This is a genomic window from Hymenobacter sp. HSC-4F20 (assembly GCF_019599275.1).
Taxonomy (GTDB): Bacteria; Bacteroidota; Bacteroidia; order Cytophagales; family Hymenobacteraceae; genus Hymenobacter.
In genome coordinates this window covers 286,246-400,286 of sequence record NZ_JAHZTD010000001.1, presented here as the reverse complement: position 1 = coordinate 400,286, position 114,041 = coordinate 286,246, and the positions used below count along the sequence as shown (strand labels likewise).

The following is a 114,041-nucleotide window of genomic DNA, read 5'->3' as shown; positions in this document are numbered from 1 at the left end:
CACATAGCCACGGAATTCTACTTTGCCGGTTTGCAGCAGTTCCAGCTCCTGCGCGCGCCGCCGCAACCCGGCCGACAGGTCGCCTTCGCCGCACACCACCAGCCGGCCGCGCACCTGTGGCATAGCTTCCAGCAGTTGCTCCAGGCCCCGGCCCACATTCAGCGCACCCTGGTAGAGAATAAAGCCAGTTTCGGGGGCCGAAGGGGGTAGCGGCGGTAGTGGGGCAGCGGTTAGGCGGCTGATGTTGCGAATCACGTCGAAGGGTCGGCCGTAGCGTTGCTCCAGCAGGTGGGCCAGGGCTGGCCCCACAGTATAGGCCCGGGTAGCACGGGGCACGATAAAGCGCTCCACGGCCCGCCACAGGCGCTGTACGGCGGGCCGGGCCACTACCTCGGGCACTTCCGTAAATAGTTCGTGGGCATCGTAAACGAAGGGCTGGCCGCTTAGCCGGGCCCGCAGCCACACGGGCAAAGCCGTATCCAGGTCGATGGCGCACCAGATGGCCGCCCGCTGCCTCAGCAGATACAGCAGCAGCCGCACCGTGTATTCCAGGTAGAACAGCTTCCCGTGCCCGAAACGGCAGCGCAGCCGGTGCTGCTGGTAGGGTTGCGCGGTAAGCGGCAGCGAGGCCGGCCAGGTGCGGCCCACTAGCAGCACCCGGTAGCCGGCACTGGCCAGGGAACCACAGATGCGCTGCATCCGTTGGTCGTAGTTCAGATCCGTCGTAACGGTAAAAATCAGGCGAGGCGGCACGAATAAGGGCACATTACCGCCCGGGCCTGGGCGGTAGTTTCAGGAATTGTCGCAAATTTAAGAACTTCATCCGGCGCCCGTCAGTGCGTCCGTCTCGCCCCCGCGCATCCTTTCCTCCTCATGAACACACTCCAGAGTACTTCGGCGGCCGCCTACCCCCAGGGCTCCGGCTTGTCGGCCGACGTGTATCGGGCCTTGTTTGAAGAGTCCTACGACAGCCTCCTGCTGTATGATTCCACGGGTGCCCTGCTCGACTGCAACCAGCGCGCGGTGCACTACCTGGGCACCACCCGGCCCATGCTGCTGGGCGCCGGCCCCATGGCCTTTTCCCTGGCCGCCGAGTCGGCCCCGGCCAACCAGCTGACCTCCGAGCAGCAGCTGCACGAACAGGTGCTGGTGTGCATCCAAACGGGCCAGAAGGTTTCCATGCGCTGGAGCGGGCACCGACCCGACGGGCAGCGCCTAGAGGCCTGGGCTACCCTCAGCCGCCTGGGCACCGGCACCGTGCCCATGGTGCTGCTGACCCTGCGCGACATTGCCGCGTATGTTGACACTGCTGCCCTACCCGGCGGCCTGAAAGAAACGGCCGTGTCTCAGCTGGCCGACTTCTCGCGCGGGCAATTCCGCGACGTGCTCAGCCGGGCCGGTATGTGCTACCTGCTCCTCGACCGGGAAGCCCGTATTCAGGACGTGAATGAGTACTTCTGCGAGCTAACCGGCCGCCCTGCCCCTACCCTCTACGGCAAAGACTACTTTGCTTTATTTGCCCCGCCCGCCGAGCAGGCCCCGCGGCGCTATGCCTTCCACCGGGCCATTGAGGAAGAGCAGCTCCAGGATTTCTTTGAACGCTCTCTGCTCACTATTTCCGGGCAGGGACGCACCTTTTTCTGGCACTCCGAGTTCGAGCGGGATGCCCACGGCACCATCACGGGCATCCTGTTCGTGGGCCGCGACATCACCGACAAGCAGGTGGCCGTGCGCGCCCTCACCGACAACCGCAACCGCCTCCAGGATTTCCTCGACAACGCCCACGACCTGATTCAGAACCTGAGCATCGACAACCGGTTTCTGTTCGTGAACAAGGCCTGGAAGGAAAAGCTGGGCTACGAGGATGAGGACCTACCCCACCTGACCCTCTCCGACGTGGTGCACCCCTACTACAAGGCCAAGCTGCTCTACCAGCTGCGCAACCTGTATAAGGGCGAGAAGGTGAACAAGCTGGAAACCGTGTTCCTGACCAAGTCGGGCAAGCCGGTGCACCTGATTGGCTCCATTTCCTGCTCCTGGCAGGACAACGAGCCGGTGAGCACCCGCGCCATCCTGCACGACATCACCGACCGCATCAAGGCCGAGCGCCTGCAAAAGGTCTACTACAGCATTGCCAACCTGGCCATCAGCTCCAAGGATTTGCACTCCCTCTACGGAGCCATTCACCGGGAGCTGAGCAAGATCATCGAAACCAACAACTTCTATATTGCCCTCTGCGACGAGGCCCGCACCCAGCTGCAGTTTGCCTACTTCGTGGACCAGAACGCCCAGGGCGACCAGAGCATGATGGCCCGCCCGTTCTCCTCGGGCGTATCGGAGTACATTATTCGCACGGGGCGGCCCCAGTACCTGCTGCGCCAGGATTTGCAGGAGCTTATCCAGAACGGCACGATTACGGCCTACGGGCTGATGCCGGAAGTCATGCTCTGCTCCCCGCTCAGCATTGGCGAGCGGATTATTGGGGTGATTGCCGTGCAGGATTACCAGAAGGCCGACGCCTACGCCGCCGCCGATATTGAAATTCTGCATTTTATTTCCAACCAGGTGGCCCTGGCCATTGAGCGCAAGCGCAACGAGGTCCAGATTCAGAAGCAGAACGCTCGTCTGAACGCCATCTTCGAGAGCGGCTCCCACCTGATGTGGTCCGTGGACACGCACTCCCGTCTCTCGTCCTTTAACCGCAACTACGCGGCCTACTTCCTGCGCCGCAACGGCGTGTACCCGGCCCTGAACGTGAACCTGTTCCAGGCCGATGTGGCCCTGATGGAGGAGGAAGCCCGCCACGCCTTTATTGAGAACTACCGCAAAGCCTTCCAGGGCCACCCGCAGCGCTTCGAGGTGCGCCTGCGCGACGCCCGGGGCCACGACACCTGGCGCGAAATCTACCTCAACCCGATTTACCTCGACGACGGCTCCTTCGAGGAAATTTCCGGCATTGCCCACGACATCACCGACAAGAAACGCTCCCAGTTGGAGCTGGCGGCCCAGGAAGAGAAGTTCCGGGCCATCTTCGAGTCGTTCCAGGATGTGTACTACCGCACCGACGACGATGGCAAGCTCACGCTGCTGAGCCCGTCCGTGCTGGATATGCTGGGCTATACGCCTGAAGAAGCGCTGGGCCACTACATCGGCGAGTTCTACATCAACCCGGAGCAGCGCTCCTCCCTGCTGGAGAGCGTGCGCCAGAACGGCGAGGCGCGCAACTTCGAAATAGCCATGCGCCACAAGGATGGCCGCGCCGTGAGTGTGCTGGTAAATGCCCGGCAGGTAGCCGACGCCGCGGCCGGCGGCACCGAGGGCATTGCCCGCGACATCACGGAGCTAAAGCAGATGCAGGATGATTTGCGCCGGGCCAAGGAAGCCGCCGAGCAGGCCCTGGAAGCCAAAACCCTGTTCCTGGCTAATATGAGCCACGAACTGCGTACGCCCATGAACGGCATCATTGGCATGATTGACCTACTCCACCAGACGGTAGCCTCCGAGGAGCAGGAAGAATACGTGGATACGCTGCGCAAGTCTTCCGACGCGCTGCTGGCCATCCTCAACGATATTCTGGACTTGTCCAAAATCCAGGCCGGCAAGCTCCAGCTCAGCGAATCAGGCATTGACTTGCACTACACCCTGGATAAAATACACTCCCTGTTTGCCAACCGGGCCAACCAGAAGCACCTCACCTTCACCTACCATATTACCCCGCACACGCCGCGCTTCATCATTACCGATGAAACCCGCTTGCTGCAAATCCTGAGCAACCTTACCTCCAATGCCATCAAGTTCACGGCGGCGGGTACGGTAAGCATCATCGTGTCCTCTACCGTCACCGACGGCGATGAGCACACCCTGCGGTTTGCCGTGCAAGACTCGGGCATTGGTATTTCGGAAGAAAACGAGAAGCTGCTGTTCACCAATTTCACCCAGCTCGATACAACCCCCACGAAAGCCTTTGGGGGCACGGGCCTGGGCCTGGCCATCAGCAAGCAGCTGGCCGAGCTATTGGGGGGCGAAATTGGGGTGTATTCCAACGTCGGCGACGGCTCCACGTTCTGGTTTACCATCCGCTGCCAGGTAGCCCGCAACGAGGAGGAAATTGTGCAGGAGCGCCTCACGGCCCGGGAACGGCCCCAGGAGGTAGTCCGCTTTGAGTCGGCCCCGCAGGTGCTGCTCGTCGATGACAACCCCATCAACCAGAAAGTGGCAACCCGCCTGCTCGACAAGCTGGGCTGCGACATTGTAGTGGCCTCCGACGGGTTTGAAGCCATCAGCCAGGCCACGGCACCCAAGGCCAAGTACGACCTGATTTTCATGGACATTCAGATGCCGGAAATGGACGGCGTAACGGCCATGCAAGAAATCCGGCAGCGCCTGGGCGCCGAGTGCCCGCCCATCGTGGCCATGACGGCTTACTCCATGAAAGAGGACGCCGAGCGGTTTGTGCAGCAGGGCATGGACGACTACGTGTCGAAGCCTGTAAAAAGCCAGGACCTGTACGCCGTGCTCCGCCGCTGGACCAGCGGCCGGGCCACGGCCGCTGGTCCCGTAGCGGCCCCGGAAACCGCCGCGGCCGCCGCCACTACCCCGCCCATTGACCTGGAGATTGTGGAACAGCTACGCCAGCTGGGCGGGGGCGAGTTTGCCGCCCAGCTCTACCAGGATTTCGAGCAGGAAGCCGAGCAAGTACTGCAGGAAGCCGGCGAGCTGGTGGCCGCCGGGCAATACGAGCAGATTTTGCCACATTTGCACCAGCTCAAAGGCACGGGCTTTACGCTGGGGATTCAGGAAATGGCAGAATGTACCAAAGCCTTAGAACATGAGTTGAAAAACGGCCGTACGGAGAACACACCGGCGGAATTTCAACGTCTGCTTGATTACTTTGCACAATTCAAGGCCGCTTACCCGGCCCTGACCCAGGCGCTCTAGCTGGCCGGCCATTCGGCATTCCGCGCTAAGCTCTTGAAAACGAACTTACAACCTCTCACCGCACTATCCAATCTTTCCCTCATGGCCGACTCTAAAACGATCCTGATTGCCGAGGACAGCTCTGTTATCCTAAACCTGACGAAGAAAATTCTGGAACTCCAGAAGTATCGTATTGTCTCGGCCAAAAACGGTGGCGAGGTTATTAAGCAGGTAGAGAGCCAGCCTATTGACTGCGTCCTGATGGACATTAACATTCCCGTAAAGGATGGCATGGAGTGCACCCGTGAAATCCGTCGGCACAGTGACCCGCGCATCGCCAAAATTCCGGTCATCGCCATTACCGGCAACGCCAACAACTACTCCATGGAGCAGTTCCGCGAGGCCGGCGTGACCGACTACCTGCCCAAACCGCTGGACTTCGACGCCCTGGTACGCGTGGTGAAGCAGTACATTGGTTAGTTTTAATGAGGAGTGAAGAATGAGGAATGAAGAATTGCCCCTTGCTGGCCTATCCATTCTTTATTCCTCATTCTTCATTACTCATTGAATATGGAAATTACCTTCCTTGGTACGGGTACGTCGCAAGGCGTACCCGTTATTGGTTGCTCTTGTGCCGTGTGCCGCTCCGTCGACTACCGCGACAAGCGGCTGCGCGTGTCGGTGCACCTGCAGGTGCAGGGCAAAAGCATCATCATCGACTCGGGTCCTGATTTCCGGCAGCAGGCCCTGCGCGAGCATATCGACCACCTGGATGCCCTGGTGTTCACTCACGAGCACAAGGACCACACCGGCGGCCTCGACGACATCCGGGCCTACAACTTCCGCCAGCAGCAGGATATGCCCGTGCACGCCGAACCCCGCGTGCTCGACCAACTCCGGCGCGAGTACGCCTACATCTTCGCCGAGCACAAATATCCCGGCATCCCGCAGGTGCAGGTGCACCCCATCCTGAGCGACACCGACAGCTTCTGGGTGGAAGGCGTGGAGTTCCAGCCCATCCGGGCCCTGCACTACAAGTTGCCGGTGCTGGGCTTCCGGGTGGAGAACTTCACCTACGTGACGGATGCCAACTACCTCAGCCCCGAGGCCCTGGAGCGCATGCGCGGCTCTGAAGTGATTGTGCTGAATGCCTTGCGCCACGAGCAGCACATTTCGCATTTTACCCTGCAGGAGGCCGTCGACATTCTGGAAGACCTGGCCCCAACCCGCGCCTACCTCACCCACATCAGCCACCAGCTGGGCCGCCACCGCGAGATTGAGGCCGAGCTGCCCAGCTTCATCAAGCTGGCCTATGATGGGTTGCGCGTTACGGTTTCGTAATGCGCAGCACTACGGTAATATCTTTCTTCTGAGGGTGGGGTACATTTTCTACCACACTCCAGCGGTGGTAGTAGATGACATAGCGCTGGCCGTTGGCCCGCACGCTGGTAGTATCTATCCAGGCAGGGTTTCGAGCACCGGTTGTATGTAGAGGCATTGCTACTTGTTGCGTTTGCCCCTGCTTGTCTCTCACGCTTAAGGTAAGGGCCACAAAGTCGGCTATAAAGCAGCGAGCATTTGGAGGGCAGAAGCTGTAGTCTAAGTCGGCAACTGTAACGAAGAGTTCGACTTGGTCGGTTGCTGGCAGCGCAGCCTGCTGGCGATACTGCAAAGAAAATTCTTGGTTAAACCCTGCGGCAACGGCCGCCGGCTGGGCATCGGTTGCGTCCCGGTTCTGGCATGCGGCCAGAGTTAAAGATAAAACGAGGGGTAGAGAATACTTTTTCATAAGTGGCAAGAAGGGAGTGACAGGGAGTAGCGGAGCACCTTTGCTTACTTATTTTCTCAGAGCCGGAGCGGACGGCAAACGTTGCACGTACTGCTGAACTAGCTCTGCCCTCTACCTGCCTATTTTCTGCCATCTTGCGCCCTTTGTAAGCATACTCAGTGTCTTTCCCTCATGCACACCAACTATTACTTCCTGCGCCAGCTTGCGCCAGCTCTTACCCAGCAGCTGCAAGACTACACGGTGGCAACGTGCTTTTCGCAGGAGAAGGATGAGTTGGTGATTGGGCTGACTAACGGCACGCAGGAGTTCTGGCTGAAGGCTCACCTGGCCGCGGCCGGCCCCATGCTTTCCTTGCCCGAGTCGTTTCATCGGGCGCGGCAAAACTCCGTGGATTTGCTACCGCATTTGCTGGGCCAGCAGGTAAGGGAGGTATCCGCGTGGCCCAACGACCGGGTGCTGCAGTTTAGCTTTCAGGGGGGCGCTACTCTGCTGCTGAAGCTCTACAGCACGCGTCCCAATGCCATCTTCCGGCCTACCCCCGCGGCACCCGCCGAACTGTTTCACCAGCGCTACACCGCCGATGCCGAGCTGCAGCCCCCGCCCCCCGCTACCCCTACCCCTTCCGAATCCACCAACCTGCCAGCCAATCCGCTGAAAGCCTACCCCAGCCTCAACGATGCAGCTGTGGCGTACCTGCGCACCCGTGGCTACGACCCTGCTCCGCTGGAAACCAAGTGGCAGCTGGTGCGGGAAGCCGTGCAGGTACTAGAACATCCGGCTGCTTTCTACATCGTTCGTTTGGATGGGCGTACGCGCCTGAGCTTGCTGCCTGTGGGTGAGGTCGAGCACACGCTACCGGCCGCGGACCCTATTGGGGCTTTGCGGCGCTTCGTGCCGCTGCTGCTTAACCGCCGCGCCTACGAGGCCGAGTTGCGCCAGGTGCGTCAGCAGCTGGAAAAGCGCGCCGACGAGGCTGCCACCAGTGCCCAGCACGCCCAACGGCGCCTGCATGCCCTGGAAAATACCGTGGGTTACCGCCAAACCGCCGACCTGATTATGGCCCACCTCAGCCAGATTCCGAGCGGCGCCAAGCAGGTGGAAGTCGTGGACTTCTACCAGGACAATCAGCCGCGCATCATTAAGCTGAAGCCTACCGAAACGCCCCAGCGCACGGCCCAAAACCTGTACCGCAAAGCCAAGAATCAGCAGCTGGAAACCCGGGAGTTAAGTGCCCGCGCCGAGCGCCGCGAAACCGAAGCTATGTGGTGCCTGGAACGCCTAGAGGAACTGGCTGCCCTACCCCCCGGCGACCTCCGAAGCCTGCGGCAGTGGCGCAAGCAGCACGGCCTCGACCCGGCCACGGCTGGGAAAGCCGCTCAGGAACTACCCTTCAAAGTTTTTGAAGACGGCGGCTTCACTATTCTGGTGGGTCGCAATGCTCAAAACAACGACCTCCTGACCCAGCGCTACGCCCATAAAGATGACTTGTGGCTGCACGCCAAGGACGTAACAGGCTCCCACGTAGTTATCCGGCAGCGGCCGGGGCACCCGGTGCCGGCACCCGTGCTGGAACGTGCCGCCCAGCTGGCCGCCTGGTATTCGCGCCGCAAAAACGACTCGCTCTGCCCCGTCACTTACACGCCCAAGAAGTTTGTGCGCAAGCCCAAAGGCGCCATAGCTGGCCAGGTAGTAGTGGAGCGCGAAAACGTATTGTTGGTAGTGCCGGCCAATCCTTTTGAGCGCGGCGAGTAGGTAGCCCTTAACAGGAACGCGTCACCCCACTGCCGACGGAGTTGCGGGCTTACTTTCCTGTAGCTCTAAAAGAAAAGCCCCGCTTCAGTATTCTGAAGCGGGGCTTTTAAGAGTGCGCGCGGGGAGATTCGAACTCCCACACCCGAAGGCACCACCCCCTCAAGATGGCGTGTCTACCAGTTTCACCACGTGCGCAGATAATGGCAAGCACTCTTTTCTTGGGCAAAAGCCGGGGCTTTTGGATTCACTGAGGCGGCGAATCGAGGACAAAAGTAGAGGGTCAGGCGGAAGGGACCAAATCCAACAAGCTATTTTTTCGCTGGGGCAGCCGGTTTTCCCGTGCATGGCAACCTTTCTTCCTCAGCATCAGCCTAAAAAAATCATCAGCGCTACCAGTGCTTACTCCACTTATTCGGGGCAGGGTTTCACTATTCTCCCTTGGCTACTATATCCCGTCCGGTAGCACAGCCACTTCCTCCTCTACCTTCTTCACTTGCTTTGTACAGAGTGAAACGCTCAACACGCTATCAACGGTAGGCAGGCAAAGCCAGTAGAAAACCGCTGGCAGACTATGCAGCCCAATAAAAAAGGCTCCCAGTCGGGAGCCTTTTTTTGATACTTCAAACGGTAGCAGAGCTTATTCAGCGCGGGCCAAAGGCGTATCTACTACGTGCTCCGACACGAACCATACTTGCATTTCGTTGGTGCGCATCACGTTGCTTACAATCAGGTCATTGGTGCCATCGTCGCCGGAGTCGTCGGCGCGCTTAGCGAAATCATGACAGTTTTTAAGGATAATCTGGTGGGCCTCCAGCAGGCGCGACACCTGCACGGGGGCTTCTTCCCGGTCGCGCGGGGGGCGCGGGATGCTGGTAACTTCGGCAATATCGGCGGCCATGGCTACGGCTACCCCGCCCAGAATCTGAATGCGCTCAGCAATCATGTCAATCAGTGCATCCTGCTCCTCATAGTGCTTGTCGTAGAGCAAGTGCAGTTGGTAGAAGGTCGGACCTACTACCTGCCAGTGGTGCTTCTTGTACATGTCGCGGATGGTGCAGGTGTCAGCCAGCATCTGGTTGAGCATCTCCACGCTTTCCTGGCGAGTGTTAGCGTCCAACCCAATGGGCAGGCGCTGCGACACGGTACCATACTTCTGCAGGGGTGCCGGCGCATTGAATTGCTGATTCAGGATGGGTTGCACGCTGGGGCCAGAGCGGCCATTGGCTGAGCCATTATCAGCTACGGTATCGGACGCAGGAGCAGTTTTCTTAGCAGCCGGGGCTTTCGGAGCAGCCGGGGCGCTTTTGGCGGTGGTTTTGGCCATGATAGTTGCAGGAAGATGATGTAGGTAGAAGGGCGGCTAGCTGGGAGCTTACCGCCGTGTTCCCATACGCATAAGCCGGCCGCAGGTTAGTGACAAGCCTATTTTTACACCTTTTGCTCCGTAAAATTCAGGCCCGCCGTCAGGCTGATTACCTTCATCTTCCGGAAAGATTCCCTCCTGCCCTATCTCACGTATTACTTTACTACCATGCCTTTCCCATTTCTCGGCGACTCCAAGTCCACCATTGCGCAGATGTTGAATACGCTCCCCCAAATTGGCCGCCTGGAATGGATTGGCCTGCGCCCGGTGCGGCGAGCAGGTGTGCTGGCTGTAGCGGAAGCAACAGCCGAAACCGACCGCCACTTACACGGTGACCACGCCCGCCCCCGGCCAGGGGGCAAGCGGCAGGTTACCCTGATTCAGCACGAGCATCTGGCGGCAGTAGCAGGCTTTCTGCGCTTGCCCGCCCCCATCGATCCGGGACGCTTGCGGCGTAATCTGGCCGTGAGCGGGTTAAACCTATTGGCACTGAAAAACCGCCGCGTACACATCGGCGACGAAGTAATCCTGGAAATTACCGGGGAGTGCCACCCTTGTTCTCGGATGGAAGAAGAGTTGGGTCCTGGGGGCTACAACGCCATGCGCGGGCACGGGGGGCTTACCGCCCGTATCATACAGGGTGGCATTATGCGGGTAGGCGACGCCGTACGGGTGGCCGACCTTCCCACGGACTAGGTACCGGCCACCGCCTACACAACGCAGGAAGAGCGTGCAGCAGCCCTGGCTACTGCAGTGGAGCCTCGCAGCTACTCTCCACCTGCACCACTTTTGCTACCGGGCAGTTCTGCTGTGCGTCGGTCACCAGCTCCGGGAAGCGTTCCGGCTAAGCCCCGACACCGCGGCCGTCACGGTCAGGTTCGACTCACGAATGCAACCAGCCTGCACCTCTACCTGGCAACGCGCAGTGGGGTACTGGGCGGCGCAAGCCGGCTGTGTGCAGGTTGAAGGGTGCTATCGGTGCTAAGGAAGGCCGGCGCCATCGGCACCCCGGCTCTGCCAGCCAGCAGTCCGGAGCGGTATAGTTACTAGCAACAGCAGGCAGGTGGGGAGTGCAGTAAAAGCTGGAGCCAGACTGAAAAGAGGTGGGAGTAGTGCCCGCCCGGCTGCTACCTAGGCCGCCGCCAATCAGCCAGCGGTAGCTGTTCCCGCGTGTGCATCCTTTATGGAAAAAGCAAACGGCTGCCGGAGCTGACGAATCGGATATCATATCATCTAGTAGATTACCAACTGCTTGCCCCGAATTAAAAGTATTTCCTAAAAATGATGAGTATCCGATGCAGCTATCTTCTTACCCGCCACTAACAAGGAGGCAAAGCAATTGCTTCACGGTATTATATTTATTTTAATAAGTAAAGCAAGTTTAGTAAACAACTGCTTTACTATTTTACCGTTTACTTATACTATAGAGCAACTCTTTTTCTAGTTATATGGTAAACGAGTCAATCAGCATGTTACCGCGGTTGCGCGCGTGGTTTGGGTTAAGCCAGGCAGGACTGGGGCGCTGCCTGGGGTTAAGCAAGGCAATGGTTTCCCAGGTCGAGCGTGGTGTACGGGGGCTACCCCTGGCTGCTTCTCTGCCCCAGGCAGCTCTTACTCTGGCCCAGCAAGCTACCCCGGCCGCTCCAGCGCCGGAACTGCCCAACGCAGCCACTCTTCGTGAACAGCAGCATACCTGCCAGCGCCGTGCCGAGCAACTAGCCGTTGAGCTAAGCCGCATGCCCGAACGCGCTACTTGGGCCCGCCGACGGCTGGCCGCGCTGGCTACTCTTACGGCGGTGCTGGCGCCGGCTGGGGCCACACCCCCAGCCTGGCTGAGCTCCTTCGAAGCGGAGGCACGGGCGGAGTTGGAGCGCAGCGGCAGTACGGCCCAGGCCCTGCTCCAGGCACGACAAGCTGCTCTGGCAGCCGAAGCCGCCGTGCTAGAGCAGCTACTACTCGCGCAGACCGCCGCACCGGAATCGGGTAAAGCTACCGCCAAAGGTACGCGCACCAAGGAAGCACCGGGCAGTAACACGCCACTAGGGACGTAGCGCCACGCTACTTATGCTCCACCTGGCACTGAAAACCTGCCGCGACCTTCTCTCTCTTCTTCAGCACCGCCCTCCCTGTACTCTGCGTGGTACCCTACTGGACTGCTCTGCCTTAGGTGTTCTGCTAGCTTGGCTAGGTGCTTTCCTAACCTTCCAGCCTTCGAGCGTAATGCTCTAAACACCGCTGTAGAAGGCAGATTCTTCTGTCAGAGAGGCAGACGGCGGAGCCCACTTCAGCACTTTCTATACACCCAGCTAAAATAGTATTTTTTCCTCTCAGCCATTCGCCCCCGGTCAACATCTTACTTTTCGTTTATAGGCTATAAAGCCCGGTTTGTCGAGCACAACCAGTAGTTAGCCTTAACTTTTTACTATATTTAGCATCCAGTTCTATTTTTGGTTACGTATATGCAGGGGCTCGACATTTCCAAGGCTCTGCAACCAGGTACTGTCAGCTATCATGCTCTACTCTAAGGTGCCTAGCGTCTCCACACCGGCGGCAGGCCACAACCAGTGTTGTGTATGTCTTACTTCACCTTATATGAATACGTGTGCCTCCACTCCCAATTTGGCGGCTACTGCAGTAGCGCTGTTATTGCTGGCTGATTTACTGCCCGCTCTCCCGGCTCGCTCACATGGGCCGGGCATATTTTCCAATCCTACCTATCAGGTTACAGCGGTGTATCGCCATCGGCGCCACCGTCCGTAGCTACTTCGTATAAATAAAAAGGCCCCGATACAGTATCGGGGCCTTTTTATTTATACGAAGTAGCTACACGCCGCCCTCCATGCGCACGATACGCGGGGTGAAGGAGCCGAGCACATCCACCAGCTGGGTCTGGCTTTGCATTACCTGGTGGATGTCTTTGTAGGCTTGAGGCGCTTCGTCCACGCCTCCGCCCAGCAGCTCTACGCCGTGCTGCTGCAGGTAGCGGCGTACGTCGGCTTCGCCCAGCTCCTGCTTGGCCCGGGTGCGCGACATCTGCCGGCCTGCGCCGTGAGATGCCGACGACAGGGAAGCTGCCTCGGCCCTACCCCGCACAATAAAGCCGGGGGCTGTCATGGAGCCGGGAATGATGCCGAGCACGCCTTTGCCGGCCGGCGTAGCTCCTTTCCGGTGGACGACTACTTCCTGGCCGTCGATGAGGTGCTCTTTCCAGGCAAAGTTGTGGTGGTTTTCCACTTTGGCCAGGGGCCGCTCGCCAAGGGCTTTGGCCAGGCGCTGGTGAATCTGGTGGTGGCAGGCGGAGGCGTAGTCGCCGGCCAGGCTCATAGCCGCCCAATACTCCTGCCCAGCTTCCGTGTCGAGGCCGAGCCAGGCGAGGTGGCGGGCTTCGGCGGGCAGCTGACAGGTATCCTGGGCCAGCTTGGTGTAGTGGCTGGCGATACTGGCACCCAGCCCGCGGGACCCGGAGTGCGACAATAGCCCCAGATACTGGCCCACGGGCACCCCCAATTCATTGCTGGGGTCGGTGATGTCGACCACGCCCCACTCCACGAAGTGGTTACCACCCCCGGACGAGCCGATTTGCGCGGCGGCCGCATCCAGCTTGTTGCGCAGGAAGGGAATTTCCTGGAACTCCGGGCGGTCGAGGACGGCGTGGCCCAGCTTCTGGCCTTGGCGGAATACGTCGCGGTTGCCGAATTTGGTGTTGTCGAGCAGGAGCTTGCGCAACTCTTGCACCCGCTGCTCCATAAACTTAGGCGGCAGCGCAAACACCGACAGGGCCATGCGGCAGCCAATGTCTACGCCCACGGCGTAAGGAATTACGGCGTTGTCGGTGGCCAGCACGCCGCCAATGGGCAGGCCATAACCGTAGTGGGCGTCGGGCATGAGGGCCCCAGCGACGGTTACGGGCAGCTTCATGGCCGTTTCCATCTGATGAATGGCGCCCTGCTCAATGTACTCAGCCCCGAACACAGTGTACTCTTTGCGCTCGGTGAGGGCAATGTGCCGGCTGGGCGGGGGTAGCAAGGCGGCCGCTGTATGGCTCCAGTCGAGGTGGGTGAGGTAGGTAGTGGGGTCGGCCAGCAGGCTTTTCAGAAGCGTGAGCTGGTCGGTTTGGGAGAGTTTTTTGAGATGCTTGCGCTGCAGTTGAGCCAGCGCGAGTCCAATGGCCCGACCTTCCGGAAAGCCAAGCTGCCGAAGGTCGTTGCCGCGTAATTGTGAGGCCATACGAGTATGAATGTATTTGAAAGAGAGTTTCCGGCGCGATGGAGCAACAGACGGGCAGCGTATCCTGAGGGGTGGGGGTGCACCCGCAGTCAGACCGAAGGACCGCGGCCCCACGGCATCCGAAAGCGGAATAATAGAGCAACCGGCAGGGTAAAAAGGCGGACAGGCCCTTAGGTTTTTCAGACGAAGTATGCCTGCCCTACGACACCTGCCGGGCGCTCAGGAGTAATCCATAACATCTGTTCGGGGCAACGGGCGGGCGGCCCCTATATCCTGCTCTACCTAGCTGAGCTACAGCCCCTACCCAAGGGTAGCAGCTGGTGGGACTCGAACCCACGACCCGGGCAACCCAAATGCGAAGTATGGCCGCCCTACGGCACCCGAACAGATGTAAAAATTGGAGCGAGGCAACAGGCGAAAAGCGTTCTATAAGCTGGGCGCTTTCGACCACTCAGCCACTTACCCACCAGCGGGCAAGGCGGGATTCGAACCCGCGGGCCACAGCAGGCCAACCGACGAAGTATCGCTTTTCTACGACACTCACTCCACTTTTCCGCGCGTGGGGCAACAAGCACCGGGCCTTTGTCCTGCTCTACCAGTCTGAGCTACCAGTGCTGCCCATGGCTGCACTGGGCAGGATTCGAACCTGCGACCTGGGCGTTAAAAGTGCGAAGTATGGCCCGGCTACGGCACCCACTTCTGCGGAAAAGAATATGAAACTGCCGGGGCAACTAACGGGTAGCGAAATGACCAGCCCGAAGGCCGTTCTGCTCTACCAACTGAGCTACAGTCCGGAGCCGGAAACCCAGCTGGACTGGCCCGATTCGAACGGGCGACCCGAAGTAACGCTACCCTACGACACCCGGCAGGGTGATTTTTCGGCTGAACTTCTGGGTTTGGGGCAACTAGCGGCCGGCGAGTTTCCTGCGACTATAGCCGCAGGACGGGAATCGAACCCTACATAGGGATACCCTATGTATTCAACCATGACGAAGTAACGCCCACCTACGGCACCCAAACATGCAGAAGTCAGCCGGTTTGGAGCGGGACGCCGAGGCCTTCACCCCGGCGGCACGCCGCTCCGGCCGACGGCAGCCAAGAAGTGGTCAGCCGTCTTCCCAAGTAGTAGAAGCACTGCTTCTGTGTGTACTTATTTTACTATAACCCGTGTGCTAGGAGAACTTCATGACTATCAACGTTACAACGGGTGATTATGGTGTAATAAAAAGCATAAAAAAACTACGCTTCAGCTAGATGTAAGCCGTTTTAGGGGGTAGTACCGCGCCGATAGCGAGGCACTGTTCTGGTTGTATTTCTACCAGTTTTCAACGGTCAAACCAGCTAAGGCCTGCTGGAAAGCGGCCAGAACCGCCTGGGGTGGTTTGGGGTCGAAGATGGCGAAGTCGAGGCGGCGGAAGCGGCCCCGGATGGCCGGCTCGGCCAGGGCTTCGGCGAAGAGTTGGGCCACCTGGGCCGGGTCGTTGCCGAACACTCCGCAGCCCCAGGCCCCGAGTACCAAAGCTTCTATGCCGTGGCGGGCGGCCGCCGCCAGCACCAGTCGCAGCCGGTGGCGCATCACGGGCTCCAGCTGGGGTAGCAACCCAGGCGAGTTGCGCCGGAGGGCCCCGGCATTTACGGCCGGGGCCGTCAGCACATCCAGCCGGAAAGGTTGGGGTAGCCACTCCCCCGCTTCGCCGCGGAACACCGGCACTTGGGGCGAGTACACGAGGTAGTCGCTGTAGAGGCCCGTGCTGCCGGGGAGACTGTTGTAGCGGTACATTTCCTCAAACTGCGTCAGGCACGGATACAAGCCCGAGGAGCGCGCCAGGCTTTCTTCCTGGGCCTGACTGCCACCCAGAAAGCCGCCGCCCGGGTTGCGCGCCGAGGCAAAGTTCAGGCAGCCCACCCGCTTAAACTGGCGTGTTAGGTCGGCGGCTGCTTCGAGGGTAGTAGCCTGATACACCCGCACCTCGGCCAACTCACCCGCGGGCTTTTCAAATTCCCGCAGTAAGTCAGCGCCATCTTCGGGCCGGTAGAGGTGGCTGCCGGCTTTGGCAGCCTGCTGGCATTCTTGTAGCGCTACCGGCTGGCCCGCCGGGTTTTCGTAGCTACCTCGTTGCAGGGCTTCCAGGGTGCTGTGGGCTATTCGTTGTCGTATTTCTCGGTTCATGAAAGTACAGGTTGTCGGGCCGTAACCCGGGAGTGGCACCGCTTGTCCGGTTGCCGCAAGCCACTCCCGGGGCCGCATGGTTTGAGTAGGTATAGAGGGTAGTAATGTACCAGCTAATGATGCAGCGAAAAGGATGATATAGGTAAAGTGAGCCTGATAGCTTACTACAACTCAATCTGTTCTATTTCGGTGAGGGCGGAGCCGCCGTTGTCGAGGGCCGCCAGCACGTCGAAAATCTTATCCGACCACCCGGCAATCAGCGCCGCGCCTTGTTCGGGGTGTACCTGCAGGGGTGTGGTGCCGTGGCCGGCCAGGTCGAAGAGGTAGAGCTGGGCCTGCGGGGCGACGGTGCGCCGGTACTCGACCCATTCTTTGGCCACGTTGGTGCCGTTGAAGTGCGAGTCCCAGAGCTGGCAGTCGGTGAAGAGCATCACCTTATCTACTACCTCTCGGCGGCGGCGCAAGTCCTCGATAACGAGGTAGCCATTGGTGCTGTAGCCTACTTCGCCTTCGCGCTTGTAGAACTCCTGCACGTTGCCGAGCACCGGGCCGCGGGACAGGGCCAGCCGCTTCCAGGTGTTGCCAAACATGCCGGTTACCACGTTCTGGCAGCGGCTCTGCAAGAGCATGCCCAGCACCAGGCCCACATCGTAGTACAGCACTTTGCTGCGCTGGGAAATAGGCTGCTGCATGGAGCCCGACACGTCGCAGGCCACTACTACCCGCGTTTCCGAGCCAAAGCCGCGCAGGTTGGCGGCGCTGTGGCTGATGGCCGCTTCCAGCGCTTCGAGCACCTGCGGCACCGGACTCTGACGCAACCCCACCGCCGTCAGTACCGACTTCAGCGTGCCTTCTTCCAGAGCCTTTACCTCGCGGTACGCGGCCAGGAAGCGGAAGGGCAGCTGCTTGCTGCGGGCTACGGCCCGCGCATCGGCGAGGGTAGCACATACTTGCGCTATTGCCTCGGCCGGGACGCCCGCCTGCAGGATGTTGCGCAGGTTTCGGAGCAACGCCATGTAGCCCAGCTTGCCGCTGCCAATCAGCTCCGTCCATTTCTGGCGGAAAGCGGCCGCCCGTTCTTCGTCGGAAGCAACGTCTACCTGCCCCAGGGCCGACAACTCGGTTTCCCAGGTGTAGGGCGTGGGCAAGGTACCGGCTACCAACTGATTAAACAGGGCTTGCCGGGCCTCATCGGCGGGGCGCGGGTGCACCAGAAACAGGGCGTCGCGGAGGCGCACGGCACCGGCCCGGTCGTATTTTGCCAGCTGGTAGCCATCGAAGCGGTTGAAGGCCTGAGCCAGCCCTTTCTGCACCTGCTTGGAGAGGCGGTTGAGGGTTTTGAGGCCGCTACGACCGTTGGCCTGGGCGTAATAGGCCAGCAGCTCCGTAATTTCATCGGGGCGCTGCACTACGCGGGCCACCAGGCGGCTGACCAGGTTAGTGCCGTGGTGCAGGCGGGCCAGCTCTACGGCCAATACCAGCGGCACAGACCGCAAATACAGCTTTTCGCGGGCATACACGGCCAAGCGGGCCACAAACTCCGCATCGGTGCGGGCTACCAGCTCGCGCAGACGCACCAAACGGGTGTCGGCAGTTTCGTAGAACTGGTCGCTGAGGGCAGCAGTAGCCACAGCGGCGTACAGCTCCAGCGCGGGAGTAAGAACTTGAGCCGGTGCGCCCTCGTGGTTGAGCACCGGAGCCGGAGAAGGCTGGCGGAAGGGAAAGTTGAAACGCATCGGATAGAAAAATCAGGTAGTGAATACTAGTAGGCAGAAGTGTGTAATCAGAATAAATAGCTCGTAATTTTTACTCAGGAAAGCACATAATTTTCCCGTCATAATTCACACGTGAATTATTAATTAAATATCCTAAACCTAAAGGCAATATTTTTCCTTTACACCCCGGAATAGGGATGCTTATATTTTAAAAGCCAGGAAAATTAATTTGACTAGACCTAGTTTGTACCGCGTTTGATTACGCAGAAGTGTTAGGTGTTAGCCGCTGCTGCTACTTCCGTTTACTGCCGTTTTGCCAATGCGCTGCAAATGACATTGGCTGGTAATTAGAGGTAGTACAGATGGAGTGCGAGGGTAGGAAGAATAACACGGCAGGAAGTAGGATAGAGTAGAGAAGAAAACAAAAACGCCCGAATCTGGTGGGATTCGGGCGTTTTGCGGAGGATGGTTCTAGGATAGAAACCTTACCTGTCTGCTGGCGCGCCGAACCCCGGCTGAATCTCCCGATCCAGCTTGCTGAGTGATGGCATATATTGGTTAAAGTGGCGGCGCATGACAGAGGAAGGCGTAAAGTCGTTAGCGTTTGGGCTGTTGAACGTGACAAAGGTAGAAAAGTTATTTTCAACTATACAATACAAGTTCAAAAAAAGTGAAAAATATTTTTTATCATAATTCGAAAACCTATTTTAAACAACATATTCCCCATTTTTCATAGCTATTTAGAATACATTAAATTCAGATACCACGCAAAATATTATCCCCTATAACTCATTTCTAAACTAGTAGCACAGGTACGTAATACCTTTATTGCGTATTCACAAATAGTATAGTCCGGGGCAGAGGCGCATACTTGCGTCTCCTCGTCGGGCGGCAACACCCGAACGGCGCGGAGACGCAAGTATGCGCTTCCTCCCCGTTCACGAATCTGCTACAACTGCCTGACGAACCCGGTTTAGTGGATTGTTCAGTGTGGTGCACAGAGGTAAGGCACTGCTACCCTCTGGGTGGCTAACGAGGGGTAGCGTCGAGGAAACGGCGGAGTTGGTAGATGTTATTCGTGCTTCGGATAGCCCCCGGAGTAGGTTTGTGCACTGATCTACCAGACCAGGTCAGCATTTAGTTTCTTCTTTCTCCCTGTTACTACCCCCATGAAAAAGTTTCTGGCAGCCTCCCTCCTGCTTGGCCTGCTGGCCGGCGCTACTGCTCCCGCCGCTCTGGCCCAGACCACACCCGCCAAAACCAAAGTCAAAGCCAAAAAAGAGAAGGTGAAAGCCAAAGGCACGGCCGAGGCGGCGACTCCCGCCGAAGGGCGTGGCGGTCCGGGCGGCGGCCGGGGTGGCCGCGGCAACATGCTGGCCGAAATGACCAAGGAGCTGAACCTCACTGCCGATCAGCAAACCAAAGTAGCTGCCATTCAGCAGGAGCAAATGCAGCAGATGCAAACCCTGCGCGCCAGCGGCGAAACCACCGACCGCGAAGCCCGCATGCAGCAAATGCGCAGCCTGGAGGAAAGCACCGATACCAAGTTGCAAGGCGTGCTCACGCCCGAGCAGTTCCAGAAATACCAGGCCAAAAAACAGGAGCGGATGCGCCGCCCCGGCCCTCCGGCCGGCGGAACCCGCTAAGCCCGCGGCAAAACGCCGTTTGGCCTCCTGAGCCTACGAAGGACCTTCTCACCTGTGCACGAGCGTCGTACCCACGACCCGGACCGCTGTGAGAGGGTCCTTCCGTGTTATTCAGAATCCCTTGTTTACCCGGAGGTTCGTATTCTTACCGACTTTAAGCCCACCCATTTGATGTTAAGCAAGAACAAAACTACCCGCCAGCGGGTGTTGCGCGTGATTGTGCACGTAGCCGCCTGGGTGGGGGTAGCCTTTATTCCGCGCCTGCTGTCGGATAACCCGCCGCCGTTTCAGATGAGGCACCTCACGCTGCCGCTGCAGCTGGCTGGTTTCTTCTACCTGAACTACTACGTGCTGATTCCGCGCCTTTTTGCCCGGAAGAAGTTTGCCCTCTATTTCCTGGTAGCCCTGGGGTTGCTGGGGCTGATGTACATGCCCATGCTGCTGCGGATGGCGGGCGTTATCCAGCCTATGCACCACCGGCCGCCCGGCGCCATGCACTACTCGCGGCCGCCCCAGGGCCTGTGGGTTATGGGCATTCTGGTCTGGATTATCAGTAGCGGACTGCGCATTACCAGTGAGTGGTTTGATGCCGACAGCGCCCGCCGCGACCTGGAAAACAAGCAGCTCACGGCGGAGCTGGCCTTTCTGAAGTCGCAGGTAAGCCCGCACTTTCTCTTCAACACGCTCAACAACATTTACTCCCTGGCCCAGCTCAAGTCCGATGACACGCCGGAGGCCATCATGCAGCTTTCCCAGCTGATGCGCTACATGCTGTATGAGTCGGCGGCGGCGCGGGTGCCGCTGGCCCGCGAAACGGAGTACCTGCGCACTTACATCGACTTGCAGCGCCTGCGCCTCGACCCCGAGGAAGTAGACATCCGGTTTACGGTGGACGGCCCGCTGGATGGACACCTGATTGAACCCATGCTGCTGATTCCGTTCGTGGAAAACGCCTTCAAGCACGGCATCAGCGCACGGAATTTCTCCCGCATTGCCGTAGACGTGATTGTGCGCAACAACCAGCTGCTGTTTACGGTGCAGAACTCACGCTTCCCCCGCACCGGCGCCCACGACCCCAACTCGGGCATCGGGCTGCCCAACGTGCGCCAGCGCCTGAACCTGCTCTACCCCGACGGCCGCCACCAGCTGCACGTAGAGGAAACCGACGACGAATTTCTGGTAGAACTAACCCTTACTCTTGCCTATGCTCCGGTGCCTGCTCGTTGATGATGAACCCCTGGCCCTGCGCCTGCTGACCAGCTACGTAGAGCGCGTGCCGTTTCTGGAGCTGGTGGGCACCTGTCGCAGCGCCCTCGAAGCCATGGCCGTGCTCCAGCAGCAGCCCGTGGATGTGCTGTTTCTGGATATTCAGATGCCCGACCTCACGGGCATCGAGTTTGTGCGCAGCATGCAGCCCCAGGCCCTCGTGATTTTCACCACGGCCTACGAAGGCTTCGCCCTGGAAGGCTTTAACCTGAATGCCGTAGACTATTTGGTGAAGCCCATTGCCTTCGAGCGGTTCGTGAAAGCGGCCCAGAAAGCCCAGGACCGCCTTGCCCCGCATCACCCGGAGCCGGCTGCTGCTCCGGCCCCTACCCCTCCGGCCGCGCCCAACCCCGCTCCGCACGACGACTACATCTTCGTGAAGGCCGATTACCACACCCAGCGCCTGAACCTGCGCGACATCCGCTACCTGGAGGGCCTGAAGGACTACATCAAGATTTACGCCGGGGCCAAGCCCATTCTCACCCTTAACTCCCTGAAAGCCTTCGAGGACCGGCTGCCACCCCAGGATTTTGTGCGCGTGCACCGCTCCTACATCGTGGCCGTGGCCCACATCGACTCCATCCGCAAAAACCGCATTTACATGGGCGAGGCCATCATCCCCATCGGCGAGTCGTACGCGGAAGCCTTCTTCAAGCTGATTGAGGAGCGCAACATGCACTAACAGTGAATCGGTAAGTTTGAGGGGCAGTAGTTGCTCGGAAAGTCGGATGCTTTACTGTGCGTCTTGTCTCTGCTACCCCTCCGTTTTTATCAAACTATGTAGATGGGTAGCATTACCTGACCAATAGAATAAGAACGTCATGTCGAGTTGGTCGACATGACGTTCTTTCTTTGCTGTCCATTCTCCACCAAGCCACCTATGCGACCTGCCGACACGCGCCACCGGGGCCCTCACCCCGCTGATACCCGACTATTTGCCCCTGAGTGGATTCCGGTGCTGAGTAAGGCCGTCGGGGAGCTGTCCTGGCTTCTGACGCGCGGGTACCCGCCGGGCGCTACCCTCAAGCTAGTGGGCGACCGGTACGCCCTGACCGAGCGCCAGCGCTGGGCCGTGGGCCGGGCCGCCTGCACCGACGAGCAGTATCAATGGCGCCGGGCTACCCAGCTCCCGGCCGCCAACCTCGGCGGCAGGCCCGTGTCCATCGACGGTTTTAACCTGCTCATTACGCTTGAAACTGCCCTGAGCGGAGGCGTAGTGCTGCGGGGCCGCGACGGGGCCCTGCGCGACTTGTCGAGCGTTCATGGCACCTACCGGGCGGTGCAGGAAACCGACCGGGCCATCCAGTTGGCTGCCGCCGCGCTACTCCCGCTCACGCCCGGCCCCGTGCGGTGGCTGCTCGACCAGCCCGTTTCCAACAGCGGCCGACTCGCGGCGCGCCTGCGCGAGCTAGGGCCCGCGCTCGGCCTACCCTGGACCGCGGAGGTGGTATTGAACCCCGACCGCGTGCTGGCTGAAACCACGGACATTGTCGTGACCTCCGACTCGGCCGTGCTCGACCGCGCCGGGAGCTGGCTTAACCTGGCTGCCTTGGCACTGAAGGCTGAGCCGCCGCACTGGCTGCTTGATTTAGACGGGGGCCGTAGAGAAGCAGAAGCTAGGTAGCAAGGCCTGGGCAGGAGTAGCTTATTTATTCGACTTTTAACCCAATAAAGCCCGTCATCCGGCGCTTGCCAAGGGACCTTCTCACGTTTGAACGCCCGTCGTAACAACGGTTTAGTATAGCGTGAACTGGTCTTTGGCAAGCGCCGGATGACGGGCTTTTTAGCGCTTCGGCCCAACGCCGCAGGCGTCCGACGGGTTGCCACGTGCTGATGTTGCTACGTAGGGTCCACGCAGATATCGTTCTAGTGGCGCGGGCAGTGACCGGTCGGACGCCTGCGACGTTAGGCCGAAGCAACACTACCCTCCTTATCGGGCGGTGGCTGGCGCCAGGAACTCCCCTAGCCGGGGCTACTGCATTTTGGTCAGGTAGATGCCGAGCTTTAGCGGGTTGGTGGCGTGGCCCTGGCCGCCCAGCACTACCCGCTCGGGGGTGTCGAGGGAGGTGGGGGCCAGCAGCAGGCCATCGTTCGGGGTTTGGCGTTTGAGCACAGCCTCATAATAAGGCTGTAGGGCGAAGGTGTAGCTGCCCTGTTCCAGGTTAGTGCGCGACGAGATGGTACGGGTGTAGCTGGCGGTTAGGGCAGCCGTAGCATCAGCCGTGGTCAGGAAGGCGCCCGACTGGTTGCCGCGGTTGGTGAGCTGGGCAGTGAGAACCGCGGGCGGGGGCAAGTAGCGGTTTTCAGTGCCCGTAACCGTTTCCAGCGTCAAAGTGGCCGAATTCACCACCCAGACGCCGCCAAGCTCGTTGAGGTTAAGCAGGTAGGGAACTTCCACCTTCGTTTGCAAACCCAGGGCTCCTTCCACGTAGGCTTCGGCGGCCGTGCGGGCGCTGGGCACGGCCTGGCGAGTAGCGGTAAGAGAACTGAGCAGGGAGCTGCGGCGGTCGGCCTGCACTTGGTAGAAGTGCCGGTTGCCGGCCGTAGCCGTGAAGTCATACCGCTGGCCTTCGTCGGAGGTGCTGGGGTAGTGGTAGTAGAGCTGGGCCACCATACCGCTGGACGTAGCGAGCAGGCGCAACAGGGCGGCATCGTCGGGGGCTCCTGGCACCAGGGCCAGCCCAGGCAGGCGGGCATCCAGCTCATCGTCGGTAGAAAGCTGGCGGTGGGCGGCGGCCTGCAGCAGTTCCCGGCCCAGGGCATCATCGAGCCGGATAGAGAGCGACGACGTTTTGGCCCGGGCCCGGAACGCGCGGCTACCCAGCGGGGCGGCATCGTAAGCACGGGAGCTGAAGGCGTAGTACGTGGTGGCAGGCCGCAGCGCCTCCCGCAGGCGGTGCACCTGCAGGTGCTGCACCTGGGTAGTATCGCCGTAGCGGTAGGTATCGGTGGGCAGCACCAGGGTCAGGGAATCGAACTGGGCGTTGGCTTCGGGCGTGAAGGCCCCACTCAGGCCCAGGCGCAGGTAGCTGCGGGCCGTGATGGTGCCCAGGCGCGCATCGGTGTACTGCCCCACCATGAGGTAGCTGCTGGTGGAAGTCGGCACCGAATCGACCAGAACGGTGGAGGTACGCACGGTGAGGGTGTCCACGTAAATCGTGCCGGAGCTGGTTAGTACCGGCAAATCGGTGCCTACAGTATCCTCGGCCAGTTCGCAGCTGCTCAGGCTTCCTACCCCGAGCAGCATGCCCAGCAGCAGCCCGGCTTGCCCGAGCCACTGCCGCACCATGCGGGCACTACTCATTGCTGGCCGTGGGGTCAAGCTCCCAGAAATCGTCGAGGCGGGTGGTGCCGGTAGTGCCCAGCCCGATGTAGGCTTTGTCGCCGAGGCCAAAGCCCACGGCCTGAATGCGGGCGGAGCCGCTGAAGGCCGTCTTCACCGTCCAGGTGTCGCCGTCGGGGTCGTACTCCCAGCAGTCGGTGCGGTAGCCCGCGTTGGTACCCAGGGCCACGTAGGCCAGGTTGTTCACCACGAAGCTCACGCCGCTCACGCGGGGCAGGCTGCTGTAGTCGTAGTCCGCGTCGGTGTCATTGATGAGGGCACGCTTGGCGGTCCACTGCTCGGTAGCGGGGTTGTAGGCCCACATATCGGTCAGGGTCAGGTCGTTGTCGGAGCCGGTGAGGATGTAGCCGGTTTCGTGCAGGGCAAAGGCCACGGCGCCTACCCGCTTGTTGCCGCCGAAGCTGGGCTTCTGGGTCCACTGGTCGGTAGCAGGGTCGTACTGCCAGAAATCCTTTTTGAAGTTGCCGTCGTAGCCCGTGCCCACGTAGCCTTTATCCAGCAGGCTCAGGGCCACGGCCCCGTAGCGGGCCGAGCCCCCGAAGTCGGCTTTTTGGGTCCACTGATTGGTGCCGGGGTCGTATTCCCAAAAGTCCTTGAGCCGGTTGGTGCCGTCGTAGCCCGTCCCGACGTAGCCCTTGCCGCCGGCCGCGAAGGCCACGGCCTGGTAGCGCCCTACCCCCGGGAAGTCGGCAATCTGGCGCCAGGTGTTGGTAGCGGGCGTGTACTCCCAGAAGTCCTGAAACTTATCGATGCCATCGGTGCCCAGGCCCACGTAGGCTTTGCCGTTGATGGTGAAGCTCACGGCCGCGTTGCGGGCCAGCCCTTCGAACTGGGAGCGGCTGGTCCAGGTGCCGAGCACTTCAGTTTCGGGATCCGAGTCGTCGTCGGAGCAGGAGGTCAGGTTCCAGGTTAGCAGTAGCAGCAGCCACAGCAGCACGCGGGAAGATTTCATAGGAAAGTTGGTTGAGGTTTGCGGGGAAGAGCCCCGCCGCTTGCCCACAGGTTGCAACCGAAAACGGCCCTGTTGGCCCTGCAAACCTATTTCACACCCGCGCCTACCCCACCCGAGCCTCTACCAACCCGCCGATAACCCCGACAGTCTGCCCCAATTCATCGGCAGTTTACCCATTGAAAAAAGTTAATTCAAGGCCGAAAAAAGTTGAAAAACTTCGCGTTTGTGCTGGCCATGAACGACGACTGTAAGGAGGCGACACGTGGCGCCATCGACCTTTTGTTAAGGTCTTGGTTGTTGCTGAAGCTATTTCTTTTGTCATTCCGAGCGGCACGAGAAATCTGGATTACCTGTAAGGGGCCAACCCAGATTCCTCGCGCCGCTCGGAATGACCGGCAGCTGCTTACCGTGGGGAAAAGCCGGAATAGTTCTGCCAAGGCTGAGACGCGAACCGAAGGCCGGCGGCGCTCCGGGTGGCGGCGCTACTGCCGTGCTGGTGGCGGCCGTTACGCCCGGCACAGCTTTTCTCCCCCCCAGCCGTACAGAAAGGCACGTTGCCACCTCCATTTCAGCATGCCCTGCCTCGCCACCTCCGACCGTTATAGCATCCAACTTCCTGCCGGCCACCGCTTTCCCATTGCCAAATACGCCCTGATCCGGGAGCAGCTGCTGTGGCAGGGCATTGCGCCGCCCGAGGATTTTTACGACCCCGGATTGTGCGCCGAAGAGGACATTTTACGAGTGCATTCCGAAGATTACTGGCGCCGCGTCCGGGACCTGCAGCTGACGCCCGCCGAAGTGCGGCGGCTGGGGCTGCCCCAGAGCCCGGAGCTGGTGCGCCGCTCCCTGAGCAGCTCGGCCGGCACGGTGCAGTCGGCGCGCAAGGCGCTGGAGCACGGCATTGGGATGAGCCTGGCCGGGGGCACCCACCACGCGTTCCGCGACCGGGGCGAAGGCTTCTGCGTGCTCAACGACATTGCCATTGCCGCCGCCCATCTGCTGCACCACCAGTTGGCGCGGCAGGTGCTGGTAGTAGACCTGGATGTGCACCAGGGCGACGGCACGGCCAGCATTTTCCAGCACGAGCCGCGCGTGTTCACCTTCAGCATGCACGCCGGCGCCAACTACCCCCTGCGCAAAGAGCAATCGGACCTGGACGTGGCCCTGGACCTGGGCACCGACGATGCTACCTACCTCCGGATTCTACGGGAAACCCTACCCCGTCTGCTAACCCAAGTCCGGCCCGACTTCATCTTCTTTCAGGCCGGCGTTGATGTATTGGCCACCGACAAGCTGGGCAAGCTGGCCCTCACCCAGGCCGGTTGCCGCCGCCGCGACGAGTACGTTTTGCGCCTCTGCCAGCAACACCAAGTGCCCGTGGCCGTGAGCATGGGCGGCGGCTACTCCGAGCAGCTCCGCGACATTGTAGATGCCCACTGCAACACGTTTCGGGTGGCGTATGAAGTGTTCGGCTAGCCTGTAGTAAGGCCATCTGTACGCTGGAATGAGGTAGAACTGCCTCTCAAAACAAGGCAGGGACACGACCTGGATTACGCCGGAAAAGAAACCCGGAAGGCGGAGCCCACGCCTACCTCGCTATGCACCGAGATAGTGCCGCCCGCGTTTTCCACCAGGCGCTTTACTAGGTAGAGGCCCACCCCGGTTCCTTCCACGTGGGTGTGCAGGCGCTGAAATAAGCCGAATATCTGGCGTTGGTGCATCTCACTCAAGCCCAAGCCATTGTCTTGCACAGTAAGCACAACGCCTTGCAGAGTCTGCTCCGCCGATACCTGCACCACGGAAGCGCGGTCGGGGCTGCGGTACTTCACGGCATTACTGAGCAGGTTGTACACAATGCTGCGCAGGTTTTGGGGAGCAAAGGAAACCTGTAAATCGGGGGCTACCTCCACGATAAGCTGGGCAGCAGCGGCGTGGAGGTCGGAGGCCAGATCCAGGCGCACATCTTCTATTACCAGCGCCAGCAGCACCGGCTCGGCGGGCGCCGCGTGGGCCAGTTGCAGCTTGGAAAGGTCGGTCAGATGGGAGATGGTGACCTGGAAGCGCGCCACGGTGTCGTGGAGCAACCCCAGCAGCTGGCCTACCAACTCATCCTGCTGTACCTCGGGCGGAAGATGCTCCTGCAAGGCTTGCAGAATACCTTCGATGTTGATAATGGGCGCTTTCAGGTCGTGCGAGGCCGTGTACACGAACGTATCCAGATCGACGTTGGTGCGCGTGAGCTGGGTATTCATGTTGTGGAGCTCGGCGTTGGCAGCTACCAGCTCCGCGTTGATACCGGCCAGCTCCTCGTTGAGAAGTTGTACTTGCTGGCGGGCTTCTACCTGCTCCGTAATGTCATTAACCAACGTATAGAAGCCAACCACTTCTCCATCGCGCACGTCAGGCACGTAGCTGGTGCGGATGTACTTCGTGAAGCCTTCCCGGTCGGGCATCTGGGCCTCAAAATCCAGCCGCTCGCCAGCCAGCGCCCGGTCCATGTACCCACTGGTGGCGGCATAGGCTTTTTCGCCTACCACCTCACGCACCGGCCGGCCCAGCAGCGCCGCCGGATCTTGGTTAAACCAGGCCCGGTAAGCTTCGTTCGTGAACTGGTAGCGCCGCTCCCGGTCGAGGTAGCCAATAAGCACGGGCAGGGTATCGGTGAGCAGGCGGAGTTGCTGGGCACTGGCCTCCACGCTCTGGCGGGCCCGCACTTGCTCCGTCACTTCAAAGCCAAATACCAATACCCCATCAATGCGGCCCTGCTCATCGTAGCGCGCCTGCTGCACGTAGTTGAAGTAGCGGTCCTCCAGCCCCCCATTGTCGGTGCGGGCCAGGGGCACGTGCAGGGCCTGCTGCCATTTGGTTACGCCCGTATCGAACACCTCCCGCATGGTGTAGTAGGCGGCGTGGTCGGCTAGCTCCGGCAGGGCCTCCCGCAGGGGTTTGCCCACCAGCTGGCGCTCGGGGAAGAACTGTTGATAAATAGGGTTTACCAGCTCGTACACCAGCTCGGGGCCGCTGAGAATACAGATGGCGGCCGGAGCGTGCATAAACAACCGCTCCAACCGGGCACGCTCCAGCTCGGCTTGGGCGCGGGCGGCCTGCTCCCTGGCCCGGCTTTCGCGCAGCGTCTGCTCTACCTGGCTCCGGTCCTGCTCCTGGCTAAAGGAAAAGCTCACCAGTAGCTGGTGGCCCAGGCGCCGGCCGGCTACCCGGCAGTAGGTATCGTAGCCGCCGCCCTGGTAGTTTAAATCAAAATAAGCAGGCTGCTCGGACTGGTAGGCGTTGAGGTGGAACGCGAAGGCCCCGTTGGTGAGCGTATCGGGAAACTGCTGCAGGTAGGTAGTGGCCGGGTGGGTGGGCACGCCTAGCAGGCGCCGGGCCACCGGGTTCACGTAGGCAAAGGCGAAATCTACTATCTCCCCCGCCGCGTTGGTAAGAGGGTCATAGCACACCACCCCGCTCACGGACAGGTCGAGCAGCGCAGGCAGGAATTCCTCTGCCGGAACGGAAATCAAGGACGAAGACAAGGGAAGCAGAACTGTACCGGCAGAGGGAAAACTAAAACTCAGCGAAAGTAACTTATCTATTGCTTTGACGCCTACGCACTAACCAATAAGCAGGGGGTTGGTATACGGTATGGGGCGCCAATTTTACGTTACGTCCGTATCTGCCCAGGTCCTACCCTACCTTTGCCCCATGAACCTGCACAACCCCGCCACCGACCTGCCCGCCGCTAATTCGCTACCCGTTCCAGCTGCCGGAGAAGCGCCGGGCACGCCGGCCCAGCAGGCGTTTCGGGCGGCCGTAGAGCAGGTAGAAGGCCTCCGTCAGCGGCTGCGGGAACTGCGCCAGGAGCAGGCCGAAGCGCGCCGCCGCTACTGGCAGCAGGTGGGCCCGGCCGCGGCTACGGTGGTAGAGGCGCGCCGGGCTTTGTTTGGGCCGCTGGAGGAAGCCTTGCTGCTGGAGTATTTCACGCGCCTGGAGCAGCGCCAGATTCAGGAGGTGATAGTGGGCAATGCGCGGGCCCTGCAGGATCGGTTCGGGGAAGAGGCCGAGGACATGCTGCGCAAATATGCCCCGCGCCGCCGGGTAGACGATGAGGACGAAGCTACTCCTGCTGCCGCCCCTACCCCCGCCATCGACCCCAACCTGCCGCCCCACGAGCAGGCCGCCGCGCACGCCCGCGCCCACCGCAAAACCAAGGCCCAGAAGGCTCAGGAAGCCGCCGCGCTAGAGGCGCGCGAGCAGCAACAGCGCCTGCTTTCCAACACCAAAATCCTCTACCGCCAGCTGGCCCGCATCCATCACCCCGACCTGGCCCGCGACCCGGCCGCGCAACAGCAGAAAACGGCCCTGATGCAGCGCATTACGGAGGCCTACGAAACCAACGACCTGTACACCCTGCTTCAGCTGCTCTCGGAAGCCGGCCCCACCACCGCCACCGACGATGACGTGCTCACGCGCTACACCCAGGCCCTGCACCAGCAGCAACTAGAGCTGAAGCAGCAGCTAAACGCCCTGAAATTCGGTGAAAACGGCTTTTTCGGGAGCACCGGCAAGAAGCGGGAGCAGGAAATCCGCCAGCTCAAGCGCCACCTGCGCGCCGAAGCCGAGTACCTGGCCCATATCCATCAAGTAATTCAGGAGCCGGAAGGCCTGCGCCAAGTGTTGCGCGAGCTAGCCGCCCAAGGCCATGAAACAGTGTAAAGCAGACGAGCCGCGGATCCGGCGCGATAATGCCGTATGCGAAGCCCACGCCTACCCCTCCTGATAAAGCGAACTGGCCTTGAGCTGAAACACGTCGTGCAGGGCCTGGCGGGCGGCGTGGTAGCCGCACATGCCGTGCACACCGCCGCCGGGAGGCGTAGCCGAGGAGCAGAGGTAAAGTCCGGGCTGAGAGGTGCGGTAGGGAGAGGCGCGCAAGGCCGGCCGGGTAAACAGCTGGGTTACATCCAGCAGGCCGCCGTTGATGTCGCCGCCCACGTAGTTGGGGTTGTAAGCTTCGAGCTGGCGGGTAGTGAGCGTGTGCCGCCCGATAATCCGGTCCCGGAAGCCGGGGGCAAAGCGCTCCACCTGCTGCTCAATGGCGTCCGTCATATCGACCGTGGAGCCGTTCGGAACGTGGCAGTAGGCCCAGGCGGTGTGCTGGCCGGCCGGGGCGCGGGTAGCATCGAACAGGCTTTGCTGGGCCAACAGAACGAAGGGCCGCTCGGGGTGGGCGCCGCGTGAGGCAGCGGCTTCACTGGCGTCAATTTCCTCCAGGGTGGCGCCCAGGTGCACGGTACCTGCTTGTCGGCACTCCTCCGCCGTGAAAGGAATCGGGCCATCCAGCGCCCAATCAACTTTGAACACGCCCATGCCGTAGCGGTAGCGCCGCAGCTGCCACTGGTACACCGCCGAAAGGCCGTGGCCGGCAATCTGAAGCAATTGGGCCGGCGTTACGTCAAAAAGCACCGCTTTGGCTGCGGGCAGCTGCTTTAGCGAGCTGACGTAGGTACCCGTTTCGATGGTGCCGCCCAGGGCCCGGAAGTGCGCCACCAGCGCATCGGCAATGGCCTGGGAGCCCCCTTTCGGGAGGGGCCAGCCCCGGCGGTGAGCTGCTGTCAGGAGTACCAATCCGATGGCTGAGGTAGTGAGGTTGGAAAGCGGCTGGATGGCGTGGGCGGCCATACCGGCAAAAAGGCCCCGCGCTTCCTTGGTCTGAAACCGCTTGGTTAGCCAGGTAGCCGGCTGCAGGGCCGAAAGGCCGAACCGGGCCATATCCAGCGGGTGGCGCGGCACCTGCAAAGGCGCCAGCACATCCTGCACCAAGCCGGGCCAGGCAGTTACCAGGGGCTCCAGAAGCTGGCGGTAGGCCTGCTCGTCGGTGCCAAGGCGGCGGGCCGTGTCGGGCAGGCTGGTCAGCACCGCGGCGGCCGAGCCGTCGTCGAAGGGGTGCGCGGCCGCTACTGCCGGCGTAATGTATTCCAGGCCGTACTGAGCCAGGGGCAGGGTTTGCAAAAAGGGCGAGCCGGCAGCCAGTGGGTGAATAGCCGAGCATACATCGTGGTGAAAACCGGGCAGGGTCAGCTCGGCCGTACGCAAGCCGCCCCCTAGCTGCTGACTTCCTTCCAGCAAGAGCACCGAGAGGCCGGCCTGCTGCAACTCAATGGCTGCGGCCAAACCATTAGGGCCAGAACCTACCACTACGGCATCGTATTCGGGGTTACTCATTCTTCAGGGGGTAGTAGCCAACTTGCATCGGCCATGAGTGGCGCCATTCCATCACCGGGCCGCCAGGTATGCCTACGCAAAAAACCGCGCCCCGACGTTATTTCAGAAACTCCACTACCTGCCGGATTACGGCCGGGTCGCGCATAATTTTGTTGTGTCCCAGGCCGGTGGTAGGACGAAAGTCGAGGCCGGGCCAGCTGGCCGCTATTTCCTTGGCTTCCGCGAACGGGATGCTGGCATCGTCGTGGTCATGGAAAAGCAGGGCGCGGCCCACCGGCAGAGTACGGCCAGTATGAATGAGGCTAAAGCTTTCGGCTTCGCGGCCGTGCTGCTCGCGCACGTACCGCGACATGCGCTCTACCACCGCCCGGGGCAGTTGCAAAAGCTGCGCAAAGCGTTGGGCCACCGCCGTGGTGCTTCCGGGCACGGCCAGCAGAACCAATCGGGGTAGTACACCGCCCTGCGGCTGGTTAAACCGCACTGGCACCCCGGCCGTAGCGGCCCCGCCCAGCGAGTGCGCTACTACCCCATATACCTCGCCCAACGTATCGGCAACGGCCTGCACCCCGCGGGCGTAGGCGGGCAACGTTACGCGCGTACCGGCCGAGGCCCCGTGCGCGGGCGCATCGAGGGCCACTACCCGAAACCCGGCGGCGGCCAGCTCCCGGGCCAGGTAGCCCCAGAAGCTGGCCCGATGCTCCCAGCCGTGCACCAGCAGCACGGTGCGGCTCCCGGTCGGGTTCCACTCGTAGGCCACCACCTGTCCCCGGGGAGTAGCCACCTCAAACCGATGGGCATCGGCCAAGGCGGCCGGCTCCCACTTTTTCTCGGGCAACCGGCGCGGGGAGGTGAACAGCTTCCAGGCTTCGGCAAAGGCCCACTCCGTAGAAACTGTCGCTAACACCCGGAATTTCAGGCGCAACAAGCGGACGGCAGCGGGCGGAGAAGGGTAGCGGGAAGCTGGGGCACTGGGGGCGGAAGCAGGTATCGTCATCAGGGGCAAAGATGCGCCGCCGCGCTGAATCATCGCCTCAACTGCTGGGCAAGCTCACCCGTATCAATGCATCGTTGCGTAATCCACCTACCTGATTTTAGCGTAAATGGCTCCCCTGGCCCTGAGTAGGCTAGTTGCTGTTTATGATATTATCCCTTTTTGATTTTATTGCCCAGTATTCGCCGGAAGTTGCTTTTCTCAGAATTCAGTGGCGAGCGGGCACGCACAGCACAACGCGCTTCCGGGCCAGCCTGAACTCGGTGGCCTGTTTAGTGGAACAGGGAGACGTCCGGGACGTTATTATTGACCTGCACGAGCTACCCCCTGTCAGCATCGAGGACCAGTTGTGGTTGGCCACCCAGTGGATTCCGCGCGTGTCGGTACCAGCTCTGGGGCAGGTGGGCCTGGTGCTACCTGCCACTGACGTGTACAACCAATTGGTGGTGGAAAGCCTGATTCGCACCGGCCGCCACTTCATGCACTACGACATTCAGTTTTTTTCTTCCTTGCCTGCTGCTCTCGATTGGCTGGTGGGCCAGTACTACCCTGCGGTTGAGGCTGAGCTGCAAGAGGAATGGGCGGCTGGCGCGGTGCTTGGCGCTGCTGTTGGTCTAAGCTGGGGCAGTAACAGCAGGGAAAGTAGTGCGCCGTGGTAGGCCGCCTCGTGGCGGCGCACCATGCATTCGAGCAGTGGGGCGGCGGGTACGAAGGGCGCGGCGGGCGCTGGTCCTGGGTGGCTGGCGGCTTGCTCCCGCGCGGCGGGTGCCGCTAGTAGCGTCGGCTGGTATTGCTCAACCTCATAGAGGTCATCTGCGGTACAGCCATTGGTTAATAGCAGGTTAACGGATAAGTCAAAATGCTGCGCAATCTGAATTACCGTTTCTATTTTCGGCTCCGGCCTTCCCGTTTCGTAGGCACCTCCGCTGGGCTGGGCCACGCTAACTAACTCCGCAAAAGCTGCCTGACCCCGTTTTTTAACCGTTTTTATCTTGCCGATCTTTCTACCTGCGTACGACAGGCAGCCAGAAAACCTACTCGGCCCTACGATGTACACAAAAGCCCCCGCAGGAAAACGGCCAGATGCTGGTAATCGTCGGGTTTTTCGGTTACTTGCGCTTCTACTATGCATCAGGTATTTAAATCAAAAATCAGCTGGTGGCTGCTCGGCTCTATCCTGCTGCTATTGGCAGGAATAGGCGGCCTTATGATCCGGGATGGGCGGTGGGTTCCGGCCCTTACCCTGATCTTCCCGCTGACCTTTATTTTGTCCTTACTGCTGCATACCCGCTACACCATCACGGAATCAGAAGTACTTATTGTGTGTGGCCCGCTGGCCTGGCAGGTGCCCGTGCAGCAGATTACCCGCATCAGACCTACCCGCAATCCGCTTAGCTCCCCGGCCCTGTCGCTTGACCGACTGGAAATTCGCTACGGCAAGTATGATTCCGTGTTAGTCTCGCCGGCCGATCAGGCCGGATTTCTGGCTGCGCTGCTTCGGCTTAATCCTGCTATTCGTCATGATTGATTTACTGAGTACCCTGAAAACGTTCTGGCACTGGCTGGGCAGTCTGCTGCTGGATGGCCTACTGGCTGACTTGTTTGCCTGGCTGGCCGAGTGGCTGTTTCCATAAGGCCCCGACGCCACTCGGTGCTTGCCGCCTCGCACCTGCCGATTTTTACTACCCCGGCTAAGGCCCCGAGCCTAACACTTCCTTTTGCCCGTTGCTAGTCGCGTCCAGGCATGCCCTACAGACCTCGCTGCATCTGCGCAGCGGCAGTCCCTTGCTGCTCCTGGAAGCCACCGGCGCCACAAAAGCTTGCACCCCGACCTCTGCAACTTAAAGTTAGGTAATCCAGCCTCAGCAAGCGCCTTTCGTTATACCTTCATTTTTGTTTTTCACTTTATCTTCACATTTAGCCCATCATGCCCTTTTTACGCCGCAGTGTTATTATGCTTTCACTGCTTCTTTCTTTTTCGCTCGCCGGTAAAGCCCAAACTGCTCCTGCCGGGCCCCTGCTCAAACCGAAGGAAGTAACCGAGAACTATAAGAAATACCTCTACCGGCGTTACGCTGGCAATGAACAAGCTACCGAAGTAATTCGCCTCTTTGCTAAGCACCAGACTGGCGGTGCCCTTTGGGTTGGGACCGGGGCTGTGGTCACTGGTTTTATAGCCTCCCAAACTGGTTCAAAGAGTGACGGTACTGGTGGCACCACAACTGTTACGGTGACACCGCTCGGCTGGGGCTTGGTCTTGGGTCTGTTTGGTGGGGTAGGCATCAGCAAGCTAGCTCGGTTCAGCAACGAGAAGCTCTACCTGGCCTTTGTAGAGTATGATAAGAACCAGGCTTTTCCCGTCGCTATTCAGGAAAAGCTTCTCTGATTACTAATACCCGGCTCCAACCCGTTACAGAAGTAACCTTTAGTTGGCATTGTGACCAAGGGAACAAGGGTAGCAACAGGAAATGACAGTTCGCAATTAGCCATAGCAAGAGACTACGTCTCCCTATCAAAAGGGTAGCGCCACCCTGGATTTATCCAAACGGCATGGTACTAGCTCGTTGCTAATGGAGCAGTTGAGACAACACCTCCACACCTTTGCTAATCATAAGTTATGCTTCCCTAAACTCACGCTGCCAGAAGTGCTTTTTTATGCTTAGCACACAAACGCCCTGGTGCCTACCAGGGCGTTTTCCTTTCCTGCTAACTACCTTATCCCCTAAGCCAAAGCGACCAGATGCTCCCGAGTGCCTACCCTTAATTTTTACAGTTATCGGCTATGGACCCAAATTCGCTCGAAGCGCCTTACCGTAAAGGTAGAACGGGGGCTGGTCCGGAATCTGGTGCGGTGCTCCGGCGGAGCTGCAACGGGAAAACCGGGCATCTCAATGTAGGTAACGTAGCGGTTCTGATCAGATGTCGCCACCAGCGGCCCCGACGACCTTCGACCGTCGCTCGTTCTATTAAAATCAGCCTAATTCATGGCCGTAGCTGCTCCGGGTACGCCTACCCGGTCCTTGGCCAGAAAGTCTCCTGAGCAACGTAACTCGTGACCAGCCTTAAGGACAGGCTTGCCCCCGACGCCCGACAACCCTACCTTGCTCACCCGCTAAACGTTTCTTCGCATGGGCAAGCAATACCCCGCCATTAGTGCCGACACCCAGGCCTTTATCGAGCAGCAGCACATCTTCTTCGTGGGCACGGCCGCCGCGGATGGGCGCGTCAACATCTCGCCTAAGGGCCAGGATACGCTGCGCGTGCTCGATGCCAACCGCGTGGCCTGGCTGAACCTGACCGGTAGCGGCAACGAAACCGCCGCCCACCTACTGGAGGCAAACCGCATTACCCTGATGTGGTGCGCCTTCCAGGGCAAGCCCAACATCTTGCGCATTTACGGCACCGCCACCGTGTACCACCCGCGCGACGTAGAGTGGGCCGAGCTGCTCCCCCTGTTCCCACCCCTACCCGGCTCCCGGCAGATAGTAGTGGTAGAGGCGGACCTGGTGCAAACCTCCTGCGGCATGGCGGTGCCGTTCTTCGACTACCGGGCCGAGCGCCACGAGCTAAACGACTACATGGAAAAGCGCGGCCCCGAGCAGGTAGCGCAGTACTGGCACAACCGCAACGCCCGCAGCATCGACGGTAAGCCCACCGGTATCTGATGCGGGCTGCGTGGACGCTTGGGCAGCTACTCTTCCGCCGCTCCATTTGCTGGACAACACTGCCGACAGGTTGAGCCGCAGTTAGAAAACGAGCAAGCGCATAACCTGATGATGACGATCAGCTATATTTGATTCTTACAGCTGCCTGTTATGAAACCCACCCGGCTTGAAGAGTTTTACACGAAGTTTCCGACGATGATGGGGGTAGCTGCCGGTGCGGGGCTGCCCGTGGAAAGGCCCCGGGAAGTAGGGCACTTCAACATCTTCACAATGGAGGACCTGATGCGCAGCTACCCCAACCGGCCGGCCATGTCCTTTCAGCGGCAGGAGTTTTACAAACTGTGCCTGATGAGCGGGCGCAGCCAGATAGAGTACGCCGACAAAGTGGTGGAAGTAGAGCACCAGGCCCTGTGGTTTACTACCTCCCGGGTGCCCTACCGCTGGCTGCCCCACGACCTAAACCAGTCCGGCTACTTCTGCATCTTCACCGAGGAGTTCATGCGCCCCTCCCGCAGCGGTGTGGCGCTGGAGGAGCTCCCGATTTTTCAGCCGGGTAGCTGTCCGGTCCTGGAGGTAAGCAGCGCCGACTACGCGGCCAGTGCGGCTATTTTTCAGAAGATGGCCGAGGAAATCTCCTCCGACTACGCCTATAAGTATGACCTGCTGCGCACCTACCTCTGGGAGCTGATTCATCGGGGGCAGAAGCTGCAGCCCGTTCCGGCCCAGGCACCCGCGCACAACGCGGCAGCTCGGGTAACCGCCCTGTTTGGTGAGCTGCTGGAACGGCAGTTTCCGCTGGCCACTCCGCAGCAGCAGTTGCGCCTGCGCACGGCCAAAGAGTACGCCGACCAGATGGCCGTGCACGTTAACCACCTTAACCGGGTGCTGAAAGAAACTACCGGCCACACTACCACCGCACTGATTAGCAACCGGGTGGCCCAGGAAGCCAAGCTGCTACTCAAGCAAACCAACTGGACCGTCTCGGAAATTGCCGATAGCCTAGGGTTTACCGATGTAGCGCATTTATGCAACTTCTTTAAGCGACAGACTACCCTAACCCCAGGCGACTTCCGGGGGTAGTCAAATTGTTTGAATAATGCAGTAGATGGATTGACTCGCGCAAACTCGCCGCTCCCTCCCTCCGGACCTTTGTGAAGTAAGTACTACAAACTTCTAAAGGACCACACACATGCGTGTTTTCGTCACCGGCGCTTCGGGCTTCATTGGCACGGCCATCGTTCAGGAATTATTAGGTGCAGGCCATCAGGTGCTCGGCCTCGCCCGCTCCGAGGAATCTGCTCGGGCCATAGCCGCCGCTGGCGCTGAGGTGCACCGCGGGTCGCTCGATGACCTCGACAGCCTACGGCGCGGCGCAGCTGCCTCCGAGGGCGTCATCCACACAGCTTTCAATCATGATTTTCTCGCCTACGAAACGGCCGGGCAGACCGACCGCAATGCCATTGAGGCCCTGGGTGGGGTGCTCGTTGGCTCTGACCGCCCCCTGCTGGTTACGGCTGGGCTAGCCGGCTTTACCCTGGGCCGCCCCGCCACCGAACAAGACAACCCGGCCGCCTCCCCCCGCATGTCGGAAGTGGCGGCGCTGGAACTGGCAGCCCAGGGAGTACGGGTCGCGGTAATCCGCCTGGCGGCCTCTGTGCATGACCGTGGCGACCATGGCTTCGTGCCGACTCTCATCGATATTGCCCGCCGAACTGGGGTGGCGGCGTATGTGGGCGAAGGGCTCAACCGCTGGCCTGCCGTGCACCGGCTTGATGCTGCCCGCCTCTACCGCCTGGCCCTGGAGCAGGCAACTACCGGCGCCCGGTACCACGGGGCAGCCGACGAAGGCATCTCACTGCGCAACATTGCCGCCGTCATTGGCCGTCACCTCAACCTACCCGCCGTTTCCATATCGCCGGAGCAAGCCCCCGATCATTTTGGCTGGATGGCGCGCTTTGTCGGACTGGATATAGTGGCCTCCAGCAGCCTCACCCAACAGCTATTGAACTGGCACCCCACCCAGCCCGGTCTCCTGGCAGATTTGGAGCAGGGTCACTACTTTGCGCGGTAAGCAGGCGGGCCCGAGCTGCTGACGTGGCTACCTGTTCCCGCGGCCCCCGGGCCGCATCCTTCCAGAAGCCCGGTCGGTTGTAGAATGCCGCTTACCACACCCAGCCCCACCCCGGCCTGCATGAGTACCCTGTTTCTGCTCCTTAAGTTTTTGCTGTTTCTGTTTCCTGGCACTTGGGCGCTGGCAGCTGGGTTTCGCCTGCGCCGCCGCCGCCAGTACCTGCTGGCCCACGGTCGTGAAACTACCGGCCTGGTCACCGGTATCACCACCGCCCGGGGCCAGCACAGCACGGCTTACTGGGCTACCCTAGTGTATCAGCCCGAAGCAGCCGACTACCTAACGACCTCTTTGCTTGTTGATAAAGACTGCTTTGTAGGCGCGCGCCTGCGTCTGTACTACGACCCACGCCAGCCCGAAGCTCTTTTGTTAGCAGAAGACGTCGCGCCGGGTCGGGAACGGCTCCCGCTCCTGCTCGGTGGGTTTATGCTGTTGGGGGGCCTGTTGTGCACTATCTCCCTGTTCGCACATTAGAATAGCCCGCTATGCCCTTCCCGTCGTCATAACCCAACTTCGGGCCTGACACTATACAAAACGCCCTGGCACTCACCAGGGCGTTTTTCTTAGTACAGAAGGTTGTTAGGCGTAATTTCAAGCTAACGACGACGCTACGGCATCCCCTTGCCACCAGCTGCCCCATATACCTGGCCAGTGGCATAGCTGGCCTGCGGGTCGGCGAGCTGCACGTAGATGGAGGCCAGCTCCACCGGCTGCCCGGGCCGCTTCATGGGCGTGTCGCCGCCGAACTTCTGGAGCTTTTCCTGGGTAGCACCACCGCTGACCTGCAGGGGCGTCCAGATGGGACCGGGGGCCACCCCATTCACGCGGATACCCTTCGGGGCCAGTTGCTTGGCCAGGGAGCGGACATAGTTGGTAGTGGCAGCCTTGGTCTGGGCGTAGTCATACAGGTCTTCGGAGGGGTCAGTGGCCTGCTCGGAGGTAGTCCCGATGATAGCCGAGCCTGGCTTGAGGTGGGGCAGCGCGGCCTTGATAATCCAGAACGGGGCGTAGATGTTGGTTTTCATCGTCGCGTCGAAGTCCTCGGTGGTGAGGTCCAGAATAGACTGACGCTGCTGCTGCCGCGCCGCGTTGCTGACCACAATATCCAGCCCGCCGAGCTGGCGCACGGCTTCCTCCACCAGCTTCTTGCAGAAGGCTTCGTCGCGCAGGTCGCCGGGAATGGCTACGCCTTTCTGGCCGGCGGCTTTAATCAGGGCTATTACTTCTTTGGCGTCGGCCTCCTCGGCGGGCAGGTAGTTAATGGCCACGTCGGCGCCCTCGCGGGCGTAGGCAATGGCGGCGGCGCGGCCCATGCCCGAGTCGCCGCCCGTAATCAGGGCTTTACGGCCTTTGAGGCGGCCCGAGCCTTTATAGGTTTTCTCGCCGTGGTCGGGTACGGGCTCCATTTTGGAGGCTAGCCCGGGCCAGGGCTGGGTCTGGCTTTTAAAGGGAGGCCGGGGGTAGGCGGTGGTCGGGTCCTTGAGGGGCTCGGCTGCGGCCGTGGCAGGGCCGGCAGCCTCGGCGGGCAGAATGGGGCTTACGGCGGCTACGGCCAAGCTGGCCCCTAAACCGTTGAGTATCTGACGTCGGCTGAGGGTGTTTTCTTCTTTCATACTCACTTGCAACGACACTTTCCCGGATAGGTTGCCCTGCTGCCGGGCGCCCACCCTGGTGTGTGCCTACTTACTGCTGCCCCTCTGAAGGCACGGCCAAGCCCTTTCCCAGCTACCAAGCATCCTCTGCTGGGCACCGCCGGCCGACTACTCTCCTACCAGCAAAGCAGAATATCTCCTTAGCAGTACCCTTGCCCCGACAAAGTCACCAAGCAGGGTGAGCAAGTCATTACTCATAACAGCATAAGAATATTTTATCCTCTTTTTATATACAAACGTTTCCGGGAACGATTTCGGTCTTTTCATTTCAGTTGGGTCTTTCCGGGGCGCTTCTACCACCCATAGCGGCTGCTATCTTCCGAGCCCAATAGGCCCCGCCGGCTTGCTACGCCCAACGTGGCCGCTGGTAGCCTACCGGCCCTGAGAAGCCTCCCAACGCTGTCGTTTTTGCGGCCTGCACAGCCCAGGCCTATCCTGATTTAAGCCCATGCATGGCGGAGTTTTCCGTCCGGGCCTTCTTCCTTTTTCCCCTTTACTCTTGCCCTAGCTGCTGCGCCTATGACAACACTCTCCTGACCTACCTCCTGCTACCCCAAACCCCACAGTATGAAAACAATACTCTCCTCTGAAAACACATGTACTCACCCAGCTGCCCCGGGGCGGAAAACCACAGCTGTCCTGGCGGCTTTCCTGCTGAACTTCCTTTGCCTGGGCTCCTTCGCGCAGATTCCGCTGGTGTACGCCACGGAAAACACCGGCGCCAGCTGCGCGGCTCCCCCTCTGCCCTCGTTCAGCCAGCTACCGGCCATTGCCCCCCTGCCCGACCCGTTTATGAGGTCGGATGGGCGGGGACGCTCCACCAGCTTCAGCGACTGGGAGTGCCGGCGCAACGAAATCAAGGCCGAAATTGAAAACTATGAGATAGGCCGTAAACCGGCCCGGCCCCAGAATATTGCCGCCAGCTACGCGCCGGGCACCACCGCCAACACCGGTGTACTCACCGTGACGGTAACCGAAAACGGCCAGACGCTGACCCTGACTGCACAGGTAGCCCTGCCCACGGGTACCGGCCCTTTCCCGGCCATCATCGGCATGAACAGCGCTACCGGCAGCCTGCCGGCCGATATTTTCAGCAGCCGTAACGTGGCCCGCATCACCTTTAGCCACAACCAGGTAACTACCTACGGCAACCCCCAGCTGACGGACCCCTACTACAAGCTCTACCCCGATCAGAACCTGGATAACGCGGGCCAGTACAGCGCCTGGGCCTGGGGCGTGAGCCGCCTGATCGATGGCCTGGAGCTGGTGCAATCAAGCCTGCCCATTGACTTGCGGCATCTGGGCGTAACGGGCTGCTCCTACGCCGGCAAAATGGCTCTGTTCTCCGGGGCTTTCGATGAGCGCATTGCCCTCACCATTGCCCAGGAATCGGGCGGGGGCGGGGCCCCGGCCTGGCGGGTTTCCGAAACGCTGGGCGCAGTGGAAAAGCTGGGCGCCACGGACTACCGCTGGTTCAAGGACGACATGAAGCAATTCGAGAATACCAACGTGGCCAAGCTGCCCCACGACCACCACGAGCTGATGGCCATGATTGCGCCGCGGGCCCTGCTGGTAACCGGCAACACCGATTTCGAGTGGCTGGCCAACCCCTCGGCCTACGTATCGGCCAGGGCGGCCCACGAGGTCTGGAAGACCTTTGGCATCGGCGACCGGTTCGGTTTCTACATTGATGGCGGCCACAACCACTGCGCCATTCCTACCACCCAACGCCCCGCCATTGAGGCTTTTGTAGACAAGTTCCTGCTCGGCAATGCCAGCGCCAATACCAACATCACCACCCACCCCTACCCGGCCCTGGACTACCAGCGCTGGTACCGGTGGTGGGGCACGGCTACCCCCACGCTACCGGCCGAGCCCCTGGGCAAACGCCTCTGGCTGGAAGCGGAGTGCGCCACCGTAGGCTCGAACTGGGACATCGTGACAGATGCGGCGGCTTCCGGCGGCAAGTACGTGCAGGTGAAAAGCGGCCTGAGCAGCCCCACTACCGCCCCCACCACCGCCACTGCCTACCTGACCCTGCCCTTCACCATCGACAGCGCCGCCACCTACAACCTGGTGGCCCGGCAGAACGTGCCCGCCGGCCAGGAGTACGGGTACTGGCTGAAAATTGATAATGACGCTTTCCAAGCGGTAGGCAGCCAGCTGATAGCCAACGGGGGCTTCGAAAACGGGCTGACTGGCTGGACCACCCTGAACTCGACCGGGGCTACCATTACTGCCAATACCGTAGCTGCGGAGGCGCACGCCGGCACCGGCTCGCTGAAGGTGGTGAACCCCACTGCCCAGCCCGGCAACCAGTGGCGGGTGCAGGTAACCAGCGCCGCCTTCCCCACCACTGTGGGCAAGCAGTACACTATTTCCTACTGGGTGCGGGCCGCCGCAGCAGGGGGCTCCATCCGGCTTTCCACCGGGCCTTCGGGGGCCCAGTACCAGGCCGACCAGACCATTGGCACGGCGTGGCAGCAGGTTTCCTGGACCATCACGGCCTCTCTGGTATCCACCACTTTCCTCTTTGACATGGGCCAGGTAGCCAACACGTACTATATCGATGACGTGAGCGTGAAAGAGGTGAGTGCCGGCAGCGGCTGGGGCTGGACCAAGCTGAAGGATGCAGTGCTGCCCGTAGGGCCGCACACCCTCACCATTGCTTACAACGCCGGGGGCGGCGCCCAACTCGATAAGCTGGTGCTGGCTACCTCCATGGCTTCCATCAGCGGCCTGGGGGCGGCGGCTACTAACTGCAGCACCGTGACTTCAAACGCCGGCAGTCTGGCCGACAGCGGCATTGAGGTCTACCCCAATCCGGCCCACGACAAGCTCACGGTACGGCTGGGAGCCAACCAGCTCCACGTAAAAAGTATAGAGGTAGTAGACCTGACAGGGCGAGTTCTGTCGCGGGTGAACGTGGGCAAGCACCCCTTGCTCAGCATCCCCAGTGACAAGCTCAGGCCCGGGGTGTACGTGCTGCGCTTCCACGGCGACCAGACCCGCGCGCAACGGGTAGTAATTCACTAAACTGGCGGTATAAGACGGCCGACTAAACGCGCCGCAGCCCCGGCTGGTCCCCGCGAAGCAGTGCTACCACGCTAGTAACCAGGAGAGGAAGCGAGTACCCCGGGTAAAGCTGCCTGGCCGCGCTTAGCTAACCATTTCCGCTTACTTGCTGGGTAGTCTTAGAAACAAGCTCCTACAGAAGCTGCTCCTAGGCTTCTGTAGGAGCTTATGTTATTATCGGCCCCGCCGGCCGGCTCAAAAAAGGCAGAGGGCTCCGCTTCGGGAGAGGTAGGGGTTTGAGTTATGGTGGGGCAGCGAAAACTTTCTTTCTTTGGACTTCCTACAACTGTATCCGTCCTATGCCTACTCGCCGCAAGTTTCTTACCACCTCTGCTGCCTCGCTGGCTGCATTAGCTGTGGGCCCGTCGGCCGAAGCCGTGGCATTGCCCACCCGGCCTGTGGTGGGCAAGCCGCTGGTTATTTCCACCTGGGATACGGGCCTGGTCGCCAACCTGGGCGCCTGGAAGGTACTGAGCAAGGGCGGCCGGGCCCTGGACGCAGTGGAGGCCGGCGTAATGGTAACGGAGGCGGAGCAGAACTGCTGCGTGGGCCTGGGCGGCAACCCCGACCGGGACGGCATCGTGACGCTGGACGCCTGCATCATGGACGAGCAGTTCAACTGCGGCAGCGTGGCGGCCCTGGAGCGCATCAAGCACCCCATTAGTGTGGCCCGGCGGGTAATGGAGCGCACGCCCCACGTGATGCTGGTGGGCGAAGGCGCCCAGCAGTTTGCCGTGGCCCAGGGCTTCCCGCTGGAACCCCAGCAACTCAGCCCCGACGCCGAAAAAGCCTACCGGGAGTGGCTGAAAACCAGCCAGTACAAGCCCATCGTCAACATTGAAAACTCCGGCAGCAAGAAGCCGGTAGGACCCGTTGGTGGGGCCAATAACCACGACACCATTGCCATGCTGGCCCAGGACGCGCGCGGCAACCTGAGCGGCAGCTGCACTACCAGCGGCATGGGGTTCAAGATGCGGGGCCGCCTCGGCGACTCTCCCCTCATTGGCTCTGGGTTGTACGTGGATAATGCCGTGGGCGCAGCCGCTGCCACCGGCCAGGGCGAGGACGTAATTCGCATTGCCGGGGCTCATACCGTAGTGGAGCTGATGCGCCAGGGCCTCGCGCCCAAAGCCGCCTGCAAAGCCGCTGTGGAACGCATTGCCAAGATTAAAGGCGCCAAGGCCCGCGACATTCAGGTGTGCTTTATTGCCGTCAGCAGCCAGGGCCAGCACGGCGCTTTCGCCTTGCAAAAGGGTTTCAGCTACGCCGTCTGCGACGCTCAAAACCAGCAGCAACTTATTCAGGCCGACTACCTTCTCCGGTGAGCTACACGCTAGAAATCTGCGCGGGCTCGGTGCAGTCGGCCGTGGCGGCGCAGGCGGGCGGAGCCCACCGCCTGGAGCTGTGCCAGAACCTGGAGCAGGGGGGCATTACGCCCTCCTTCGGGCTGGTGCAGCGGGTGCTCAGCCTGGTTTCCATTCCGGTGTTCGTCCTGATTCGGCCGCGCCCCGGCAACTTCTGCTACTCCCCCGATGAGCTGGCCATTATGGTCACTGACATTGCCCAGTGCCGGGAGCTAGGCTGCGCCGGGGTAGTGCTGGGTGTGCTTGATGCCCAGGGCCGCGTGGACCTGCCCCGGTGCCGGGCCTTGCTTAAGGCCGCCGGCCCCTTACCCGTCACCTTCCACCGCGCCTTCGACGCGTGCCCCGACCAGGCCCAGGCCCTGGAAGACGTGGTGGCCCTGGGCTGCCAGCGCATTCTTACGTCCGGTGGGCAGGCCACGGCCGAGGCAGGGCAGGCGCAGTTGGCGGCCCTGGTCCGGCAGGCAGCAGGGCGTATTTGCATCATGCCGGGGGCGGGAATCCGGCCATCCAACATCTGGGCCCTGGCTACCCGCACCGCCGCCACCGAGTTTCACGCCAGCGCCTCCCACCTGCTGCCTGCTGCCCCGGCCCCTCGGCCCACGGAGTTTGATGCGGCCCTGCTGGAAACGGACGCAACTACCGTGGCGGCGCTGCTGGCGGAGCTTACGCGCTAAATCCTCGGGAGCTGCCACAGGGCGCAGGCGGCGTGGTGCGGGTGGCTCTCCCTGTTTTTTTCCCGGGGCCTGTCCCTTGGCATAACCGCCCGCATAGCTCCGCGGGTAAGCAGTAGGGATGTAAGCAGTAGGGATGAGCCGCCCAGCGGGGTAAGGGTGTGAAACTACATAGTGTGCTTTTAGCATAAAAGTAATCGGGACTTACTGCTGAGGGGGCCACTGTCATTGCGTCGCTGGCCTACTGCATGGCTCTACCTTTTTACACTTGCTTGAAAGAGGGCTAGTGGGCGCATTCTGAGCGGGCGTCGTTCCGGCCGTTGCGCAGCCCACGTTCCCACCCTCGCACTTGCTGTTTACCCGCGGAGCGCTTTACCGGCTGGCACGCTGTCCGCGCAGGCGCTGACCCAGACGCCGGAACCAGAGCCGGGTTTTTGCGCGGTGCTGTTTTTTAGCGCGAAGGCGGCGCAGTTGAGCGGCGCGCCGGGCCTTGGCTGCTGCACTCCTGCTGCTCGGCAGGCGGGCCGCCGTGGCTGCACGTTGCGTACTGCTTAAGTGGGTGCTTGAAGCGCTTGGCACGATGACCCCGGCCGGCAGGTTACCCACAAATTGCAAGCTTAAATAGGGCTGATAGACGTTACCGGCTTCGTCAGTGGCCGAGGTAAGTTCCGGCCGCACGTCGCTGGCCCGCACCTGCAGGCGGTTGCGCGCAATGCCAAACTCTCGGAGCGTTTTTACGGCAGTCCACGCCCGCGACTCGCTCAGCCGCGAAGCGGGTTGGTAGCCGTCGAGGCTGTCGCTGTAGCCTTTGATCTGAAAGCGCGCCCGGGGAAAAGCGCGCAGGATGTTAGCCAGGTTTTGCAGCTGCTGCCGCGCTGCCGCGGGCAAGGTAGCCTGCCCGGCCTGAAAATAGGCCTGATCAACCGGAATCCACCGGGTGCTGTGGCTCAGGGACTCCGCCTGCTGCCCCGCCCCGGCCAGCAGGCGGTATAGCTGATATTCTGTGGAGCGGGTGGCCACGCGCTGGCTGGTTCCATCGCCGAGCAGCAGCAGTACCGGCTGGCCCGGGTAATCAAGGTAGATATCCGGGCCAGCAGCGTAGGAGGCTAGTGGCGCCGGTGAGGAGGCAGCAACTGCCGTAGCCACGTACGTAGCGGTAGTTACGGGCACCTTCCCAGCAACGCCTGCCTCCGGAGCAAGGGCGGGCCTCGGGCTTGGGGAGGACACCTGGGCAAACGAGGCCGGGCGCCGCGCCGCCGATGAGTGCAAGCGCCCTATCCCAAACCCAAACGCCAGCGCCGGCAGAAGCAGTAGCAGCGGCCCGTACTGGGCCCACGGCTTACTGCTACGCAGCGCCTGCCATGCACGCCGAAAAGTAGGAAGAGGTTTCTTTTGCGTTGCGTTGGCAGGGCCAGGGGGGGCAGCAGGTACGGGCTCCGGGCCAGGCAGGGAACCCTTCTCTGGTGGGGGTAGCTGCGGCAGGGCTCCGGGCTGTTTCTGCAGCCAGCGGCTAATTCCTTCAGCGTTGAGTTGCCGGATGGCAGCCTGCTCGCGCAGAACGCCTACTGTGGTAGCTACTACCACATCCACCAGTAGAGGCATAGCGTTCTTCGGTAAGCCACTCACCTGAAGGATGAACGCCGTGCGGCTGGTGTAGGCTGGGCCCAGTAGGGCCTCCAGCAGGGCGGTGCCGCGCCCACGCCAGAAAAACGCTTCACTCGTGCCAAGTACTGCCGGCCAGTCAGGCATGGGGGCCCGCTCCAGCCAGCTCCACAAGGCTTCCGTGCCGGCAGGCTGCTGGCTGCGAGCGGCAAAGGCCGGAATAATCAGCTTAACCACTTGTACAGCTGCGAGCTGAACTACCTGCGCTTCGGCCTGTACAGCGGCACTCAGCGCGGTAAGGGCAGTTTCGGTAAGCGTGGCTTGTACAAGGGCTTCGAGTGTTTGCTCCTGGCTCATAAAGGGTAGCGTTAGCCGCTTATACGACTATGCATAAGACTATTTAAGCTAAATATCGTAATATACTACCGTAACAAGAATAAAGAATCTACCTCTGTTACCTTTCCTGGTCCACGGTCTTCTATCCTATACTAGCGGCGGCAGGCAGGTTATCTTTCTTCCAGGCTATGCCCCGGTTCTACGCATATGCATTCCGGTGCGCGGAACTCCCGAATGCGGCTGAAACTCCACCTCACACCCTAACAAGATCCTTTACGGGGCTCAACCCGACAACTCTACCATGGTCCTGTTGGCGGACCGGGTGCCAGGCTCCTAGTAGTGGGCTCAACAAACAAAGGCTCCGGCAGTTGCCGGAGCCTTTGTTTGTACTGCAGGCGCACCTGCTGATCGGGTGGTAGCGCTACGCCAAAGAGGCTTCCCGCTGGCGCAGGCGGCGGTGCAGCGCCGTGCTGCCGCTGCGCAGAGCTGCCTGAATGCCCTCGGCGGCTACCCGGCCGGTTTCGGCGGCGCCGTTCATGTAGCCCTGGTACCAGGCGCTGCAATGCTCCCCCGCAAAAAACAAGTTGTCTACCGGCCGGCCTTCGGCTCCGGCAATGGTGCTATACTGGCCCGGCCGGAAGCAGGCGTAGCTAGCCAGCGTGTGCGGATGGGTAGGCCAGTGCATGCGCTCGGCGCGGCCGTTGTACTGCCCACGGGCCGCGGGCCAGGCGGCTTCCAGCACCGGCAGGTACCGGCTTACCTGGGCCTGGGCCGAGCCCGAGCCCACGCGTAGGCCTTCCTGGCCGCCGAGGTACACTGTGTACGCCGAGTTGGTAGTAGGCTGGAGCTGGCCACTGTCCCAGCCGCTTTGCACGGGCAGGTCGGAGAAAATGTAGCCAGTGTAGCCGTTGGCGCGCCAGGGGCGGCCATTGAATCCCAGGAACAGCTTGGCATTGGTACCGTAGCCCAGGTTCTGGATGGCATTGGTTTTCCAGGTGGGCAACGCCACCTGTATATTAACCTTACGCAGCAGGGTGAATGGTAGGGTGAGCACCACGTAGTCGGCAGCTACCGTCAGGCGCTGGCCACTGGCTTGCTCGAAAGTTAGCACGTACTGATTGGCAGCATTGCGGGCCAGGGTTACCAGCTTGTGCTGCAAGGTGATCTGGCCGCTGAGCTGCTGGGCCAGCGCATCTGTAAGCTGCTGGTTGCCGCCCTGGATTTTATACCGCTCGTCGCTGATGCCGAAGATATCGAAGCTGCCCTTGTGGGTGTCGGCGGAGAATAGCCACAGAAAGTTAATCGAGGACTGGTCGTTGACTTCGCGGCCGTACTCGGTGAGGTAAGCAACATCCAGCAGCTCCCGAACTAGGCCCGTCAGGCCAATGGAGTCGAAGTAGGCGGCAATGGAAAGCTGGTCGAAACGGGCGGCGGCGGGCGTGAGGTTGTCGAAGGTGATAGTACCGGGCAGCGTGCGGATATCAGCTTCAATCTGGCGGGCGTAGGGCTGGAAGGCGGCAATGACCTCGGCCACGGTGTACTGCTTACCCCCGAAAAAGTAGGCGTCCTTTTTCAGCACCGTTTCGCTGGGCGCTTCCACATCGTAGAGGGCTAGCCCAAACTCCTGGGCCAGCTGCAGCATGTCGCGGTGGCCACTGTCAATAAACTCGCCCCCCAGTTCAGTGGTCAGGCCAGGAGCCATCAGGTCGCGGGCCGTAAAGATGCGGCCCCCGGCCCGGGAGCTGGCCTCGTACACAGTAGCGCGTAGTCCCGCTTTTTTCAGCTGGTACGCGCAGTTGAGGCCGGCCAGGCCAGCGCCGACCACCACCACGCTAGGCTGGGGACCTTTGCCATCAAGGCTGCGCTGGCTGCTGGGGGCGGCGGGCTCTACTACGTCGGCCTCGCAGGAAGCCAGCAGCCCGGTGGCCCCTACCAGCAGCCCCATTTTGGCGGTGTTCGTCAGGAAGTCGCGGCGGCTTTGGCTGGTGGCCATATCGGCCAGCTCTTCGGCCGAAGGCGCACCCGGCGTGTTGGCAGCTACGGCCAGGCCGAAGGCCTGTTGCAAGGCACGCAGCAGGGGCGTACGGGCTCTGAATTGGGGAGTAGAGGATTCTGTCATGGACTAGCTAAAGTGAAAGAATATTGTCATAAACATACCTATATCTAATTGAATACAGGGCAGAGCATTTCTCTTTCCCGAAAATAAACTCACCTCTTACCCGGCGCCCAGCGCCACGTTACTTTCCTACCTAGCCAGCACACGGAACCAGGGTAGTAAAAGCTCTGCAACCAGGCTCCTGACCAAGAAGCAATAATCTGATTGACAAGTATTTTATTTACCCGCTCTCTTCTCAGTCAGCGGCCGCTCTGCTGCCCGGCGCCGGCCAGCTTCAGGAGCCGCAGGGGAAGCCAGCCGATTGGGCTTGCGGGCCCAGACAACGGGCCGGCTAAGGCTGTGCTACCAGGCTCCTCCGGCAGGAAAACACTCCTGAGTAGGTGCCCTGGCAGCAAGGCAACAACTTTTCGGCCTTAACCGCCTTTGCAAGCCAGATTCCGTATTTCCTCTCACACCAAACCCTGCTGAGTATGAATACGGAACAGAACGAACCGCGCCCTACCAATAGTGAAATCAACCCCAAGCCTATGGCCTACCCTACCAGCGAGGGGGCCATGCAGGAGCAGCCCGACTGGGATATGTCGAGCTACCAGGCAGCGGGCAAGCTCAAGGGCAAAGTAGCCCTCGTTACGGGCGGCGACTCGGGTATCGGGCGGGCCGTGGCGCTGGCGTTTGCCTTGGAAGGTGCCGATGTGGCCGTTGTGTACCACACCAACGCTGAGGATGCGGCCGAAGTAGGCCGGGCCGTGGAAGCGCAGGGCCGCCGGTTTCTGGCTATCCAGGCCGATGTACGCTCGGCCGAGGCCTGCCGCGAGGCCGTGCGCCGCACCTACCACGAGCTGGGGGGCTTCAACATTCTGGTGAATAACGCTGCCTACCAGATGGGCTACGAGCATTTCGAAACGGTGCCGGAAGAAAACATTCACCGCACCTTCGACACCAACATTAAAGGTTACCTGTTTATGGCCCAGGCCGCCATTCCCTTTCTGAAGGAAGGCGACGCCATCATCAACACAGGCAGCATTGCGGGCCTCGTTGGCAACCCGCACCAGATTGACTACGCCTGCACCAAGGGCGCTATCCACACCTTTACCAAAAGCTTAGCCGCCTACCTGGGGGAAAAGAAAATCCGGGTGAATGCCGTGCTGCCCGGCCCCATCTGGACGCCCCTCATTCCTGGCACCATGCTCAAGGAAGACCTGCAGAAGTTCGGCGACTCCACTATGCTGGGCCGTCCGGGCCAGCCGGAAGAGCTGGCTCCCGCCTACGTCTACTTTGCCTCCCAGGACAGCAGCTACGCCACCGGCAGCCTGCTGGAAGTTACAGGTGGCATGCCCAAGAGCAGCTAAGCCTGCCAACGGCAGCACCGCCTTTGCCTGCCGGGCCCCGACGCTGTCGGGGCCTTTTTTATAGTGGCGCGCACCCTAGTTAGCTAAACCCCTGCCCCGGCACCCGCGGGATGCTTGCTGCCGGGCAATGTACACCAGAGCGCGGCTGATGGGGCAGTACATTGCCACTGGGCCGCGGCCAGGTGCCAGAGCCAGGGGTACCCAGCGCGAGTGCAGAGCCGCCGACCGCGCCCAGCGACACGGCCACGGGCGTGGCGTCATTGTCGGGGAGGGTAGCCCAGGTGCTCCTGTCGAACGGGCGGCTGGTGGGAATTTTCTTCGGCAGGGCCAGGCGGTAGCGCTGGTAGATGCTCGGGTGCACATCGGCTACGTGATGACTTACCTGCCGGCCGGTCCAGCCGCCGGGCCGGCGGGGGGGTTCCAGGCGCGCGCCACCGGCCTTGCGGGCGGCTGCAGTAAGCTGGGCCGGCAGGGCGGCCAGCTGGTTAGTGTAGTCCGTCGGCTCGGCAGCGGTCAGGGGCTCCGTGGGCAGTTGCGGCCGCCCGATGGGGTAGTGCAGGTCAGGTCAGGTCAGGTAGGGTCGACTCCACAGCGCGTAAACGTAGAACAAGCCAGCAAAGCGGCCGGGCAGCTTCGGCTCCGGCCCAGGGGTAGCACCTGGGCACTCGCTCTTTTTGTACATGATTTTATGCTCGTTACCTCTCCAGTGAAAGCTGAAGAGTGATTTTATCCCTACTCAACCGTTGTTTTCACGTACAGCCAAACAGCTAGTAACTACCGCCCAGCTAACGGGTTGGGGTATAGCAGATGGCCCGAGGTTGTCTGAAGCGAGCAGGAAGGGTCGTTGCCTCTCGGGTAGCTACTGCAGCGGGTAAGTCAACACATTGTCGAGTTTTCGCGTAAAAGCTGAACCAGGAAATAGTAGACTTTTCCTGGTTCAGCTTTTAAAGCGTTACCCTGCACATGCTTGATATACAAAATAATATATACACTGAGGAGTATCTTTCTTTTATAAATAAGAAAGATTTCCCCTGCGTAGCGGCTAAGACTGCTCTTACCTGGCAGCAGCTGCATTGCCTGGTGGTTGACCACCTGGCCTGCCCCAAAGACGACGCGGCTATCCTGGACTTTATTTACGAGTTTGTGGATACCTACCGCCAGTCCGATAAGCTTTACCACAGCGCCGCCGTCATTTTCAAAGGCCCCGAAGCACCCAACGAAGCCCTGTTCGAGGAGCTGTTCTGGCAGCGTATGCAGTCATTGTCTAACCTTGATGCGCAACGCTACGGCTACGACCGGCGCGTGGTGGCCGACCCCAACTCTCCTGATTTCAGCTTTAGCCTGAAGGAAGAAGCCTTTTTCGTGATTGGGCTGCATCCGGGCAGCTCCCGGCCGGCCCGCCGGTTTTCCTACCCCACGCTGGTGTTCAATGCCCACGCCCAGTTTGAGCAGATCAGGAACAACGGCCGCTACGATAACCTGCGCAATACCATCCGCACCCGCGACGTGGCCTACTCCGGCTCCATCAACCCCATGCTCCAGGATTTCGGCGAGGCTTCCGAAGCATACCAGTACACCGGCAAGGTCTACGACCAAGCCTGGAAATGTCCTTTTTTAAGTCAGCATGAGTCAGTTAACCATCATTCCGCCGCGTAGCGGCACCGCCTTTGTTCTGCGTAAAGGCCAGAAGCTAAAAGTAGTAGACGTGGAGGGCGAGCAGGTCTCCGATTTTATCTGCTACAACCTCGAAGACCGGGCCGAATACCTTTCCTCGGGCCGCACCATCGACTACGCCGAAACCATCTTTCTGACCAAGGGGCACCCGTTCTATTCCAACCGCAGCAACATCATGTTCGAGTTGGTGGAAGACACGGTAGGCCGCCACGATTTCCTGCTCACGCCCTGCAGCGCCGATACGTTTCGCATCATCTACGGGCATCAGCACCCGCACCGGGGCTGCTTTGGCAACCTCTGCGAGGCGCTGAAGGAATACGGCATCAGCCCCGATGCTATTCCTATCTGCTTTAACATTTTCATGCACGTGACCGTGGATGGCACCACGGGTAAAGTAGATGTGCTGCCGCCCAAAAGCAAAGCCGGCGACTACGTGGTGCTGGAAGCCAAAACCGATTTGCTGGTGGGCATGACGGCCTGCTCGGCCGAAATGTCGAACAACTATAGCTTTAAGCCCATCGGCTACCAGATTCTGGAGTAGCCTCCTCCTTGGCAAAGCCGTGGCCCGGCGCTCTGGCTTGTGCGTATGCGGGGCCAGAGTGCCGGGCTTTCTTTATGGTGCGGGGCGGGGTGCTATCTTGGCGGTTTACCTACCCCTTCGCGCCGTGTCAACCTCTTGTACCCCTGCACCCCACCTGCTGCTGATCCGCTGCCCCGATGAGCCCGGCCTGATTTACCGCATTACGGGGGTGCTCTATCAGCACGGGCTGAACATTTTGCGCAACGACGAATTTGTGGAGCGGGCGGGCAGCCAGTTTTTTATGCGCACTGAGTTCACCGGCAGCTTCCAGCCCGAAACCCTTCTGCAGGAGTTGCGTGCTGCTTTGCCCCCGGCCGCCGAGGTGCGTTTCTCCGACAACCGTCCTAAGAACATTGTGCTGCTCGTAACCAAGGAGCACCACTGCCTCAGCGAGTTGCTGGTGCGTCATGCCTTTGGGGAGCTGAACGCCCGTATTCTGGCCGTAATCAGCAACCATGAAGTGCTGGGCGAGCTGACGCGCCAGTTTGGGGTGCCGTTTCATTACCTCAGCCACGAGGGCAAACCGCGCGAAACCCATGAAGCCGAGGTGCGGGCCCTGCTGGATGAGTACGCGCCGGAGTTTGTGGTGCTGGCCAAGTACATGCGCATTCTTTCTCCCGCGTTTGTGGCCGCCTATGCACACCGCCTCATCAATATTCACCACTCGTTTTTGCCTGCCTTCGTGGGCGCCAGCCCGTATGCCCAGGCGTACGAGCGGGGGGTAAAGATTATTGGGGCCACGGCGCACTTCGTCAATGAGCAGCTTGACCAAGGTCCCATTATTGCCCAGAGCGTCATCCCCATCGACCACACCCACAGCGCCGCCGAAATGGCCCAGGCCGGCCGCGACGTGGAGAAGATTGTGCTGGCCCGCTCCCTGCGCCTGGTGTTTGCCGAGCGCGTGTTCGTGCACCAGAACAAGACCATTATTTTCGACTAGCCTGGCGTTCCTTCGAGGACGGCTAGCACGTATACGCTGCTGAGGCACCACCCCCGTGGCTGCCCTCGCCTCACCCTACTACCCCGGCCTGCTATGGAACCTCACACCCGCGAAGGAATTGTAAAAGAACTCAGCGAGCTGCTGACCCAGGGCAATGCCCACGTAACGCTGGCGGAAGCCTGTGCCAACGTGCCGGCCCACCTACTCAATGAGCACGTGCCGGACCTGCCCTATACTCTCTGGCAGCTGGCTGAACACATCCGTATTGCGCAGTGGGATATTGTGGAGTTCTGTCTTAACCCCGAGCACGAGTCGCCGCAGTGGCCCGAGGGCTACTGGCCCGCCCCGGACGCGCAGGGAGATGAAACAGGCTGGCAGCAAACGCTAGCCCATATTAGCCAAGACCAGAAGCGGTTTCTGGAGTTGCTCCGCGACCCAGCCCAGGACTTGCTTGCCCCCCTCCCCCACGGCTCGGGCCAAACCCTGCTGCGCGAAGCCCTGCTCATTGGAGACCACACGGCTTACCACACCGGCCAGATTATTCTGGTCCGGCGCCTGCTTAACAACTGGGAGTAGCTGGTGGGTTTTCAGCGGCGGCCGGTAGAGGCGAAAGGCATTACCCCGGCTACCCTTATTTCCTATGGCCCGCTTCCGGAGGAACACGACAAAATACGCAGGGCTAGTGGCGCTTCGTTGCGGGGCACTACCGATACCGGGTTTCTACTGTGTGGTTTCGTGCTACCCGCGGTACCAGCTCCCTGAGCAGAAAGCCGCCCCCATACCTCCTGCTGACAGAAGCTATGGGGGCGGCTTTCCGCCACTATTCGCTGACACTCTACTACCTGGTATGGGCGTGCGTAGCGGCGTAATGCTGGTCGATTGCCTGGTCCATTACCTGCTGAAACGTAGCCAGGAGCTTGTTTCGCTCTACATCGGGCATACTCTGCAGCGCCTGCTCGAAGGTGGACCGGTAAACGTGGGCCATAAAGCCGGCTCCGTACGTGGCGAAGAATCCGTCGTGAATGTTACTGAATGCCAGCTTCTCAGCCGAGGAAATTGATAGGGACAGCGCCAGCCATTCCTTGGCATTATTAGCCAGACTTACTTGCAAGTCGTTATCCATCTGAAGGGGGTAGGGGTTTTATTCTTTGCGCCGAAAAGGCAAAAAGGTATTGGTTACCCGCAGGGGAGCGGGTACTCCTACCCCACCATGCGCAGCATAAAAGGCCGTAATGGCAGCTTCCAGAGCTGGGCGGTCTTGTAGGGAAACGCTGGCAAACACATCCTGGGGGCTGAGGGGGGCGGCAATGGCACTCAGGCGGCAGCTATCAATGCCCAAGGGGTGCTCAATAAAAAGCAAGGCTCCATCCTGCGCCAGTATATGGTGCTGGTAGCGCCACGCTTGCGCAAAGAGGGGCTTGTGAGCACTGCGCGTTTCATCAGTGGCGGCAAAGCCCAGGCTTTGCAAGTAAGAATCCGTCATGAGAATCAAGAAAAAATTAGTCGGAAGAAGATAGCTCGGCGGCCCAGTTCACCTGGCGCAGTAACACTCGAAATTCAGCCTCAGAAGCTACCTTACCCTGGAAATTATAGAGCATCTGCCCGTTAACGACTTCCAGCAGGGTCAGTTCCGCATCGTGGTACACTACCACTGTTTCCTGCCCGCAGGCACTGGGCCGGCTGTAGCGCTGCTGCTGCGGTGGGGAGGCAAACGCCACAAAGCCAAACGTCCGCAGCAGCTCGGCGGATGGCTGATAAGAAAATGACATGGATGGGAGCAAGAAGGAAAGTGCCCAGCTACTACCCTGGTTTACACTCCGGTAGAAACCATCCAGCCGGATAGCTTACGGCAGTATAGCTGCCGGTACTATAGTCAAGCAGGAGCGGGGTGGTTAAGTTCAGCTTTATTGCCCGGCTTTCCGCTTTTATTTTTCGACCGCCACGGCTGGCTTGCTCAGCGGCCTCTTTTTCCCGTCGCGCTACCGCACCTATCCACCGGCAACCGGCTGTGGTAGCGCCGGCACTCGGCCCCTCCGTGCCCGAACGCAGGGCCGCTTGCCACCAATACCACCACACGGGCTGGGGTAGGTTTCCTGCTCGCCGGAAGTCCCGGAGTCCGGAGAAACGAAGAGAAACTTGTTCAGAACGCAGCAGTTAGTCAGCCAGGGCGTTCAGCGGCCAAAAGGAAACTGGTCGTCGTAGAAGCCCGGCATCACCTGCTCGTAGCACTTCTCTGAAGCGGCCGCGACAGTAGTGCCGGTCCAGAGCGCGGGAGTACGGCAGCAGCCCGAACAAGTGGTGGCAGTGGAGTCTGGCGCCCGATGAGGTACTGCTACTGGCGGCAGGGCGCGGGCCGGTAGCGCTGCCAACCTACCGCTCGGTGGGTGACGTGCCGCCGCATCCTGCCCCGGCCCCGAAAAAGAGTAGATAGGGCATCTCTCAGACGTAGTGCAGTACGGCGAAAAAACAGGTGTAGCTCCCCGAAAGCAGGTACCTTTTCTCTCCTACCTGGCTTCCGTTTCGGGGAAATACGCATGGGTAGCCGGCTGCATCGGGGGTAGCATCTGGGGGTATGCGTACTTTTGCCGCGGCTATGTGCGGCTGTCCTTTCCGGGCTCTCACGCTCCCCTGCTCTTAAAAACTGCTTCTGGCCTCCTGCTTTTCCCGCTTCTGGCAGAAGTGGGCTCCCCTCCGACTGCTCTTTCTCAGTTCTGCTATGTTTTCTGTTTCCGCTTACCTCGCCGAGTACAAAGTCAACGTGAAAAACGAAATTCTGGCCGGGCTCACTACGGCTTTGGCTCTGGTACCGGAGGTAGTAGCCTTTGCCTTGCTGGCCCACATCAGCCCGCTGGTGGGCATTGGCTCGGCCTTCATTATTTGTCTTATCACCAGCGCATTCGGCGGGCGGCCGGGCATGATATCGGGGGCGGCGGGCTCGGTGGCGGTGGTCATTGTGAGCCTGGTGGTGCAGCACGGGGTAGAGTACCTGTTTGCCGCCGTGGCCCTGATGGGCCTGCTTCAGGTAGCCGTGGGGCTGTTGCGGTTCGGCAAGTTTATCCGGCTGGTGCCGCAGCCGGTGGTGTTTGGCTTCGTCAACGGGCTGGCCCTCATCATCTTGATGGCCCAGCTGGAACAGTTTAAGGTACACGATGCCACGGGCGCGGAACATTGGCTTACGGGCACCCCGCTGTGGCTGATGCTAGGGCTAGTGGCCCTGACCATGGCTATTGTGTACTTTCTGCCCAAACTCACGAAGGCGGTACCGGCCTCGCTCACGGCTATTATAGTAGTGTCGGCGCTGGTGATTTTGGGCGGGTTAGAGACCAAGTCGGTGGGTGATATTGCCTCCATTGCGGGCGGACTGCCGCAGTTCCACGTGCCGCAGGTGCCGCTGGAGTGGAACACACTCGTTATCATATTTCCCTACGCCGTGATTATGGCGCTGGTGGGCCTCACGGAAAGCCTGCTGACCCTGACTGTAGTAGATGAAATAACCGACACCCGGGGCCGCAGCAACCAGGATTGCGTAGCCCAGGGCCTGGCTAACGTTACCTCGGGCCTGTTCGGGGGTATGGGCGGCTGCGCTATGATTGGGCAGACGATGGTAAACCTCGAATCCAGGGGGCGCGGGCGCCTTTCGGGGGTAGTGGCGGCCGTGGCGCTAGCTTTGTTTGTGGTGGTAGGCTCCTCCCTGATTGAGCGCTTGCCGCTGGCGGCGCTGGTGGGCGTGATGTTTATGGTGGTGATTGGTACTTTCGAGTGGGCCAGCCTCCGGATTCTGCGCCGTATGCCCCTGACCGATGTGCTGGTAATGCTGCTTGTGACGCTGGTAACGGCCATTTCCCAGAACCTGGCCTTGGCCGTGCTGCTGGGGGTAGTGGTTTCGGCGCTGGCCTTTGCCTGGGAAAATGCCAAGCGCATCCGGGCCCGCAAGTTTGTGGATGAGGCCGGCACGAAGCACTACGAAATCTACGGGCCGCTTTTCTTCGGCTCCGTGCAGGCATTCAACGAGAAGTTCGATGTGCAGCAGGACCCGGCCCAGGTCATTATTGACTTCCGCGACAGCCGCGTGGCCGATATGTCGGGCATTGAGGCCCTAAACAAGCTCACGGAACGCTACAGCCGCCTGGGCAAAACCCTGCACCTGCGCCACCTCAGCCCCGATTGCCGCCAACTCCTGCACAACGCCGGGGCCCTCATCGAAGTCAATATCGTGGAAGACCCCGAGTACCGCGTGGCCAGCAACGCCGAATAGGCAACCTTTCTCAGGAGTATAAAAGCGGGGCTGGCACCTACCCTTACGGATTGTGCCAGCCCCGCTTTTACGCTTGTTTGTTTAAGCTCCAGCAGTTGGTTCAGTAACCTGGGGCCCGCTGCTGGGCACGTAGGTCAGCACGTAGGCCGGGGGCAGGTTTAGCAGGACATGCTCCTCATGCAGAGGCCGGAAGAACTTCTCGAACAGCCGTTTATTCTGCAAGGAATACTGAAACAGAATGAGCTTGCCATCGGGCTGAAGTATCTGCTGGGTATGCTCCAGAATGCGCCACCCCAGCCGCCGCGGTAACGATGAAAACGGCAGGCCGCACACCACGTAGTCGGCGCGGGTGATGCCTAGCTCCCGCAGGTACTGCTCGATTTTGTCGGCTGAGCCGTGAATGACGTGGACGTTGGTATGGGCGGCGTACCGCTCGTGGAGTAGCTGGGCAAAACGCCGGTTGGTTTCCACTAATACCAGCACCGTTTCGGGCCGGCGACGGCGCATGAGCACATCGGTGAAAACGCCCGTCCCGGGGCCATACTCCACAATGCAGGTAGCGGTAGCAAAGTCAATGGGCTCCATCACCTTATCGGTAAGAGCCGGGGAGCTGGGTATCAGGGAGCCAACCGTGGCGGGGTTACGGAAAAACTCTTCAACAAAGGGCGAAAGCATGACGCTGGAAGGGTTTGGTTAAGATAGGCCGGTAGCAAGCGCGTAACACGCTGTACGGCCGCTGGCCACATCTGGTACAGGTTTCCTCCGAGAGCAGCACTAGAACAACAAGCAGGTTTCCGGCTGTCCTTACAGAAATCTAACTCCTCATTCTGCTACGGGCTTGCTACCCCCACTACCCTGCCGAAACCGCGCAAGGTAGGGCGCTGTACGGCTTTGCTTGGAACGGGCTACCTCGGCGGGGGGGCCAGCAGCTACCACTTGGCCACCTTCGTCGCCGGCACCGGGGCCGATGTCCAGCACCCAGTCGGAGGCGGCTACCACGCGCATGTCGTGCTCTACTACAATCACGGTGTTGCCGGCTTCTACCAGGCCATCGAGCTGGGTGAGTAGCTTTTCCACGTCGGAGGGGTGCAGGCCGGTGGTGGGCTCGTCGAGGATGTAGAGGGAGTTGCCGCGCTGGGCCCGCTGGAGCTCCGTGGCCAGCTTGATGCGCTGGGCCTCACCGCCCGACAGCTCAGTGGCCGGCTGCCCCAGCCGCAGATAGCCCAGCCCTACCTCACGCAGCACCGTGAGGGCACGCTGCACGGTGGGCTCTTCGTCGAAAAACTCCCAGGCGTCGTCCACGGTCAGGGCCAGCACCTCGGCAATGTTCTTGTCGCGGTAGGTTATTTCCAGGGTTTTGGCATTGTAGCGGGCCCCGTGGCACACCGGGCAGGGCGCGTACACGCTGGGCAGAAACAGCAGCTCCACCATCACGAAGCCTTCGCCCTGGCAATTTTCGCAGCGGCCCTTGGCCACATTGAAGGAGAAGCGGCCGGCATCGTAGCGGCGCTTGCGGGCAGCGGGGGTAGCGGCAAAGAGCTTGCGCACGTGGTCGAAGAGGCCCGTGTAGGTAGCCATATTGGAGCGCGGGGTACGGCCGATGGGCTTCTGATCGACGCGCACCAGGCGCTTGATGTGCTCCATGCCGCTCACAATCTGCCCGCCGGTTTGCGGGGGTGCCACCCGTTCCAGCGGGTCGGCTTCTTCCTCTTCGGCTTCCACAGCCTGCCCCAAGCACTCGGCCACCAGCTCCACCAGCACTTGGCTGACCAACGAGGATTTGCCCGAACCCGAAACGCCCGTAACCGTGGTAAATACTCCCAGCGGAAACTCTACCGCCAGGTTTTCGAGGTTGTTGCGCGTGACGCCCTGCAGACGCAGCCAGCCAGTGGGCGTGCGCGGCTCATGTTGGGCCGGGTGCTCGGCTGCGAAGAGGTAGCGCCGGGTTTGGGAAGAACGTACCTCAGCCAGCCCGGCCGGAACGCCGCTGTAGAGGACCTGCCCGCCCTGCTCACCGGCGGCTGGGCCCACATCTACCAGCCAATCGGCCTGCCGAATTACATCGAGGTTATGTTCTACCACAAACAGCGAGTTACCGGCCTGCTTAAGGCTGTGCAGGGCTTTCAGCAGAGCTTCGGTATCGGAAGGGTGCAGGCCGGCGGAGGGCTCGTCGAGCACATATACTACCCCAAATAAGTTGGAGTACAGTTGGGTAGCCAGCCGCAGCCGTTGCAGCTCCCCCGGCGACAAGGTGGGCGTGCTGCGCTCCAGAGCCAGGTAGCCCAGGCCAAGGTCGAGTAGCACCGTCAGGCGGGCGCATAGGTCGGCGGCAATGCGCTGGGCCACTATGGCCTGCTCGGGATGGGCGGCATCCTGCTTTTTGCGGCCGGCAGCCGTGCCCTCAGCATAGGGTTGCAGCAGCTGGGCCACCCGCTTCAGCGGCAGCCCAGACATATCGGCAATGTCCAGCCCGGCAAACGTAACGGCCAACGACTCGGGCCGCAGGCGCTTGCCGTGGCAGGTGGGGCACTCCGTGCTAAGCATGTACTGCAGGGCCCGCTTTTTCATGAGGGGGCTGTTGGTGGTGGCGAAGGTGTGCAGCACGTGGCGCTTTACGCCGGTGAAGGTGCCCATGTAGTTCGGTGGCTCCTTACGCCGCAGGGCGCGCTGCGTTTCTTCGGGCGAATAGCCCGGGTACACGGGCACTACCGGCTGCTCTTCGGTGAACAGAATCCAGTTGCGTTGCTCCTGGGGCAGCTCGCGCCAAGGAATGTCCACGTTGTAGCCCAGCGTTACCAGAATGTCGCGCTGGTTTTGGCCGCCCCAGGCCTGGGGCCAGGCCGCAATGGCCCGCTCCCGGATGGTCAGGGAAGGGTCGGGCACCATGCTTTGCTCCGTTACCTCATACGTGCGGCCCAGGCCGTGGCAGGTGGGGCAGGCGCCTTCGGGGGTGTTAGGCGAAAAGCCCTCGGCGTACACAATGCCTTGCCCGGCGGGGTAGTCGCCAGCCCGGGAATAAAGCATGCGCAGCAGGTTGGAAAGCGTAGTGACGCTGCCCACCGACGAGCGGGTAGTAGGCGTGCCGCGCTGCTGTTGCAACGCCACGGCCGGGGGCAACCCTTCAATAGCATCTACCTCGGGCACGGCCATCTGGTGAAACAAGCGCCGCGCGTACGGCGACACCGATTCCAGGTAACGGCGCTGGGCTTCGGCGTAGAGCGTCCCGAAGGCCAGACTTGATTTACCCGAACCCGAAACGCCGGTGAATATCACCAGCGCATCGCGCGGAATTTCTACGTCAACATTTTTGAGGTTGTGCTCCCGGGCGCCGCGCACCTGCACGTAGCCAGAGAAATCAGGGGTAGTAGACTGCGAAGGGTTCGCCATAGCGGAAGGGGTAGGCAGGGCAGCCCGCGGCCACTGGCTACCCACCGCGGGAAGCTCAGCAGCTAAGGCCGCCATTGCTACTTACTACCTTTTTCTACCTCTCAGGGTTGTAACCGGGCTGGCAGCCGAAAAACCCTGGAGCCTCAGCAGCAGCGGCGCGCGACGTACTACGGCCCGTTTTTAAACCAACATGACTGGAGCTGCTGGCGCCAAACTCAACCTAACCAACCTGTCTTTCCGGAGTATTTAGGGGCAGAAGAGGTAGCAGCTTTTGCCCAGGAGGCAGGGTAGCCAGAGTGTTGGACCCCGTTTCGTTACCTCTCCATCAGCAAGTACCGCTGCCACCTGAAAAGCCGCGGTGGGTTCCTGAACTGAAAACTGATATGGATAACGACTCCCCTACCCTTGCTTCTGCGCCCGAGGCACCCTCCACGTATTGGCTAACCCGTTTCGTGCTGCTGCGCCTGCTCGGTGCCCTGTACGCGGTAGCCTTTCTGGTGGCTATCAATCAGGTTATTCCGCTGATAGGCTCTACCGGGCTGTTGCCGGTGGGGCAGTATCTGGAGCAAATCAGTCAGGCGCTGGGCTCCGATGGGGCCGGTTTCCTGCGCCTACCCTCGTTGTTTTGGCTAGGGCATTCGGATGCTGCGCTGCTGACGGCGGCCTGGGTGGGGCTGGTGCTTTCCCTGGTAGTGGTGGCGGGCTTTGCCAACGGGCTGGTGCTGGTGGTGCTCTGGCTGCTGTATATGTCGTTTGTGCACGTGGGGCAGGAGTGGTACGGCTACGGCTGGGAAATTCAGCTCACCGAAACCGGGTTCCTAGCTATTTTCCTGTGCCCGTTGCTGGATATGCGGCCTTTCCCGCGGGTAGCGCCGCCTTATCCTATCCTGGTTTTATTCCGGTGGCTGGCGTTCCGCATTATGCTGGGGGCGGGGCTGATTAAAGTGCGCGGCGACGAGGTATGGCGCAACAGCACGGCCCTCTACTACCACTTCGAAACCCAACCCATTCCGGGCCCGCTGAGCCGGTGGTTTCATTTTATGCCGCGTACACTTTTGCAGGTGGGCGTGTGGTTTAACTGGCTGGCCGAGCTGGTAGCGCCTTTCTTCGTGTTTGGGCCCCGGCTGGCCCGCCACCTGGCGGGCGCGGTCATTATCCTGTTTCAGCTCAACATCATTCTTAGCGGCAACCTGTCGTTTCTCAACTGGCTGACCATTGTGCCGGCGCTGGCTTGCTTCGATGACAGCTTTTGGGCCCGCGTGCTACCCCAGGCGCTGGTTCGGCGGGCAGCCGTAGCGGCTGAGCAAGCCGAGGAATCCAAGCCCATGCGCACGACGGCCTGGGTAGTCACGGCAATTCTGGCCCTGCTTAGCATTCAGCCCGCCCTGAACATAGTCTCGCCGGGCCAAATCATGAATACCTCCTTCGACCCGCTGGATTTGGTGAATACCTACGGCGCCTTCGGAACGGTGGGCCAGCAGCGGCTGAATGTGGTTTTTGAAGGCACCACAGACGAAAACCCCAGCGACCAAGCCAACTGGCAACCCTACCTCTACAAAGGTCTGCCGGTAGCCCTCGACCAACGGCCGTCGCAAATTGCGCCCTACCAGCTGCGGCTCGACTGGCAGATGTGGTTTGCGTCCATGTCGAGCCCGGAGCAGTACCCCTGGACGCTGCACTTAGTTTGGAAGCTACTGCATAACGACCCGGGCGCCGTCGGTCTATTTGCCCACTCGCCCTTCCCCAACCAGCCGCCGCGCTTTATTCGGGCGGTTCGCTACCGGTACTGGTTTGCCGAACCCGGCAACCCCCAGGGCCTGTGGTGGCACCGCGAGCGGGTAGACCTCTGGCTTCCTCCCCTCTCCGCCGACGACCCGCGCCTGATTCAGCTCATGCAACAAGCCGGCTGGGTGCGCTAATCTGGGCCAGGCCACGACGTACAACCAGCAGGCAGCCCATGGCGGAGGTACGGGGTAGCAGGGCCTGGCGCTTCCGAAGGGGGTAGTTGTACCAGGCTTTCGGAGTTTATGCAATAGCGCAGGCCGCTGGGTTCGGGCCCGTCGGGGAAGACGTGGCCCAAGTGGGCGTCGCAGATGTTGCAGAGGGCCTCCATGCGCTGCATGTGGTGGCTGTCGTCGAAGGCATATTTGATGACGTTTTTGGCCATGGGCTGCGTGAAGCTAGGCCATCCCGACATGGCGTGGTACTTGGTGGCGGAGTCGAAAAGCACTGTGCCGCAGCCGGCGCAGGCGTAGGTGCCCGGCTCGTAGGAGCGGCAATAGGCGTTGCGGTAGGGCGGCTCAGTGGCTTTCTGGCGCATTACCCGAAACTGCCCCGGGCTTAGGCGAGCCTCCCAGGCAGCTTCCGGCAACTCCACCCGGCGCGGGGGCTCGGGGTTGCTGTATTTGGCAAATTTGAGTACGTCTATCCAGCGAAGCATTCTACTTTTGCATTGAAATGCCAGGGTAAAAACCTTATCTTCAGAAGCTAAGCTCAGCTGCCATTACTTGCCACCGTTCTGCTCGCTGCATGAAGCTACTCTACCACTCTCCTTCCCTCTCTATTTCCTACGACCCTGACCATGAGTGGCTGTACGTAGAATGGAAGGGCACCCATGATGCGGTTTCGGCCCGCACGGGTGGCGAGTTAGTGCTACAGTATTTGCAGCGGTACCCATGCGTCAAAATGCTCAACGACAACAGTCAGGTAACCAGCAGCTGGGACAAAGGTGCCCGCTGGGTAGGCGACTATTACTACACAGCCCTGGCCGAAGGAGGCATGCGCTACGTGGCCTGGGTGTGCCCGCCCCACTGGTCGGCGCGCAAGTCCATGGACACGGCCATGCAGTTCGTGACCCGGCCCATGGTTCTGCTCTTCGATGATTTGGCCTCCGCCTACGCCTGGCTGGTCCGGCAAGCCTATTGATAATATAAAGTAAGACGCCTTTAGAAGCCACCTGCTACCCCACTACTCGCCCTAAACCCCTACCTCCACACCGGACAGCGCGGCCTGAATTTCAGCAAACAGGGGCCGGGCACTTGGCTGGGGTTGGGTGCAGCGCTGCTGCAAAGCCTGTAGCGCCTGCCCAGCCGCTGAGCCGACGAGTAGCGGACAAAACTCTAGCAGTTCTTCCAGCAAACAGCCAAAAGCCCGCACCTCCAGGCGTTGCAACGCCTGGGCCAGGTCCGGCTCCTCAGGGTTGAAAAAGCAGGCCGCCCCGAAGTCGCCGAGCAGGGAGTCGCCGGCGGGGGTGGTGAGGATGTTGTGGGCGTACAAGTCGCCGTGCAGAATGCCTTGCTGGTGCAGGTGAGCGGCCGCACCGGCAATGCCTTGGGCGATGCGCAGGGCCGCTTCCGGGCTGAAATGCGTAGTGGGGGCGTACACGTCGCGGGTGCAGGTAGCAAAGCTGGGAGGGCCGGCCAGGTTGCCAAAAGCGGGGTCAATGAGTTCCAGCACCAGCCCTTCGGCCTGCGTGGGGTGCCCGGCTACTTTGCCCTTCACCTGAATAAGGTTTGGGTGTGCTCCGGCGCTGATGCAGGCTACCATCTCGCTATGAGGCAGCCCGTCGCTGGTCAGGGCCCCTTTGAATACTTTTACGGCTACTGGTTCGGCAGTCTGAGCCTCGGCCGCGGGCTGCCAGCGGGCTTGGTAAATCACACCCGAAGCGCCTTCGCCGAGCTTCTGCTCCACCGCCAGTTGGCTCCAGTTGATGCTTGCTATGGGGTTTCGGGCCAGGGCCGCCGCTTCCGCTGCTTCGCTGAAGGGGTTGCCGGCGTAGGCCAGCCAGGTCAGGCGGGGCATGGCCAGCAGCCACTCCGGGAGGCTGGTAAAGCGGTTAGCCGCAATGCGCAGCAGCTCCAGGTTGGTACACGCGGCCAGGGTTTCGGGCAAGTGATGGAGTTGGTTGCCCGCCAGCATCAGCTTTTGCAGGTGCGGGCAGTTACCGATTTCCGCTGGCACTTCGCTTAGCTGGTTATCCGTCAGAATCAGCCAGCGCAGCTTGGGCGGCAGGGCCGCGGCCGGAAACGTCCGGATTTGGTTGGCCTTGAAGCCAATCATGCTCAGCTCCGCACAACTGCCCAGCACCTCGGGCACGGTGGTAAACTGGTTGTCTGAGCAGAACAGGATGCGCAGCTTCCGCAGCCGGCTCAGATCTGGCGGCAAGGCCGAAAGGGCATTGCCCGTAAGATTGAGGATTTCCAAGGTATCGGCCAGGTCGAAAATTTCCCGCGGAAACTCCGTCAGCCCCTCCGATAAGTCGAGGCGGGTGGCGCCGGCCAGTTCCCCGGCCCGTAGTTGAGCAAGCGTGTGCATGAGGCAAAGGTCGGCAAGCAAGTCCGGACTGTCACGCTCCGGTTCCCCTACCCATTGTAGTAGCCTGAGCTTAGTCGCATAGCCAGGCCCGCGCTTCTTCGGCGCTGGCAAAGCGCCGAAACTCAAAGGGCAGGGCAGTTTCGTCGTATTTATGCCCGATAATAAAGCGGTTGAGCGTTTCCGCTGACTCCAGCAGGGCAAACCGATCTACCCCTAACTCGGCCAGGGCCTCGTGCAAGTAGGAAAAGCTCCAGTCCAGGTCGGTGGGGCGCACGGCACCTAGCTGCCGGTCATCGGCCAGCCAGCCTTTTATCTGGTGCTGGCGCGCCAGCTGCAGTCCGGTTTTAATGGCCTGCCGAAAATTAATACTACTTACAAAGCCTTTCCAGTGCATTTCCAGCACCGGACATGCGCTGGTATGCAGATAGATGTCTAGGTAAGAAAAGGTAGCAACCAACTCCATGCAACGGGGTACTTCTCATAAAACACACCAAGCCTGCAACTACTAGCATAGCTGCAGGCTTGGTTATCGAAATGGCTTGTACGCTGTCCAGCTTTGGAAGGTTAGGTGAAATTGAAAAAAGTGACGGTTTCACCCTACCCCCTAAGCTTCCGGGAAGCTTAGGAGCTGCAGGAGAGGGTAGCGCAGCCAGGCTTTTCGCGGGCCCAGTCGGGGCGCTTGGCGGCCAGCTCGTCGTGCTCGGGCTGCTCATCGAACGGCTTTTTGAGCACTTCCATCAGGCGGTTCAGCACCGACAGGTCGCCGGCCTCGGCGGCTTCAATGGCTTGCTGGGCCAAGTAGTTACGCAGCACATACTTGGGGTTGGCTTGCAGCATCAGTTGCTGAATGGCCTCGGGGCTGGCCTGCTCCTGCTGCAGGCGCAGGAAATAACGCTGCAGCCACTGTACCAATGCTTCTTCCTCGGCGGGGGCCGTGGAGTAAGATGCCGCAGCCAGCAACTCCTGCCACGCCGCGCCGCCATTTTCGGGCGCCTTCAGCACTTCCGGCACCGTGTGCGAGAGGTGGCGGAAGAAGAGCGTCATGTCTACTTCCGACTCAGCCAAGGTTTGCTCCAAGGCTTCGATAAGAGCCTCGTCTTCTTCCCGGTTAAGCGAAGTGAGGCCCAACTTGCGGAGCATCATTTCGTGCCGGGTGTTTCCCAAGGTGTTGATGTACACGTCGAGGGCCGGATTCAACTCCTTCACGTCGTTGACGAGGGGCGAAATGGCCTGGCCTAGCTGCATCAGGTTCCAGAGGGCTACCCGCGGTTGCTGCCCAAAGGCATAGCGGCGGCCCCCGAAGTCGGTGGTGTTGGGCGTCCAGTCGGGGTCGTAGGGCTCCAGCCAGCCATAGGGGCCGTAGTCGATGGTCAGGCCCAGAATGCTCATGTTGTCGGTGTTCATCACCCCGTGCACAAAGCCCACCGACTGCCAATGCGCAATCATGATGGCCGTGCGGCGGCAGATTTCCTCAAACCAGCGCACGTACACCTCCGGCGAGGGCTCGCCCAGCTCGGGGTAGTGCCGCCGAATCACGTAGTCGGCCAGGGCACGCAGGTTGTCCATTTCGCCGGTAGCCAGGAAAATCTGGAAGTTGCCGAAGCGCACGAAGGTAGGCGCCACGCGGGCCACAATGGCGCCGGGCTCGGGCCGGGCGTTGCCGTTGTAGAACATGTCGCGGATTACCTCGTCGCCGGTGGCAACCAGGCTGAGAGCCCGGGTGGTGGGCACGCCCAGGTAATGCATGGCCTCCGAGCACAGAAACTCACGAAGGGAGGAGCGCAGCACGGCCCGCCCATCGGCGCGGCGCGAGTAAGGCGTGGGGCCGGCGCCTTTCAGCTGAATTTCCCAGGTAGTGCCATTGGTAGCCGTTAGCTCGCCCAGGGAAATGGCGCGCCCGTCGCCGAGCTGCCCGGCCCAGTTGCCGAATTGGTGGCCGCCGTAGCGGGCCGCAAAGGGCTTCATGGTAGGAGCCAGCCGGTTGCCGGCCAGCACCTCTACGGCCGGGCCCTGGTCAGCGGGGCGCTCCAGGCCCAGAAAGTCGGCCAGCTCCTCAGACCAAGCCAACAAGCGCGGCGCTTGCACGGCGGTGGGTTCTACGCGGGAGTAGTGGTAGCCCGGCACTTGGCGGGGCCGTTTATCCATGGAGGCTTCGCCGCGCAGCTCATCCACAAAGGAGTTCTGAAACGAAGCCTGTTCTATTGATTGGGGGGTAGTTGCCATAAGAAAAAAGCGAGCGGGTCCTTTTAAGCAGGCACCCGCTACTGGCAAAACGCGAATTCAGGCTACAAGTTTCCCGCGGCGGCTGGGTAAAATTCGAAGCTAAGCCGTAGCCGGCAAGGGCACCCGGCGCGGGCCGGCATCTACGGTGGAGCTGCCGTTGCTACCCCTCCCCGGTTAGCGAACCGGCCGCTTTCGGCCAGTTCCCAGCCAGAGCAGCCCATCGAGTATAAACTGGCTTTGGAGGGCATTGGCGAAGGTAAACGACAACGTTTGGTTGGTGCCGTGCTCGTAGTCCATGTCGTTGTGGCCCATGTTCACATACAGCATCCGGTAGCGCTTATTCGCCCAGGCAACGGGGTAGTAGCCGCTGTGCCAGATTTCGTGGGGCTTGGGCCCGGTACCCAGCGGAAAGCTCGTGGAGTCAATGGCCAGCAGAATATCGATGTTGGGGTTGGTGCGCAAGTCATTGCTCCACTTGTACCACTCGTTGGGGGCCGAAGTAAAGGTAGGCGGCAGGTGGCGCGTGGCCGGGTGCCGGCGGTTTTCTACCCGCAGCACGGCAGCCGTAGGCCGCCAGGTGTTGCCGGCGTAGGAGCCCGTGCCCAGAAATTGCTCATGGTACCAGTTCCAGTTCTGGGGGTAGGCCGAAGGGCTCAGGGCGAAGCCGGCAAAGTGAAAGCCCATCCAGGCGCCGCCCCGCTCCATGTACTGCTGAAAAGCTGCCCGCTGGGCCGGGGCTTCGGGGCGAGTATCCAGGAAAACCACTACCTGATAGCGGGCCAGAAACTCGGCATTCAGGTTGTTCCAGTTTGAAGTGGTATCGTAGCTGAACTGGTGCGCCGCGGCCATTTTCGGAAACCACGCGTTGGCCTCCTGCACGTAGCTGATGTGGGCCAAATCGTTTTTGGCGGTAAAGAAGGCGACTACCCGAAACTTCGGCTTGGCCTGCTGGGCCCGGCCGCTCCTACCCCCACAAAACCCCACGAGCAGCAGGAACAAGAAGGCAAGATGGCGGGTGCGAAAACGCATAGGCTCGGGCGGGTTTAGCAAGAGAGTAGCTGACGCAAGCTAAGCCAAAGACCTGTAAGCTACGCCAATTAGTGTTCGGGTGAAGGCAGGTTGGAGCAGGCCGTAGGGGTAGGGAGCGGTGGGCATACCAAGATGCAAGGCTTCTGCTTTCTGTAAGCTCGGCCATAACCCCCGGCCCGGAATCACGCTACAACCTCTTACCACCCACCCCTTCTCTCCTATGGCAACGCAAAAGCTGCGCGGCAACGACCTGCGCAAAATTGGCTACCCCGAAGGCCGGGCCACCACCCTGGCCCTGGATATTCTGGAAGACCGCCAACTCAAAAACCTCGACAAAGGCAGCGCCCTGGCTCTGCTTCAGAAAATCAAGGAAGACCCCTACGCCTACCTCCGCGACTCGCTGTGGCGGGAGCTAGCCAAAGAGTTTGTGCCCGACCCCAGCCGCGACGTGGGCCTCAACCCCGAAATCAAGGACTACCGCCGCTACGGCGAAGCCTTCATTGAAGATGGCGCCCGCAAGCAGATGGACACCGCCATGAAGCTCCCCGTAACGCTGGATGGGGCCCTCATGCCCGATGCCCACCAGGGCTATGGCCTGCCCATTGGTGGGGTGCTGGCCGTGGATAACGCCGTGATTCCCTACGGCGTAGGCATGGATATTGGCTGCCGCATGGCTCTGTCGGTGTTTGCGTTGCCCCCGCGGTACCTGGAGCAGCGCACCCAGGAGCTGAAAAAGCTACTGCACAACCACACCCGTTTCGGGGCCAAGGAAGTGTTCAAGAACCCCGCCTCTGACCCCATTCTCGACCGGCCCGAGTTCCGGGAAATTCCGGTGGTGAAGGGCAAGCGGGAGGCGGCCATCAACCAGCTCGGCTCTTCGGGCTCCGGCAACCACTTCGTGGAGTGGGGCATCGTGGATATTACCACCGAAGACAATGAGCTGGGCGTTCCTATCGGGCAGTATCTGGGCCTGCTTTCCCACTCCGGTTCGCGCGGACTGGGCGCGGCTATTGCCCAGCACTATACCAAAGTGGCCATGCAGAAGTGCCCCCTGCCCCCAGAGGCGCGCTACCTGGCCTGGCTCGACCTCAACACCCAGGAAGGCCAGGAATACTGGCGGGCCATGAACCTGGCGGGCGACTACGCCTCGGCCTGCCACCACGACATTCACCGCCGCCTCAGCCTGGCCCTGGGCGAAAAGCCGCTGGCCAAAGTGGAAAATCACCACAACTTTGCCTGGAAAGAAACCCTGCCGGATGGACGCGAGGCCATTGTGCACCGCAAAGGCGCTACCCCGGCCGGCAAAGGCGTGCTGGGCGTTATTCCGGGCTCCATGACGGCCCCAGGCTTTATTGTGCGGGGCCGCGGGGAGCAGGATTCTATTCAGTCGGCTTCCCACGGGGCCGGGCGGCGCCTCTCGCGCACCCAGGCCAAGCAGCAAGTCAGTGAAGGGGAACTGCGCCGCCTCCTGCGCGACCAAGGCATCGAGCTCATCGGCGGTGGCCTGGATGAAGCGCCTCAAGCCTATAAGGATATTCACCAGGTAATGGCTCATCAACAGGACCTGGTAGACGTGCTGGGCTCTTTCCGCCCGCGCATTGTGCGCATGGATGCCGGAGGCGGCGGCAAAAGCAAATACGGCGGCGAATAACAAGGGAATTATCGTTCGGAACGGCAGCGGGGAATCGGAGTTAGCTAACCAAGGCTGCACTCCGATTCCCCGCTGCTGTTCCGAATCATTGATTTCCCAGCTGATCGGGGGTAGGCCGCTGCCAATGATGTGAGGACTATGCTCTACATTAGCCAACTGCACTAGTGACGACTCATCTGGACGCTACAAACTGCCCACAACCATTCTTTTTACATTTCCTTCTGCCCATGCGTTTGATTACTCTTCTGGCGGGCCTGGGCTTGGCGGCATCGGTGCTGCCCGGCTGCACCCGCCCGCCCGCTACCTCCTCAACCAACGCCAAAGCCCCCGGCGAACCGCTTCTGAGCGCCATTCGGGAAGATGAGGTGAAGCGCGACCTGTTTGCCCTGGCCGACGACAACTTCCGGGGCCGCCGCGCCGGCACTCCCGATGAGTTGCGCGCCGCCGTGTGGGTAGCCGAGCGCGCCCGCGAGGCCGGCCTGGAGCCCGCCGGCGACGATGGTACCTACTTTCAGTTCTACCCCCTGCGCCGCGTGACGGTAGCCGCCGCTACCCGCCTGAGCCTGAGTGGCAAGCCCCTGACGCTGTGGAAAGATGCCTGGGTAACTTCCCCGCTCAATGCTCGTCTGGATGGGCCGGTGGTGTGGCTGAACTCCCTGGCTGATACCGTGCGGCGCGACCTGCGGGGCAAGATTGTGGCCATGCCCTTGCTGCCGCCTACCCCCCTGCCGGCCCCGAAGATGAGCCTTTGGTCCATGCGTTACACCCTGGCTGGCATTGGGCAGCAAAGCGCGGCCCTGCGCGCCCGCGGCGTAGCTGGCATAGTGCTGGCGGCCGATGCCACCGCCGAGCCCAGCCTGGAGTTTGTGGGGCACCGCTACCAGGATGGCCTCTATCTGCTGCCTTCCATGCCTTTACCCGCCTCCCCGGTGCCGGTGCTGCTGGTGCGCCAAGCCGTGGCCACCCAGCTCCGCGCCAAAGGTGCCCGCCTCCAGGCCGAGCTGGCCGCCAACGACTATCTGTACCCGTCTATGAACGTGGTAGCCCGCGCCCCCGGCACCGACCCGGCCCGCCGCGCCGAGCACGTGTTGTTTAGCGGCCACCACGACCACGACGGCATTGGGGCGCCCGTAGCCGGCGACTCCATCTGGAATGGGGCCGATGATAACGCGACGGTGAGCGTAGCCCTGCTGGCTATTGGCCGGGCCTGGAAGCAGCGCCCCGGGGCCCGCTCGGCCTTGTTTGTGTGGCACGGAGCCGAGGAGCGTGGCCTGCTGGGCTCGCGCTGGTATGCCGAGCACCCTACAGTAGCCAAGTCCTCGATTGTGGCCGTGCTCAACGGGGATATGATGGGCCGTAACGCTCCTGATTCAGCGGCTTTGCTGGGCTCTACCCCGCCCCACCGCAACTCCAAAGCCCTGGTAGAAATGGCCCTGAAAGCTAACCAGGACCACACCAAGTTTGCCCTTGATAACTCCTGGGACGACGCCAAGCACCCCGAAGGCTGGTACTTCCGCTCCGACCACCTGCCCTACGCCCGGGCGGGCATCCCGGCCATCTTCTTCACCACCCTGCTCCACCCCGACTACCACACGCCCCGCGACGAAGCCTCCCGCATCGATATAGCCAAGCTCACCCGCATGACGCGCTGGATGTACGCTACCGGCTGGGCCGTGTCGGCTGCCCCGCAGCGCATTACCGTGGACCCCGACTTCAAGCTGGAGCGGTAGGTAGGCCACTACTCCTTTTGTATAGATCAGCCCAGGCTTCCTTGTGGAAGTCTGGGCTTTTGCTTTCAGTTCAGCTCCCTGATTATCAAATCAACTTCTTTCTGTCTATAAGAAGAGGCCAAAAACTAAGCTAGGTTCTTTAAGCCTAACACTAATCCAGCTGGCAGCTTATCCACTCTTGCATATACCCAAATAAATCTGTATATTATTCAGTAAATAACCCGAATGGGGAACCGTGCGGGCGAGGCTGTTGACCACTTATTGTTTCTGCTATGAAGAATCTACTGGTACCCACAGATTTTTCCTCCACAGCCCACCACGCCTTTGAGGTGGCCTTGCAAATAGCTCAGCGCACCGGCGGCAACATCACGCTGATGCACGTAGTGGAGCTGCCCGAAAGCGCCCGATTCGCCTCTACCGGCGGCTTGGCTGGGGGCGGCGGCCTTAATGATGTGTACACTCTCAAGCTGCTGCAGGTAGTAAAGCACCGCATGCATGAGCTAATGGCTGAAGCCCACCGTACGGCACCCGGCATGGTAGTGCACGATGTGATTCATACAGCCAGCTTCGAGGACGCCATGCTCGACGCCATCCAGGAACGCCAGATTGATTTGGTGGTGATGGGGGCCAAAGACCACAACTCCTGGGAGCATTTTTTTACCGGCTCCCGCACCGAACACATTGTGCGGCTGGCGCCCTGCCCGGTGCTCACCGTGAAGCACCCTACCCCCCACTTCGAAGTCCGCCACATTGTATTTGCCTCTGATTTTTCTGCGGAAGCCGATTTGGCAGTACGCAGCTTGCGCCAGGTGCAGGAGGTGTTTCCCGAGGCTTTGCTGCATTTGCTGGATGTAGTGCCCGATCCTACCCGCTCCGAAGCCACGCTCATGCGCATTCACCGCTTCGCCGACCGGCACCAGCTCACCCATTACGAGCCCGATGTGTTTCATGCACCCAACGCCAGCACCGGCATTCCGCGCTTTGCCGAGCAGGCCCACGCCGATTTGGTGGTGATGCTAACCCACGGCCGCACCGGGCTTGGGCACTTATTTCAGGGTAGCATTTCGGAAAATGTGGCCCTGCACGCGGCCCCACCGGTACTCACCTTTCATGCGCACTAACTGCAACTACCCCACTGCGTGTACACTGCCTCAGGCCGGGCTTGGGGCAGCATGTGCCTGATCACAAGCAAAATCAGGGTTTTTCGGGAGGCAAATCCGTAGAAATCCGGGAGCTAAAAACCCGCTAGCATTGTCTATCTTTCACACCAGAATAAGCCAAAAATTTCTTCTGTTCTTTCAAAAACACGTATGACTGTTCCGACTGCTACGACCGATTTACAATTGCACTTGGTGCCAGCCGGCTGCCGGCTCGACTTCACGCGCCAGCCCGGCCGTTTTGCTTACGTGTACCGTCGCCAGGTAAACCAGGCCTGGAAGTGCATTGCCCACAATGCCTGCAGCCCCCACATTGACCGCACGCTGCCCGCCAGTGGCGGAACTGTAGAGTACATGGTGTGCTACTGCGACGCCGCGGGCAACATCACGGAGGCTACTCCCATTGTGCAGGCTCAGCTACCCTCGCAACCTGCTCATAGCCAGGCTCGCAACGCGGGCCAAACGCCCCGTCCTCGCCCCCTGGCCTAACCCCCCGACTTTCCTGAAAACGCCAAAGCCCCGACGACCTACGTTGCCGGGGCTTTGAGCGTGTATAGGGGGTAGTGTGATGGGCTTACAAGTTCTTCAGCCACGCCTGGCGCAATGCCAGCTGGGCGGGGGTAGCGGCGGGGTCCTGGGTGAAGATGTAACGCTTCACTTCCTCCGTGCTGCCCAGCTTTACGCGTACCGTTTGCTCCTGCCCGTTGCGAATGATGGTGAGGGGTAGCTCGGAGCCAGGCTGGCGGCTGGCTACCCGGCGCAGGGCCGTGAAGTCGTTGCGCACACCATCTACGGCTACCAGCTGGTCGCCGACCTGTACGCCGGCAGCTTGCAGCGGGCCGCCTACTTTGGTGAAATACACGCTGGTTTCGCGCGGAGCCAGGCCTAGCGCGCCCAGGGTAGCCACCTGCTTGCCGGTGTGCTGAATGGGCTCGTAGCGAATCCCGATTTTGCTGTAGTACTCCTGTAGGGGCAGGGGCTCGGCGCTTTGCACGTAGCGCTTAAAGAAGTCCCCAATCTCAGGGTAGGTCATCTTGGTGAAGTCCTGGAAGAAATTTTTCTCGCTGATGGGCTTGTTGGGGCCGTATTGCTTAGCCAGTTCCAGCAGCACGTCGCGGAGGCCGCGCTTGCCCCCGCTCAGCTCCAGCAGGCGCAGATCCAGCAAACCGGCCGTGAGGGCCCCGCGCTGGTAAATGTTGCCGTACTGGCGCTGCCCCTCGTCGCTGAACGAGTTGAGGCCCAGGCGGCTGAGGCTGTAGGTAGTATCGGTGCGGGTACGGTCGTACTGCACTTTGTCGTGCAGCATGCTCAGGTAGTCGTCCAGGGGCACGAGGCCGCCGCGCAGCTGCATCATGTGCGAGGCCCACTCGGTGGTGCCCTCATACAGCCACAGGTGCTCCGAGCCAGTGGGCTGCACGAAGTTGAAGTGCTCAATCACCTCGGAGTGGATGTTGAGCGGGGTCATGACGTGGAAAAACTCGTGGGCGGCAATGTCCACTACCCCCTGCGCCGATTCGGGCGTGAGCGGCTGCTCCGGCAGTACATACTCCGAGCTGTAGGAATGCTCCCAGGCCCCGGCCGAGCGGTCGGCGAAGTGGTACAGGAAGGCGTAGCGGTTCACGGGCAGCTGCCCCCCGAAGAAGCTCTGGGCGGCGCTGAGCATTTTCTGCATGTAGCCCAGCAGAGGCTCGGCCTGCACCTTGTCGGTAGCGGAGTAGCAGTACAGGGCCACGTCGGCGTTGCCGAGCTTGGTGCTGGCTTCGGTGAGGCGGCCCAGCAGAATGGGCGAATCCACGGCGTGGTCGTAGTCCTGGAGGTGGTAGTAGCCGTCTTTGTCTAGTTGTAGCACCGAGCCGGCTTTCCAGGCGCTGGGGTACTCCAGCTTCAGGCGCAGAGGCTTATCCTGCATGCCCTGGGGGTAGCCCAGCAGGGTCTGGCCGTTGAGCAGGGCGTGGTCGGTTTCCAGGGAGGAGCCGCACATGCGGTAAATGTTGTGCTCCTTTACCGGGGTGTCCCAGGTTTCGGCAATGGTGTAGCGGATTTCGCGGGTTTTCTCGGGCTGGCTGAGCTGCCACTGGTTGGTGCCGATTTGCTTGGCTTCAAGCGCCTTGCCCTTGTCGTCGAAAGCCTGGAAGTTGCTCACGAAGCGGCCCATGTCCATGACCTGGTAGGTGCCGGGCGCGGTGGCGGCAAACTGGTAAATAGCCTGCTCTTTCTTGAGCTTGGGCAGTTGCAGCTTTACCTGAAAGGCGTTGCTGTTGGTGGCCGGGTCCATGCTGACGGTGTAGGTAAGCTCGCGGGGGGCTTTGGCCAGCACCGGCGCGGCCAGGGCCAGCAGCGCGGCCACGGCGGCCGGACGGAAAAACGAGGTCATTCGGAGAAGAAAAGGAAAACGAAAAAGAAACGTGGGCTACTGACGCGCAAGCGAGCGGGCGGTTGCGCGGGTTGCCCCGAAGCTAACAGTTTGCGCCGGACTACCCCCCCCGATTCATACTCAACGATAACCTCCGGCGCCTAAAGCAGTACACTTCTATACCAACCGATCAGGTTTCACCTTCTCAGCCCCCTACCATGTCCCACATTCCGCCTCCCGATTCCAACCCCACCCAGTTGCTGCGCTACCGCCTGGAAATTGCCGACCTCACCGACGCCGACAGCATCGGGCGGGCCCGCCAAGTATTAATGGGGCTAGGGCTCTTGGTCGACCGGATTGAGGCCGGCGAGGCCGAGGTGGCCGTGGCCTCGGCCCAGGACCCCGGCCGCGAAGCCATGCAGCAGGCCCTGATGGCCGCGGGCTTCAGCGTGCAAAACGTTACGGCCGAGAGCAGCTAATACCGGCCCTCTGCTCAGCCGAGTTCCGGTATTAGCTGCGGAACTGCACCGTGCCCTACCCCGACCATAATACTGAAACATTTCCTAAACCTGATCCATATTTTACTGGTATTCTTGTGCTTGAGCTTGGTAGTGCTTTGCCAGTTTTTTGGTTTCTGTCTTTGCCCCCGTCACTCCCGCCATTGTGCCTGATAACGTTGCTTTCACTTCTTCTTTTTCAGATAATCGGGACACCGTCCCGGCCGAAGACCTGCTGCACGGAATATTGAACATTTCCCTGACGGGCTACGCCTTGTACCAGCCCGTTTATGGAGCCTCGGGAAAGGAAGTGCGGGATTTCACGTTTGTCTTGCTCAATCCCAAAGCCCGGCAGATTCTTAGCCTGCCTGACCTTCCTACCCAAACCTACCTCGAGCTTTACCCCCACACGCTGGAAACCGGGGTGTTTGCGTTTCATTGCCACGTATTTGCCTCAGGCCAGCCGGAGCGCTTCAGCGTAAACTACCAGGGCGACGGCCTCGACAACTACTTTCATCTTTCGGCCCAGCGGGTGGGCGACCTGCTGCTGGTAAACTTTACGGATACGGCCGAGCAGTCGCGCACGGCCGTAGAGCAGGCCCTGCGTCAAAGCCAGGCCCGTGAGCACCTGGCCCGCGCCGAGGCCGAAGCCCAGCGCAACCGCCTGCACCACCTGTTTATGCAGGCTCCGGCCATGATTACCATTTTTGAAGGCCCACAGCACGTCTTTAAGCTGGTGAACCCGCTTTACCAGGAGCTGGTCGGCGACCGGCCGCTCCTGGGCAAGCCGATCCGCGAGGCCATGCCCGAACTGGCCGATCAACCTATTTTCGACTTGCTGGACTACGTGTACCAAACGGGCGAAACTTTCCGGGCCACCGAAATGCAGGTGCAGCTCGACCATGATAATACCGGTAAACGTGGCCAGCGGTTCTACAACTTCATCTACCAGGCCAGCCGTAACCTGGCCGAAGAAATAGATGGCATTCTGGTTTTTGCCTACGATGTAACCGAGCAGGTGCAGGCCCGGCAGCGGGCGGAAGCAAGTGAGCAACAGCTGGCCTATACCAACGAAGAGCTGGCGGCTACCAACGAAGAGCTGGCAGCCACCAACGAGGAGTTGCTGACCGCCAATTTTGAAATCCTGACCAACAACTCGGAGCTGGAGCAGCGGGTAGCCGCGCGCACCCGGGAGGCCCAGCAGGCTCAGGCAGAAGCCGAACGGCAGCGGGGCCGCCTGGAGCAGCTTTTTATGCAGGCTCCCGCGGGCATCTGCATTCTGGGAGGCCCCGAGCTGGTGTTTGAGCTGGTAAATCCTGTCTACCAGCAACTATTCCCGGGGCGCGACCTGCTGGGCAAGCCCGTGCTGGAAGCCTTGCCCGAAATTGCCGACCACGCAGTATACAACACCTTCAGGTGGGTGTATAACACCGGCCAAACCCACCAGGAGCTGGGAATGCTGATTCCGCTGAACCACCCCGACGATGGCCGCCTCCAGGACCGTTACTTCAACTACATTCAGCAACCGCGCCTTGACGAAAACAGCCGTATCGACGGCGTAGTGGTGTTTGCGTATGAAGTAACCGACCTTGAGCAGGCCCGCCGAAAGCTGGAACAGAGCGAGGTGGCTTTCCGCACCCTTGCCAACGCCATTTCCAACCTTGTCTGGACAACCACCCCTTCCGGAGAGGCCGATTACTATAATGAGCAGTGGTATTCCTTTACCGGTAGCAGCCCGCAGGAGGTGCTCGGCCAGGGCTGGACTACCTATTTCCACCCGCACGACCTACTGCTGATGCTCCGGCAGTGGCACGAGGCCCTGGCTCAGGGAACTCCTTACCAGGTAGAAGCCCGCCTACGCCGGGCCGACGGAGCTTACCGCTGGTTTCTGGTACGGGCAGTTGCTATGCACGATGACCAGGGCCACATTCTGCGCTGGTTTGGCACCAACACCGACATTCATGAGCAAAAGGAAATGGCCGAGGCCTTGCAGCTAGCCACCCGTAAGCTGGCCGCCTCCAACAAAGAGCTACGCACCGCCAACGAGCAGGCGAAACAAGCCAACCGGCAACTGGAGCTGACCAACGAGCAGCTCACGCGCATCAACGACGACCTGGACAACTTTGTGTACACGGCCTCGCATGATTTGCAGCAACCCGTGCACAACATGGCCGGGGTATTCGATGAGCTAAAGCGCACGGCTACCTTCCATGACCCCGAGGCCGAGCAGCTGATGCATATGTTTGAGGATGCCCTCGGCCAGATTCAGAGCACAATTCAGGGGCTGGCCCAGGTAGTGCAGGCCGAGCGGCAAACGCAGGGCTTGCCCACGGAGGTAGTAGAGCTGCTGCCGCTTACCCAGAGCGTGCTGCAAAGCATGCGCAGTCAGATAACGGAGCAGCAGGCCCAGGTTGAGCTGGATTTCGCGGCCGTTCCGCAGCTCCTCTTTGGCCGGCTCAACCTGCAAAGCATCCTCTACAACCTGCTCAGCAACGCCCTCAAATACGCCCACCCCGACCGGCCGCCCACGGTGCTGGTTTCTACCCGCCTAACTGCCGGTGGCAGCCCCATACTGCTAGTGCAGGACAACGGCCTGGGCATGGATTTGTCGCGCTTTGGCCCCGAGCTGTTCAAGATGTTCCGCCGCTTTCACGACCACGTGCCGGGCTCCGGGCTGGGCCTGTACCTAGTCAACCGCATTGTACAGCAGGCCGGGGGCCACGTAGAAGTCAGCAGCTCCCCAGACGCTGGCACCACGTTCCGGCTGCACTTCCCTTCTTCCCTGCTTCCGACGCGGAACTTCTTCTAGCCTACCCCTGCGACCCGGAGAGCTCCCCGCCAAGCGGGGTAGTGGGGAACCGGGCCCTACTTATCGTTCAGGGGGTCGTGGCCCCAGTTCATGAGGGAGTAGCGCCAGCGGGAGGTTTCCACGTCTTGTTTATCGTGGGGGCCCTGGGCCAGGTGGCGGCTGATGTAGCTGTGCACCTTGTGCATGTGCTCCTCGTCTTCGGCGGTGAGGTCGGCCTTTTTCTTGCCCAGGATTTCAATGATTCGCTCCCCGGAGTGGCGGCCAATGCTGGTGCCGTCGCCGCTGTCCTGGCCCACCGATTTGGACTCCTCGGTTTGCAGCCACTTTTCCAGCTGGCTGGCAGTCATGTTCACGTCCTGTTTGAAGTCGGCGTAGAGGTCGTCGGGTCCGGAGGCGGAAGCGTGGGTAGCCATGGCAGGGTAGAATAGCGGGTAAGACAAGGCGGCGGATCAACTACTAGTCAGCCGGTTATACCTCAACGGCACGCGCCGCTGCTTCGTTGCCCGGGGCTGGTGCATGGGTTGGGGGTAGGGCGTTCAGCTGGTTTCTACCCGTGCCTCAAAGCCTTGGCGGCTACCCCCGGTGCTGGGCGTCGTCCTGGAAACCCTCGGGGCGGGAGCCGGCGGGCTGGCCGTTGAGCAGAAACTCGCGCATGCGGTTTACATGCTGCTTTATTTCCTCCAGCTTCTCGGCCTGCTGTACGGTCCAGGCGCCGGTGCCGTGCGAGGCCATGCTGGCCAGCAGGTTTTTGCGCTCCTCCATCATGCGCAGCGCTACCCACAAGGTTTCCTCCATAGCATCCTGGCTTTTATCCAGCAGGGCATCGGCGGTAAAGGAGTGGCCGGTGTGGCAGCGGTAGCGCAGCACGCTGCCGTGCTTCAGCTCCCAGAGGGCCCCGCCGCAGTCGGGGCAGGTAAGGGGTACCTGTTTGCCTATTTTACGAACATCTTCAATGTTTCCCACGATACGTTCAGCAATAGCAGCTTCCGTTTTCAAATCTTCAGGAATCGGCGCCGAGCCTGGGGAAGATGACTTTGGCAGCCCCACCAGCTCAATTAACACCCGGCCCATCATGTCAATGGGCAGCACATAGTCTACTTCCACGTTGCGCAGGGCACTCTCGGGCATGCTGGGGTACTCCGCATCGGCGGGGTCCTGCACCATGGCCGCACCCCCGCACCGCTTCACAAAGTCGAGGCCGGCGGTGCCGTCGTGCAGCATGCCGGTAAGCACCACACCCACCACGTTGGGCCCGTAGGCCACGGCGGCCGAGCGGAACAGGGCGTCGACGGCGGGGCGGTAGTTGTTTTCGCGCGGGCCCTTAGTTACCAGCACCTGGGTTTCCTTCACCAGCAGGTGCCGGTCGGGCGGGGCCAGGTACAGCGTGCCGGCTTGCAGGGGCTCCCGGTCGCGGGCCAGCTTGCAGTGTAGCTGGCTGTGGGCGTTTAAGCGGTCTACCAGCGGCTCCCCCGACGACTCGGGGCTCAGGTGCTGCACCACCAGCACGGCGGCGGGCAGGCTGGCGGGCAGCTGCTGCATTAACCGAACCAGGGCCGGCATGCCGCCAGCAGAAGTACCAATAACAATAACGTGGGAAGGACTGGACACAGGCGTGGAACTAGGAAGAAGAAGAAAGAGTCTGATAAGAGGCCCTCCGGCAAACACGTAGCCTACGTAGGGCTACGTAGCATGAGACTAAAGGTCTTCGTTTACACGGTGGTATTTACCAAAAACTCGCGCGTCTCCGGCCTGGGGCCGTCATATTCGCCTACATTTGACTTTGGGGCCTGCTGTGCGTAAGCAACTGGCAATCCGCCCGGACTTATCCGACTGGAGCAGGCCTTTTGCTTTACCTCATGACATTACCCATCCACCCCGATCTTCCCGAAGATCAGGACACATTTGCCACGGAAGAACTAGGCGTTGACGCGGCCGAGGACTCTGCGGACGAGCCCCGCCCCAAGGGCCGGCGCGCACCCCACCCCCAGCCGGCCGAGCGGTTTCCCATTGTAGCCCTGTGCGGCTCGGCGGGCAGCATTGAGGCCCTGGAGCGGTTTTTCACCCACCTGACGCCCCACTCGGGCATGGCCTTCGTGGTGGTGATGCACCTGATGCCCACCCAGGACGGGGGCATGGCAGAGGTGCTCCAGCGCTTTACTTCCCTGCCGGTGCAGGAGGTAGAAGACGGTATGAAGCTGCGCCCTAACCACGTGTACGTCATTCCGCCCGTCAAGGACCTGAGCCTCCTGCACGGAAGCCTGTTCCTGCTGACGCCTACCCAGGTGCCGGGCCGGCGCATGCCCATTGATTTTTTCCTGCAAAGCCTGGCCAAGGACGCCCGCGACCGGGCCGTGTGCATCATCCTTTCGGGCATGGGCACCGACGGCAGCGTGGGCCTGAAGCTGGTGATGGAAAACTTTGGGATGGTGATGGTGCAGGACCCGACTACCGCCCTCTCCGACGCCATGCCCCGGGCGGCCCTGGCCACCGAGTTCGTGGATTTTGTGCTGCCCCCCGAGCTGATGCCGGCCAAGCTGCTGGAGTACATGGAGCGCCCCTCCCTGGCCCGCCCCCTGCGCGCCGACGCCAAGGAATCGGCCACGAAGCCGGCCCACGCCCTCCAGAAAATATTTCTGCTGATTCGGCAGCAAACCGGCCACGATTTCAGCTACTACAAGCGCAACACCGTGTTCCGGCGCATTGAGCGGCGCATGAACTCCCACCAAATCAAGGAGTTTACTACCTACGTGCGCTACCTGCAGGAAAACCCCCACGAGGTAGAGCAGCTATTCAAGGAGCTGCTGATTGGCGTCACGAAGTTTTTCCGCGACGCCGACGCTTACGACAGCCTCAAATTCCATCTGCGGCCCATTATTCAGGCCAAGGAAGTAGACAGCACCATCCGGGTGTGGGCGCCGGGCTGCTCTACCGGCGAGGAAGCCTACTCCCTGGCCATGACCCTGCTGGAGCTTCTCGACGAGATAAGCCCCAGCCGCTACCTCAAGCTCCAGCTTTTTGCCACCGATATTTCGGTGGAGGGCGTGGAGTTTGCCCGCAACGGCGTTTACTCCGAAAACATTACCGGCGACGTGAACCCCGAGCGGCTGCGGCGCTTTTTTCACAAGCTCGATGGCCAGTACCAGATCCGGAAGGAAGTGCGCGACGTGGTGGTGTTTGCCCTGCACGACATCAACAAGGACGCGCCCTTCACCAAGCTGGATTTGCTTTGCTGCCGCAACCTGCTGATTTACCTTTCGGCCGAGCTGCAGAAAAACCTGATGCCGGTGTTTCACTACGCCATCAACCCCGGCGGCCTGCTGTTCCTGGGGCCCAGCGAGAACATCACCTCGTTCCAGGAACTGTTTCAGCCCCTGGACGTGAAGTGGAAGATTTCGCGCCGCACCGAAACGGTGGCTTCCGTGCCCCGCCTGACTAATTTTCCCTTTGCCATGTCGCGCCAGAACCCGTCGGCCCCGCATCCCTCGGTTGCACTGTCAACTACCACCATTGCCCGCCGCGACAATGCTCCTTTTGCTATCGAGGTGCACAAGCTCCTGCTGACTACCTATGCCCCGCCGGCGGTAGTCATCAACCCCAAAGGGGAAATTCTGTACGTGAACGGGCGCACCGGCAAGTACCTGGAGCCCGCTCCCGGCCTGAGCGGCATGAACCTCTTCGACATGGCCCGCGAAGACCTGAGCTTTGAGCTGAACGGGGCCGTGCACCGCACCATCCAGACCCGCGAAACGGTGGTGCTGGACAATGTGCAGGTAAAAACCGAGGCCGGCCAGCAGCTGCTGCGCCTCACGGTGAAGTACCTGGAGGAGCCCGAGTCCCTGGCCGGCCTGCTGCTGGTAGCTTTCGAAGACCAGCCCACCTCGCGCAAGGTGCGCCTGGGCAAGCTCCCCAGCGGCAACCTGAACCGCGACGAGGTAGTTACGGCCCTGGACAAGGAGCTGCAATACACCAAGCACCGCCTCCAGACCACCATTGAGGAAATGGAAAGCTCCCTGGAAGAGCTGAAAAGCACCAACGAGGAACTGCAAAGCACCAACGAGGAGCTGCAAAGCACCAACGAGGAGGCCATGACCAACAAGGAGGAGATGCAGAGCCTGAACGAGGAACTGATGACCCTGAACATGCAGTACCTGGCCAAAACCGAGGAGCTGGCCCAGACGGCCAACGACATGAAAAACCTCCTCGACGCCACCGAAATTGCTATTATCTTCCTGGATAATAACATGAACGTGAAGCGGTTTACGCCGTCGGTGGCGCGCATTATCCACTTGCTACCCACCGATGTGGGCCGCCCCATCAGCCACTTTGCCTCCACCCTGCGCTACGACTACCTCCTGCGCGACGTGCGCCAGGTGCTCGATCGGCTTACCACCGTGGAAACCAACATTCAGGCTACCTCCGGCGAGTGGTACTCCATGCGCGTTCTGCCCTACCGCACCCTCGATAACTACATCAAAGGGGTGGTTATCACCTTCTCCGAAATTACGGCCCTGAAAAAGCTGGAAAACCAGCTGCAAGCCGGCGCCCTGATGGCCGCCAGCCTCCAGGAAACTATGCGCCAGCCCGTGCTGGCCCTTGATGACGACCTGCGCATTGCCTTTGCCAACCTCTCCTTTGCTCAACTGCTGGGGGCCACTACCAGCGCCGAGCTGCTGGGCGCCTCGCTTACAACCGTTGGCCAGGGCGCCCTTAACCGGGCCGAGCTGCTGGAACCCTTATGGCTGCTGCTAAGCCACGACCCCGGCGCCAACGAGTTCAGCAACCTGCACCTGGACGTGGAGGTGCCCGGCCGGAGCCCCGTCCGCCTGCGGCTTTACGCCCGCCGCCTGCTGTATGAAGGCCAGCCGACCGGCCGCGTGCTGCTGGGGGTTGAGGCCCTGGATGAGGACGTAGCCCGGCTGTAGCGCCTCGCTCGGCCGGCAGGCCTTCCGTGTAACTGTTGGGGTAGCGGGACAACCTTTCGGCGGCCCCGCCTGGCAGGTAGTCAGCTGTCTTTCTCTGTTTTTTTTCTTCTGTATGAGCACATCAGAAAACGGCTCTACCCCTTCCCGAGGCCTCAACCCGCATCGGGTATTGCTGGAGCTGAAAGCCCGGGCCGAGCAGCGGCAGCGCGTGACGGCCACCCTCCCGCCCGACACGCCCGCTACCGTGCAACAGCTGGTGCAGGACCTACAGATACACCAGATTGAGCTGGAAATGCAGTACGAGGAGCTGCTGCTGGCCCAGGCCGCCGCCGAAGCCAGCCGGGCCCAGTACGAAGACCTCTACGAGCTGGCCCCGGTAGGCTATTGCACGGTGGGCCCCACGGGCATAATTGAGCAGCTCAACCTGCGCGCCAGCCAGCTGCTGGGCCTGCCCCGCCAGCAGGTGCTGGGCCGCCGCCTGGCCCTGTTTGTAGCGCCGGCTGACCGGCAGGCGTTTGGCGATTATCTGGAGCAGGTAGCCCTCAGCCGCCAGCCCCAGGTTACGGCCATGCGGCTGCTTCCGCCCAATGGCCCGCCCTTGCAGGTCCGGCTGGAGGGCGCGGCCCACAACCCCGACGAAGAACCCGCGCTTATCCGCCTGGCCCTTACCGACATAACCGAGCAGTACCAGACCCGCCGGGCCCTGGAGCTCAGCGAAAAGCGCTTCCGCACCCTTTTCGAGAAAAGCGAGGACGGCATGCTGCTCATGCGCGACAACCGCTTCGTGGACTGCAACGAGGCCACCCTGAACCTGCTGGGCCTGTCCGACAAGCGCGACCTGCTGGGCAAACACGCCGCGGCCTTCTCCCCGGAGCGGCAGCCCAACGGACGATTTTCAGTAGTGCAGGCCAATGCCTACTGGTCGGAAGCCCTGCGCCGGGGCCACTGCCGCTTTGAGTGGTGCCGCCTGCGGCCCAGCGGCGAGGAGTTCTGGGAAGACATCCTGCTCACGGCCATTCCCGACCCGGAGGAGGGTGGCCACCTGGTACACGCTTCCTGGCGCGACATTACGGAGGAGAAGCGGGCTGCCACTCGCATCCGGGAAAGCGAGGAACGGCTGAAAATGGCCCTCAATGCCTCCGAAACCGGCGTCTGGACCATTGACTACGGCACCAACCTGGTCCACTGGGACACCCGCTCCCAGCACATCTTCGGGCGGCCCTATAGCCCCAACCCGGCTCCCTTCCAGGTAGTGCAGGAAGCCGTTCACCCCGAGGACCTGGCCGCGGTGGCGGCCGCCTTGCAGCGCTCCGCCAAGGAATACGCGCCCTTCGACCTGGAGCACCGCATTCTGTGGCCCGATGGCACGGTGCGCTACGTATCGGCGGTGGGCAAGGTGGTGCGTGCCACCTCGGCGGGCCATGCTGACCAGTTTGTGGGCCTGATGCGCGACATTACCGAGCGCATGGAAGCCGAGGAAGAGCTGCACTACAAAAACCAATTGCTGGAGCACATTCTGGCCCACCTGCCCGTTATCCTGACCCGCCTCGGCCCCGATGGCACCTGCCTGGAGCTGGTGGGCCAGGGGCTGCGCCGGCTTGAGCTGCACAATAACGAGCTGGTAGGGCACAGCGTGTTTGGGGTGTTTCCTTCCCTTACCGAGCCCACGCAGCGCCTGCTGGCCGGCGAGGCCGTTTCCTTCGTGGATGTGGCCGAGCACAACGGGCAGGAGCTGTACTTCCAGAACTACGGTTTCTATGACGCCCAGCGCCAGCAAGCCATTCTGTTTGCCATTGATATTACCGAGCTGGAACAAGGCCGCACGCAGCTACGAGCGGAAAAGGAGTTTACCCAGGGCCTGCTCAACAACACCATCGACTGCGTAGTGGCCCTGGATCAGGAGCTGCTTATTACTTCCTGGAACTCCCGCATGGTAGCCCTGGCCGGGGTGCCGGAGGCTGAGGCCCTGGGGCGCCCGTTTACGGAGGTGCACCCCAGCCTGGGCGCTATTCCGGAGGTAGTAGCCCACATCAGGCGGGCCCTGGCCGGCGAGGCTACCGAGCTGATCAACTGGAGCGGCCCCAGCGGCCTGCTGGTGCTGGACCTGAACTTTGTGCCCCTGCGCTCCCAGGAAAAAGTAACCGGCGTGCTGGTGGTAGGCCGCGACGTAACGGAGCGAAACGCCCTGCAGGCCGAGGCCACCCGCATGAAGCTGCGGCAGCAGCAGGAGGTGCTTTCCGCCATCCTGACTACCCAGGAGGAGGAACGCCGTACTATCTCCGAGAGCCTGCACAACGGCGTGGGCCAGCTGCTCTACGCCACCCGCCTCACCCTGGACAACCTGCCCCCCTCCGAGCAGGTAAGCACCAGCCAGCGCCTGCTGGCCGAAGCCATCCGGGCCACCCGCGACATCTCCTTCGAGCTGACCCCCAGTATTCTGGAAGACTTTGGGCTGGAGCTGGCGCTGCGGGAGCTGGTCAAGCGCATACCAACGCAGTCCTTAACCATAGACCTGAATCTGTCCGGCCTGGACCGCTCCTTGCCGCTGCCCCTGGAAGTAACGGTGTACCGCAGCGTGCAAGAACTGCTCAACAACGTGATGAAGCACGCCCAGGCGCAGGAAGTGTTTGTACAAGTGGCCCGCGAAGACGGGGTGCTGCACGTGAGCGTAGAAGACGATGGGGTGGGCATGGCGGCTACGGCCTCCCCCGAGCGCCCCAGCGGAATTGGCCTGTCGGGCATCCGGAGCCGGGTGGGGCTGCTGGGCGGAACCTTCACCGTGCAGTCTCAGCCCGGGCGCGGCACCAGCATCACGCTTACCTTTTCCGTTGAGAAGTAAGCCGGGCGCGGCCGAAAGCAGCGTATTTTCCGGCCATGAACCGCTTTGACCGAATTACGGCTATTCTGGTGCAGCTCCAGGCCCGCCGCGTGGTAAAGGCCCAGGACCTGGCCACCCGCTACGGCGTGAGCCTGCGCACCGTGTACCGCGACCTGCGCACTCTGGAAGAAGCCGGCGTGCCCTTGTGCGGCGAAGCGGGGGTAGGCTACTGCCTGGCCGAGGGCTACCGCCTGCCGCCCGTGATGTTCAGCCGCGAAGAAGCCCTGGCCCTGCTCACGGCTGAAAAGCTGGCCCACCGGCTCACCGACCCGCACACGGCCCAGCTCAGCAGCGCCGCCATGGACAAGCTCCGGGCCGTGCTCCGCCGCCCGGACCGGGACTACGTGGAGGAGCTGAGCCCGCGCATCACCATTCTGCCGCCCCGCCACCAGCGCACCCCGGCCGTTCCGGACCCGCCCGCCAACCTGCACCAGCCCCTGCTTGCCAGCATTGCCCAGCGCCAGGTGGTAGCCCTGGAGTACCGCGCCGGCTACCACGGCACCCCCACCCGCCGCGACGTGGAGCCCATTGGCATCTACTTCGGGCTCTACTGGCACGTAGTGGCGTTCTGCCGCCTGCGCCAGGAGTTCCGCGACTTCCGCCTCGACCGGATTGCCGGCCTGCACCTGCGCGAGGAACACTTCGAGCCCCGCCCCGATACCCTGCAAACTTACTGGGCTCAGGAAGCCCAGCGCCGCCAGACTTACGCGGCCGTGGTGCGCTTCGGCCCCGAGGCCCTCCCCCACGTGGAGGAAAACAAGCATCATTTCGGGTGGGCCCACGAGCAGCCCCTCCCCGATGGCGGGCGCGAAGTCACGTTTCTGGCCTGCAACCTCGAGTATCTGGCCCGCTGGCTCCTGCTCTTTGCCGGGCAGGCCACCATTGTGTCGCCGCCGGAGCTGCGGGAGCAGGTGCGCGAGCTGGTAGGCCAGGCCCACGCGTATTTCGGCTAAAGCACAGGGTTTTTCAGGCCGGTTATTTTCTGAAAATTTTCTGCTCCCCTCCTGACATAGGGCTGTCAGGAGGGGCCGCTAGGTTTGAAGTATCATTCACCACACTTCAACCTTACCCATGGAAGCTACCCTGCTTGCCCCCCTACCCCAGGCCCTTCTCCCCGAGCTGCAGCACGAGCTGGAATTAACCCGCCGCGTGCTGGAGCGCGCCCCCGTAGCGCAGTTTTCCTGGCAGCCGCATCCCAAGTCCATGACGCTGGGCGTCCTGGTTTCGCACGTCGTCGACCTGATTGGGGGCATTGCCAACACCTTCCAGACAGACGAGCTGGATTTGAGCAGCTACGATGAGCTGGCCCCGGCCCCGCCCGCCAGCACCGCCGAGCTGTTGCAGCGCCTCCAGGAAAACGGCGCGGCAGCCTGCGCGGCCCTCACGGCTGCTACCCCCGAAACCTTCGAGCAAATCTGGACGATGCGCTACCACGCGCAAATCATCATGCGCCTGACCCGGGCTGAGGTAGTGCGCCACCTCATCAACCACTGCGTGCATCACCGCGGCCAGCTCTCGGTGTACCTGCGCCTGCTCGATGTACCCGTGCCCAGCATCTACGGTCCCTCCGCCGACGAGGAATACCAGGCCTAACGCGCTACCCCCGCGCCACTCATCAACCAACAGCAACAGCCCCTACTACTGCTAAGGTGGTAGGGGCTGTTGTAAACACACAAAACCGGGGGCTTACTTTTCGCTGGGCTTGGCTTGCTGGTGCAGGTTGGCGGCTACCAGGTCATCGGGGATGACGTTGCTGATGGCCACCTGCACTTTGTTCATAAACCCGGAAACAATCTTGTCTTTGCCGGCTTTCAGGGCCTCGTAGCCGTCTTTAGCTACTTCGGCGGGGTCGGCGCGGTGGCCTTCCTTCACCAACTTAGCCTCGGTCATATCGGCTTTGTTGAAGAAGTCGGTATCGGTAACGCCGGGCAGCAGGGCCGTAATAGTGACGTTGGTTTCCTTGGTTTCCTCCCGGATGGCCTCCGTAAACGAGGTGATGAAGGCCTTGGTGCCGTGGTACACCGACTGTAGCGGCCCCGGCAGCTCGCCCCCAATGGAGGACACCTGCAGAATCTTGCCTTCGTTGCGGGCTACCATTTCCTGCAGGAATTTCTTGGTGAGCACTACGTAGGCGCCAATATTGAGCTGAATGATATCCAACTCCCGGTTGATGTCGGTTTCCACGAATTCGCCGTACTGGCCCTGGCCGGCGTTGTTTACCAGCACGCTTACCTGAATGCCTTTGGCCTTCACGGCCTCGTACACTTCAAAGGGCGCTTCGCTGCGGAACAGGTCTTTGGCAATGGTTTCTACTTCTACCCCGTAGTGCTGGCGCAGCTCGGCGGCGGTATTTTGCAGCTCCTGCTCATTGCGGGCTACTAAGATGAGGTTGTAGTGGTCCTGAGCGAACAGTTTGGCCAGCTCATAGCCAATGCCGCTGGTGGCGCCCGTTATCAGGGCGTATTGTTGAGAGGTAGTCATAGCCGTAGATGGTTGGTTGATGAGGTCGTGCTTTTCTTACGCCCTCCGGCGCTGGCAGTTAGCAATTCTCCCGATTATGTACCTACCCGCCGTATGCCGAGCGCCTCCGCAAGAGAAAATCCGGGTTTTCCCGAAAACAAAATCCGTGAAAACCTCGGAGCGAAAGGGCAGCCGGGCCCGTTTAGGTATCTGTCTGGCTGGGGTGCCCATCGTGCTCAGCCTGCTTGCCTTTTCTTTCTCTGCTATGCACACACTTCTCCCTCTACTTCCCTCCTCTCTGCAGCTTCACCTTGTCCCGGCCGGCCGGCGGCTGGATTTTATTACGGCCAGCGGCAGCTTTGCCTACGTGTACCGCCGCTGCTGTCCCCAGGACTGGCAGTGTGTGGCCAACAACGCCCGCAGCCCCTTCCTGGACACGAGCCACCTGGCCCCTGAGGCAGCGCCCGAGTACCTGATTCTTTTCCGTGATGCAGCCGGCACTACGGTGGGCGCAACGTCGGTGGTGCAGGCCCACCCTAGTGGGTTGCCCGCCCGCCCTAGCTGGATTAGCCTGTAGAGCAGTGCGCGTAATAGGCTACCGGAGCGGCCGCGCGCTACCCGAAAGCGCTGCTCCACTCCGGTTGCTACGGGCGAGCCGGTTCTCGCCGATAGCACGCGCCGTACCTGCCCAGCTTGCTGCCGGGTAAGCCGGGTAGTAGCCTGGTAGCGCTCCTGCTGCACGGGGAGCCCGTACACCCCAGTGGCAGGTGGCTTGCCGCGGGCGGGGCAATGCGGGAAATTCCGGACGTTACTTGTTGCGCGCGGCGCAGCATTACTCAGCACGTTGGGGCAGCCAATAGTAGCTTCTCCGGTATGCGGCCATTGCAGCTGGGGCTGCACGGTTTTGGCGCAGAGCCGCTGGTGCAGATGATGGCCGACTCGGGGCTGAAAAGCTCCGCCAGAATGCGCCGCCTTGCCCAGCGCGGCCCAGGAGTATAAGCACTGTTGCTTCAGGCCGAAACCCACTCCAACACCGTACCGCGGCAGTCCCGCACGGGAGAACTTGCGCTGGCCTACCGGCCGGACCGGCGCCAAACCGGCCAGCCTCACCTACCCAGCCTCGCAGGAGCATAACATTCGGGGGCGACCCGGGTTAACGGGGAATACACTTTCCCGTATGCACACCGATATACTAATTATTGGGGCCGGCGCGGCCGGCCTGCTGGCGGCCCGCACCCTTGCCCGCGCCGGGCGTCAGGTAGTGCTAATAGAAGGCCGCAACCGTCTGGGAGGACGCATCCATACCTCCACGGACGGGGGCTTTTCCTACCCCATGGAAGGCGGGGCCGAGTTTCTGCACGGCGAGGTACCGCTCACCCGCCAGCTGCTGCAGGAAGCGGGCATTGCCTGCCACGACACGGCCGGCCTCAACTACGAGGTAGCCGACGGCCAGGCCCAGCCCGCCGAGAGCTTTTTCGATGACATGCCCCTGCTCCTGGAGAAGCTGCACGCACTGTCGGAGGATAAGGTGCTGGCCGATTTTCTGGACCAGTACTTTTCGGGCGATGCGCACCGGGCTATGCGCGAGCAAGTGACGCGCTTTGCCGAGGGCTACGATGCGGCCGATGCCCAGCGGGTAAGCGCCTTTGCCCTGCGCGACGAGTGGAGCGGCAACGGCGCCGAGGACTCGCCGCGGCCCGAAGGAGGCTACTCCCGCCTGATGGAGTGGCTGGCCCAGGAGGCTCAGCAAGCCGGGGCCCAGCTTCTGCTGAATACGATTGTAGAGGAAATTCGGTGGCAGCCAGGAAGCGTGCACTGCCGCTGCGCCAACGGCTCGGCGCTAACGGCGGCCCGCGCCTTGCTTACCGTGCCCCTGGGCGTTTGGCAGGCCGAGCGCGGACAGCCGGGCTACCTGGCCTTGGAGCCCGAACTACCCAAGCACCGCGCCGCTGCGCGCGCCCTGGGTTTCGGGCCGGTTATTAAGGTGCTGCTGGAATTCGATACGCCCCTCTGGCAAGAGGCCACGGTCGCCCTGACTCAGCCACTTCCTGAGCTCGGGTTTCTGTTCTCCGATGCGCCTATTCCTACCTGGTGGAGCCAGCTGCCCGACCCGCGCCCGGTGCTGACGGGCTGGCTGGCCGGCCCGGCGGCGCATCAACGCCGCCTTACGCCGGAAGCCGATTTGCTCCGGGAAGCGCTAAGCTCGCTGGCCTACCTGCTCGGTACTACCCCCGAGTTCCTACGCAAGCAGCTGCGGGCTCACCGCATTGTTAACTGGGCCGCCGACCCATTGGCGGGTGGGGCCTACGCCTACGCTACGCTGGACGCGGCCACTCACCGCGCTACCCTGAGCAGCTCCGTAGCGGGTACCCTGTTTATAGCCGGCGAGGGGGTCTACGACGGTCCGCACATCGGAACGGTGGAGGCTGCTTTTGCCAGCGGGGCCGAAGCCGCCCGGCAGTTGTTGCAGTAGCTACCCCCTACGTACGCCACAGGCCCGCCATCCGAAGAAGGCGGGCCTGTGGCAAACAAAGCGAATCGGCTCTGGTACCTACCGGCGGTACGAATCGTTGCGGTGCGCAGCTTCCCAGCGGGCACGCTCCTGGGCCGTTACCCGGTGGTTCTTGTCGTAGCCGTAGTTGAAGTCCCGGTCGCGGCGCTCGTCGCGGCGGCCGTCATTGCCCCGGTAATCATTCCGACGGTCGTCGTTGCCGCGGTAGTCGTCCCGGCGGTTGTTGCGTTGGGCAGCTTCCCAACGGGCTTTCTCCGCGGGCGTTACGCGGTGTTTTTTGTCGTAGCCGTAGTTAGAGTTCCGGTCGTCACGGTCGTTGTACTCTTTGCGGCGCTTGTCGTCATCGTAGCGGGTAGGCGCAGGAGCAGCAAAGGAAGCCGTAGACGAGAGCAGCACCATGGCAGTAGCGAAGGAAAGCAGGGCAGTTTTCATAAGGTTGGAAAAAAGAAAGTGGTGGAGAATAAGCCGGTACTCGAAACTCAGGCAGGTAGCCCGGGTAGCAGTAGCCGGTACTGGCCTGGGTAATGGCAAGCCAGATGCCGCGTTTGGTTTTGGCAGTGCTAGGCGCTGCTTTACTCTGCTAAGCCCCCAAATTTCACCCTCAATCGGCTTAAACTATCCGCTGTTTCTTTTTTGCTTTTTCTGAATTGCCCTTTCCGCCTACCCCGGCTACTAGCGTAAACCCCACAAAAAAGCGGGGGAGCTACGGCCGCCAAACCTGCTCCCCCGCTGATGCTGCCTTGTGGGCAGCCAGCTTGTTGCCGCTTACAGCAGCCCTACCCCGGCGCCGGCCAGCTCCGTGCGCACCGCTTCCGGCCAGATGCTTACCTGTACCTGCCCGATGTGGGCTTTGCGCAGCATAAACATGCACACTCGGCTCTGGCCAATGCCCCCGCCGATGCTCTGGGGCAGCTCATCTTTCAGGAGGCGGGCATGGAAGGAAAGCTCCTGCCGGTCTTCGCAGCCGCGCAGGGCCAGCTGGCGCACCATGGCCTGCTTATCTACCCGGATGCCCATCGACGATACCTCGAAGGAGGTTTGCAGCACCGGGTGCCACAGCAGAATGTCGCCGTTGAGGCCGCGCTGACCGTCCGCCGTCTCGGTGCTCCAGTCGTCGTAGTCGGGGGCGCGGCCGTCGTGGGGCTCGCCGTGGCTTAGCTCGTGGCCAATGCCCATCAGGAACACGGCGCCGTACTGCTTTGTCACCTCATGTTCGCGCTCCTTGGGCGTCAGGGTGGGGTAGTGCTTTAGCAGGTCCTCGGCGTAGAGGAAAGTAATTTTCTCGGGCAGAACGGGGGCAATTTCGGGATACTCCGCCGCCACGCGGGCTTCGGTGGTTTTCAGCGCGTCATAGATGCGCTCCACGGTGGCCTTCAGAAACTCGGGCGTACGCTGCTCGGGGCGAATGTGCTTTTCCCAATCCCACTGGTCTACATAAATAGAGTGAATGGGCGAGTAGTCTTCGTCGGGGCGCAGGGCGCGCATGTCGGTTAGCAGCCCGCGGCCGGCCTCAATGCCCAGCTCTTGCAGGCGCACCCGCTTCCACTTGGCTAGGGAGTGCACTACCACGGCGCGCTGCTCAGCCAGGGCTTTGATGGGGAAGCCCACGGGGCGCTCCACGCCGTTCAGGTCGTCGTTGATGCCGGTACCATCCAGCACAGCAATTGGGGATGATACCTTGCTGAGCTGCAGCTGGGCGCTAAGCTCCTTGGCGAAAACTTCCTTTACAAAGCTGATGGCTTCTTCGGTTTTTAATAATTCCTGCGCGGTCATGGCAAGTAATATGTAGGGTTTTTGGAAAGGTTTTTATTTTCAAAAAGGCACACGAATTCCCCTCTCCCCTGCGGGATTTTTTGCGGAATTCAGAAATTACTTGTGCACAAAAATTACGGTTTGTTACCGGCCGTTTCACGTGCAAGGCCAGCTCCGTAGGCACAAAAAAAGCCTTCCGGTTGCGGAAGGCTTTAACAGAAAATCAATTACTGATTTTTCATTTCTCCAAAGGAGCAATAGCCTTCCAGTCTCGAATAGGATTATTATTCGAGTTATTATTCTGGAGGTTATTGCGGAAATGACGCATGTGAGTGGTCAAATTTTCGTCAGGTGTAGTGCAAGTATAGAAGGCGTTATTTATTTATCCTAATTAATTCTCTAAATATTTTTTCAGCAGAGTAAAATACCCACCTATCAGGCGCCATTTAGCGCATCGCGCACTTCCCGCACCGCTTGCACCACGGATAGCGGCACGGGAGCTTCGGGTTGCAGCAGCTTAAGCAGGCGCAGGTACTTGGCGCGGCCTTCACTGCGCATGAGCGGGGGCACCTCGTACACAAACACTTTAAAGGGCTCCACCTTTTGCACCCCAATCAGCAGAAACCGGTCGGCCTGCAGGGCATCAGCGTAAAAGGCTGCCTGCCGGTCGTAGTCGTACTGGGTGCACTGCTCCACAAAGTGGTTATAGTCGCGGGCCATGGTGGTTTTAAAGTCCACGATGGTGTAGGGCTGGCCGGGCTGGTCTACCACCAAATCGGCCCGCAGCTTACAGAGTGTACCGGTAACCGGCTCCGTGAAAATGCAGCTTGGCTCGGGCGTGCCGGCTTCCAGCAAGGCATTTACTTCGGGCTGTAGTTTTACCCCGTCCACCATCCACCAGATAAGCGTATCGTTGATGCCGGGCTGACCGGGCTGGTAGAGGTCGGGCTCCAGGATGGCCGTATGAAAAGCCGTACCCAACCCCAGGGCCCCGCCTACCGAATCGTGGGGGCGCGGCGGGCGGCCGTTCAGGGCGTCGCGCAGGCGGGAAAGGTCGGAGTTGGCAATGGCCGGCAGGGCGCGGTAATCGTCGTAGGGGATGCGCAGCAGATCGGGGCGCACGGGGGTAGTGGAGGAATTCGTCACGCAAAAAGAACAACGGAGCCCACAAAAAGGCTCCGGAAAGGAACAAAGCAGGTTTTGGATGAGGGAGTATAGGTATTTTTGCCCAGATTCTCTTCCGGCAAGCCTCACGCACCGTCGGGCCGGGGTCCAAACCTGCCCCCAGCAGCCGACAGGCTCCTTCCGGCCGTTGGTGGCCAGGAAGGGCCTGCGGGGCTATGGTCGTAAGTATAGCAGCGGGGTTGCGTAGCCGGGAGCCTACCTTGGGCGAAGGGGCTTTGGCGCTTTACTCAGTGCCCTTCGGCGGTGCTGGGCCGGGCATCATCCGTTTACCTCGCTTTGCTCCCTCACCTTTTGCGGGCAATGACGCGGGCGGGGGCACCATCGGCTCCCTGAATCTTCAGGGGCAGGCAAATCAGGTCGTACTCGCCCGCCGGGGCGTGCTGCAGGGCCAGCCCTTCGATAATGCTGATGCCGGCTTGCAGCAGAATATTGTGGGTATCGGCAGGGCCCACCGACAGGTAATCGACACCCACGCACACTACCCCCCGCTCGCGCAGCAACTCAGCCGCATCGGCCCGCACCCGCACAAACTCGGGGTCGAAGGGCGCAGTAGCCCACTCACGGCGCGAGTTGCGGGTTTTGAACAGCACCCGGCTGCCTTTTGCCAGGGGCAGGTGTTCGATTTCCGGCCGGGTAATAAACTTGGGGTCCTCGATTTCCACCAGCAGGGCCGGCCCCATCAGCGTAGCTAAGTCGAGCTGGGTTACGTCGGGGCCATCGGCCAGGAAATGCAGGGGCGCATCTACGTGGGTGGCAGTGTGGACGCTCAAGCTCATCTCCGTGACGTTGGCCGGGTCGCCGGCGGCAATGCTCAGCGTCTTTTTAATGTGCACCGGCGCATTATCGGGCCAGTAGGCCATGCCGTCGGAAATGGGGGTAGTGAGGTCGAGCCAATCCATAGGGGTAGCAGATAGGATGATGAGAAGCTGGCCGCTTACTTTTCCTCGCGGGGCTGCAGCAGCTTGGCAATGAGGCCGGTCCAGCCGGTTTGGTGACTGGCCCCGAGGCCCTGGCCGGTGTCGCCGTGGAAATACTCGTGGAAGAGCAGGTAGTCACGGAAGTGCGGGTCGGTCTGGAGCTGCTTGTCGGGTCCGAAGCAGGGGCGCTGGCCGTTGGCATCGCGCAGAAACAGCCGGGTAAGTCGATCTGTGAGGGCCTGAGAAATTTCGAGCAGGGTGCTGTACTGGCCCGAGCCGGTGGGGTATTCTACCTTGAAATCGGGGCCGTAGTAGTGGTAGAAGCGTTGCAGGGATTCGACCAGCAGAAAGTTCATGGGCATCCAGACGGGGCCGCGCCAGTTGCTGTTGCCCCCGAACAGAGAGGTAGTCGACTCGCCGGGCTGGTAATCCACGATGGCCTTTTCGTCGTCGTCGAGCGCAAACACAAACGGGTGGCGCAGGTGGTAGCGCGAGAGGGCCCGCACGCCGTAATCTGACAGAAACTCCGCCTCATCGAGGGCGCGGCGCAGCAGCAGCTTCATGCGGTGGCCGCGCAGCAGGGAAAGCAGATGGCTCTGGCCCTTGCCCGGCTCCTGCCACCGCGACACCATGGCCGCGAGCTGGGGCCGGTGGTCGAGAAACCAGTTGAGACGGTACACAAAGCGGGGCATTTGCTGAAGCGTATCCTCGTCGAGCACTTCCACGGCAAACAGCGGAATCAGGCCCACAATGGAGCGCACGCGCAGGGGTAGGCGGCCGTGCTCGGGCGTGTTCAGCACGTCGTAGTAGAAGCCATCTTCCTCGTCCCACATATCAATTTTCTCGTCGGCCATGTTGGTCATGGCCTCGGCGATGTAGAGGAAGTGCTCGAAGAACTTGCTGGCCATGTCCTGGTAGACAGGGTTGGTTTTGGCCAGCTCCAGGGCCATGCGCATCATGTTCAGGGCAAACATGGCCATCCAGGCCGTGCCGTCGGCCTGCTCAATAAAGTCGCCCTCGGGCAGGGGCGCGCTTCTATCAAACACGCCAATGTTATCGAGGCCCAGGAAGCCACCCTCGAACACGTTGCGGTTGTTGCGGTCCTTGCGGTTGACCCACCAGGTAAAGTTGAGCAGCAGGCGGTGGAATACGCTTTCCAGAAAGGGGGTGTCGCCGTGGCCGCCGCGCTGCTTGCGGTCCATTTTGTACACGCGCCAGGTGGCCCAGGCGTGTACGGGCGGGTTCACGTCTTCCAGCTTCCACTCGTAGGCCGGCAATTGCCCGTTGGGGTGCATGTACCAGTCCTGGCAGAGAAGCTGCAGCTGATTTTTGGCAAAATCCACATCGACCAGGGCCAGCGGAATGCAGTGAAAAGCCAGGTCCCAGGCCGCGTACCAAGGGTACTCCCACTTGTCGGGCATCGAGATGATGTCGGCGTTGTTGAGGTGGGACCAGGTGTGGTTGCGGCTGTGCAGGCGGGTAGCAGGTGGCGGCGGCGAGGCCGGGTCGCCTTTTAGCCATTCGGCCACGTCGTAATAATAGAACTGCTTGCTCCAGAGCATGCCGGCCAGGGCCTGGCGCTGCACGTTGCGGGCATCGGGGCTACTGAGGCCGGTTTGCAGATGCTCGTAGAACTCATCGGCTTCGGCTTTGCGCTGCTGGAGCAGGGCGGCAAAATCGGCAAAGGCATCCGGCAGGCCCGGGGCGGCCAGCCGCAGCCGCACCTGCCGGCTTTCCCCGGCTGGCACCATCAGCAGGTAGTGCGCGGCGGCCCGGGTGCCCTCCCCGGCTGGGTTAAGGGCCGCCTGCTGGCCGCGGAGAAGGTAGTCGTTGATGCCGTCCTTGCAGTACGGGCTCGTATTCGCGCAGCCGTACACGCGCTGCTTGTTGGTTTCATTGTCGCAGAACAGCAGGTCGGGGCGCTGGCCGGCGGGCTGGTCGCAGTAGAGCTGCAGGTCGGGCAGCTTGCGGTGCTCCACCCGGATGTGGCCAGTTTCCGTGGCGCTGAGCTGGGGCTTGTAGTCATCGTAGCCCCAGGCCCAGGTGTTTCGGAACCACACATGGGGTAGCACGTGCAAAGGAGCCGCCTCGGGGCCACGGTTGTGCACGGTGATACAGAGCAGAATGTCCTCGGGGCCGGCTTTGGCGTACTCCAGGAAGATGTCGAAGTACCGGTTTTCCCGAAACACAGCGGTATCCAGCAGCTCGAACTCCGGCTTATGGCGGTTGCGGCGGGCATTTTCCTGCACCAGCCACTCGTAGGGGTAGGCGTGCTGCGGATACTTGTAGAGCATGCGCATGTAGGAGTGGGTAGGCGTGCTGTCGAGGTAGTAGTACAGCTCCTTCACATCCTCGCCGTGGTTTCCCTCCGGTCCGCTGAGCCCAAACAGCCGCTCCTTGATAATAGCATCTTGCCCATTCCAGAAAGCCGGGGCCAGGCAGAGCAGCTGCTGACTGTCGCAGATGCCGCCAATGGCGTCTTCGCCCCAGCGGTAGGCCAGGCTGCGGGCCATGTCGTGGGTAGTATAGGTCCAGGGTTGGCTATCGGCGGAGTAATCCTCGCGCACCGTGCCCCACTGCCGCTCCGATACGTAGGGCCCGAAGCGGTGCCACGCCTCCTTTCCTTCCTGGGCCTGCTGCTGCCGTTGTTGTTCCTGGGTCATACGGGTTAACGGCCCGCGGCGGGGTAGTACAGCGCGCCGCGGGCCCGTAGAGGTAGCTACTCAACTCTGAACAACCGATGAAACGCCGAAATGACTTTTCCTTCGGTGCCTCCGCAGGAGGAGAGGTTAGCCATTATCGGCGAAGCCGGGGTAGAGCGTCATGCCGCCGTCGGCGAAGATGGTGGTGCCCGTCACGTAGTCGGCTTCATCCGAGGCCAGCCACACCGCCACGTCTCCAATATCCTGCGGCTCGCCGATGCGGCCGTACGGAATCAGCGTCAGCAGCTTTTCGGCGGCTTCGGGGGTTTCCCAGGCTTCGTGGTTGATAGGCGTTTTGATGGCGCCGGGCCCGATGCTATTTACCCGAATTTTGTGCGGGGCCAGCTCCTGAGCCATGCTTTTCATCAGCTGCATGATGCCGCCCTTGCTGGTAGCGTAGTTGACGTGGCCGGCCCACGGAATTACCTCGTGTACCGAGCTCATGCAGATAATTTTGCCCGTGGCCTTGGAGACGTCGGGCTGGGGGCCGCGGCGCACAAACTCGCGGGCGGCTTCGCGCGCGCACAGGAACTGGCCAGTCAGGTTCACGTCAATCACCTTCTGCCACTTTTCCAGGGTCATTTCCAGGAAGGTAGAGTCCTGCTGAATCCCGGAGTTGTTGACCAGGATGTGCAGGGTCTGGAATTGCTCCCGAATCTGGTCGAACATGGCCAGCACCTCGTCTTCCTTGCTGACATCGGCCTTAATAGCCACGGCTTTCCCGCCTTTTTCCGTAATAGCGGCCACCACTTCCTGCGCTTCCTCGGCGCTGTGGGCATAGTTGACGATTACGGTGGCTCCTTCGGCGGCCATAGCTTTGGCTACGCCGGCCCCGATGCCGGAGCTACCACCCGTGACAAGGGCAATCTGGTGTTGAAGACGCTGGAAGGAAGAAGAATCCGCCATATCGTGTACAGAAAAAGAAGTCAGTGGAACACTCTCCTTCTAGACTGGCAAACCGCTTGTTTAGTTACATGAATGTGCGGCAAAGCCGGTGAGCCTCAGCTACTAACCCTTGCGCTTGCTACCCCTTTAGCAGACCTGAACGATTGAAAACCAGTGCAGTATCTTCTGCCCCGCCTCCTGGTTCAGGACCCAGGCTTTCTTTGCTTCCGGCCTGCGGGGGGCTGTCTGATGCCTTTGGTCGGTTGGGCAGCGTATACAGTAGTGGGGCCGGGGCTTACCCGAAAAAAGGATCGGGGCCGTTTGCACTAACAAACGTTCGTTTAGCGTTGATTTAAATGGTACCTTGCCACCTCCGCTCCTACCCTTCCGTTCCCACTCATGCTGTTCAACCCTGAAATGGAATGCCTGCCGCGCCCCCAGCTGCGGGCCTTGCAGAATAAGCGCCTGAAAGAGCAGGTGCAGTACGTGTATCAGCGCGTGCCTTTCTACCAGCAGAAGCTCGATCGGCTGGGCATCAATCCGGCTACGTTTCGGGGGCTGGAAGAACTGCCCAAGCTGGGCTTCACCAAGAAAGCCGACTTTCGCGATACGTACCCGTTCGGCTTGTTTGCCGTGCCCCAAACGGAGGTAGCGCGCCTGCACTGCTCCAGCGGCACAACGGGCAAAGCCACGGTAGTGGGCTACACGGCCGAGGACTTGCAGACCTTCGCGGAGCTGGTGGCCCGCTCCCTGGCCGCGGCCGGCTGCCGACCAGGTATGAAAGTGCAGAATGCCTACGGCTACGGCCTGTTTACGGGCGGCTTGGGCATTCACTACGGCGCCGAAAAGCTGGGCCTCACGGTTATTCCGGTTTCGGGGGGTAGCACCGACCGGCAACTGCAGCTGCTGCAGGATTTTCGGCCGGAAATCATCTGCGCTACCCCTTCCTACGCCCAGGTGCTGGCCGAGGAAATCCAGCGGCGCAACATTCCGCTTGAGGCCCTCAACCTGCGCTACGCCGTGCTGGGAGCCGAACCCTGGAGCGAAGCCATCCGGAGCCAGGTGCAGCAGGGCCTGCGCGTGCAGGCCACCAACATTTACGGGCTGAGCGAAATTATGGGGCCGGGCGTCTCGCAGGAGGATGTGGACGAGCGGGGCACCGGCAGCTACATCTGGGAAGACCACTTCTACCCCGAAGTAGTGGACAAGGACACCGGCGAGCCGGTAGCCGAGGGCGAAGCCGGTGTGCTGGTGCTTACTACCCTCACCAAAAGAGCCATGCCCATTCTGCGCTACTGGACCGGCGACATTACCCACCTCACCTACGAGCACTCCGAGAAGCGCACCCACGTAAAGATGGGTCCTATCCGGGGCCGCGCCGATGATATGCTCATCATCCGCGGCGTCAACTTCTTCCCGACTCAGGTAGAAGACATTATCAGCTCCCTCGACCACGTGAGTCCTTATTACCAGGTAGTTGCCTCGCGCCGGGGTAGCCTGGATGAGGTAGAAGTACACGTGGAAATCGAGGAAGCACTGATGCGCCAGCTAGGCTTGGATGCGCTGTCGGATGAGGTAGTGCAGCAGCACGAGTGTCTCCAGCACCTGAGGGGCATGTTTGCCAAGAAAATCAAGGATACGATTGGGCTGAGCATGAAAGTGACCCTGCTGGGCTTCGGGCAGTTGCCGCGCAGCGAAGGGGGTAAACTGAGCCGGGTCAAAGATTTACGCAACCTTTAGGACCTACTTCGCGAACCGCCTCCTACCCATCTTTTCCCACCCATGATTACGACGACTTCACGCAAGACCAACAAGCGGCAGCTTATTCTGGAAGAAGCGGCCAAGCTGTTCAAGCAAAAAGGCTTCAGTGGCACCTCCATGCGCGATTTGGCCGGCGAGGTGGGCATTGAGGCGGCCAGTATGTACAACCACATCAAGAGCAAGGACGAGATTCTGGAGCTGATCTGCTTTCGGGTGTCCAACCTCTATATCTCCCAGCTCGCCGAAATCGAAGCCACCGACGCTACCCACGTGGAGAAGATCAAGGCCCTGATTCGGCTGCACATCCGGCTGATGGTTGAGGACGGCGCGGCCGTATCCGTAGCCAACCACGACTGGAAATACCTGCCCGAGCCCAAGCTAACCGAGTTTAAGCAGGCGCGCAAGCAGTACGAAAAAGGCTTTGCCGCCCTTATTGAGCAGGGCATTGCGGCCGGCGAGTTTCAGCCCGTGAACGTGTCGGTAGCCTTATTCACCATTCTCTCGGCCGTGCGCTGGGTAGAGCTGTGGTACCGCCCCGGCCGCGAGCTGTCGGCCGAAGAGTTGGAAGCCAATATTGTGACCATGCTCCTGACGGGGCTGGAAAAAAAGTAGCCATGAGTCGTTTTCATAAAGTTAAAATCAAGAGCATCGTCCGGGAAACCCCCGACTGCGTGAGCGTGGCCCTGGACGTGCCCGCCAACCTGCGCGAGACGTTCAAGTTCACCCAGGGCCAGTACCTGACGTTCCGGCGCGAGCACAACGGCGAGGAGCTGCGCCGTAGCTACTCCATCTGCAGTAGCCCCTTGGAAAACGAGTGGCGCGTGGCCATCAAGAAAGTGCCGGAAGGTCGGTTTTCCTCGCTGGCGGTGGAGCAATTGCGGGTAGGCGAAGAGCTGGAGGTAATGCCACCCATGGGCCATTTCTACACCGAGGTGCACCCGGAGCAGCAGAAGCTCTACGTGATGTTTGCGGCCGGCTCGGGCATTACGCCGGTCATGTCCATCATCAAAACGGTGCTCCTGACAGAGCCCAACAGCCAGGTCTACCTGATTTACGGGAACCGGGGCCGCAACTCCATCATCTTCAAGGAGGAAATAGAGGCCCTGAAAAACCGCTTCCTGAACCGTCTCAGCGTCTACCACATCCTCAGCCGTGAGCAGGGCGACACGGACCTGTTATTCGGCCGTATCAACGCCGAGAAAGCCCGCCTGTTTCTGCAGAAGATTGTGCCCGCTCGCGAGATTGACGAGTGCTTTATCTGCGGCCCGGAGGAAATGATCAACGACGTAAAAGACGTGCTGGCCGAAGCCGGGGTAGCCCCTGAAAAGGTTCACTTCGAGATGTTCGCCTCCGCCGGCAGCGCCCAACGCGCCGCTCGCCAGGCCCAGCGCCCCGCCGGCCAGGACGACAAGCACAGCCAGGTAACCGTGCAGCTGGAAGGCACCACGCGCATCCTGGAAATGTCGTACTACGGCGACACCATTCTGGACGCCCTGCTGGAAACCGGCGCCGATGCGCCCTACTCCTGCAAAAACGGCATGTGCAGCACCTGCCGCTGCCGCGTCACGGCAGGCACCGTGGAAATGGACGTGAACTACTCCCTCTCCGACACCGAGGTGGCCAAAGGCTACGTGCTCAGCTGCCAGGCCCGCCCGACTTCGGAAAAGGTGTCTGTGGATTTCGACCAGTAACCAGCAAAATCAGGACGTCATGCTGAGCTTGCCGAAGCATCTCTACCTTTTTCTTTCAGGAATACTACTAGTCAGTAGTTGCGCTAAGGTTGGAAACAATCCGAAAGCCGAGCTAAGGATAGTAGCGGGTAAACCGTTTGTGTTACTTACCGGCCAACGACGCCGAATGGTGCATGACCCACTGTCTGCTCTTTTCAACAAAACCTTTAAGGATAGCATTCTACTGCCATTGCCACAAACAGACAGAGGAACTTTGCCAGGTCATCTTATTCCCCATAAACGAGGAGAATATGGCTATAAAGACGAAATTACACTGGATGGCGGTATCCTAAAAGTACATTTATTCTACAACGATACCGATTATGGTAGCAATAGTCCGGTCAGTTGGAATGGGGAATACCAGTTAATTAGACCATAAGGCTAGACTGACAACCCAAACTTTTCTCTACATTTAACTAACGAATGTTAGTTACGCTTTGTTAAAGAGGCATGGAAACGCTAGAACTCACCCAGGAAGAACAGTTTCAGGCCCGCATTGATGCCGACACCCGCATCGAGCCCAAGGACTGGATGCCCGATGCCTACCGCAAGACGTTAATCCGGCAGATTTCCCAGCACGCGCACTCTGAGCTGGTGGGCATGTTGCCCGAAGGCAACTGGATTACGCGGGCTCCTTCGCTCAAGCGCAAATCCATTCTGCTGGCCAAGGTGCAGGACGAAGCCGGCCACGGCCTCTACCTCTACTCCGCCGCCGAAACTCTGGGTGCCTCCCGCGACCAACTGCTGGCCGACCTGCACGCGGGCAAAGCTAAGTACAGCAGCATCTTTAACTACCCCACCCTCAGCTGGGCCGACATGGGTACCATTGGCTGGCTGGTAGATGGGGCCGCCATCCTGAACCAGGTGCCGCTGTGCCGCACTTCCTACGGCCCCTACGCCCGCGCCATGGTGCGCGTGTGCAAGGAAGAAAGCTTCCACCAGCGCCAGGGCTTCGAGATTATGCAGACCCTGAGTGAGGGCTCGGCCGAGCAAAAGGCCATGGCCCAGGAAGCCCTTAACCGCTGGTGGTGGCCCACGCTGATGATGTTCGGACCCAAAGACTCGGAGTCGCCGAACACGGAGCAGTCGATGAAGTGGCGCATTAAGCGCTTTACCAACGACGAGCTGCGCCAAAAATTCGTGGATATGATGGTGCCCCAGGCCGAGTTTCTGGGTTTGACTATTCCTGACCCCGAGCTGAAGTGGAACGAAGCCAAACAGGGCTACGACTTCGGCGACGTAGACTGGGCCGAGTTCTGGGACGTGGTAAAAGGCAACGGCCCTTGCAGCCGGGAGCGGCTGCAAGCCCGCGTGCAGGCCCACGAAGAAGGTGCCTGGGTGCGCGAAGCGGCCCTGGCCCACGCCGAAAAGCGCAAACAGCGCGCCGAAGCGGCCCGGGCCGTTGCGGCCTAGCTTCTCTGCCCGACACACGTTCTGCTGAGCTTGCTGCGGCATTTTGCTTGAATTGCTGAGTTCCCACCCAACCTCAGTTCGCGAATTGCCCTGCAAGCTTGGCAGAACATACTTTTCCCCGGAGGCTCCCCTATCTCCCTACCCTCCCAGAACCCCAGAACCTACCAAGCATGTCTCAGAAAGAATGGCCCCTGTGGGAAGTATTCATCCGCAGCAAGCAAGGCCTCGACCATAAGCACGTGGGTAGCCTGCACGCCGCCGACGCCGAAATGGCTATCCAGAACGCCCGGGACGTGTACACCCGCCGCCTCGAAGGCGTCAGCATCTGGGTGGTAGAATCGAAGCACGTGCACGCCTCCAACCCCGACGATGCGGCTGCTTTCTACGAGCCGGCCAACGACAAAATCTACCGTCACCCTACCTTCTACACGGTGCCGGACTCCATCAAGCACATGTAATGGCTGACGTTCCCACCCACGCTACCACCCTGGCCCCTACCTCGCCGGCCGACGCCCAGGCGCTGTTGCTGCCTTACGTGCTGCAACTGGCCGATACCAGCCTGATTCTGGCCCACCGCCTTTCCGAATGGTGCGGGCACGGCCCCATTCTGGAGCAGGACCTGGCCATGGCCAACATTGCCCTCGATTTGCTGGGCGAGGCCCGCAGCTACTATCAATATGCCGCTGAGCTGGAAGGCAAAGGCCGCACCGAGGACGACCTGGCCTACCTGCGCAGCGCCGTAGAGTACCGCAATCCGCTGCTGGTAGAGCAGCCCAACGGCGACTTTGCTGCTACCATCGCGCGGCAGTTCCTCTACGATGCCTTTCACTACCACTTACTTCTGCAGTTGCAGCAAGGCCCCGACCGGCAGTTGGCCGCCATTGCTGAGAAATCGGTGAAGGAAGCGGCCTACCACGTCAAGTGGAGCTCCGAGTGGGTTATTCGCCTGGGTGATGGCACGGAGGAAAGCCGCCGCCGCCTTGAGAAGGCCCTTGAGAGCCTCTGGCGCTACAGCGGAGAGCTGACTACCCCCAATGCCACCGAGCAAGCCTTGCAAGCAGCCGGCCTCGTGCCCGACTACGCCGCCATTCAGCAGCAGGTAGATGCCCACGTGGCGCGGGTGTTCGAGGAGGCCACGCTGCCAGTTCCTCAGGGGGTATTTATGCAGAAGGGGGGTAAGGACGGCCGCCACTCCGAGCACCTGGGCTACCTGCTCACGGAGCTGCAATACTTGCAACGCACTTACCCCGGCCTGCAATGGTAGAGCAACGCGTGGCACCCTCTGAGGAGCGTATCTGGCACCTGCTGGAAGAGGTTTCCGACCCCGAGGTGCCCGTGCTCAGCATTCTGGACCTGGGCATTGTGCGCGCCGTGCGAGTAGAGGGCGAAGACGTCCACGTGACCATTACGCCAACTTACTCCGGCTGTCCGGCCATGAACACCATTGCCACCGAAATCCGGCTGCGGCTGCTGGCCGAGGGCATTACCAAGCTCCAGATTCATAACCAGCTCAGCCCGGCCTGGACTACGGATTGGATGTCGCAGGCCGGCCGCGAGAAGCTGGAGGCCTACGGCATTGCCCCGCCCGTAGATGGCACCGCCACCGGCCATCTGCTTAATCTGTTTGGGGAAGATACTGCTGTGCGCTGCCCCAACTGCAAATCGGAGCACACCCACCTGGTCAGTCAGTTCGGGTCCACGGCCTGCAAAGCCCATTACCAGTGCGACGACTGCCTCGAGCCGTTCGATTACTTTAAGTGTCATGCGTGAGCTGGCCTGCTACCCAAGAACGTCCTGCTGAGCTGCTCCGACCAGTTCAGCAGGACAGTCGATTTTGTACTCTCCCACCCTACCCCTTACCATGTCCGAAACTCCTTCTCTACTCTTTTCCATCGACGGCGGCGTAGCCACCATTTGCTTTAATCGGCCCCAGGTTTTCAACAGCGTCAACAAAGAGGTAGCCCTGACCTTGCAGCAACACCTGCGCGAGTGCCAGCAAACCCCCGAGGTGCGCGCCGTACTCCTGACGGGCACCGGTAAAGCGTTCTGCGCCGGCCAGGACCTGGCCGAAATTACCGGGCCCGACAGCCCGGAAGTGGCGGAGATTGTGGAGAAGCACTATAACCCCATCGTGGAGCTGATTCGGGCTCTGGAAAAGCCAGTGGTAGCGGCCGTGAACGGGGTAGCGGCTGGCGCGGGCGCCAACCTGGCCCTGGCCTGCGACATTGTGGTAGCCAAAGAGTCGGCTTCGTTTATTCAGGCTTTCAGCAAGATTGGGCTGATTCCAGACAGCGCGGGCACGTTTTTCCTACCCCGCCTCATTGGCATGCAGCGCGCTTCGGCCCTGATGATGACCGGCGACAAGGTATCGGCTGCCGAAGCCGCGCAGATGGGTATGATTTACAAAGTGTTTGCCGACGACGTGTTCGAGCAGGAAGTACAGGCGCTTATTCATAAGCTGGCCGCCATGCCCACGAAAGGCCTGGCCTACACCAAGCAGCTGCTCAACGTCTCGTTCAGCAACGACCTGACCCAGCAGCTGCGCTACGAGGCTGACTTCCAGCTGCGCGCCGGCAGCACCACCGACTACCGCGAGGGCGTGTCGGCCTTCCTCGAAAAACGTCAACCTAGCTTCACCGGTCAATGATTATCGGCATTATCGGGAGTGGGGCAATGGGGGCGGGCATTGCCCAGGTAGTAGCTGCCGCGGGCCACACCGTGCACCTCCTCGACCAGAACACAGCGGCGTTGCAACGCGCCGGCCAATCCATTGAGAGCAACCTGAACAAGCTGGCTGAAAAAGGCAAAATCACTCCGGAAGCCGCCGCAGCCAGCTTCCGCCGCTTGCACCTGACCGAGGATATCACCTCTTTCTCGGACTGCGGGTTGGTGCTGGAAGCTATTGTGGAAGACCTGGCCGTGAAGCAGCAGCTGTTTCGGGAGGTAGAAATGCTGGTGCCCGCCACCTGCATTCTGGCCAGCAACACATCCTCTTTGTCCATTGCTTCCATTGCCGCCGCCTGTCAGCAGCCGGAGCGGTTTATCGGGATTCACTTCTTTAACCCGGCCCCGCTAATGCAGTTGGTAGAGGTAATTCCGGCGGTGCAAACGCGCCCCGGGCTAGCCGAAGAAGTGCGCGACCTGGTACAACGCTGGGGCAAGCTGCCCGTGCTGACCAAGGATACCCCGGGCTTTATCGTGAACCGCGTGGCGCGGCCATTTTACGGCGAAGCCATTCGGATTCTGGAAGAGGGAATTGCCGACATGGCCACTATCGACTGGGCCATGACCGAGTTGGGCGGCTTCCGGATGGGTCCGTTTGCCCTCATGGACTTCATCGGTCACGATGTGAACTACCGCGTCACGGAGTCGGTGTTCACGTCCTTCTTCTTCGACCCGCGCTACAAACCATCCTTCACCCAAAAGCGCCTGTTTGAGGCCGGCTATTATGGTCGCAAGTCGGGCCGGGGGTTCTACGACTACCGGGAAGGCGCTGCCCAGCCCGAGCCTACCCCCGACGAAGCCCTGGGCCGCCAGGTGCTGCACCGCATTCTGGCCATGCTCATCAACGAAGCCGTGGATGCGCTGGCCCTGAACGTGGCGTCAAAAGAAGACTTGGAGCTGGCCATGACCAAGGGTGTGAACTACCCGAAAGGGCTGCTGGCCTGGGCTGATGAGCTGGGGCTGCCCCAGGTGCTCCAGACCCTCGATGCCCTGTACGAAGAATACCACGAGGACCGCTACCGCGCCAGCCCCCTGCTGCGCCGCATGGTAAAATCCGGCCACACGTTCTTTCAGCATGAATCCATCGGAACCCACTAGCCCTACCCCGCCCGGCAAGGCCGAAGCCGTGAAGGACCAGATGCTCCAGCACGACGCGTTCAGTAAGCTGCTGGGGCTGGAAATTGACGAGGTAGGGCCCGGCTACTGCCGCTTGCACTTCATGGTGCGGCCTGATATGCTCAACGGGTTTGCGGCGCTACACGGCGGCGTTACGTTTTCGGCGGCCGACTCGGCGTTTGCCTTTGCCTGCAACAGCCACGGCCGCCAGAGCGTGGGCCTCACGGTTACCATCGACTACCTGGAAGCCGGCAAGCTCGGCGACGTAATAACCGTGGAGGCCCGAGAAGAAAGCCTCAAGCACAAAGTAGGCGTGTACCAGATCCGGGCCACCAACCAGCACGGGGTACTGCTGGCCTTGTTCAAAGGCACCGCCTACCGCACCAGCAACGAAATACTGTAGTGAACTGGTGAGGTGGTGAACTAGTGCGTTTGCTAGCCCCGAGTGGCCCAAATTCAGCCCTACACCACCAGAGTATCAACTCGTCATTCCACTACCTCTCCCTTTCATCATCTTATGAACCAAGCCTATATCATCGACGGTATCCGGACGCCCATCGGCAACTTTGGTGGTTCCCTGGCTCCCGTCCGCCCCGACGACCTGGCAGCCCTGGTACTGCAGGAGCTGCTGCGGCGCAACCCCTCTGCCGACCCCACCGCCATTGCCGACGTCATTCTGGGCTGCGCCAACCAAGCCGGCGAAGACAACCGCAACGTGGCCCGCATGGCCCTGTTGCTGGCCGGCCTACCTACCTCCGTTCCGGGCGAAACCGTGAACCGCCTTTGCGCCTCGGGCCTCTCGGCCAGCATTGCGGCCGCCCGCGCCATCCAGAGCGGCGACGGTGACTTGTTTATTTCCGGCGGGGTAGAGAACATGACCCGCGGCCCCTTGGTAATTTCCAAAGCCAGCACTGCCTTCGGCCGCGACGCCCAGATGTTCGATTCCAGCTTCGGATGGCGCTTCGTGAACCCTAAAATGGAGGAGCAGTACGGCATCGACGCCATGGGCGAAACGGCCGAGAACCTGGCCGAGCGGGACCACATCAGCCGCGAAGACCAGGACCAGTTCGCCTACGACTCGCACCAGCGCGCCGGCCGGGCCCGCGACTCCGGCCGCTTCGCCGAGGAAATTGTGCCGGTGGCTGTTCCGCAGCGCAAGGGCGAGCCGGTGCTGTTTGCCGAGGATGAGTTTATCAAGTCGAATACTACCCTGGAAGGACTGGCGAAGTTGCGCCCGGCCTTCCGCAAAAACGGCTCCGTTACGGCCGGTAACTCCTCGGGCCTGAATGATGGCGCGGCGGCGCTGCTGCTGGCTTCGGAGGACGGGATAAAACAGCATAACCTCACCCCGCGGGCCCGCATCGTGAGCATGGGGGTAGCGGGCGTTGAGCCGCGTTTTATGGGCATTGGGCCGGTGCCAGCTTCTCAGCAAGCTCTAAAGAAAGCTGGCCTCACCCTGGACCAAATCGACCTGATTGAGTTCAACGAAGCCTTTGCTGCGCAAACCCTGGCTTGCGTCCGGGGCCTGGGCCTGGAAGGCAACGATCCGCGCATCAACCCCAACGGCGGCGCCATTGCCCTGGGCCACCCGCTGGGCATGAGCGGAGCCCGCATCCTGAACACAGCGGCCCTGGAGCTGCACAAGCAAAACAAGCGCTACGCCCTCGTGACGATGTGCGTGGGGGTAGGCCAGGGCTACGCCGCCATCATCGAAAAGGTATGATTTACTCCTTCAACGGGTTCGTGCCGGTAGTGCATGAGTCGGCGTTTGTGCACCCGCAGGCCACCGTGACGGGCAACGTCATCATCGGCCGCAACGTGTACATCGGGCCGGGCGCGGCCATTCGCGGCGACTGGGGCCAGATCATCATTGAGGATAATTGCAACGTGCAGGAAAACTGCACCGTGCATATGTTTCCCGGCACCACCACCCGGCTCAAGGAAATGGCCCACATCGGCCACGGCGCCATCATTCACGGGGCCACCGTGGGCCGCAACGTGCTAGTGGGCATGAACGCTGTGCTCATGGACCGGGTAGAAATCGGCGACGAAAGCATTATTGGGGCTCTGAGCTTTATCAAGGCCGATGAGGTAATTCCGCCCCGCAGCCTGGTAGTAGGCAATCCGCACAAAATCATCCGGCAGGTCAGCGACGAGATGCTAGCCTGGAAAACCGAAGGCACCCACATCTACATGCAGCTACCCGCCGACTTGCACGCTACTCTGCAGCCCTGCGAGCCCCTGCGCGCAGTGCCCGCCGACCGCGCCGTGCAGCACGGTGGCTACCAGACTTGGGCCGAGCGCAAAACCAGCGAGTAAATTGACTTGGCCTACCCCGCCCCGCTTACCCCAACGGGCAAGGGGCATGAACTTCCCTACCCCCGTAATTTCTCTACATCTTCCCTTCCTTATTATATGACTCCCACCCTCGAAAATTATGCCCTGGGCCGCTGGATGCCCGGCTCGGGCCAAAAGCAAGAGCTCTACGACGCCTCCACTGGCGAAGTCATTGCCCTGGCCGACGGCGAAGGTCTGGACTTTGCCGCCATGCTCGACTATGGTCGCCGCGTGGGCAACCCGGCCCTGCGCCGCATGACCTTCCACGAGCGGGGCCGCATGCTGAAGGCCCTGGCTTTGCACCTCAACACCAAGAAGGAAGAGTTCTATACCTTAAGCTACCGCTCCGGCGCCACCCGCGCCGACTCCTGGATTGATATTGAAGGCGGCATTGGCAACCTGTTCGCTAACGCTTCCCTACGTCGTAAATTCCCTGATAAGCCCTTCTTTGTGGATGGGGAGCCGATTGGGCTGTCGAAGGGCGGCTCGTTTATGGCCCAGCACATTATGGTGCCGCGCGAAGGGGTAGCCGTGCATATCAATGCCTACAACTTCCCCATCTGGGGCATGCTGGAGAAGATTGCCGTGAACCTGCTGGCGGGTATGCCGGCCATTGTAAAGCCGGCCGTGCCTACCGCCTACCTCACCGAAGCCGTGGTGCGCGAAATTATTGCTTCCGGCATCTTGCCCGATGGCGCCCTACAGTTGGTAGTCGGCTCCGGCATCGGTATTCTCGACAGCGTGGACTACCGCGACGTGGTAACGTTCACGGGCTCCGCCGAAACCGGCCGTAAGCTGAAAGCGCACCCGCGCATCATTCAGGAAGCCGTACCCTTCAACCTGGAAGCCGACTCGCTGAATGCCGCCATCCTGGGCCCCGACGCCGTGCCTGGCACGCCGGAGTTCGACCTCTTTATCAAGGAAGTGCGCAAGGAAATGACGGCCAAGGCTGGGCAGAAGTGCACCGCTATTCGTCGCGCCATTGTGCCCGAAAACCTGGTGGAAGACGTGCAGATTGCTCTCGGCAAGGCCCTGGCCCAAACCACCATTGGCCACCCGCAGGCCGAGGGCGTACGCATGGGCGCACTGGCGGGCATGGAGCAGGTAAAACGTCTGCGCGAGAAAGTGCAGCAGCTAGCCAAGAACACGCCCATTGTGTACGGCGACCTGGACAACGTGCAGGTGATTGGCGGGGACTGCAAAGTGGGTGCCTTCGTTTCGCCCATTCTGCTGCTGAACCCCGACCCCTTCCGCTTCACCGAATCACACGAGGTAGAGGCCTTCGGCCCGGTAACTACCCTCATGCCTTATAAGGACGTGCACGATGCCGTGAAGCTGGCTAACATGGGTAAAGGCTCCCTGGTGTGCTCCGTGGCCACCAACGACCCGCAGGTGGCCCAGGAGTTTGTGCTGGGCGCAGCTACTCACCACGGCCGCATCCTGGTGCTGAACAACGAGGTAGCCAAGGAAAGCACCGGCCACGGTTCCCCAATGCCGTTGCTTATCCACGGTGGGCCCGGCCGCGCTGGGGGCGGGCAGGAAATGGGCGGAACCCGCGGCGTGGAGCACTTCATGCAGCGGGTAGCCGTGCAAGGCTCCCCTACCATGCTTACTGCCATTACCGACGTGTATCAGCAAGGCGCCAAGCAGCTGGAACGCGACAAACACCCCTTTCAGCACTACTTCGAGGAGCTGGAAATCGGGCAAACCTACACCACGCACCGCCACACCGTTACGGAGGCCGACATCACCAACTTTGCCCAAGTGTCGGGCGACAATTTCTACGCGCACGTGGATGCTACCTCTCTGGAGGGCACCCTGTTTACGGGCCGGGTAGCGCACGGCTACTACATCCTGAGCAAGGCCGCCGGCATGTTCGTAGACCCGCGCAAAGGTCCGGTCCTGCTGAACTACGGCCTCGATGAGTGCCGCTTTACCAAGCCCGTCTATCCCGGCATGACTATCGGGGTGCAGCTGACGGTGAAGGAGAAAATCGGCCAGGAAAAACGCTCGGAGGACGATGTAGCCAAAGGTATTGTGCGCTGGCTGGTGCAGGTATCTGATGAAGCTGGCGACACCGTAGCCGTGGCTACCATCCTTACTATGGTAAAGAAAAAGAATCAAGAATAAGGCTATCCGAGCATACTCCCCGGCTTGCTGAAGCCCAGGAGTATGCTCGGATACAGTACGCAACCCACTACATGAGCACTTCCGATACCTTAACCGCCGGGAAAGTTGAAGCCACAACCGATGCCCACGGCATTGCTACCATTTCCTTTTTTCATCCTTCGCACAACTCGCTACCGGGTGCCCTGCTCACGGAGCTAGCCACCACCATTACCACCGTTAGCGAGGCCGAGGCTACAAAAGTCATTATCCTGAAAAGTGACGGCACGAAAACCTTTTGCGCCGGCGCTAGCTTCGATGAGCTGATAGCCATTGAAAATGAAGCCCAGGGACTGGAGTTTTTCTCCGGCTTCGCGAAGGTGATTAACGCCTGTCGTTTGTCGTCTAAAATCATTATCGGGCGCGTGCAGGGCAAGGCCATTGGCGGCGGCGTAGGGGTAGCCGCCGCTACCGACTATTGCTTTGCTACCTCGCAGGCGGCCGTAAAGCTCAGTGAGTTGGTAGTGGGCATTGGGCCGTTCGTGGTAGGTCCGGCCGTGGAGCGCAAAATTGGCGTGGCTGCCTACGCCCAGCTAGCCCTCGATGCCGCTGAGTTTCGCTCTGCCGAATGGGCGCAGCAGAAAGGGCTTTACGCAGAAGTACTGGACTCCGTGGAAACACTGGATGCCGCGGTGCAGGCCTTCGCCCTCAAGCTGGCCGCCTACAACCCGGAGGCCCTCACAGATCTGAAGCGCGTCCTTTGGGCCGGCACCGACCACTGGGACCAGTTGCTGGTTGAGCGCGCAGGCATCAGCGGCCGTCTAGTGCTTTCGGAGTTCACCCGCCAAGCCATTCAGAAGTTCAAGGGTAAGTAGCCCGTAGCACTCCAGGCGAACTGACACGAACGTCAACCTGATTTCCCTACCCCACCAGAAAGCAAAAGCCCCGAATGCAAGAGGCATTCGGGGCTTTTTCGTGATTCCGCTGGGATTCGAACCCAGGACCCATACATTAAAAGTGTATTGCTCTACCAGCTGAGCTACAGAATCATTTTCCTTTCCTTAGGCGGTGCTTTCTGGAAGGGAGTGCAAAAGTAGAGGCTTCAGGTTAGTAATGCAACACCACAGAAGCTTTTCTGCTTACTATAGCCCGTTTCTACTATTAACTTGTTCTTAGTCAGAGTGAAAAATTACAGTCCTAGGTGTGTTTCCTTACCTGGGGTAGCCACCCTCGCATGAGTGCCTCTTTCCTGCGCAACACTTCCCTACTGGGTAAGGCAAGCGGCAAGAAAGAGGCACGTATGCTTTAGGCTAGGCTATCATCAAGGCTGCTTTATACAAACAGCGTAGTGGTAGCTTTCACGAAGTTACGAGCGATGCTCTTCACCGTGGTTGGGTCAAGCGGCTCGTCGAAAGCTTCGGAAGCAGCCGCGGCAGTGATACCCATCGCGCTGTTTTCAATCGGAACACCAGCTTGGGTTGTGTTATTCTCGGCTGGGTAGGTAGCAGCAGGGTTGCCTGCGCCATATACTGGAGTCGTAGAAGGTGTCGTGTTCGGCGAAGGGCCACCGTTGTCGATACCCGAAATCCAGCTTTTGGGGATTTTGTTCAGGTTGTTCAGGTCGCCGGCAACAGCTGTAGCAGTGGCGTTACCCAATTCTACCCCGCGGCGTACCGTACGCACGTGCGACGAGTGCCGCGCTTCTACGGAGTGGATGTTCAGGGCTGACTCCAG

94 protein-coding genes and 2 tRNA genes (2 of these 96 only partly in view) are annotated in these 114,041 nt (G+C 60.9%); 58 read left to right on the top strand and 38 right to left on the bottom strand.

Translation table 11 applies throughout. From position 1 onward, the window contains the following. Positions 1–765 carry the 5' portion of a glycosyltransferase gene (locus K3G63_RS01725; protein ID WP_220612371.1) on the bottom strand. The gene continues 384 nt to the left of window position 1, outside the view, so the window shows 765 of its 1,149 coding nt (coding positions 1–765); its start codon is at positions 763–765; the stop codon falls past the left edge of the window. A 108-nt stretch (positions 766–873) separates the two neighbouring features. Between K3G63_RS01725 and K3G63_RS01720 the strand changes: the two genes are divergently transcribed. The 3 genes from K3G63_RS01720 to K3G63_RS01710 all read left to right on the top strand — a co-directional run bounded on the left by K3G63_RS01720 (position 874) and on the right by K3G63_RS01710 (position 6,258). Continuing rightward, a complete protein-coding gene (locus K3G63_RS01720; RefSeq protein WP_220612370.1) occupies positions 874–4,938 on the top strand; it encodes a PAS domain S-box protein in 4,065 nt (1,354 codons plus the stop codon). Between the two features lie 81 nt (positions 4,939–5,019). Next, positions 5,020–5,397, top strand: a complete 378-nt coding sequence (locus K3G63_RS01715) for a response regulator (RefSeq protein WP_110978142.1) — start codon at positions 5,020–5,022, stop codon at positions 5,395–5,397. A gap of 90 nt (positions 5,398–5,487) precedes the next feature. Next, positions 5,488–6,258 (top strand): MBL fold metallo-hydrolase, encoded by a 771-nt coding sequence (locus K3G63_RS01710; RefSeq protein WP_220612369.1) that lies wholly within the window; start codon positions 5,488–5,490, stop codon positions 6,256–6,258. On the opposite strand, the gene K3G63_RS01705 is transcribed toward K3G63_RS01710, so the two are convergent. Continuing rightward, entirely contained in the window at positions 6,245–6,706 is a 462-nt protein-coding gene (locus K3G63_RS01705) for a hypothetical protein (protein WP_220612368.1), read from the bottom strand. The genes K3G63_RS01710 and K3G63_RS01705 overlap by 14 nt on opposite strands. A gap of 171 nt (positions 6,707–6,877) precedes the next feature. Between K3G63_RS01705 and K3G63_RS01700 the strand changes: the two genes are divergently transcribed. Further along, positions 6,878–8,458, top strand: coding sequence for an NFACT RNA binding domain-containing protein (locus tag K3G63_RS01700; protein ID WP_220612367.1), 1,581 nt, complete (start codon positions 6,878–6,880; stop codon positions 8,456–8,458). 113 nt (positions 8,459–8,571) lie between these two features. On the opposite strand, the gene K3G63_RS01695 is transcribed toward K3G63_RS01700, so the two are convergent. After that, positions 8,572–8,653 (bottom strand) — tRNA-Leu (locus K3G63_RS01695). A gap of 442 nt (positions 8,654–9,095) precedes the next feature. After that, complete coding sequence (locus K3G63_RS01690) at positions 9,096–9,782, bottom strand: Dps family protein (RefSeq protein WP_220612366.1); 687 nt, start codon at positions 9,780–9,782, stop codon at positions 9,096–9,098. Between the two features lie 207 nt (positions 9,783–9,989). Here K3G63_RS01690 and K3G63_RS01685 point away from each other — a divergent pair, with 207 nt between their 5' ends. Together K3G63_RS01685 and K3G63_RS01680 are read left to right on the top strand one after the other, a co-directional pair. After that, positions 9,990–10,517: an MOSC domain-containing protein gene (locus tag K3G63_RS01685; protein WP_220612365.1), complete on the top strand. Its 528-nt coding sequence runs from the start codon at positions 9,990–9,992 to the stop codon at positions 10,515–10,517. Positions 10,518–11,269: 752 nt separating this feature from the next. After that, on the top strand, positions 11,270–11,872 hold the full coding sequence (locus K3G63_RS01680; protein ID WP_220612364.1) for a helix-turn-helix transcriptional regulator: 603 nt from the start codon (positions 11,270–11,272) through the stop codon (positions 11,870–11,872). Between the two features lie 772 nt (positions 11,873–12,644). On the opposite strand, the gene K3G63_RS01675 is transcribed toward K3G63_RS01680, so the two are convergent. After that, the gene (locus K3G63_RS01675) at positions 12,645–14,048 is read right to left on the bottom strand and encodes an RtcB family protein (RefSeq protein WP_220612363.1); all 1,404 of its coding nucleotides are present in this window, start codon (positions 14,046–14,048) and stop codon (positions 12,645–12,647) included. 713 nt (positions 14,049–14,761) lie between these two features. Between K3G63_RS01675 and K3G63_RS01670 the strand changes: the two genes are divergently transcribed. Further along, a complete protein-coding gene (locus K3G63_RS01670) occupies positions 14,762–15,013 on the top strand; it encodes a hypothetical protein (protein ID WP_220612362.1) in 252 nt (83 codons plus the stop codon). 350 nt (positions 15,014–15,363) lie between these two features. On the opposite strand, the gene K3G63_RS01665 is transcribed toward K3G63_RS01670, so the two are convergent. Continuing rightward, positions 15,364–16,218, bottom strand: a complete 855-nt coding sequence (locus K3G63_RS01665) for a TIGR02452 family protein (RefSeq protein ID WP_220612361.1) — start codon at positions 16,216–16,218, stop codon at positions 15,364–15,366. A gap of 164 nt (positions 16,219–16,382) precedes the next feature. After that, positions 16,383–17,954, bottom strand: coding sequence for a TROVE domain-containing protein (locus K3G63_RS01660; protein WP_220612360.1), 1,572 nt, complete (start codon positions 17,952–17,954; stop codon positions 16,383–16,385). 1,148 nt (positions 17,955–19,102) lie between these two features. Here K3G63_RS01660 and K3G63_RS01655 point away from each other — a divergent pair. From K3G63_RS01655 to K3G63_RS01640, 4 genes are all read left to right on the top strand, one after another. Then, positions 19,103–19,579: a hypothetical protein gene (locus K3G63_RS01655; protein WP_220612359.1), complete on the top strand. Its 477-nt coding sequence runs from the start codon at positions 19,103–19,105 to the stop codon at positions 19,577–19,579. Positions 19,580–19,750: 171 nt separating this feature from the next. Continuing rightward, the gene (locus K3G63_RS01650) at positions 19,751–20,806 is read left to right on the top strand and encodes a sensor histidine kinase (RefSeq protein WP_220612358.1); all 1,056 of its coding nucleotides are present in this window, start codon (positions 19,751–19,753) and stop codon (positions 20,804–20,806) included. Beyond that, on the top strand, positions 20,784–21,527 hold the full coding sequence (locus K3G63_RS01645) for a LytTR family DNA-binding domain-containing protein (protein ID WP_220612357.1): 744 nt from the start codon (positions 20,784–20,786) through the stop codon (positions 21,525–21,527). The genes K3G63_RS01650 and K3G63_RS01645 overlap by 23 nt, the downstream gene beginning before the upstream one ends. 198 nt (positions 21,528–21,725) lie before the next feature. Continuing rightward, positions 21,726–22,469: a DUF434 domain-containing protein gene (locus tag K3G63_RS01640; RefSeq protein WP_220612356.1), complete on the top strand. Its 744-nt coding sequence runs from the start codon at positions 21,726–21,728 to the stop codon at positions 22,467–22,469. A gap of 348 nt (positions 22,470–22,817) precedes the next feature. On the opposite strand, the gene K3G63_RS01635 is transcribed toward K3G63_RS01640, so the two are convergent. After that, positions 22,818–24,149, bottom strand: coding sequence for a DUF4270 family protein (locus tag K3G63_RS01635; protein ID WP_220612355.1), 1,332 nt, complete (start codon positions 24,147–24,149; stop codon positions 22,818–22,820). Then, positions 24,142–25,140, bottom strand: a complete 999-nt coding sequence (locus K3G63_RS01630) for a kelch repeat-containing protein (RefSeq protein ID WP_220612354.1) — start codon at positions 25,138–25,140, stop codon at positions 24,142–24,144. The genes K3G63_RS01635 and K3G63_RS01630 overlap by 8 nt, the downstream gene beginning before the upstream one ends. 573 nt (positions 25,141–25,713) lie before the next feature. Here K3G63_RS01630 and K3G63_RS01625 point away from each other — a divergent pair. Continuing rightward, positions 25,714–26,616, top strand: a complete 903-nt coding sequence (locus K3G63_RS01625) for a histone deacetylase (protein WP_220612353.1) — start codon at positions 25,714–25,716, stop codon at positions 26,614–26,616. A gap of 74 nt (positions 26,617–26,690) precedes the next feature. On the opposite strand, the gene K3G63_RS01620 is transcribed toward K3G63_RS01625, so the two are convergent. Then, complete coding sequence (locus tag K3G63_RS01620; RefSeq protein WP_259404229.1) at positions 26,691–28,661, bottom strand: PAS domain-containing sensor histidine kinase; 1,971 nt, start codon at positions 28,659–28,661, stop codon at positions 26,691–26,693. 181 nt (positions 28,662–28,842) lie between these two features. Here K3G63_RS01620 and K3G63_RS01615 point away from each other — a divergent pair, with 181 nt between their 5' ends. Next, entirely contained in the window at positions 28,843–29,853 is a 1,011-nt protein-coding gene (locus K3G63_RS01615; protein WP_220612352.1) for a J domain-containing protein, read from the top strand. Positions 29,854–29,904: 51 nt separating this feature from the next. Here K3G63_RS01615 and K3G63_RS01610 read toward each other — a convergent pair whose 3' ends face one another. Together K3G63_RS01610 and K3G63_RS01605 are read right to left on the bottom strand one after the other, a co-directional pair. After that, positions 29,905–31,359, bottom strand: a complete 1,455-nt coding sequence (locus tag K3G63_RS01610; RefSeq protein WP_220612351.1) for an NAD(P)/FAD-dependent oxidoreductase — start codon at positions 31,357–31,359, stop codon at positions 29,905–29,907. A 97-nt stretch (positions 31,360–31,456) separates the two neighbouring features. Continuing rightward, positions 31,457–32,353 (bottom strand): alpha/beta fold hydrolase, encoded by an 897-nt coding sequence (locus K3G63_RS01605; protein WP_220612350.1) that lies wholly within the window; start codon positions 32,351–32,353, stop codon positions 31,457–31,459. A gap of 143 nt (positions 32,354–32,496) precedes the next feature. Between K3G63_RS01605 and K3G63_RS01600 the strand changes: the two genes are divergently transcribed. The 7 genes from K3G63_RS01600 to K3G63_RS01570 all read left to right on the top strand — a co-directional run bounded on the left by K3G63_RS01600 (position 32,497) and on the right by K3G63_RS01570 (position 38,617). Beyond that, positions 32,497–33,009: a hypothetical protein gene (locus K3G63_RS01600; protein WP_220612349.1), complete on the top strand. Its 513-nt coding sequence runs from the start codon at positions 32,497–32,499 to the stop codon at positions 33,007–33,009. A gap of 467 nt (positions 33,010–33,476) precedes the next feature. Continuing rightward, positions 33,477–33,878 (top strand): PH domain-containing protein, encoded by a 402-nt coding sequence (locus K3G63_RS01595; protein WP_220612348.1) that lies wholly within the window; start codon positions 33,477–33,479, stop codon positions 33,876–33,878. Between the two features lie 426 nt (positions 33,879–34,304). Continuing rightward, positions 34,305–34,736, top strand: a complete 432-nt coding sequence (locus K3G63_RS01590) for a hypothetical protein (protein WP_220612347.1) — start codon at positions 34,305–34,307, stop codon at positions 34,734–34,736. A gap of 742 nt (positions 34,737–35,478) precedes the next feature. Beyond that, positions 35,479–36,015, top strand: coding sequence for a pyridoxamine 5'-phosphate oxidase family protein (locus K3G63_RS01585; RefSeq protein ID WP_220612346.1), 537 nt, complete (start codon positions 35,479–35,481; stop codon positions 36,013–36,015). Positions 36,016–36,165: 150 nt separating this feature from the next. Then, positions 36,166–37,095, top strand: coding sequence for an AraC family transcriptional regulator (locus K3G63_RS01580; RefSeq protein ID WP_220612345.1), 930 nt, complete (start codon positions 36,166–36,168; stop codon positions 37,093–37,095). A 109-nt stretch (positions 37,096–37,204) separates the two neighbouring features. Continuing rightward, a complete protein-coding gene (locus K3G63_RS01575) occupies positions 37,205–38,086 on the top strand; it encodes an SDR family oxidoreductase (protein ID WP_220612344.1) in 882 nt (293 codons plus the stop codon). Between the two features lie 120 nt (positions 38,087–38,206). Next, the gene (locus K3G63_RS01570) at positions 38,207–38,617 is read left to right on the top strand and encodes a DUF3592 domain-containing protein (RefSeq protein WP_220612343.1); all 411 of its coding nucleotides are present in this window, start codon (positions 38,207–38,209) and stop codon (positions 38,615–38,617) included. A gap of 134 nt (positions 38,618–38,751) precedes the next feature. On the opposite strand, the gene K3G63_RS01565 is transcribed toward K3G63_RS01570, so the two are convergent. After that, positions 38,752–39,756, bottom strand: coding sequence for an SDR family oxidoreductase (locus K3G63_RS01565; protein WP_220612342.1), 1,005 nt, complete (start codon positions 39,754–39,756; stop codon positions 38,752–38,754). A gap of 606 nt (positions 39,757–40,362) precedes the next feature. Here K3G63_RS01565 and K3G63_RS01560 point away from each other — a divergent pair. The 3 genes from K3G63_RS01560 to K3G63_RS01550 all read left to right on the top strand — a co-directional run bounded on the left by K3G63_RS01560 (position 40,363) and on the right by K3G63_RS01550 (position 44,908). Then, entirely contained in the window at positions 40,363–42,831 is a 2,469-nt protein-coding gene (locus K3G63_RS01560) for a T9SS type A sorting domain-containing protein (RefSeq protein ID WP_220612341.1), read from the top strand. A gap of 338 nt (positions 42,832–43,169) precedes the next feature. Next, positions 43,170–44,195, top strand: a complete 1,026-nt coding sequence (locus K3G63_RS01555) for a N(4)-(beta-N-acetylglucosaminyl)-L-asparaginase (RefSeq protein WP_220612340.1) — start codon at positions 43,170–43,172, stop codon at positions 44,193–44,195. Then, positions 44,192–44,908: a copper homeostasis protein CutC gene (locus K3G63_RS01550; RefSeq protein ID WP_220612339.1), complete on the top strand. Its 717-nt coding sequence runs from the start codon at positions 44,192–44,194 to the stop codon at positions 44,906–44,908. The genes K3G63_RS01555 and K3G63_RS01550 overlap by 4 nt, the downstream gene beginning before the upstream one ends. Before the next feature lie 369 nt (positions 44,909–45,277). Here the strand turns inward: K3G63_RS01550 and K3G63_RS01545 are convergent, their stop codons facing one another. Together K3G63_RS01545 and K3G63_RS01540 are read right to left on the bottom strand one after the other, a co-directional pair. Next, positions 45,278–46,864: an OmpA family protein gene (locus tag K3G63_RS01545; RefSeq protein WP_220612338.1), complete on the bottom strand. Its 1,587-nt coding sequence runs from the start codon at positions 46,862–46,864 to the stop codon at positions 45,278–45,280. A 400-nt stretch (positions 46,865–47,264) separates the two neighbouring features. Then, positions 47,265–48,962 carry an NAD(P)/FAD-dependent oxidoreductase gene (locus K3G63_RS01540; protein WP_220612337.1) on the bottom strand — a complete coding sequence of 566 codons (1,698 nt, stop codon included), beginning with the start codon at positions 48,960–48,962 and terminating at the stop codon, positions 47,265–47,267. 467 nt (positions 48,963–49,429) lie between these two features. On the opposite strand from K3G63_RS01540, the gene K3G63_RS01535 reads away from it, so the two are divergent. After that, the gene (locus K3G63_RS01535; protein WP_220612336.1) at positions 49,430–50,308 is read left to right on the top strand and encodes an SDR family oxidoreductase; all 879 of its coding nucleotides are present in this window, start codon (positions 49,430–49,432) and stop codon (positions 50,306–50,308) included. Between the two features lie 79 nt (positions 50,309–50,387). Here the strand turns inward: K3G63_RS01535 and K3G63_RS01530 are convergent, their stop codons facing one another. After that, positions 50,388–50,669, bottom strand: coding sequence for a hypothetical protein (locus K3G63_RS01530; RefSeq protein ID WP_220612335.1), 282 nt, complete (start codon positions 50,667–50,669; stop codon positions 50,388–50,390). A gap of 602 nt (positions 50,670–51,271) precedes the next feature. On the opposite strand from K3G63_RS01530, the gene gntA reads away from it, so the two are divergent. The 4 genes from gntA to K3G63_RS01510 all read left to right on the top strand — a co-directional run bounded on the left by gntA (position 51,272) and on the right by K3G63_RS01510 (position 54,078). Beyond that, entirely contained in the window at positions 51,272–51,964 is a 693-nt protein-coding gene (gntA, locus tag K3G63_RS01525) for a guanitoxin biosynthesis heme-dependent pre-guanitoxin N-hydroxylase GntA (RefSeq protein ID WP_220612334.1), read from the top strand. Further along, positions 51,933–52,523, top strand: a complete 591-nt coding sequence (locus K3G63_RS01520) for a DUF1989 domain-containing protein (RefSeq protein ID WP_220612333.1) — start codon at positions 51,933–51,935, stop codon at positions 52,521–52,523. The genes gntA and K3G63_RS01520 overlap by 32 nt, the downstream gene beginning before the upstream one ends. Before the next feature lie 124 nt (positions 52,524–52,647). After that, entirely contained in the window at positions 52,648–53,502 is an 855-nt protein-coding gene (gene purU, locus K3G63_RS01515) for a formyltetrahydrofolate deformylase (protein WP_310794547.1), read from the top strand. 93 nt (positions 53,503–53,595) lie between these two features. Then, positions 53,596–54,078 (top strand): DinB family protein, encoded by a 483-nt coding sequence (locus K3G63_RS01510; RefSeq protein WP_220612332.1) that lies wholly within the window; start codon positions 53,596–53,598, stop codon positions 54,076–54,078. 262 nt (positions 54,079–54,340) lie between these two features. Here the strand turns inward: K3G63_RS01510 and K3G63_RS01505 are convergent, their stop codons facing one another. The 3 genes from K3G63_RS01505 to K3G63_RS01495 are packed head-to-tail and all read right to left on the bottom strand — an operon-like array spanning position 54,341 to position 55,271. Continuing rightward, positions 54,341–54,625 carry a hypothetical protein gene (locus tag K3G63_RS01505; protein WP_220612331.1) on the bottom strand — a complete coding sequence of 95 codons (285 nt, stop codon included), beginning with the start codon at positions 54,623–54,625 and terminating at the stop codon, positions 54,341–54,343. A gap of 18 nt (positions 54,626–54,643) precedes the next feature. Beyond that, complete coding sequence (locus K3G63_RS01500; protein WP_220612330.1) at positions 54,644–54,985, bottom strand: hypothetical protein; 342 nt, start codon at positions 54,983–54,985, stop codon at positions 54,644–54,646. A gap of 16 nt (positions 54,986–55,001) precedes the next feature. After that, a complete protein-coding gene (locus tag K3G63_RS01495; RefSeq protein ID WP_220612329.1) occupies positions 55,002–55,271 on the bottom strand; it encodes a hypothetical protein in 270 nt (89 codons plus the stop codon). Between the two features lie 947 nt (positions 55,272–56,218). Here K3G63_RS01495 and K3G63_RS01490 point away from each other — a divergent pair. After that, positions 56,219–57,757: a SulP family inorganic anion transporter gene (locus K3G63_RS01490; RefSeq protein WP_220612328.1), complete on the top strand. Its 1,539-nt coding sequence runs from the start codon at positions 56,219–56,221 to the stop codon at positions 57,755–57,757. Between the two features lie 81 nt (positions 57,758–57,838). Here the strand turns inward: K3G63_RS01490 and K3G63_RS01485 are convergent, their stop codons facing one another. Both K3G63_RS01485 and uvrA read right to left on the bottom strand, forming a co-directional pair. Then, the gene (locus tag K3G63_RS01485) at positions 57,839–58,432 is read right to left on the bottom strand and encodes a class I SAM-dependent methyltransferase (protein ID WP_220612327.1); all 594 of its coding nucleotides are present in this window, start codon (positions 58,430–58,432) and stop codon (positions 57,839–57,841) included. Between the two features lie 147 nt (positions 58,433–58,579). Next, the gene (uvrA, locus tag K3G63_RS01480) at positions 58,580–61,144 is read right to left on the bottom strand and encodes an excinuclease ABC subunit UvrA (RefSeq protein WP_220612326.1); all 2,565 of its coding nucleotides are present in this window, start codon (positions 61,142–61,144) and stop codon (positions 58,580–58,582) included. A gap of 383 nt (positions 61,145–61,527) precedes the next feature. Here uvrA and K3G63_RS01475 point away from each other — a divergent pair, with 383 nt between their 5' ends. Then, complete coding sequence (locus tag K3G63_RS01475) at positions 61,528–63,063, top strand: lipase maturation factor family protein (protein ID WP_220612325.1); 1,536 nt, start codon at positions 61,528–61,530, stop codon at positions 63,061–63,063. Here K3G63_RS01475 and msrB read toward each other — a convergent pair. Further along, positions 63,060–63,584 (bottom strand): peptide-methionine (R)-S-oxide reductase MsrB, encoded by a 525-nt coding sequence (gene msrB / locus K3G63_RS01470; protein WP_220612324.1) that lies wholly within the window; start codon positions 63,582–63,584, stop codon positions 63,060–63,062. The two genes, K3G63_RS01475 and msrB, sit on opposite strands and share 4 nt — an antisense overlap. An 89-nt stretch (positions 63,585–63,673) precedes the next feature. Between msrB and K3G63_RS01465 the strand changes: the two genes are divergently transcribed. Then, entirely contained in the window at positions 63,674–64,069 is a 396-nt protein-coding gene (locus K3G63_RS01465) for an STAS/SEC14 domain-containing protein (RefSeq protein WP_220612323.1), read from the top strand. A gap of 51 nt (positions 64,070–64,120) precedes the next feature. On the opposite strand, the gene K3G63_RS01460 is transcribed toward K3G63_RS01465, so the two are convergent. The 4 genes from K3G63_RS01460 to K3G63_RS01445 all read right to left on the bottom strand — a co-directional run bounded on the left by K3G63_RS01460 (position 64,121) and on the right by K3G63_RS01445 (position 68,710). Then, a complete protein-coding gene (locus K3G63_RS01460; protein ID WP_220612322.1) occupies positions 64,121–65,458 on the bottom strand; it encodes a leucine-rich repeat-containing protein kinase family protein in 1,338 nt (445 codons plus the stop codon). 70 nt (positions 65,459–65,528) lie between these two features. Then, complete coding sequence (locus K3G63_RS01455) at positions 65,529–65,921, bottom strand: hypothetical protein (RefSeq protein WP_220612321.1); 393 nt, start codon at positions 65,919–65,921, stop codon at positions 65,529–65,531. Positions 65,922–66,079: 158 nt separating this feature from the next. Beyond that, positions 66,080–67,681, bottom strand: coding sequence for a YdiU family protein (locus K3G63_RS01450; RefSeq protein WP_220612320.1), 1,602 nt, complete (start codon positions 67,679–67,681; stop codon positions 66,080–66,082). 174 nt (positions 67,682–67,855) lie between these two features. Continuing rightward, complete coding sequence (locus tag K3G63_RS01445) at positions 67,856–68,710, bottom strand: ThuA domain-containing protein (protein ID WP_220612319.1); 855 nt, start codon at positions 68,708–68,710, stop codon at positions 67,856–67,858. A 220-nt stretch (positions 68,711–68,930) separates the two neighbouring features. Between K3G63_RS01445 and K3G63_RS01440 the strand changes: the two genes are divergently transcribed. The 4 genes from K3G63_RS01440 to K3G63_RS01425 all read left to right on the top strand — a co-directional run bounded on the left by K3G63_RS01440 (position 68,931) and on the right by K3G63_RS01425 (position 73,737). Further along, positions 68,931–70,361 (top strand): RtcB family protein, encoded by a 1,431-nt coding sequence (locus K3G63_RS01440; RefSeq protein ID WP_220612318.1) that lies wholly within the window; start codon positions 68,931–68,933, stop codon positions 70,359–70,361. Between the two features lie 227 nt (positions 70,362–70,588). Continuing rightward, a complete protein-coding gene (locus K3G63_RS01435; protein ID WP_220612317.1) occupies positions 70,589–72,091 on the top strand; it encodes a M28 family metallopeptidase in 1,503 nt (500 codons plus the stop codon). Positions 72,092–72,363: 272 nt separating this feature from the next. Next, a complete protein-coding gene (locus tag K3G63_RS01430; protein ID WP_220612316.1) occupies positions 72,364–73,212 on the top strand; it encodes a universal stress protein in 849 nt (282 codons plus the stop codon). A 189-nt stretch (positions 73,213–73,401) separates the two neighbouring features. Next, positions 73,402–73,737: a hypothetical protein gene (locus K3G63_RS01425; RefSeq protein ID WP_220612315.1), complete on the top strand. Its 336-nt coding sequence runs from the start codon at positions 73,402–73,404 to the stop codon at positions 73,735–73,737. A gap of 85 nt (positions 73,738–73,822) precedes the next feature. On the opposite strand, the gene K3G63_RS01420 is transcribed toward K3G63_RS01425, so the two are convergent. Next, positions 73,823–75,622 (bottom strand): PDZ domain-containing protein, encoded by a 1,800-nt coding sequence (locus K3G63_RS01420; protein WP_220612314.1) that lies wholly within the window; start codon positions 75,620–75,622, stop codon positions 73,823–73,825. 197 nt (positions 75,623–75,819) lie between these two features. Between K3G63_RS01420 and K3G63_RS01415 the strand changes: the two genes are divergently transcribed. Both K3G63_RS01415 and K3G63_RS01410 read left to right on the top strand, forming a co-directional pair. Beyond that, on the top strand, positions 75,820–76,080 hold the full coding sequence (locus K3G63_RS01415; protein WP_220612313.1) for a hypothetical protein: 261 nt from the start codon (positions 75,820–75,822) through the stop codon (positions 76,078–76,080). Positions 76,081–76,264: 184 nt separating this feature from the next. Next, positions 76,265–78,907: a PAS domain-containing protein gene (locus tag K3G63_RS01410; RefSeq protein ID WP_220612312.1), complete on the top strand. Its 2,643-nt coding sequence runs from the start codon at positions 76,265–76,267 to the stop codon at positions 78,905–78,907. Between the two features lie 56 nt (positions 78,908–78,963). On the opposite strand, the gene K3G63_RS01405 is transcribed toward K3G63_RS01410, so the two are convergent. Both K3G63_RS01405 and K3G63_RS01400 read right to left on the bottom strand, forming a co-directional pair. Then, the gene (locus tag K3G63_RS01405; RefSeq protein ID WP_220612311.1) at positions 78,964–79,320 is read right to left on the bottom strand and encodes a DUF3140 domain-containing protein; all 357 of its coding nucleotides are present in this window, start codon (positions 79,318–79,320) and stop codon (positions 78,964–78,966) included. A 160-nt stretch (positions 79,321–79,480) separates the two neighbouring features. Further along, positions 79,481–80,515, bottom strand: coding sequence for a chemotaxis protein CheB (locus K3G63_RS01400; RefSeq protein WP_220612310.1), 1,035 nt, complete (start codon positions 80,513–80,515; stop codon positions 79,481–79,483). 248 nt (positions 80,516–80,763) lie between these two features. On the opposite strand from K3G63_RS01400, the gene K3G63_RS01395 reads away from it, so the two are divergent. From K3G63_RS01395 to K3G63_RS01380, 4 genes are all read left to right on the top strand, one after another. Continuing rightward, the gene (locus K3G63_RS01395) at positions 80,764–83,829 is read left to right on the top strand and encodes a chemotaxis protein CheB (protein WP_220612309.1); all 3,066 of its coding nucleotides are present in this window, start codon (positions 80,764–80,766) and stop codon (positions 83,827–83,829) included. A gap of 112 nt (positions 83,830–83,941) precedes the next feature. Then, positions 83,942–86,668, top strand: a complete 2,727-nt coding sequence (locus K3G63_RS01390; RefSeq protein ID WP_220612308.1) for a PAS domain S-box protein — start codon at positions 83,942–83,944, stop codon at positions 86,666–86,668. A 35-nt stretch (positions 86,669–86,703) separates the two neighbouring features. After that, a complete protein-coding gene (locus tag K3G63_RS01385; RefSeq protein WP_220612307.1) occupies positions 86,704–87,660 on the top strand; it encodes a YafY family protein in 957 nt (318 codons plus the stop codon). Positions 87,661–87,778: 118 nt separating this feature from the next. After that, entirely contained in the window at positions 87,779–88,300 is a 522-nt protein-coding gene (locus tag K3G63_RS01380; RefSeq protein WP_220612306.1) for a DinB family protein, read from the top strand. A gap of 93 nt (positions 88,301–88,393) precedes the next feature. Here the strand turns inward: K3G63_RS01380 and K3G63_RS01375 are convergent, their stop codons facing one another. After that, entirely contained in the window at positions 88,394–89,188 is a 795-nt protein-coding gene (locus tag K3G63_RS01375) for an SDR family oxidoreductase (protein ID WP_220612305.1), read from the bottom strand. A gap of 244 nt (positions 89,189–89,432) precedes the next feature. Here K3G63_RS01375 and K3G63_RS01370 point away from each other — a divergent pair, with 244 nt between their 5' ends. The 3 genes from K3G63_RS01370 (at position 89,433) to K3G63_RS01365 (ending at position 91,640) form a co-directional block, all read left to right on the top strand. Beyond that, positions 89,433–89,744 carry a hypothetical protein gene (locus tag K3G63_RS01370; protein WP_220612304.1) on the top strand — a complete coding sequence of 104 codons (312 nt, stop codon included), beginning with the start codon at positions 89,433–89,435 and terminating at the stop codon, positions 89,742–89,744. Positions 89,745–90,040: 296 nt separating this feature from the next. Next, positions 90,041–90,166, top strand: a complete 126-nt coding sequence (locus K3G63_RS22675; protein ID WP_259404227.1) for a hypothetical protein — start codon at positions 90,041–90,043, stop codon at positions 90,164–90,166. A 178-nt stretch (positions 90,167–90,344) separates the two neighbouring features. After that, complete coding sequence (locus K3G63_RS01365; RefSeq protein ID WP_220612303.1) at positions 90,345–91,640, top strand: NAD(P)/FAD-dependent oxidoreductase; 1,296 nt, start codon at positions 90,345–90,347, stop codon at positions 91,638–91,640. 78 nt (positions 91,641–91,718) lie between these two features. On the opposite strand, the gene K3G63_RS01360 is transcribed toward K3G63_RS01365, so the two are convergent. From K3G63_RS01360 to K3G63_RS01335, 6 genes are all read right to left on the bottom strand, one after another. Then, positions 91,719–92,111, bottom strand: a complete 393-nt coding sequence (locus K3G63_RS01360) for a hypothetical protein (RefSeq protein ID WP_220612302.1) — start codon at positions 92,109–92,111, stop codon at positions 91,719–91,721. A gap of 333 nt (positions 92,112–92,444) precedes the next feature. Next, a complete protein-coding gene (asnA, locus tag K3G63_RS01355) occupies positions 92,445–93,452 on the bottom strand; it encodes an aspartate--ammonia ligase (RefSeq protein WP_220612301.1) in 1,008 nt (335 codons plus the stop codon). A gap of 414 nt (positions 93,453–93,866) precedes the next feature. Further along, positions 93,867–94,577 carry a PD-(D/E)XK nuclease-like domain-containing protein gene (locus K3G63_RS23005; RefSeq protein WP_220612300.1) on the bottom strand — a complete coding sequence of 237 codons (711 nt, stop codon included), beginning with the start codon at positions 94,575–94,577 and terminating at the stop codon, positions 93,867–93,869. Between the two features lie 323 nt (positions 94,578–94,900). Beyond that, the gene (locus K3G63_RS01345) at positions 94,901–95,515 is read right to left on the bottom strand and encodes a cyclase family protein (protein WP_220612299.1); all 615 of its coding nucleotides are present in this window, start codon (positions 95,513–95,515) and stop codon (positions 94,901–94,903) included. Between the two features lie 35 nt (positions 95,516–95,550). After that, a complete protein-coding gene (locus K3G63_RS01340) occupies positions 95,551–98,196 on the bottom strand; it encodes an MGH1-like glycoside hydrolase domain-containing protein (RefSeq protein WP_220612298.1) in 2,646 nt (881 codons plus the stop codon). A gap of 126 nt (positions 98,197–98,322) precedes the next feature. Then, a complete protein-coding gene (locus K3G63_RS01335) occupies positions 98,323–99,141 on the bottom strand; it encodes an SDR family oxidoreductase (RefSeq protein ID WP_220612297.1) in 819 nt (272 codons plus the stop codon). A 378-nt stretch (positions 99,142–99,519) separates the two neighbouring features. Between K3G63_RS01335 and K3G63_RS01330 the strand changes: the two genes are divergently transcribed. The 14 genes from K3G63_RS01330 to K3G63_RS01265 all read left to right on the top strand — a co-directional run bounded on the left by K3G63_RS01330 (position 99,520) and on the right by K3G63_RS01265 (position 113,182). After that, complete coding sequence (locus K3G63_RS01330) at positions 99,520–100,860, top strand: phenylacetate--CoA ligase family protein (protein WP_220612296.1); 1,341 nt, start codon at positions 99,520–99,522, stop codon at positions 100,858–100,860. Between the two features lie 42 nt (positions 100,861–100,902). After that, positions 100,903–101,493 carry a TetR/AcrR family transcriptional regulator gene (locus K3G63_RS01325; RefSeq protein ID WP_220612295.1) on the top strand — a complete coding sequence of 197 codons (591 nt, stop codon included), beginning with the start codon at positions 100,903–100,905 and terminating at the stop codon, positions 101,491–101,493. A 2-nt stretch (positions 101,494–101,495) separates the two neighbouring features. Beyond that, positions 101,496–102,572, top strand: a complete 1,077-nt coding sequence (gene paaE, locus K3G63_RS01320) for a 1,2-phenylacetyl-CoA epoxidase subunit PaaE (RefSeq protein WP_220612294.1) — start codon at positions 101,496–101,498, stop codon at positions 102,570–102,572. 489 nt (positions 102,573–103,061) lie between these two features. Continuing rightward, entirely contained in the window at positions 103,062–104,024 is a 963-nt protein-coding gene (gene paaA, locus K3G63_RS01315; protein WP_220612293.1) for a 1,2-phenylacetyl-CoA epoxidase subunit PaaA, read from the top strand. A gap of 170 nt (positions 104,025–104,194) precedes the next feature. Next, positions 104,195–104,482, top strand: a complete 288-nt coding sequence (gene paaB / locus K3G63_RS01310; RefSeq protein ID WP_126692595.1) for a 1,2-phenylacetyl-CoA epoxidase subunit PaaB — start codon at positions 104,195–104,197, stop codon at positions 104,480–104,482. Further along, positions 104,482–105,288: a 1,2-phenylacetyl-CoA epoxidase subunit PaaC gene (gene paaC / locus K3G63_RS01305; protein WP_220612292.1), complete on the top strand. Its 807-nt coding sequence runs from the start codon at positions 104,482–104,484 to the stop codon at positions 105,286–105,288. Before paaB ends, paaC begins: the two co-directional genes overlap by 1 nt. Then, complete coding sequence (gene paaD / locus K3G63_RS01300) at positions 105,282–105,794, top strand: 1,2-phenylacetyl-CoA epoxidase subunit PaaD (RefSeq protein WP_220612291.1); 513 nt, start codon at positions 105,282–105,284, stop codon at positions 105,792–105,794. Before paaC ends, paaD begins: the two co-directional genes overlap by 7 nt. Before the next feature lie 91 nt (positions 105,795–105,885). Continuing rightward, the gene (locus K3G63_RS01295; protein WP_220612290.1) at positions 105,886–106,671 is read left to right on the top strand and encodes an enoyl-CoA hydratase-related protein; all 786 of its coding nucleotides are present in this window, start codon (positions 105,886–105,888) and stop codon (positions 106,669–106,671) included. After that, the gene (locus tag K3G63_RS01290; RefSeq protein ID WP_220612289.1) at positions 106,668–107,846 is read left to right on the top strand and encodes a 3-hydroxyacyl-CoA dehydrogenase NAD-binding domain-containing protein; all 1,179 of its coding nucleotides are present in this window, start codon (positions 106,668–106,670) and stop codon (positions 107,844–107,846) included. The genes K3G63_RS01295 and K3G63_RS01290 overlap by 4 nt, the downstream gene beginning before the upstream one ends. Next, on the top strand, positions 107,824–108,267 hold the full coding sequence (gene paaI / locus K3G63_RS01285) for a hydroxyphenylacetyl-CoA thioesterase PaaI (protein WP_220612288.1): 444 nt from the start codon (positions 107,824–107,826) through the stop codon (positions 108,265–108,267). Before K3G63_RS01290 ends, paaI begins: the two co-directional genes overlap by 23 nt. Before the next feature lie 114 nt (positions 108,268–108,381). After that, positions 108,382–109,587 (top strand): 3-oxoadipyl-CoA thiolase, encoded by a 1,206-nt coding sequence (gene pcaF / locus K3G63_RS01280; RefSeq protein ID WP_220612287.1) that lies wholly within the window; start codon positions 108,382–108,384, stop codon positions 109,585–109,587. Further along, entirely contained in the window at positions 109,584–110,183 is a 600-nt protein-coding gene (locus K3G63_RS01275; protein WP_220612286.1) for a transferase hexapeptide repeat family protein, read from the top strand. The genes pcaF and K3G63_RS01275 overlap by 4 nt, the downstream gene beginning before the upstream one ends. A 96-nt stretch (positions 110,184–110,279) precedes the next feature. Then, entirely contained in the window at positions 110,280–112,331 is a 2,052-nt protein-coding gene (gene paaZ, locus K3G63_RS01270; RefSeq protein WP_220612285.1) for a phenylacetic acid degradation bifunctional protein PaaZ, read from the top strand. Between the two features lie 71 nt (positions 112,332–112,402). After that, entirely contained in the window at positions 112,403–113,182 is a 780-nt protein-coding gene (locus K3G63_RS01265; protein ID WP_220612284.1) for an enoyl-CoA hydratase/isomerase family protein, read from the top strand. A 101-nt stretch (positions 113,183–113,283) separates the two neighbouring features. Here the strand turns inward: K3G63_RS01265 and K3G63_RS01260 are convergent. Further along, a tRNA-Lys gene (locus K3G63_RS01260) sits at positions 113,284–113,356 on the bottom strand. Between the two features lie 283 nt (positions 113,357–113,639). Further along, positions 113,640–114,041, bottom strand: the final stretch of a protein-coding gene (locus tag K3G63_RS01255; RefSeq protein ID WP_220612283.1) for a ferritin-like domain-containing protein. It continues 549 nt past the right edge of the window; only the last 402 of its 951 coding nucleotides appear in the window; its start codon lies beyond the right edge, outside the window — the gene reads right to left on this strand; its stop codon occupies positions 113,640–113,642.

What these genes read in the sequence shown, in the direction of transcription:
- K3G63_RS01540 (WP_220612337.1), bottom strand. Translation starts at nt 48,962, where the DNA reads ATGACAGAATCCTCTACTCCCCAATTCAGAGCCCGTACGCCCCTGCTG.
- K3G63_RS01630 (WP_220612354.1), bottom strand. Translation starts at nt 25,140, where the DNA reads ATGAAATCTTCCCGCGTGCTGCTGTGGCTGCTGCTACTGCTAACCTGG.
- K3G63_RS01460 (WP_220612322.1), bottom strand. Translation starts at nt 65,458, where the DNA reads ATGCACACGCTTGCTCAACTACGGGCCGGGGAACTGGCCGGCGCCACC.
- K3G63_RS01425 (WP_220612315.1), top strand. Translation starts at nt 73,402, where the DNA reads ATGACTGTTCCGACTGCTACGACCGATTTACAATTGCACTTGGTGCCA.
- K3G63_RS01405 (WP_220612311.1), bottom strand. Translation starts at nt 79,320, where the DNA reads ATGGCTACCCACGCTTCCGCCTCCGGACCCGACGACCTCTACGCCGAC.
- K3G63_RS01435 (WP_220612317.1), top strand. Translation starts at nt 70,589, where the DNA reads ATGCGTTTGATTACTCTTCTGGCGGGCCTGGGCTTGGCGGCATCGGTG.
- K3G63_RS01380 (WP_220612306.1), top strand. Translation starts at nt 87,779, where the DNA reads ATGGAAGCTACCCTGCTTGCCCCCCTACCCCAGGCCCTTCTCCCCGAG.
- K3G63_RS01295 (WP_220612290.1), top strand. Translation starts at nt 105,886, where the DNA reads ATGTCCGAAACTCCTTCTCTACTCTTTTCCATCGACGGCGGCGTAGCC.
- K3G63_RS01275 (WP_220612286.1), top strand. Translation starts at nt 109,584, where the DNA reads ATGATTTACTCCTTCAACGGGTTCGTGCCGGTAGTGCATGAGTCGGCG.
- K3G63_RS01610 (WP_220612351.1), bottom strand. Translation starts at nt 31,359, where the DNA reads ATGAGTAACCCCGAATACGATGCCGTAGTGGTAGGTTCTGGCCCTAAT.
- paaD (WP_220612291.1), top strand. Translation starts at nt 105,282, where the DNA reads ATGGTAGAGCAACGCGTGGCACCCTCTGAGGAGCGTATCTGGCACCTG.
- asnA (WP_220612301.1), bottom strand. Translation starts at nt 93,452, where the DNA reads ATGACCGCGCAGGAATTATTAAAAACCGAAGAAGCCATCAGCTTTGTA.
- K3G63_RS01590 (WP_220612347.1), top strand. Translation starts at nt 34,305, where the DNA reads ATGCTTTCACTGCTTCTTTCTTTTTCGCTCGCCGGTAAAGCCCAAACT.
- K3G63_RS01615 (WP_220612352.1), top strand. Translation starts at nt 28,843, where the DNA reads ATGAACCTGCACAACCCCGCCACCGACCTGCCCGCCGCTAATTCGCTA.
- K3G63_RS01360 (WP_220612302.1), bottom strand. Translation starts at nt 92,111, where the DNA reads ATGAAAACTGCCCTGCTTTCCTTCGCTACTGCCATGGTGCTGCTCTCG.
- K3G63_RS01670 (WP_220612362.1), top strand. Translation starts at nt 14,762, where the DNA reads ATGAAACTGCCGGGGCAACTAACGGGTAGCGAAATGACCAGCCCGAAG.
- K3G63_RS01290 (WP_220612289.1), top strand. Translation starts at nt 106,668, where the DNA reads ATGATTATCGGCATTATCGGGAGTGGGGCAATGGGGGCGGGCATTGCC.
- K3G63_RS01335 (WP_220612297.1), bottom strand. Translation starts at nt 99,141, where the DNA reads ATGGCGGATTCTTCTTCCTTCCAGCGTCTTCAACACCAGATTGCCCTT.
- K3G63_RS01570 (WP_220612343.1), top strand. Translation starts at nt 38,207, where the DNA reads ATGAGTACCCTGTTTCTGCTCCTTAAGTTTTTGCTGTTTCTGTTTCCT.
- K3G63_RS01680 (WP_220612364.1), top strand. Translation starts at nt 11,270, where the DNA reads ATGGTAAACGAGTCAATCAGCATGTTACCGCGGTTGCGCGCGTGGTTT.
- K3G63_RS01565 (WP_220612342.1), bottom strand. Translation starts at nt 39,756, where the DNA reads ATGAAAGAAGAAAACACCCTCAGCCGACGTCAGATACTCAACGGTTTA.
- K3G63_RS01520 (WP_220612333.1), top strand. Translation starts at nt 51,933, where the DNA reads ATGAGTCAGTTAACCATCATTCCGCCGCGTAGCGGCACCGCCTTTGTT.
- K3G63_RS01535 (WP_220612336.1), top strand. Translation starts at nt 49,430, where the DNA reads ATGAATACGGAACAGAACGAACCGCGCCCTACCAATAGTGAAATCAAC.
- K3G63_RS01345 (WP_220612299.1), bottom strand. Translation starts at nt 95,515, where the DNA reads ATGGATTGGCTCGACCTCACTACCCCCATTTCCGACGGCATGGCCTAC.
- K3G63_RS01660 (WP_220612360.1), bottom strand. Translation starts at nt 17,954, where the DNA reads ATGCGTTTCAACTTTCCCTTCCGCCAGCCTTCTCCGGCTCCGGTGCTC.
- K3G63_RS22675 (WP_259404227.1), top strand. Translation starts at nt 90,041, where the DNA reads ATGCGGCCATTGCAGCTGGGGCTGCACGGTTTTGGCGCAGAGCCGCTG.
- K3G63_RS01390 (WP_220612308.1), top strand. Translation starts at nt 83,942, where the DNA reads ATGAGCACATCAGAAAACGGCTCTACCCCTTCCCGAGGCCTCAACCCG.
- K3G63_RS01375 (WP_220612305.1), bottom strand. Translation starts at nt 89,188, where the DNA reads ATGACTACCTCTCAACAATACGCCCTGATAACGGGCGCCACCAGCGGC.
- K3G63_RS01510 (WP_220612332.1), top strand. Translation starts at nt 53,596, where the DNA reads ATGGAACCTCACACCCGCGAAGGAATTGTAAAAGAACTCAGCGAGCTG.
- K3G63_RS01420 (WP_220612314.1), bottom strand. Translation starts at nt 75,622, where the DNA reads ATGACCTCGTTTTTCCGTCCGGCCGCCGTGGCCGCGCTGCTGGCCCTG.
- paaZ (WP_220612285.1), top strand. Translation starts at nt 110,280, where the DNA reads ATGACTCCCACCCTCGAAAATTATGCCCTGGGCCGCTGGATGCCCGGC.
- K3G63_RS01580 (WP_220612345.1), top strand. Translation starts at nt 36,166, where the DNA reads ATGAAACCCACCCGGCTTGAAGAGTTTTACACGAAGTTTCCGACGATG.
- K3G63_RS01585 (WP_220612346.1), top strand. Translation starts at nt 35,479, where the DNA reads ATGGGCAAGCAATACCCCGCCATTAGTGCCGACACCCAGGCCTTTATC.
- K3G63_RS01675 (WP_220612363.1), bottom strand. Translation starts at nt 14,048, where the DNA reads ATGGCCTCACAATTACGCGGCAACGACCTTCGGCAGCTTGGCTTTCCG.
- K3G63_RS01265 (WP_220612284.1), top strand. Translation starts at nt 112,403, where the DNA reads ATGAGCACTTCCGATACCTTAACCGCCGGGAAAGTTGAAGCCACAACC.
- K3G63_RS01595 (WP_220612348.1), top strand. Translation starts at nt 33,477, where the DNA reads ATGCATCAGGTATTTAAATCAAAAATCAGCTGGTGGCTGCTCGGCTCT.
- K3G63_RS01440 (WP_220612318.1), top strand. Translation starts at nt 68,931, where the DNA reads ATGGCAACGCAAAAGCTGCGCGGCAACGACCTGCGCAAAATTGGCTAC.
- K3G63_RS01450 (WP_220612320.1), bottom strand. Translation starts at nt 67,681, where the DNA reads ATGGCAACTACCCCCCAATCAATAGAACAGGCTTCGTTTCAGAACTCC.
- K3G63_RS01710 (WP_220612369.1), top strand. Translation starts at nt 5,488, where the DNA reads ATGGAAATTACCTTCCTTGGTACGGGTACGTCGCAAGGCGTACCCGTT.
- K3G63_RS01475 (WP_220612325.1), top strand. Translation starts at nt 61,528, where the DNA reads ATGGATAACGACTCCCCTACCCTTGCTTCTGCGCCCGAGGCACCCTCC.
- K3G63_RS01505 (WP_220612331.1), bottom strand. Translation starts at nt 54,625, where the DNA reads ATGGATAACGACTTGCAAGTAAGTCTGGCTAATAATGCCAAGGAATGG.
- K3G63_RS01490 (WP_220612328.1), top strand. Translation starts at nt 56,219, where the DNA reads ATGTTTTCTGTTTCCGCTTACCTCGCCGAGTACAAAGTCAACGTGAAA.
- K3G63_RS01560 (WP_220612341.1), top strand. Translation starts at nt 40,363, where the DNA reads ATGAAAACAATACTCTCCTCTGAAAACACATGTACTCACCCAGCTGCC.
- pcaF (WP_220612287.1), top strand. Translation starts at nt 108,382, where the DNA reads ATGAACCAAGCCTATATCATCGACGGTATCCGGACGCCCATCGGCAAC.
- paaI (WP_220612288.1), top strand. Translation starts at nt 107,824, where the DNA reads ATGAATCCATCGGAACCCACTAGCCCTACCCCGCCCGGCAAGGCCGAA.
- K3G63_RS01385 (WP_220612307.1), top strand. Translation starts at nt 86,704, where the DNA reads ATGAACCGCTTTGACCGAATTACGGCTATTCTGGTGCAGCTCCAGGCC.
- K3G63_RS01430 (WP_220612316.1), top strand. Translation starts at nt 72,364, where the DNA reads ATGAAGAATCTACTGGTACCCACAGATTTTTCCTCCACAGCCCACCAC.
- K3G63_RS01575 (WP_220612344.1), top strand. Translation starts at nt 37,205, where the DNA reads ATGCGTGTTTTCGTCACCGGCGCTTCGGGCTTCATTGGCACGGCCATC.
- K3G63_RS01455 (WP_220612321.1), bottom strand. Translation starts at nt 65,921, where the DNA reads ATGGAGTTGGTTGCTACCTTTTCTTACCTAGACATCTATCTGCATACC.
- K3G63_RS01500 (WP_220612330.1), bottom strand. Translation starts at nt 54,985, where the DNA reads ATGACGGATTCTTACTTGCAAAGCCTGGGCTTTGCCGCCACTGATGAA.
- K3G63_RS01395 (WP_220612309.1), top strand. Translation starts at nt 80,764, where the DNA reads ATGACATTACCCATCCACCCCGATCTTCCCGAAGATCAGGACACATTT.
- paaA (WP_220612293.1), top strand. Translation starts at nt 103,062, where the DNA reads ATGGAAACGCTAGAACTCACCCAGGAAGAACAGTTTCAGGCCCGCATT.
- K3G63_RS01685 (WP_220612365.1), top strand. Translation starts at nt 9,990, where the DNA reads ATGCCTTTCCCATTTCTCGGCGACTCCAAGTCCACCATTGCGCAGATG.
- K3G63_RS01625 (WP_220612353.1), top strand. Translation starts at nt 25,714, where the DNA reads ATGCCCTGCCTCGCCACCTCCGACCGTTATAGCATCCAACTTCCTGCC.
- K3G63_RS01370 (WP_220612304.1), top strand. Translation starts at nt 89,433, where the DNA reads ATGCACACACTTCTCCCTCTACTTCCCTCCTCTCTGCAGCTTCACCTT.
- K3G63_RS01665 (WP_220612361.1), bottom strand. Translation starts at nt 16,218, where the DNA reads ATGAACCGAGAAATACGACAACGAATAGCCCACAGCACCCTGGAAGCC.
- K3G63_RS01465 (WP_220612323.1), top strand. Translation starts at nt 63,674, where the DNA reads ATGAAGCTACTCTACCACTCTCCTTCCCTCTCTATTTCCTACGACCCT.
- K3G63_RS01655 (WP_220612359.1), top strand. Translation starts at nt 19,103, where the DNA reads ATGAAAAAGTTTCTGGCAGCCTCCCTCCTGCTTGGCCTGCTGGCCGGC.
- K3G63_RS01690 (WP_220612366.1), bottom strand. Translation starts at nt 9,782, where the DNA reads ATGGCCAAAACCACCGCCAAAAGCGCCCCGGCTGCTCCGAAAGCCCCG.
- K3G63_RS01545 (WP_220612338.1), bottom strand. Translation starts at nt 46,864, where the DNA reads ATGAGCCAGGAGCAAACACTCGAAGCCCTTGTACAAGCCACGCTTACC.
- K3G63_RS01715 (WP_110978142.1), top strand. Translation starts at nt 5,020, where the DNA reads ATGGCCGACTCTAAAACGATCCTGATTGCCGAGGACAGCTCTGTTATC.
- K3G63_RS01640 (WP_220612356.1), top strand. Translation starts at nt 21,726, where the DNA reads ATGCGACCTGCCGACACGCGCCACCGGGGCCCTCACCCCGCTGATACC.
- K3G63_RS01650 (WP_220612358.1), top strand. Translation starts at nt 19,751, where the DNA reads ATGTTAAGCAAGAACAAAACTACCCGCCAGCGGGTGTTGCGCGTGATT.
- K3G63_RS01705 (WP_220612368.1), bottom strand. Translation starts at nt 6,706, where the DNA reads ATGAAAAAGTATTCTCTACCCCTCGTTTTATCTTTAACTCTGGCCGCA.
- uvrA (WP_220612326.1), bottom strand. Translation starts at nt 61,144, where the DNA reads ATGGCGAACCCTTCGCAGTCTACTACCCCTGATTTCTCTGGCTACGTG.
- paaB (WP_126692595.1), top strand. Translation starts at nt 104,195, where the DNA reads ATGTCTCAGAAAGAATGGCCCCTGTGGGAAGTATTCATCCGCAGCAAG.
- K3G63_RS01635 (WP_220612355.1), bottom strand. Translation starts at nt 24,149, where the DNA reads ATGAGTAGTGCCCGCATGGTGCGGCAGTGGCTCGGGCAAGCCGGGCTG.
- K3G63_RS01485 (WP_220612327.1), bottom strand. Translation starts at nt 58,432, where the DNA reads ATGCTTTCGCCCTTTGTTGAAGAGTTTTTCCGTAACCCCGCCACGGTT.
- K3G63_RS01700 (WP_220612367.1), top strand. Translation starts at nt 6,878, where the DNA reads ATGCACACCAACTATTACTTCCTGCGCCAGCTTGCGCCAGCTCTTACC.
- K3G63_RS01340 (WP_220612298.1), bottom strand. Translation starts at nt 98,196, where the DNA reads ATGACCCAGGAACAACAACGGCAGCAGCAGGCCCAGGAAGGAAAGGAG.
- K3G63_RS01415 (WP_220612313.1), top strand. Translation starts at nt 75,820, where the DNA reads ATGTCCCACATTCCGCCTCCCGATTCCAACCCCACCCAGTTGCTGCGC.
- K3G63_RS01330 (WP_220612296.1), top strand. Translation starts at nt 99,520, where the DNA reads ATGCTGTTCAACCCTGAAATGGAATGCCTGCCGCGCCCCCAGCTGCGG.
- K3G63_RS01495 (WP_220612329.1), bottom strand. Translation starts at nt 55,271, where the DNA reads ATGTCATTTTCTTATCAGCCATCCGCCGAGCTGCTGCGGACGTTTGGC.
- K3G63_RS01600 (WP_220612349.1), top strand. Translation starts at nt 32,497, where the DNA reads ATGATATTATCCCTTTTTGATTTTATTGCCCAGTATTCGCCGGAAGTT.
- msrB (WP_220612324.1), bottom strand. Translation starts at nt 63,584, where the DNA reads ATGCTTCGCTGGATAGACGTACTCAAATTTGCCAAATACAGCAACCCC.
- K3G63_RS01365 (WP_220612303.1), top strand. Translation starts at nt 90,345, where the DNA reads ATGCACACCGATATACTAATTATTGGGGCCGGCGCGGCCGGCCTGCTG.
- K3G63_RS01645 (WP_220612357.1), top strand. Translation starts at nt 20,784, where the DNA reads ATGCTCCGGTGCCTGCTCGTTGATGATGAACCCCTGGCCCTGCGCCTG.
- K3G63_RS01325 (WP_220612295.1), top strand. Translation starts at nt 100,903, where the DNA reads ATGATTACGACGACTTCACGCAAGACCAACAAGCGGCAGCTTATTCTG.
- paaE (WP_220612294.1), top strand. Translation starts at nt 101,496, where the DNA reads ATGAGTCGTTTTCATAAAGTTAAAATCAAGAGCATCGTCCGGGAAACC.
- gntA (WP_220612334.1), top strand. Translation starts at nt 51,272, where the DNA reads ATGCTTGATATACAAAATAATATATACACTGAGGAGTATCTTTCTTTT.
- K3G63_RS01555 (WP_220612340.1), top strand. Translation starts at nt 43,170, where the DNA reads ATGCCTACTCGCCGCAAGTTTCTTACCACCTCTGCTGCCTCGCTGGCT.
- K3G63_RS01445 (WP_220612319.1), bottom strand. Translation starts at nt 68,710, where the DNA reads ATGCGTTTTCGCACCCGCCATCTTGCCTTCTTGTTCCTGCTGCTCGTG.
- paaC (WP_220612292.1), top strand. Translation starts at nt 104,482, where the DNA reads ATGGCTGACGTTCCCACCCACGCTACCACCCTGGCCCCTACCTCGCCG.
- K3G63_RS01720 (WP_220612370.1), top strand. Translation starts at nt 874, where the DNA reads ATGAACACACTCCAGAGTACTTCGGCGGCCGCCTACCCCCAGGGCTCC.
- K3G63_RS01605 (WP_220612350.1), bottom strand. Translation starts at nt 32,353, where the DNA reads ATGACGATACCTGCTTCCGCCCCCAGTGCCCCAGCTTCCCGCTACCCT.